At 62.2% G+C, this 110,957-nt stretch carries 123 protein-coding genes and 1 tRNA gene (2 of these 124 cut by a window edge); 96 read left to right on the top strand and 28 right to left on the bottom strand.

Annotated features, from left to right (window positions below; genetic code table 11):
- Window positions 1–27 carry the start of a peptide-methionine (R)-S-oxide reductase MsrB gene (gene msrB, locus B059_RS0106310; protein WP_018077403.1) on the bottom strand. It extends 375 nt beyond the left edge of the window, so the window shows 27 of its 402 coding nt (coding positions 1–27); its start codon is at window positions 25–27; its stop codon lies off the left edge, out of view.
- A gap of 311 nt (window positions 28–338) precedes the next feature.
- Here msrB and B059_RS0106305 point away from each other — a divergent pair, with 311 nt between their 5' ends.
- The 4 genes from B059_RS0106305 (at window position 339) to B059_RS0106290 (ending at window position 4,158) form a co-directional block, all read left to right on the top strand.
- Entirely contained in the window at window positions 339–758 is a 420-nt protein-coding gene (locus B059_RS0106305; RefSeq protein WP_018077402.1) for a rubrerythrin family protein, read from the top strand.
- A 185-nt stretch (window positions 759–943) separates the two neighbouring features.
- Window positions 944–2,275, top strand: a complete 1,332-nt coding sequence (locus B059_RS0106300) for a heterodisulfide reductase-related iron-sulfur binding cluster (protein ID WP_018077401.1) — start codon at window positions 944–946, stop codon at window positions 2,273–2,275.
- A gap of 23 nt (window positions 2,276–2,298) precedes the next feature.
- A complete protein-coding gene (locus B059_RS0106295) occupies window positions 2,299–2,883 on the top strand; it encodes a DUF3501 family protein (protein WP_018077400.1) in 585 nt (194 codons plus the stop codon).
- Between the two features lie 63 nt (window positions 2,884–2,946).
- Window positions 2,947–4,158 carry an SAM-dependent methyltransferase gene (locus tag B059_RS0106290; protein WP_018077399.1) on the top strand — a complete coding sequence of 404 codons (1,212 nt, stop codon included), beginning with the start codon at window positions 2,947–2,949 and terminating at the stop codon, window positions 4,156–4,158.
- Window positions 4,159–4,196: 38 nt separating this feature from the next.
- Here B059_RS0106290 and B059_RS0106285 read toward each other — a convergent pair whose 3' ends face one another.
- Window positions 4,197–5,114, bottom strand: a complete 918-nt coding sequence (locus B059_RS0106285) for a LysR family transcriptional regulator (protein WP_018077398.1) — start codon at window positions 5,112–5,114, stop codon at window positions 4,197–4,199.
- Window positions 5,115–5,231: 117 nt separating this feature from the next.
- Here B059_RS0106285 and B059_RS0106280 point away from each other — a divergent pair, with 117 nt between their 5' ends.
- The 3 genes from B059_RS0106280 (at window position 5,232) to B059_RS0106270 (ending at window position 7,419) form a co-directional block, all read left to right on the top strand.
- Complete coding sequence (locus B059_RS0106280; RefSeq protein ID WP_018077397.1) at window positions 5,232–5,885, top strand: FMN-dependent NADH-azoreductase; 654 nt, start codon at window positions 5,232–5,234, stop codon at window positions 5,883–5,885.
- A 50-nt stretch (window positions 5,886–5,935) separates the two neighbouring features.
- The gene (locus tag B059_RS0106275) at window positions 5,936–6,793 is read left to right on the top strand and encodes a pirin family protein (protein ID WP_018077396.1); all 858 of its coding nucleotides are present in this window, start codon (window positions 5,936–5,938) and stop codon (window positions 6,791–6,793) included.
- Window positions 6,794–7,014: 221 nt separating this feature from the next.
- Complete coding sequence (locus B059_RS0106270) at window positions 7,015–7,419, top strand: DUF2784 domain-containing protein (RefSeq protein WP_211206886.1); 405 nt, start codon at window positions 7,015–7,017, stop codon at window positions 7,417–7,419.
- Here the strand turns inward: B059_RS0106270 and B059_RS0106265 are convergent.
- On the bottom strand, window positions 7,392–8,339 hold the full coding sequence (locus B059_RS0106265) for a cation diffusion facilitator family transporter (RefSeq protein ID WP_018077394.1): 948 nt from the start codon (window positions 8,337–8,339) through the stop codon (window positions 7,392–7,394). The two genes, B059_RS0106270 and B059_RS0106265, sit on opposite strands and share 28 nt — an antisense overlap.
- A gap of 111 nt (window positions 8,340–8,450) precedes the next feature.
- Between B059_RS0106265 and B059_RS0106260 the strand changes: the two genes are divergently transcribed.
- Genes B059_RS0106260 through B059_RS0106245 form a run of 4 tightly spaced genes read left to right on the top strand, consistent with a single transcriptional unit; the run spans window position 8,451 to window position 11,528 of the window.
- Window positions 8,451–8,948, top strand: coding sequence for a CNP1-like family protein (locus tag B059_RS0106260; protein ID WP_018077393.1), 498 nt, complete (start codon window positions 8,451–8,453; stop codon window positions 8,946–8,948).
- On the top strand, window positions 8,945–10,069 hold the full coding sequence (proB, locus tag B059_RS0106255) for a glutamate 5-kinase (RefSeq protein WP_018077392.1): 1,125 nt from the start codon (window positions 8,945–8,947) through the stop codon (window positions 10,067–10,069). The genes B059_RS0106260 and proB overlap by 4 nt, the downstream gene beginning before the upstream one ends.
- On the top strand, window positions 10,066–10,662 hold the full coding sequence (locus B059_RS0106250) for a histidine phosphatase family protein (protein WP_018077391.1): 597 nt from the start codon (window positions 10,066–10,068) through the stop codon (window positions 10,660–10,662). Before proB ends, B059_RS0106250 begins: the two co-directional genes overlap by 4 nt.
- Window positions 10,659–11,528, top strand: a complete 870-nt coding sequence (locus B059_RS0106245; protein ID WP_018077390.1) for a cobalamin-binding protein — start codon at window positions 10,659–10,661, stop codon at window positions 11,526–11,528. The genes B059_RS0106250 and B059_RS0106245 overlap by 4 nt, the downstream gene beginning before the upstream one ends.
- A 6-nt stretch (window positions 11,529–11,534) precedes the next feature.
- Here the strand turns inward: B059_RS0106245 and fur are convergent, their stop codons facing one another.
- Window positions 11,535–11,984 (bottom strand): ferric iron uptake transcriptional regulator, encoded by a 450-nt coding sequence (fur, locus tag B059_RS0106240; protein WP_018077389.1) that lies wholly within the window; start codon window positions 11,982–11,984, stop codon window positions 11,535–11,537.
- A gap of 80 nt (window positions 11,985–12,064) precedes the next feature.
- On the opposite strand from fur, the gene bamE reads away from it, so the two are divergent.
- From bamE to B059_RS0106205, 7 genes are all read left to right on the top strand, one after another.
- Entirely contained in the window at window positions 12,065–13,192 is a 1,128-nt protein-coding gene (gene bamE / locus B059_RS0106235) for an outer membrane protein assembly factor BamE domain-containing protein (RefSeq protein ID WP_018077388.1), read from the top strand.
- Complete coding sequence (gene dapB, locus B059_RS0106230; RefSeq protein WP_018077387.1) at window positions 13,189–13,992, top strand: 4-hydroxy-tetrahydrodipicolinate reductase; 804 nt, start codon at window positions 13,189–13,191, stop codon at window positions 13,990–13,992. Before bamE ends, dapB begins: the two co-directional genes overlap by 4 nt.
- 22 nt (window positions 13,993–14,014) lie before the next feature.
- A complete protein-coding gene (locus tag B059_RS0106225) occupies window positions 14,015–14,269 on the top strand; it encodes a glutaredoxin domain-containing protein (RefSeq protein WP_018077386.1) in 255 nt (84 codons plus the stop codon).
- Between the two features lie 166 nt (window positions 14,270–14,435).
- Complete coding sequence (carA, locus tag B059_RS0106220; RefSeq protein ID WP_018077385.1) at window positions 14,436–15,575, top strand: glutamine-hydrolyzing carbamoyl-phosphate synthase small subunit; 1,140 nt, start codon at window positions 14,436–14,438, stop codon at window positions 15,573–15,575.
- A 3-nt stretch (window positions 15,576–15,578) separates the two neighbouring features.
- Complete coding sequence (gene carB / locus B059_RS0106215) at window positions 15,579–18,785, top strand: carbamoyl-phosphate synthase large subunit (protein ID WP_018077384.1); 3,207 nt, start codon at window positions 15,579–15,581, stop codon at window positions 18,783–18,785.
- 17 nt (window positions 18,786–18,802) lie between these two features.
- Window positions 18,803–19,279 carry a transcription elongation factor GreA gene (gene greA / locus B059_RS0106210; RefSeq protein WP_018077383.1) on the top strand — a complete coding sequence of 159 codons (477 nt, stop codon included), beginning with the start codon at window positions 18,803–18,805 and terminating at the stop codon, window positions 19,277–19,279.
- The gene (locus B059_RS0106205) at window positions 19,279–19,737 is read left to right on the top strand and encodes a DUF4149 domain-containing protein (RefSeq protein WP_018077382.1); all 459 of its coding nucleotides are present in this window, start codon (window positions 19,279–19,281) and stop codon (window positions 19,735–19,737) included. Before greA ends, B059_RS0106205 begins: the two co-directional genes overlap by 1 nt.
- 17 nt (window positions 19,738–19,754) lie before the next feature.
- Here the strand turns inward: B059_RS0106205 and B059_RS0106200 are convergent, their stop codons facing one another.
- Window positions 19,755–20,051, bottom strand: coding sequence for a YhbY family RNA-binding protein (locus B059_RS0106200; protein ID WP_018077381.1), 297 nt, complete (start codon window positions 20,049–20,051; stop codon window positions 19,755–19,757).
- A 49-nt stretch (window positions 20,052–20,100) separates the two neighbouring features.
- On the opposite strand from B059_RS0106200, the gene B059_RS0106195 reads away from it, so the two are divergent.
- The 27 genes from B059_RS0106195 to B059_RS0106065 all read left to right on the top strand — a co-directional run bounded on the left by B059_RS0106195 (window position 20,101) and on the right by B059_RS0106065 (window position 45,369).
- A complete protein-coding gene (locus tag B059_RS0106195; protein ID WP_018077380.1) occupies window positions 20,101–20,778 on the top strand; it encodes an RlmE family RNA methyltransferase in 678 nt (225 codons plus the stop codon).
- Between the two features lie 48 nt (window positions 20,779–20,826).
- A complete protein-coding gene (gene ftsH / locus B059_RS0106190) occupies window positions 20,827–22,716 on the top strand; it encodes an ATP-dependent zinc metalloprotease FtsH (protein WP_018077379.1) in 1,890 nt (629 codons plus the stop codon).
- Window positions 22,717–22,770: 54 nt separating this feature from the next.
- Window positions 22,771–23,610, top strand: a complete 840-nt coding sequence (folP, locus tag B059_RS0106185; RefSeq protein ID WP_018077378.1) for a dihydropteroate synthase — start codon at window positions 22,771–22,773, stop codon at window positions 23,608–23,610.
- Window positions 23,600–24,964 (top strand): phosphoglucosamine mutase, encoded by a 1,365-nt coding sequence (gene glmM / locus B059_RS0106180; protein ID WP_018077377.1) that lies wholly within the window; start codon window positions 23,600–23,602, stop codon window positions 24,962–24,964. The genes folP and glmM overlap by 11 nt, the downstream gene beginning before the upstream one ends.
- 92 nt (window positions 24,965–25,056) lie before the next feature.
- On the top strand, window positions 25,057–26,076 hold the full coding sequence (gene pstS / locus B059_RS0106175) for a phosphate ABC transporter substrate-binding protein PstS (RefSeq protein ID WP_038058226.1): 1,020 nt from the start codon (window positions 25,057–25,059) through the stop codon (window positions 26,074–26,076).
- Window positions 26,077–26,201: 125 nt separating this feature from the next.
- Window positions 26,202–27,179 (top strand): phosphate ABC transporter permease subunit PstC, encoded by a 978-nt coding sequence (pstC, locus tag B059_RS0106170; protein ID WP_038058302.1) that lies wholly within the window; start codon window positions 26,202–26,204, stop codon window positions 27,177–27,179.
- 10 nt (window positions 27,180–27,189) lie between these two features.
- Entirely contained in the window at window positions 27,190–28,035 is an 846-nt protein-coding gene (pstA, locus tag B059_RS21225; RefSeq protein ID WP_018077374.1) for a phosphate ABC transporter permease PstA, read from the top strand.
- Window positions 28,036–28,053: 18 nt separating this feature from the next.
- A complete protein-coding gene (gene pstB / locus B059_RS21220) occupies window positions 28,054–28,836 on the top strand; it encodes a phosphate ABC transporter ATP-binding protein PstB (protein WP_018077373.1) in 783 nt (260 codons plus the stop codon).
- A gap of 85 nt (window positions 28,837–28,921) precedes the next feature.
- Entirely contained in the window at window positions 28,922–29,668 is a 747-nt protein-coding gene (tpiA, locus tag B059_RS0106155) for a triose-phosphate isomerase (protein WP_018077372.1), read from the top strand.
- 12 nt (window positions 29,669–29,680) lie between these two features.
- The gene (secG, locus tag B059_RS0106150; RefSeq protein ID WP_018077371.1) at window positions 29,681–30,028 is read left to right on the top strand and encodes a preprotein translocase subunit SecG; all 348 of its coding nucleotides are present in this window, start codon (window positions 29,681–29,683) and stop codon (window positions 30,026–30,028) included.
- A gap of 33 nt (window positions 30,029–30,061) precedes the next feature.
- A tRNA-Leu gene (locus B059_RS0106145) sits at window positions 30,062–30,146 on the top strand.
- Between the two features lie 161 nt (window positions 30,147–30,307).
- Window positions 30,308–30,664 carry an NADH-quinone oxidoreductase subunit A gene (locus B059_RS0106140; RefSeq protein ID WP_018077370.1) on the top strand — a complete coding sequence of 119 codons (357 nt, stop codon included), beginning with the start codon at window positions 30,308–30,310 and terminating at the stop codon, window positions 30,662–30,664.
- 118 nt (window positions 30,665–30,782) lie between these two features.
- Entirely contained in the window at window positions 30,783–31,259 is a 477-nt protein-coding gene (locus B059_RS0106135; RefSeq protein WP_018077369.1) for a NuoB/complex I 20 kDa subunit family protein, read from the top strand.
- A gap of 8 nt (window positions 31,260–31,267) precedes the next feature.
- Window positions 31,268–31,867, top strand: a complete 600-nt coding sequence (locus B059_RS0106130; protein WP_018077368.1) for an NADH-quinone oxidoreductase subunit C — start codon at window positions 31,268–31,270, stop codon at window positions 31,865–31,867.
- Window positions 31,868–31,921: 54 nt separating this feature from the next.
- Window positions 31,922–33,175, top strand: coding sequence for an NADH-quinone oxidoreductase subunit D (locus tag B059_RS0106125; RefSeq protein ID WP_018077367.1), 1,254 nt, complete (start codon window positions 31,922–31,924; stop codon window positions 33,173–33,175).
- Window positions 33,175–33,675, top strand: a complete 501-nt coding sequence (nuoE, locus tag B059_RS0106120; RefSeq protein ID WP_018077366.1) for an NADH-quinone oxidoreductase subunit NuoE — start codon at window positions 33,175–33,177, stop codon at window positions 33,673–33,675. Before B059_RS0106125 ends, nuoE begins: the two co-directional genes overlap by 1 nt.
- On the top strand, window positions 33,672–34,952 hold the full coding sequence (gene nuoF, locus B059_RS0106115; protein WP_018077365.1) for an NADH-quinone oxidoreductase subunit NuoF: 1,281 nt from the start codon (window positions 33,672–33,674) through the stop codon (window positions 34,950–34,952). The genes nuoE and nuoF overlap by 4 nt, the downstream gene beginning before the upstream one ends.
- A 13-nt stretch (window positions 34,953–34,965) precedes the next feature.
- Window positions 34,966–37,338 (top strand): NADH-quinone oxidoreductase subunit NuoG, encoded by a 2,373-nt coding sequence (gene nuoG / locus B059_RS0106110; RefSeq protein WP_018077364.1) that lies wholly within the window; start codon window positions 34,966–34,968, stop codon window positions 37,336–37,338.
- A complete protein-coding gene (gene nuoH / locus B059_RS0106105) occupies window positions 37,338–38,363 on the top strand; it encodes an NADH-quinone oxidoreductase subunit NuoH (RefSeq protein ID WP_018077363.1) in 1,026 nt (341 codons plus the stop codon). Before nuoG ends, nuoH begins: the two co-directional genes overlap by 1 nt.
- Before the next feature lie 7 nt (window positions 38,364–38,370).
- Window positions 38,371–38,859 (top strand): NADH-quinone oxidoreductase subunit NuoI, encoded by a 489-nt coding sequence (gene nuoI / locus B059_RS0106100; RefSeq protein ID WP_018077362.1) that lies wholly within the window; start codon window positions 38,371–38,373, stop codon window positions 38,857–38,859.
- Window positions 38,860–38,868: 9 nt separating this feature from the next.
- Window positions 38,869–39,510 carry an NADH-quinone oxidoreductase subunit J gene (locus tag B059_RS0106095; RefSeq protein ID WP_018077361.1) on the top strand — a complete coding sequence of 214 codons (642 nt, stop codon included), beginning with the start codon at window positions 38,869–38,871 and terminating at the stop codon, window positions 39,508–39,510.
- A complete protein-coding gene (nuoK, locus tag B059_RS0106090) occupies window positions 39,507–39,812 on the top strand; it encodes an NADH-quinone oxidoreductase subunit NuoK (protein ID WP_018077360.1) in 306 nt (101 codons plus the stop codon). The genes B059_RS0106095 and nuoK overlap by 4 nt, the downstream gene beginning before the upstream one ends.
- Window positions 39,813–39,816: 4 nt before the next feature.
- Window positions 39,817–41,814, top strand: a complete 1,998-nt coding sequence (gene nuoL, locus B059_RS0106085) for an NADH-quinone oxidoreductase subunit L (RefSeq protein ID WP_018077359.1) — start codon at window positions 39,817–39,819, stop codon at window positions 41,812–41,814.
- 26 nt (window positions 41,815–41,840) lie between these two features.
- Window positions 41,841–43,325 (top strand): NADH-quinone oxidoreductase subunit M, encoded by a 1,485-nt coding sequence (locus B059_RS0106080; RefSeq protein WP_026177345.1) that lies wholly within the window; start codon window positions 41,841–41,843, stop codon window positions 43,323–43,325.
- A gap of 9 nt (window positions 43,326–43,334) precedes the next feature.
- Window positions 43,335–44,780 (top strand): NADH-quinone oxidoreductase subunit NuoN, encoded by a 1,446-nt coding sequence (gene nuoN / locus B059_RS0106075; RefSeq protein WP_018077357.1) that lies wholly within the window; start codon window positions 43,335–43,337, stop codon window positions 44,778–44,780.
- A gap of 56 nt (window positions 44,781–44,836) precedes the next feature.
- A complete protein-coding gene (locus B059_RS0106070; protein ID WP_018077356.1) occupies window positions 44,837–45,139 on the top strand; it encodes a DUF2818 family protein in 303 nt (100 codons plus the stop codon).
- A gap of 14 nt (window positions 45,140–45,153) precedes the next feature.
- Window positions 45,154–45,369, top strand: a complete 216-nt coding sequence (locus B059_RS0106065) for an RNA-binding S4 domain-containing protein (RefSeq protein ID WP_026177344.1) — start codon at window positions 45,154–45,156, stop codon at window positions 45,367–45,369.
- Here B059_RS0106065 and B059_RS0106060 read toward each other — a convergent pair.
- Genes B059_RS0106060 through B059_RS0106050 form a run of 3 tightly spaced genes read right to left on the bottom strand, consistent with a single transcriptional unit; the run spans window position 45,366 to window position 49,031 of the window.
- A complete protein-coding gene (locus tag B059_RS0106060; protein ID WP_018077354.1) occupies window positions 45,366–45,635 on the bottom strand; it encodes an AF1514 family protein in 270 nt (89 codons plus the stop codon). The genes B059_RS0106065 and B059_RS0106060 overlap by 4 nt on opposite strands.
- Complete coding sequence (gene mutS, locus B059_RS0106055; RefSeq protein ID WP_018077353.1) at window positions 45,632–48,205, bottom strand: DNA mismatch repair protein MutS; 2,574 nt, start codon at window positions 48,203–48,205, stop codon at window positions 45,632–45,634. The genes B059_RS0106060 and mutS overlap by 4 nt, the downstream gene beginning before the upstream one ends.
- Window positions 48,206–48,224: 19 nt before the next feature.
- Window positions 48,225–49,031: an inositol monophosphatase family protein gene (locus tag B059_RS0106050; protein WP_018077352.1), complete on the bottom strand. Its 807-nt coding sequence runs from the start codon at window positions 49,029–49,031 to the stop codon at window positions 48,225–48,227.
- 45 nt (window positions 49,032–49,076) lie between these two features.
- Between B059_RS0106050 and B059_RS0106045 the strand changes: the two genes are divergently transcribed.
- The 27 genes from B059_RS0106045 to B059_RS0105915 all read left to right on the top strand — a co-directional run bounded on the left by B059_RS0106045 (window position 49,077) and on the right by B059_RS0105915 (window position 74,856).
- The gene (locus B059_RS0106045) at window positions 49,077–49,844 is read left to right on the top strand and encodes an RNA methyltransferase (RefSeq protein WP_026177343.1); all 768 of its coding nucleotides are present in this window, start codon (window positions 49,077–49,079) and stop codon (window positions 49,842–49,844) included.
- A gap of 36 nt (window positions 49,845–49,880) precedes the next feature.
- Window positions 49,881–50,639, top strand: coding sequence for a serine O-acetyltransferase (cysE, locus tag B059_RS0106040; RefSeq protein ID WP_018077350.1), 759 nt, complete (start codon window positions 49,881–49,883; stop codon window positions 50,637–50,639).
- Between the two features lie 75 nt (window positions 50,640–50,714).
- A complete protein-coding gene (gene iscR, locus B059_RS0106035) occupies window positions 50,715–51,182 on the top strand; it encodes a Fe-S cluster assembly transcriptional regulator IscR (RefSeq protein WP_018077349.1) in 468 nt (155 codons plus the stop codon).
- Between the two features lie 22 nt (window positions 51,183–51,204).
- The gene (locus B059_RS0106030; protein WP_018077348.1) at window positions 51,205–52,413 is read left to right on the top strand and encodes an IscS subfamily cysteine desulfurase; all 1,209 of its coding nucleotides are present in this window, start codon (window positions 51,205–51,207) and stop codon (window positions 52,411–52,413) included.
- Window positions 52,414–52,435: 22 nt separating this feature from the next.
- Window positions 52,436–52,822, top strand: coding sequence for a Fe-S cluster assembly scaffold IscU (iscU, locus tag B059_RS0106025; RefSeq protein ID WP_018077347.1), 387 nt, complete (start codon window positions 52,436–52,438; stop codon window positions 52,820–52,822).
- 3 nt (window positions 52,823–52,825) lie between these two features.
- Complete coding sequence (gene iscA, locus B059_RS0106020; RefSeq protein ID WP_026177341.1) at window positions 52,826–53,149, top strand: iron-sulfur cluster assembly protein IscA; 324 nt, start codon at window positions 52,826–52,828, stop codon at window positions 53,147–53,149.
- A gap of 130 nt (window positions 53,150–53,279) precedes the next feature.
- Window positions 53,280–53,807 (top strand): Fe-S protein assembly co-chaperone HscB, encoded by a 528-nt coding sequence (gene hscB, locus B059_RS0106015; protein WP_018077345.1) that lies wholly within the window; start codon window positions 53,280–53,282, stop codon window positions 53,805–53,807.
- Between the two features lies 1 nt (window position 53,808).
- Window positions 53,809–55,686, top strand: a complete 1,878-nt coding sequence (hscA, locus tag B059_RS0106010) for a Fe-S protein assembly chaperone HscA (protein ID WP_018077344.1) — start codon at window positions 53,809–53,811, stop codon at window positions 55,684–55,686.
- 8 nt (window positions 55,687–55,694) lie between these two features.
- The gene (locus tag B059_RS0106005; protein ID WP_018077343.1) at window positions 55,695–56,468 is read left to right on the top strand and encodes a DUF3050 domain-containing protein; all 774 of its coding nucleotides are present in this window, start codon (window positions 55,695–55,697) and stop codon (window positions 56,466–56,468) included.
- A 32-nt stretch (window positions 56,469–56,500) separates the two neighbouring features.
- Window positions 56,501–56,839: an ISC system 2Fe-2S type ferredoxin gene (gene fdx / locus B059_RS0106000; protein ID WP_018077342.1), complete on the top strand. Its 339-nt coding sequence runs from the start codon at window positions 56,501–56,503 to the stop codon at window positions 56,837–56,839.
- A 1-nt stretch (window position 56,840) separates the two neighbouring features.
- Window positions 56,841–57,035: a Fe-S cluster assembly protein IscX gene (gene iscX / locus B059_RS0105995; RefSeq protein ID WP_018077341.1), complete on the top strand. Its 195-nt coding sequence runs from the start codon at window positions 56,841–56,843 to the stop codon at window positions 57,033–57,035.
- A 190-nt stretch (window positions 57,036–57,225) separates the two neighbouring features.
- Window positions 57,226–58,017, top strand: coding sequence for an EscU/YscU/HrcU family type III secretion system export apparatus switch protein (locus B059_RS0105990; protein ID WP_018077340.1), 792 nt, complete (start codon window positions 57,226–57,228; stop codon window positions 58,015–58,017).
- Window positions 58,014–60,089, top strand: a complete 2,076-nt coding sequence (gene flhA / locus B059_RS0105985) for a flagellar biosynthesis protein FlhA (protein ID WP_018077339.1) — start codon at window positions 58,014–58,016, stop codon at window positions 60,087–60,089. The genes B059_RS0105990 and flhA overlap by 4 nt, the downstream gene beginning before the upstream one ends.
- On the top strand, window positions 60,086–61,222 hold the full coding sequence (gene flhF / locus B059_RS0105980) for a flagellar biosynthesis GTPase FlhF (RefSeq protein ID WP_018077338.1): 1,137 nt from the start codon (window positions 60,086–60,088) through the stop codon (window positions 61,220–61,222). The genes flhA and flhF overlap by 4 nt, the downstream gene beginning before the upstream one ends.
- Window positions 61,212–61,859 (top strand): P-loop NTPase family protein, encoded by a 648-nt coding sequence (locus tag B059_RS0105975; protein ID WP_018077337.1) that lies wholly within the window; start codon window positions 61,212–61,214, stop codon window positions 61,857–61,859. Before flhF ends, B059_RS0105975 begins: the two co-directional genes overlap by 11 nt.
- 35 nt (window positions 61,860–61,894) lie before the next feature.
- Window positions 61,895–62,605 carry an RNA polymerase sigma factor FliA gene (locus B059_RS0105970; RefSeq protein WP_018077336.1) on the top strand — a complete coding sequence of 237 codons (711 nt, stop codon included), beginning with the start codon at window positions 61,895–61,897 and terminating at the stop codon, window positions 62,603–62,605.
- A gap of 90 nt (window positions 62,606–62,695) precedes the next feature.
- Complete coding sequence (locus tag B059_RS0105965) at window positions 62,696–63,904, top strand: malic enzyme-like NAD(P)-binding protein (RefSeq protein WP_026177339.1); 1,209 nt, start codon at window positions 62,696–62,698, stop codon at window positions 63,902–63,904.
- 46 nt (window positions 63,905–63,950) lie between these two features.
- A complete protein-coding gene (locus tag B059_RS18765) occupies window positions 63,951–65,258 on the top strand; it encodes an FAD-dependent oxidoreductase (protein WP_018077334.1) in 1,308 nt (435 codons plus the stop codon).
- Between the two features lie 149 nt (window positions 65,259–65,407).
- Window positions 65,408–65,788 (top strand): succinate dehydrogenase, cytochrome b556 subunit, encoded by a 381-nt coding sequence (gene sdhC / locus B059_RS0105955; protein ID WP_018077333.1) that lies wholly within the window; start codon window positions 65,408–65,410, stop codon window positions 65,786–65,788.
- Window positions 65,785–66,144 carry a succinate dehydrogenase, hydrophobic membrane anchor protein gene (gene sdhD, locus B059_RS0105950; RefSeq protein ID WP_018077332.1) on the top strand — a complete coding sequence of 120 codons (360 nt, stop codon included), beginning with the start codon at window positions 65,785–65,787 and terminating at the stop codon, window positions 66,142–66,144. Before sdhC ends, sdhD begins: the two co-directional genes overlap by 4 nt.
- A complete protein-coding gene (sdhA, locus tag B059_RS0105945) occupies window positions 66,141–67,895 on the top strand; it encodes a succinate dehydrogenase flavoprotein subunit (protein ID WP_018077331.1) in 1,755 nt (584 codons plus the stop codon). The genes sdhD and sdhA overlap by 4 nt, the downstream gene beginning before the upstream one ends.
- A gap of 103 nt (window positions 67,896–67,998) precedes the next feature.
- A complete protein-coding gene (locus B059_RS0105940; RefSeq protein ID WP_018077330.1) occupies window positions 67,999–68,694 on the top strand; it encodes a succinate dehydrogenase iron-sulfur subunit in 696 nt (231 codons plus the stop codon).
- Window positions 68,687–68,941, top strand: coding sequence for an FAD assembly factor SdhE (locus B059_RS0105935; protein WP_018077329.1), 255 nt, complete (start codon window positions 68,687–68,689; stop codon window positions 68,939–68,941). The genes B059_RS0105940 and B059_RS0105935 overlap by 8 nt, the downstream gene beginning before the upstream one ends.
- Window positions 68,938–70,233 (top strand): citrate synthase, encoded by a 1,296-nt coding sequence (gene gltA / locus B059_RS0105930; RefSeq protein WP_018077328.1) that lies wholly within the window; start codon window positions 68,938–68,940, stop codon window positions 70,231–70,233. The genes B059_RS0105935 and gltA overlap by 4 nt, the downstream gene beginning before the upstream one ends.
- Window positions 70,234–70,263: 30 nt before the next feature.
- Window positions 70,264–72,957 carry a 2-oxoglutarate dehydrogenase E1 component gene (locus B059_RS0105925; RefSeq protein ID WP_026177338.1) on the top strand — a complete coding sequence of 898 codons (2,694 nt, stop codon included), beginning with the start codon at window positions 70,264–70,266 and terminating at the stop codon, window positions 72,955–72,957.
- The gene (sucB, locus tag B059_RS0105920) at window positions 72,947–74,023 is read left to right on the top strand and encodes a dihydrolipoyllysine-residue succinyltransferase (protein ID WP_018077327.1); all 1,077 of its coding nucleotides are present in this window, start codon (window positions 72,947–72,949) and stop codon (window positions 74,021–74,023) included. The genes B059_RS0105925 and sucB overlap by 11 nt, the downstream gene beginning before the upstream one ends.
- A gap of 2 nt (window positions 74,024–74,025) precedes the next feature.
- On the top strand, window positions 74,026–74,856 hold the full coding sequence (locus B059_RS0105915) for an ABC transporter ATP-binding protein (protein ID WP_018077326.1): 831 nt from the start codon (window positions 74,026–74,028) through the stop codon (window positions 74,854–74,856).
- Between the two features lie 55 nt (window positions 74,857–74,911).
- Here the strand turns inward: B059_RS0105915 and B059_RS0105910 are convergent, their stop codons facing one another.
- From B059_RS0105910 to B059_RS21210, 10 genes are all read right to left on the bottom strand, one after another.
- Window positions 74,912–75,256: a hypothetical protein gene (locus B059_RS0105910; protein WP_018077325.1), complete on the bottom strand. Its 345-nt coding sequence runs from the start codon at window positions 75,254–75,256 to the stop codon at window positions 74,912–74,914.
- A 37-nt stretch (window positions 75,257–75,293) separates the two neighbouring features.
- A complete protein-coding gene (locus B059_RS0105905) occupies window positions 75,294–75,692 on the bottom strand; it encodes a VOC family protein (RefSeq protein WP_018077324.1) in 399 nt (132 codons plus the stop codon).
- A gap of 25 nt (window positions 75,693–75,717) precedes the next feature.
- Window positions 75,718–76,332: an esterase/lipase family protein gene (locus B059_RS0105900; protein ID WP_038058221.1), complete on the bottom strand. Its 615-nt coding sequence runs from the start codon at window positions 76,330–76,332 to the stop codon at window positions 75,718–75,720.
- Between the two features lie 180 nt (window positions 76,333–76,512).
- A complete protein-coding gene (locus B059_RS18760; protein ID WP_051068490.1) occupies window positions 76,513–77,046 on the bottom strand; it encodes a lipocalin family protein in 534 nt (177 codons plus the stop codon).
- 154 nt (window positions 77,047–77,200) lie between these two features.
- Complete coding sequence (locus B059_RS0105890; protein ID WP_018077321.1) at window positions 77,201–77,554, bottom strand: DUF488 domain-containing protein; 354 nt, start codon at window positions 77,552–77,554, stop codon at window positions 77,201–77,203.
- Window positions 77,555–77,559: 5 nt separating this feature from the next.
- On the bottom strand, window positions 77,560–77,940 hold the full coding sequence (locus B059_RS0105885) for a DoxX family protein (RefSeq protein ID WP_018077320.1): 381 nt from the start codon (window positions 77,938–77,940) through the stop codon (window positions 77,560–77,562).
- Between the two features lie 145 nt (window positions 77,941–78,085).
- Complete coding sequence (gene sugE, locus B059_RS0105880; RefSeq protein WP_018077319.1) at window positions 78,086–78,406, bottom strand: quaternary ammonium compound efflux SMR transporter SugE; 321 nt, start codon at window positions 78,404–78,406, stop codon at window positions 78,086–78,088.
- Between the two features lie 145 nt (window positions 78,407–78,551).
- Complete coding sequence (locus B059_RS18755) at window positions 78,552–79,028, bottom strand: cytochrome b (RefSeq protein ID WP_018077318.1); 477 nt, start codon at window positions 79,026–79,028, stop codon at window positions 78,552–78,554.
- A gap of 354 nt (window positions 79,029–79,382) precedes the next feature.
- The gene (locus tag B059_RS21215) at window positions 79,383–79,610 is read right to left on the bottom strand and encodes an SDR family oxidoreductase (protein ID WP_272867457.1); all 228 of its coding nucleotides are present in this window, start codon (window positions 79,608–79,610) and stop codon (window positions 79,383–79,385) included.
- Window positions 79,611–79,739: 129 nt separating this feature from the next.
- Window positions 79,740–79,865 carry an SDR family NAD(P)-dependent oxidoreductase gene (locus tag B059_RS21210; RefSeq protein WP_018077316.1) on the bottom strand — a complete coding sequence of 42 codons (126 nt, stop codon included), beginning with the start codon at window positions 79,863–79,865 and terminating at the stop codon, window positions 79,740–79,742.
- A 604-nt stretch (window positions 79,866–80,469) separates the two neighbouring features.
- On the opposite strand from B059_RS21210, the gene B059_RS0105860 reads away from it, so the two are divergent.
- The 17 genes from B059_RS0105860 to folK all read left to right on the top strand — a co-directional run bounded on the left by B059_RS0105860 (window position 80,470) and on the right by folK (window position 98,381).
- A complete protein-coding gene (locus tag B059_RS0105860; protein ID WP_026177336.1) occupies window positions 80,470–81,669 on the top strand; it encodes an aromatic ring-hydroxylating oxygenase subunit alpha in 1,200 nt (399 codons plus the stop codon).
- Window positions 81,670–81,751: 82 nt separating this feature from the next.
- Window positions 81,752–82,213, top strand: coding sequence for a nuclear transport factor 2 family protein (locus B059_RS0105855; RefSeq protein ID WP_026177335.1), 462 nt, complete (start codon window positions 81,752–81,754; stop codon window positions 82,211–82,213).
- Between the two features lie 24 nt (window positions 82,214–82,237).
- Window positions 82,238–83,278, top strand: a complete 1,041-nt coding sequence (locus B059_RS0105850) for a 2Fe-2S iron-sulfur cluster-binding protein (protein ID WP_018077313.1) — start codon at window positions 82,238–82,240, stop codon at window positions 83,276–83,278.
- Between the two features lie 10 nt (window positions 83,279–83,288).
- Window positions 83,289–84,014, top strand: a complete 726-nt coding sequence (locus B059_RS0105845; RefSeq protein ID WP_018077312.1) for a cyclic nucleotide-binding domain-containing protein — start codon at window positions 83,289–83,291, stop codon at window positions 84,012–84,014.
- 147 nt (window positions 84,015–84,161) lie between these two features.
- Complete coding sequence (locus B059_RS0105840; protein ID WP_026177334.1) at window positions 84,162–85,319, top strand: ABC transporter substrate-binding protein; 1,158 nt, start codon at window positions 84,162–84,164, stop codon at window positions 85,317–85,319.
- Window positions 85,320–85,477: 158 nt separating this feature from the next.
- Complete coding sequence (locus B059_RS0105835; protein WP_018077310.1) at window positions 85,478–86,800, top strand: ABC transporter permease subunit; 1,323 nt, start codon at window positions 85,478–85,480, stop codon at window positions 86,798–86,800.
- Window positions 86,800–87,663 carry an ABC transporter ATP-binding protein gene (locus tag B059_RS0105830; RefSeq protein WP_018077309.1) on the top strand — a complete coding sequence of 288 codons (864 nt, stop codon included), beginning with the start codon at window positions 86,800–86,802 and terminating at the stop codon, window positions 87,661–87,663. Before B059_RS0105835 ends, B059_RS0105830 begins: the two co-directional genes overlap by 1 nt.
- Before the next feature lie 5 nt (window positions 87,664–87,668).
- A complete protein-coding gene (locus tag B059_RS0105825) occupies window positions 87,669–88,493 on the top strand; it encodes an ABC transporter permease (protein WP_018077308.1) in 825 nt (274 codons plus the stop codon).
- Between the two features lie 12 nt (window positions 88,494–88,505).
- On the top strand, window positions 88,506–89,429 hold the full coding sequence (locus tag B059_RS0105820; protein ID WP_018077307.1) for an ABC transporter ATP-binding protein: 924 nt from the start codon (window positions 88,506–88,508) through the stop codon (window positions 89,427–89,429).
- 74 nt (window positions 89,430–89,503) lie between these two features.
- The gene (locus B059_RS0105815) at window positions 89,504–90,358 is read left to right on the top strand and encodes an amidohydrolase family protein (protein WP_026177332.1); all 855 of its coding nucleotides are present in this window, start codon (window positions 89,504–89,506) and stop codon (window positions 90,356–90,358) included.
- Between the two features lie 284 nt (window positions 90,359–90,642).
- Entirely contained in the window at window positions 90,643–91,398 is a 756-nt protein-coding gene (locus tag B059_RS0105810; RefSeq protein WP_018077305.1) for a sulfite exporter TauE/SafE family protein, read from the top strand.
- Window positions 91,399–91,910: 512 nt separating this feature from the next.
- On the top strand, window positions 91,911–92,336 hold the full coding sequence (locus B059_RS18750) for a formate dehydrogenase subunit gamma (protein ID WP_051068489.1): 426 nt from the start codon (window positions 91,911–91,913) through the stop codon (window positions 92,334–92,336).
- A complete protein-coding gene (locus tag B059_RS0105800; RefSeq protein WP_018077303.1) occupies window positions 92,333–93,895 on the top strand; it encodes a formate dehydrogenase beta subunit in 1,563 nt (520 codons plus the stop codon). The genes B059_RS18750 and B059_RS0105800 overlap by 4 nt, the downstream gene beginning before the upstream one ends.
- Window positions 93,892–96,756 (top strand): formate dehydrogenase subunit alpha, encoded by a 2,865-nt coding sequence (gene fdhF, locus B059_RS0105795; protein ID WP_038058219.1) that lies wholly within the window; start codon window positions 93,892–93,894, stop codon window positions 96,754–96,756. The genes B059_RS0105800 and fdhF overlap by 4 nt, the downstream gene beginning before the upstream one ends.
- Window positions 96,743–97,564, top strand: a complete 822-nt coding sequence (gene fdhD / locus B059_RS0105790; protein ID WP_018077301.1) for a formate dehydrogenase accessory sulfurtransferase FdhD — start codon at window positions 96,743–96,745, stop codon at window positions 97,562–97,564. Before fdhF ends, fdhD begins: the two co-directional genes overlap by 14 nt.
- Before the next feature lie 17 nt (window positions 97,565–97,581).
- Window positions 97,582–97,821, top strand: a complete 240-nt coding sequence (locus tag B059_RS0105785; protein WP_026177331.1) for a formate dehydrogenase subunit delta — start codon at window positions 97,582–97,584, stop codon at window positions 97,819–97,821.
- Window positions 97,818–98,381, top strand: coding sequence for a 2-amino-4-hydroxy-6-hydroxymethyldihydropteridine diphosphokinase (gene folK / locus B059_RS0105780; RefSeq protein WP_018077299.1), 564 nt, complete (start codon window positions 97,818–97,820; stop codon window positions 98,379–98,381). The genes B059_RS0105785 and folK overlap by 4 nt, the downstream gene beginning before the upstream one ends.
- A gap of 546 nt (window positions 98,382–98,927) precedes the next feature.
- On the opposite strand, the gene B059_RS21205 is transcribed toward folK, so the two are convergent.
- The 4 genes from B059_RS21205 to B059_RS21740 all read right to left on the bottom strand — a co-directional run bounded on the left by B059_RS21205 (window position 98,928) and on the right by B059_RS21740 (window position 101,668).
- Window positions 98,928–99,104: a DUF1428 family protein gene (locus B059_RS21205; protein WP_211206883.1), complete on the bottom strand. Its 177-nt coding sequence runs from the start codon at window positions 99,102–99,104 to the stop codon at window positions 98,928–98,930.
- Window positions 99,105–99,215: 111 nt separating this feature from the next.
- The gene (locus tag B059_RS0105770; RefSeq protein WP_026177330.1) at window positions 99,216–99,668 is read right to left on the bottom strand and encodes a hemerythrin domain-containing protein; all 453 of its coding nucleotides are present in this window, start codon (window positions 99,666–99,668) and stop codon (window positions 99,216–99,218) included.
- A 358-nt stretch (window positions 99,669–100,026) separates the two neighbouring features.
- Window positions 100,027–100,599 carry a hypothetical protein gene (locus B059_RS0105765; RefSeq protein ID WP_018077297.1) on the bottom strand — a complete coding sequence of 191 codons (573 nt, stop codon included), beginning with the start codon at window positions 100,597–100,599 and terminating at the stop codon, window positions 100,027–100,029.
- A 346-nt stretch (window positions 100,600–100,945) separates the two neighbouring features.
- A complete protein-coding gene (locus tag B059_RS21740; protein ID WP_336433336.1) occupies window positions 100,946–101,668 on the bottom strand; it encodes a VOC family protein in 723 nt (240 codons plus the stop codon).
- Window positions 101,669–101,797: 129 nt separating this feature from the next.
- Between B059_RS21740 and B059_RS0105755 the strand changes: the two genes are divergently transcribed.
- Genes B059_RS0105755 through B059_RS0105745 form a run of 3 tightly spaced genes read left to right on the top strand, consistent with a single transcriptional unit; the run spans window position 101,798 to window position 104,816 of the window.
- Window positions 101,798–102,514 (top strand): glycosyltransferase family 2 protein, encoded by a 717-nt coding sequence (locus B059_RS0105755; RefSeq protein ID WP_245538738.1) that lies wholly within the window; start codon window positions 101,798–101,800, stop codon window positions 102,512–102,514.
- The gene (locus B059_RS0105750; protein WP_018077294.1) at window positions 102,515–103,234 is read left to right on the top strand and encodes a TVP38/TMEM64 family protein; all 720 of its coding nucleotides are present in this window, start codon (window positions 102,515–102,517) and stop codon (window positions 103,232–103,234) included.
- Window positions 103,152–104,816, top strand: coding sequence for an ArnT family glycosyltransferase (locus B059_RS0105745; protein WP_473242990.1), 1,665 nt, complete (start codon window positions 103,152–103,154; stop codon window positions 104,814–104,816). Before B059_RS0105750 ends, B059_RS0105745 begins: the two co-directional genes overlap by 83 nt.
- A gap of 3 nt (window positions 104,817–104,819) precedes the next feature.
- Here B059_RS0105745 and hfq read toward each other — a convergent pair whose 3' ends face one another.
- From hfq to B059_RS0105720, 5 genes are read right to left on the bottom strand one after another with little or no spacing between them, the layout of a single operon-like run.
- Window positions 104,820–105,065, bottom strand: coding sequence for an RNA chaperone Hfq (gene hfq, locus B059_RS0105740; protein ID WP_018077292.1), 246 nt, complete (start codon window positions 105,063–105,065; stop codon window positions 104,820–104,822).
- Window positions 105,066–105,124: 59 nt separating this feature from the next.
- Window positions 105,125–105,940, bottom strand: coding sequence for a peptidylprolyl isomerase (locus B059_RS0105735; protein ID WP_018077291.1), 816 nt, complete (start codon window positions 105,938–105,940; stop codon window positions 105,125–105,127).
- A gap of 11 nt (window positions 105,941–105,951) precedes the next feature.
- Window positions 105,952–106,215 carry a BolA family protein gene (locus B059_RS0105730; RefSeq protein ID WP_018077290.1) on the bottom strand — a complete coding sequence of 88 codons (264 nt, stop codon included), beginning with the start codon at window positions 106,213–106,215 and terminating at the stop codon, window positions 105,952–105,954.
- A complete protein-coding gene (locus B059_RS0105725; RefSeq protein ID WP_018077289.1) occupies window positions 106,212–106,514 on the bottom strand; it encodes a YciI family protein in 303 nt (100 codons plus the stop codon). The genes B059_RS0105730 and B059_RS0105725 overlap by 4 nt, the downstream gene beginning before the upstream one ends.
- Entirely contained in the window at window positions 106,514–107,131 is a 618-nt protein-coding gene (locus B059_RS0105720) for a septation protein A (RefSeq protein WP_018077288.1), read from the bottom strand. The genes B059_RS0105725 and B059_RS0105720 overlap by 1 nt, the downstream gene beginning before the upstream one ends.
- Window positions 107,132–107,239: 108 nt before the next feature.
- Here B059_RS0105720 and B059_RS0105715 point away from each other — a divergent pair, with 108 nt between their 5' ends.
- The 4 genes from B059_RS0105715 to B059_RS0105700 are packed head-to-tail and all read left to right on the top strand — an operon-like array spanning window position 107,240 to window position 110,686.
- Window positions 107,240–108,103 carry a 3',5'-nucleoside bisphosphate phosphatase gene (locus tag B059_RS0105715; protein ID WP_018077287.1) on the top strand — a complete coding sequence of 288 codons (864 nt, stop codon included), beginning with the start codon at window positions 107,240–107,242 and terminating at the stop codon, window positions 108,101–108,103.
- A gap of 6 nt (window positions 108,104–108,109) precedes the next feature.
- The gene (locus tag B059_RS0105710) at window positions 108,110–108,733 is read left to right on the top strand and encodes an L-threonylcarbamoyladenylate synthase (RefSeq protein WP_018077286.1); all 624 of its coding nucleotides are present in this window, start codon (window positions 108,110–108,112) and stop codon (window positions 108,731–108,733) included.
- Between the two features lie 6 nt (window positions 108,734–108,739).
- Window positions 108,740–109,444, top strand: coding sequence for a site-2 protease family protein (locus B059_RS0105705; protein ID WP_018077285.1), 705 nt, complete (start codon window positions 108,740–108,742; stop codon window positions 109,442–109,444).
- 39 nt (window positions 109,445–109,483) lie between these two features.
- Window positions 109,484–110,686, top strand: a complete 1,203-nt coding sequence (locus B059_RS0105700; RefSeq protein ID WP_018077284.1) for a tryptophan--tRNA ligase — start codon at window positions 109,484–109,486, stop codon at window positions 110,684–110,686.
- 19 nt (window positions 110,687–110,705) lie between these two features.
- Here B059_RS0105700 and arfB read toward each other — a convergent pair whose 3' ends face one another.
- A protein-coding gene (gene arfB / locus B059_RS0105695) for an alternative ribosome rescue aminoacyl-tRNA hydrolase ArfB (protein ID WP_018077283.1) crosses the window boundary here: on the bottom strand, window positions 110,706–110,957 show its 3' portion. It continues 174 nt past the right edge of the window; 252 of the gene's 426 nt are visible here — the last part of the coding sequence; its start codon lies beyond the right edge, outside the window — the gene reads right to left on this strand; its stop codon occupies window positions 110,706–110,708.

The raw sequence follows: 110,957 nt of genomic DNA, 5'->3' as shown, positions 1-110,957 counted from the left end.
GTCGGTCTTGGTTTTGTCAAAGCTCATGGCGAATCTCCGGTAGAGAATGAGTGTAACTGCAAGCGGCAACACGTCGATGCATGCCCATGATGGTGTAAAGGTTTCCGGTTGTCCTATGCTGAGTAGACTGTTCGGAAGCCCCTGTTTCGAATGAATGCGCGAGTGAGGTTGACACTGTCATCGTGGCGGGTTTATCCTTCGTTCAGGTATTAGACTAAGTCTAAAAACCGTATTCTATCCACTGGCCGGCCTGCTGAGTAGTGCTAGCAGGACGGGTTGAAGCGGGATGGATCGTCAGTGCTGCAAAGCATGTTTATGTCAATCAAGGAGATCAGGTTATGCAACTCAAAGGCTCGAAAACCGAAGAACATCTGAAAGCCGCCTTCGCCGGCGAATCGCAGGCCAACCGCCGTTACCTCTATTTCGCAGGCAAAGCCGACGTGGAAGGCTACAACGACGTTGCCGCCGTGTTCCGTTCCACCGCCGAAGGCGAAACCGGCCATGCGCACGGCCATCTGGAATACCTGGAAACCTGTGGCGACCCCGCCACCGGCATGGCCTTCGGCCCCACCGCCGACAACCTGAAGACCGCGATCGCGGGCGAAACCCACGAGTACACCGACATGTACCCGGGCATGGCCAAGGATGCACGTTCGGAAGGCTTCGACGAAATCGCCGACTGGTTCGAAACGCTGGCCAAGGCCGAGCGTTCGCACGCCAACAAGTTCCAGAAGACCCTGGACAGCCTGGGCGCGTAAATCGCCCGTGCACGGGGTGGGCTTGCCCGCCCCGTTCAAGGCTTTATCCGCGAAGGACGCGAAGAGGCGCGAAGCGAGGCAAACGGCGATTGATCAAATGTCGCCTCCATTGCTTCAGGTTTTCTTCGCGTCCCTTCGCGTCCTTCGCGGACAAATTTTTTCAGTTTTCACAAGCAAGGATCGCCATGAGCACTCGTGAAGGCAACCTCGAAGCCCCCACCCGTCATCCGCTCGACTGGAAAACCCCGGATTTCTACAACGAGGGCAAGCTCATGCATGAGCTTGAGCGCATTTTCGACATCTGTCACGGCTGCCGCCGCTGCGTGTCGCTGTGCACCGCGTTTCCGACCCTGTTCGACCTGATCGACGAATCGTCGACGATGGAAGTGGACGGCGTCGCCAAGGCCGACTACTGGAAGGTGGTCGACGAGTGCTACCTCTGCGATCTCTGCTACATGACCAAGTGTCCCTACGTGCCGCCGCATCCGTGGAATCTGGATTTTCCGCACACCATGCTGCGCGCCAAGGCGATCAAGTTCCGGCAGAGCGGCGCCAGTTTTCGCGACAAGCTGCTTTCCAGCACCGACATGATGGGCAAGCTCGCGTCGATCCCGGTGGTGGTGCAGGCGGTGAACGCGAGCCTGAAGAGCAAGCCGATCCGCAAGCTGGTCGACGGCGTGATGAAAATCCACCCCGACCGCCAGTTGCCCGAGTACGACAGCGCGAAATTCCGCGCCACCGCCCGGCCGCGCAGCGACTTCGCGGTGAAGGCCGGCGAGAAGACGCCCGGAAAGGTGGCGATCTATGCCACCTGCTACGTCAACTACAACGAGCCCGGCATCGGCCACGATCTGCTGAAGCTGCTGGCGCACAACGAGATTCCCGCCGTGCTGGTGGAGAAGGAAGCCTGCTGCGGCATGCCCAAGCTGGAACTGGGCGACCTCGACGCCGTGGCGCGGCTAAAGGAAATCAACATCCCGCATCTGGCCAAGCTGGCGCGCGAAGGCTATGCGATCCTCACCGCGGTGCCTTCGTGCACCCTGATGTACAAGAAGGAGTTGCCGCTGATGTTCCCCCACGATGCCGACGTGCAGGCGGTCATGGAAGCGATGTGGGATCCGTTCGAATACCTGATGGCGCGCAACGTCGACGGTCTGCTGAAGACCGATTTCAAGCGTCCGCTCGGCAAGGTGTCCTACCATGTTCCCTGCCACCAGCGCGTGCAGAACATTGGCAACAAGACACGCGACGCGCTGCAACTGGCCGGCGCGACCGTGAACATGGTCGAGCGCTGCTCGGGCCACGACGGCACCTGGGGCGTGAAGAGCGAACATTTCGCCAAGTCGATGAAGATCGGCAAGCCGGTGTTCCGCCAGATGGCCGAGCCGCAGCCCGATTATGTGAGTTCCGACTGCGCGATCGCCGCGCGTCACATCCTGCAGGGCATGGGCGAAACGGCCACCGCGCAGAAGCAGCACCCGATCACACTGCTGCGCATCGCCTACGGCCTGGAATGAATCGTTGAGCAAGGAGAATACTTATGCCGCAGATCACCCGTGACAGCCTGCTGACCCTGGAGGGCTACGCCAAGGCGCGTCCGCAAATGCGTGCCGAAGTGATGGCGCACAAGAAAAGCCGTATGGTCGAGCTGGGCGCCCACGTCACGCTGATTTTCGAAGACGAGAAAACCATGCGCTACCAGATCCAGGAAATGCTGCGCGCCGAGCGCACCTTTGAGGAGGCCGGCATCCAGGACGAGCTCGACGCCTACAATCCGCTGATTCCGGACGGCACCAACTGGAAGGCGACGATGATGATCCAGTATTCCGACCCGGACGAGCGCAAGATCGCGCTGGCGAAGCTCAAGGGGATCGAGGACCGCGTGTGGGTGCAGGTGGCCGAGCAGGCGAAAGTGTTCGCCATCGCCGACGAAGACCTGGAACGCGAGAACGAGGAGAAAACCTCGGCGGTGCATTTCCTGCGTTTCGAGCTCGACCCTGCCTCGATCGCGGCCGCCAAGGCCGGCAGCCCGGTTCGCATGGGCATCGATCTCGCTGCCTATGCAGTGGAAGCGACAACGCTGGCGGAAAACACCCGCGCAGCGCTGGCGGTGGATTTGGCCTAAAGTCATTAGTCAGGCGGTAAAACCACAACAACAACGTGCCGCCGTCTTTGAGAGGAAGGCACGATGCTGAATCAATTGCTGGTTCATCAACTGCGGCGGCGGGTGGAGGCCTCGGGTCTGCCGTTCGCCGTCGAATTGTGGAATGGCGAGCAGGTGGGTGCTGTCGCCGAAGCCGTGGTGCGGGTGCGACTGCATCGGCCATCCAGTCTCAAGGCCATGGCCGACCCCAGTCTGGGCGTGCTGGCGCGGGCCTATGTGGAAGGGGGGCTGGATCTCATCGGCGACGTTCGTGACATCCTGGCGCTCGGCGACCGTCTGTGCAACGCCGGCGACTGCGCACCGAAAATCGGCTCGGAGGGCTGGAAGTGGTGGCGCCACACGCGGGCCAGGGACCGCAGGAACATCCAGTATCACTACGACGTTTCCAACGATTTCTATGGCCTGTGGCTGGACCGCCGGCGGATCTATTCGTGCGCCTACTTCAGGCAGCCGGACATGAGCCTGGACGCCGCGCAGGAAGCCAAGCTCGACCACATCTGCCGCAAGCTCGACCTTCATCGCGGCGAGCGCTTTCTCGATATCGGCTGCGGCTGGGGCGGCTTGATCCTGCATGCGGCGGAACGCTACGACGTGCGGGCAGTGGGCATCACCCTGTCGGATGACCAGCATGCCTACGTCAGCGAACAGATTGCCGAGCGCGGCCTGGGCGGCCGGGTCGAGGTGCGCAAGATGGACTACCGCGACATGCACGAACCGGACGGCTACGACAAGATTGCCAGCGTCGGCATGTTCGAACATGTCGGGCGTGCGAATCTCGCTGCGTACTTCAACAAGATCATGGACCTGCTCAAACCGGGCGGACTGCTGCTCAATCATGGCATTACCGCTGCCGCAACCGAATCCGGCGGACTTGGCAGCGGGATCTCCGAATTCATCGACGATTATGTTTTTCCCGGCGGCGAACTGGTGCACGCCGCCGACGTGCTGCGTGCCGCTGCAGACAGCGGTCTCGAATGCCTCGACGCCGAAAACCTGCGCCCTCATTACGGCACAACCCTGTGGCACTGGGTCACCCGGCTGGAGCAGCATGCAGACGAAGCCCGCCGCCTGATCGGCGAACAGAAATACCGTATCTGGCGCATCTACATGGCGGGTTCGGCCCATGCCTTCGATCATGGCTGGCTGGAACTGTGGCAGGTGCTGGCGGGCAAGGGCGTCGGCGGCAGCCAGCCCAATTATCCGTTCAGACGGGATTACATCTATCGCGGCGAGTGAGCCCAGCCGTGCATGCGGGAGAGCGGTCGGGCGCGTTTTCAGACCGGGCCGGCGCGGTCCCAATAGGGTTCGCCCGCCAGGCGCTCCGCCACGAAGTCGATGAAGGCCCGCACCCGGCTGGAAAGATGGCGCGTCGGCGGATAGACCGCGTAGGCCGAGAGTTCCGGCCAGGCATGATCGGACAGTACCCGCACCAGCTTGCCCGAGCGCAGCGCCTCATGAATATAGAAGGTGGGGTGCAGGATCAGCCCTTCGCCCGCGATGGCGGCGCGGATAAGGAAGTCGCCGCTGCTGGCCGCCAGCCGAACCGGCACCCGCACGCTGCCGGGCCGTCCGTCCGGCCCGCGGTAGGACCACAGACCCGGGTCGCTCAGGTTGCTGTAGACGAGGCAGGCGTGATGAACCATGTCAGCCGCAACGCTCGGGATGCCGTGCCGTGCGAGGTAATCCGGGCTGGCGCAGACTGCGTGGCGGATCGGCGCCAGGCGGCGCGCGATCAGGCTGGAATCGGCCAGCGTGGCGATGCGGATGGCGAGGTCGAAGCCTTCCTGCATCAGGTCGACCTGGCGGTCGTTGAAGTCCAGCTCGAATTGCACGTCAGGATGCTGCGCCATGAAGTCCTGGATGAGCGGGGCCAGGTGCAGCAGGCCGAATGCATGCGGCAGCGCCACCTTGAGCCTGCCCTTGAGTGCCCGGTGGGCCTGGGATACAGCGGCTTCCGCCTCGTCCAGGTCGGCCAGGATGACGACGCAGCGATCGTAATAGGCGCGGCCGCTGTCGGTCAGGTTGAGCCGGCGCGTGGTGCGATGGATGAGGGAAGCGCCAAGGCGCGATTCGAGTTCCGCCAGGCGGCGGCTGACGGCCGACTTGGCCACGCCCAAGCGCTCGGCCGCGGCGCTGATGCTGCCGGTTTCCACCACGCTCACGAACATGTGCATGTCGCCAAATCGGTCCATTAGTTGCTTTATAAAGAACAATTATTTCCAATTCTTGGCCTTTATTCTTCTATTTGCAAATTCGACAATGACTTCAGGGTGCCAATCGGGCATCGGACCGCACAGGAGATCATCGTCATGCAAGCAAGCCAATCCATTTCCCCTACTACCAAACTGCGCGTGCTGCGCATCGATGCCAGCGCCCGCGGCGAGGGTTCCGTCAGCCGCCAGCTCGCCGACCAGATGCTCGATGAACTGGGTGAGCGCATGCCCGGCCTGACGCTAGTCCGGCGCGATGTGGCACCGGGCCTGCCTCTGGTCGACGCTGCCTGGGTCGATGCCAACTTGACCGACCCCGAGGCGCGCACGGCAGCCCAGCGCCAGGCCCTGGCAAGATCGGACGAACTGGTGGGCGAACTGATGGCGGCCGACGTGCTGGTGATCGCCACGCCCATCTACAACTTTGGCGTGCCGGCCAGTCTCAAGGCCTGGATCGACCAGGTCGCGCGTGCCCGGCTGACCTTCCGCTACACCGAATACGGACCGGAAGGCCTGCTGACCGGCAAGAAGGCCTATATCCTCGCGGCCAGCGGCGGCACCGAGGTCGGCAGCGCCATCGACTTCGCCACCCCCTGGCTGAAATTCGTGCTGGGTTTCCTCGGCATTGCCGACCTCGAGGTGATCGCCGCCGACCGCGGCATGGCACGCGGCGACACCGCGCGCCAGCAGGCATCCGAACGCATCACCCACGTGCTGGAGCGTGACTGGCCGGCACTCGCCGAGGCGGTTTGAAATCCGGACCGAGTCGGACCATCATGCTTAGGCAGAGCAAGGAGGTTTCCATGAACACACGCCCCATTCGCCAGCTTGTCCCCGCCTTCGAAGTGACCGAAGGCGCCGGGGTCACCGTTCATCGCAGCATAGGCACGCCGGCACTGAAGAACCTGGACCCCTTCCTGATGCTCGACCACTTCGGTAGCGACAATCCGGATGAGTACATCGCCGGCTTTCCGGAGCACCCGCATCGCGGCTTCATCACCTTCACCTACATGCTCGACGGCCATATGGAGCACCGCGACAGCATGGGCAACCGCGGCGACCTCAAGGCCGGCGGCGTGCAATGGATGAAGGCGGCCAGCGGCGTCATCCACTCCGAAATGCCGCAGCAGACCGATGGCCTGATGCGCGGCTTCCAGCTGTGGATCAACCTGCCGGCCCGCGACAAGATGTCCGATCCGGCCTATCAGGAGTTCTCCTCGGCGGCGATTCCCGAGGTGGCGCTGGACGCCGGCCGGGTGCGGGTGCTGGCGGGCGAATTCGGCGGCGTGCGCGGCGTCATCGAGGACTCCGCCACCGATGTCCTCTATCTCGACGTCACCCTTGCCGCCGCGGCGCGTTTCAGTCTTCCGCTGAGCGGGACGCGCAATGCCTTCGTCTATGTTTTCGAGGGCGCCGCGCGCCTGGCAGAACAGGAGTTGAAGACGCACAACCTGGCCGTGCTGGGGGCCGGCGATACGGTGGACATCGTGGCAGGCGAGGAGGGCGTCCGCCTCATCCTGGTGGCAGGCCGGCCGATCGGCGAGCCGGTGGTGCAGTATGGCCCCTTCGTCATGAACACCCGCGAGGAAATCGAGCAGGCTTTCGCGGATTATCGTGATGACCGGCTGGTGCGGACGCGGGCGGCGATGAGCGGACATTGAATGGCGCATTCGCAAGACCCGAGATAGCCGCAACGGCACGATTGTCCGTTCATCTTTCCCGGCGTTGATTGCACTGGCCGATCCGCTTCGCGCGCGAGGTGGCGCTGCCGCAGCTGCCAGCACTACAGAGTGCCGCCGAGGCGCAAGCATCGCATGGTTCGTGCCGTTCGAATGGATGAAGGGAGAAAACGCATGGCAGCCCCGGCTTCCCGGCGATGAGCATGGCCGCCATGCTCGCCGACGCAGTGGTGGTCGTGCACCTGCTTTTCGTCGCCTTCGTGGTGGCGGGCGGGTTTCTCCTGCTGCGCTGGCCAAGGCTGGCCTGGCTGCATCTGCCAGCCGCCGCCTGGGGCGCATTCATCGAATTCAGCGGCGGGATCTGCCCGCTCACGCCATTGGAAAATCACCTGCGCGTCATTGGTGGAGGCAGCGCTTACGACGGCGATTTCATCGAACGCACCCTGCTGCCAATCCTGTATCCGGGGCATCTGACCCTGCCGCTCCAGCAGGTGCTGGGCGGGGTGGTCGTGGGGGTGAATCTGGTGGCATATGCGCTGGCTTACCGGGCCTGGCGCCGCAAGGCCCGAGTGCGGCAGGCTCAATCCGTCCGGCGATCCAGTTCCTGATCCGCCAGGGAGACGGGGTCTTCCCGCGGCTCCAGATGCGTGGTGATGTGGGCGTAGGGGATGGCTTGCCGGATGTCGGCTTCGATGCGTTCCGAGCAGTCATGCCCCTGCTGGAGCGTCCAGGTTCCAGGCATCATGACATGCAGGGTGATGAAGGCCCGGGCGCCAGCCTGGCGCGTGCGCAGGGCATGGAATTCCAGCCCCTGCCGGCGGTAGCCGTCGAGTATGGCTTCGATGGCCCTGATTTCTTCCTCGGGGAGGGAAACGTCCATCAGGCCTGCGGCGGAGCGCTGCAGCAGATGCCACCCGGTCCATACGATATTCAGGGCCACCAGCAAGGCGATCACCGGATCGAACCAGAGCCAGCCGGTCGCCCATACCAGCCCGACTCCCGCAATGACGCCTGCGGACGTCCAGACATCGGTGAGCAGGTGGTGGGCGTCGGCTTCCAGGGTGATGGATTTGTATTTGCGGCCGACCCCCATGAGGGTGCGCGAGGTGATCAGGTTGATCACCGATGCGGCCACCGACACCACTAGGCCGATCCCTACCGCTTCGAGCGGCTGCGGGTTCAACAGGCGCTCGATAGCGGCATACGCGATGCTGACAGCAGCAATGAGGATGAGAAAACCCTCGAATGCGCTGGAGAAGTACTCTGCCTTGCCGTGGCCGTGCGCATGATTGTCGTCGGCCGGCTGGGAGGCCAGCGACAGCATGGCCAGCGCCATCATCGCGCCGGCCAGATTGACGAAGGATTCGAGCGCGTCGGACAGCAGGCCGACCGAGCCGGTGAGCCACCAGGCCCAGCCCTTGAGCAGGATGGTGGCGAGGGCCGCCGCGATGGAGAGCCAGGCGTAGCGTTTGAGGGAGGCGGGCAGCATGTCGATTTTCAGCGGGAATGATCCAGTCCGGATTTTCATGCCCCGTTTCATTGCGGGCACTGAATTTTATCCCAGCCCGTGCCCCCGGCATTTCTCGCCGCGCCGATCTTTCCTGCAGACATCCTGCGGCCGAATCAATAAAATGCCGGCATGAAAATCCTGTCCGCCCTGCTGTTGTGCCTGCCCCTTGCCGCCCATGCCGCATGGATTGATTTCGAAGGTGAATTCGAACAGGACAAGCCCTGGGCCGAGGTGGCGTCGCAGCTGCCGCCTTACCCCAAGGTCGAGAACCTGATTCCGTTCAAGGTGTCGTCGGCGACGCGCAACAAATTCTTCGTCGACGCCGAATCGATCAGCATCGGCACCGACAACGTGGTGCGCTACGTCGTGGTGGTCGAGGCGGCGGGCGGGGCGAAAAACGTATCCTTCGAGGGCATGCGCTGCGAATCCGGCGAGCGCCGCCTGTATGCTTACGGCCATCCCGGCGGCACCTGGTCGAAGGCGCGCAACGCCGGCTGGGAAAGCATCAAGTTCCGCTCGCTGCTGTCGTACCAGAAAGCCCTGTTCGAGGATCACTTCTGTCCCAACGGACTCCGCGTCCGGGACGCCAGGGAGGCGGTGCAGAATCTGCGGCGGGCGGCACGATGAGCGTTTCGGTCGTCAAACACGCGCGGCGCATCGTCGTCAAGGTCGGTTCCAGCCTGGTCACCGCCGAGGGGCGCGGGCTCGATCACGCCGCGCTGTCGCGCTGGGCCGGGCAGATTGCCGCGCTGACCGCGCAGGGCAAGGAAGTGGTGCTGGTATCGTCCGGCGCGATTGCCGAGGGTATCGCGCGGCTGGGCTGGAAGAAGCGCCCGAAGGCCGTCAACGAATTGCAGGCGGCCGCGGCGGTGGGGCAGATGGGGCTGGTGCAGGCGTACGAATCGATATTCCGCACCTACGATCTCCATGCCGCGCAGGTGCTGCTCACCCACGAGGACCTCGCCGACCGTGCCCGCTACCTGAATGCGCGTTCGACCCTGCGCACGCTGCTGGGGTTGCGCGTGGTGCCGATTATCAATGAGAACGATACGGTTGCCACCGACGAAATCCGCCTTGGCGACAATGACACACTGGGCGCGCTGGTGACCAATCTGATCGAAGCCGACTGTCTCGTCATCCTCACCGATCAGACGGGCCTGTATACCGCCGACCCGCGCCGGGACCCGCAGGCAACGCTGGTGATGGAGGCGCACGCGGGCGATCCCGAGCTCGAACGCATGGCAGGCGGGGCGGGCAGCAGTGTCGGCACCGGCGGCATGCTGACCAAGATTCTCGCCGCCAGGCGCGCGGCCAGAAGTGGCGCACACACCGTGATTTGCTGCGGTCGCGAGGACCAGGTGCTGTTGCGGCTGGCAGCAGGCGAAGCTATCGGCAGTCAACTGATCGCTCGCCAGGCGCCGCTTGCCGCGCGGCGGCAGTGGCTGGCGGATCATCTGCAATTGCGCGGCGGCGTGGTGCTCGACGACGGCGCGGTGCGCGCCTTGCGCGAGGAGGGCAAGAGCCTGCTGCCGGTCGGCGTGAGGGGCGTGACCGGCGAATTCGGGCGCGGTGACGTGGTGGCGGTGGTCGATACCGACGGCCGCGAAGTCGCACGCGGTCTCGCCAACTACAGCGCCAGCGAGGCACGCCGCATCGCCGGCAAGCCGAGCCGCGCGATCGAGGCCGAACTCGGCTACATGGATGAGCCGGAATTGATCCATCGCGACAATCTGGTGGTGCTGGGGTGACCACCACGCTCGATTTGCTGCGCCATGGCGAACCTGTCGGCGGGCGCAGGTATCGCGGCCAGATCGATGATCCGCTGTCGGAAACAGGCTGGGCGCAGATGCATGCGGCGGTCGGCGATACCGCACCATGGACGCGCATTGTGGCGTCGCCGCTGCTGCGCTGCCGTGCATTTGCCGAAACGCTGGCCAGCCGCCACGGTCTGCCGCTGGCCGTGGACGCGCGGCTGAAGGAAGTCGGCTTCGGCGAATGGGAGGGCAGGTCGGCTGCCGAGATCGAGCAGGATGCGCCCGGCACGCTGGCGCGCTTCAAGGCCGATCCGGTCAATGCGCGACCGGCGGGCGCCGAGCCGTTGGCCGATTTCCATGCCCGCGTGGCTGCCGCTTTGGACAGCCTGCTTGAACAGCATGCCGGCCAACACGTGCTGCTGGTGGGGCACGCCGGGGTGATCCGCATGGCGCTGGCGTGGGCGCTGCACATCCCGCTGGAACGCGCCTACCGCATCGAGGTGGCGAGTGCCGGGCTGACCCGCCTGCGCTTCGACGGCGAACACGCGAGCCTGATTTTCCACGGCAGTCCGCGCATCATCCGGTGATCCGCTGCATTGGTCTTCTGTCATGCCTGCTGCTGGCCGCGCCGGTGCAGGCCGCCGCCATCCGCATGGTCGATGACGCCGGACAGATGCTCGAACTCGAGCGGCCGCCGCAGCGCATCGTTTCGTTGACGCCGCATCTCACCGAACTGCTGTTCGCCGCCGGCGCCGGCGCGCAGGTGGTCGGGGTGGACAGCGCAAGCGACTATCCCGAAGCGGTGACAATGCTTCCGCGCGTCGGCGATTACAGCCGCATCAACTTCGAGCGCATCCTGGCGCTGAAGCCGGATCTGGTTATCGTCTGGGTTGGCGGCAACCGCGCGGCCGACATTCACGGCCTGAACAAACTGGGTTTGCCGGTGCTCCACACACAGGCCACCCGGCTCGCCGATGTTGCGCGCCTGCTGCGCCTGATCGGGCAGGCGAGCGGTCACGCCGGGGAAGGCGAGGCGGCAGCGCGGGATTTTTCCGCCAGGCTGGCTGCGCTGCAGGTTCAGGCCAGCCGCCGCCCGCCGGTCGGCGTGTTCTATCAGGTCTGGGACCGGCCGCTGATGACGGTGGGCGGGCAGCACTGGATCAGCGATGCATTGGCGGTGTGCGGGGCGCGCAATGTATTTGCCGACCTGCGCGCCGTCTCCCCGGTGGTATCGCGCGAGGCGGTGCTGCAGCGCGCGCCGGCGCTGATTGTGAGCGGCAGCGATGCGCCCGACGTGCGTCGCCAGTGGCAGCGTTTTGCCGGCCTGCCGGCGGTAAAAAATCAGGCGTTTGTGCGGCTGGATGCGGATCGTCTGCATCGCCCTGCGCCGCGCCTGATCGAGGGCGTGGCCGCTCTGTGTGCGGCGGTGGCGCCCTGGCGCCGGTTGCAATAAGGGGCGTTATGCGCGGTGACGGCTGTCGCCCGGCTTGCGGTTGGGGCAGTTTTCCTTGATGCAGTCGGCGTAGATCTGCAATGAGTGATCGTTGATGGCAAAACCGCGTTCCTTGGCGATGCGGGCCTGGCGTTTTTCGATTTCGCTGTCGAAAAACTCTTCGACCTTGCCGCATTGCAGGCAGACCAGATGGTCGTGGTGATCGCCATGGTTGAGCTCGAACACCGCCTTGTCGCTGTCGAAATGGTGGCGTATCAGCAAGCCGGCCTGCTCGAACTGGGTGAGCACACGATAAACGGTGGCGAGACCGATATCCTGGCCTTCGTCGGACAGCAACCGATAGACTTCCTCTGCGGTCATGTGACGCTTGTTGCTCTGCTCGAACAGGTCGAGGATCTTCAGGCGCGGCAAAGTGGCTTTCAGGCCAATGCTCTTGAGGTCGTACGGATTGCTCAAAAGAGGCTCCAGAACGGGAACGCGAATACGTTATGATACGTTCTTTTCCAACCCGCCCAAACCCTTCCGGCTTCTCGGCTATGCGTCATTTCCTGATTCCTGTTCTGCTTCTGAGCCTGGTTGCCGGGTGTTCCAGCGTCAAAATCGGCCCCCATCGCATCGATGTGCAGCAGGGCAATGCGCTCGACCAGGAAAACGTCGCCCGTTTGAAACTCGGCCTCAACCGTTCGCAAGTCCGTTTCCTGCTGGGCACCCCGCTGGTGGTCGATCCGTTCCGTACCGATCGCTGGGATTACGTGTACGTGTATTACAAGGCAGGCAGGCTGGCCGAGCAAAAGCGCATCACGCTGTTTTTCGACGGCGACACGCTGGCACGCATCGACGGCGACCTGCCGACGGCCGAGCCCGCGCCTGTCGCGCAGGTCGTGCAGGCCGCGCCGAAAACCGAAGCCCCGGCTGCGCCGCCGGCTGTGACAACTGCGCCGATGCCTGTAGCAACCGCGCCTCAGCCTGAGCCGATTCCGGCAACGGCTTCCAGGCCCGAAGCGGTTGCCCCGACCGTCTCCCCGGCCGCTGCGGTACCTCCTGCTGCGGCGCCTGCGGTCACGACGTCCCCCGCTGTGGCAGCGACGGCTGCCCCCGCGGCTGTTGTGGCGCCGCAGCCCGGACAGGCGCCCACTGCGGCAAGCAGCGTCGTGCCCCCGCTGCCCAGCCCGAAAAACGCGCCGGCGTACGTCGATCCACGCCCGCCCGCCGAGCTCAGCCTGCAGCCCGAGACCGACGTGGCGAAAATTCAGTCGGATCTTATTCCGCCTTTCCCGGGGACGGCTCCGCCGGCGCCGGCGAGCGACGCCACGGTGCTGAAAGCGGTAAACGAGTGGGCGGATGCCTGGGCGCGGCGTGACAACGAAGCCTATCTTGCTGCCTACGATGCCGGCTTTATCCCGCCGGGCGGAGTCAGTCGCGCCGATTGGGAAAAACGCAAGCGCCAGGTGCTGAACGCCGCCAAACGCATCGATCTTGAAATCGATTCTCCCGTGGTCGAACGGACGGGCGACGTTGCTGCGACGGTGACCTTCAATCAGTTTTACCGTTCCGACAGTTATCGCGATGCCGTGGTCAAACAGTTGAACATGGTCGAACGCGATGGCCGCTGGCTGATCGTAGAGGAAAAGGTGTTGTCGGTTTTGCCCGGTGTCCGGCCATGAGTGTGCAGATCGCGATTGCCGGCGTGTCCGGCCGTATGGGGCGTGCGTTGCTTGAAGCCGTCGCAGCCGATCCCGCTTGCGCGCTGTGTGCGGCAATTGACCGTACTGGCAGTCTGCAGCTGGGGCAGGACGCCGGCGCCGCCTGGGGAGGCACCAGCAACGTGCGCATCAGCGATCAGCCGGCCGTCGTCCTGCAGGGTGCGCAGGCGCTGATCGACTTCACTCGTCCCGAGGCCACGGCGGTCTATCTCGATGCCTGCGTTGCGGCGAAGGTGCCGCTGGTCATCGGCACCACCGGCTTCGATGACACCGGCAAGGCGCACATTGCCGCGGCGGCGCAGCGAATACCCATCGTGTTTGCACCCAATATGAGCGTGGGCGTGAATCTCTTGATGAAGCTGGCCGAGCTTGCAGCGCACGTGCTGCAGGACGGCTATGACATCGAAATCATCGAGGCGCATCACCGCCACAAGGTCGATGCGCCCTCCGGTACCGCGCTGGGCCTGGGGCAGGCGGTGGCGCGCGCGATCGATCGCGATCTCGCCCGTTGCGCGGTCTACGGGCGCGAGGGCGTCACCGGCGAACGTGATCCCAAGACCATCGGCTTTGCCACCGTGCGCGGCGGCGACATCGTCGGCGACCATACGCTGCTGTTCGCCGGCATCGGCGAACGCGTCGAGCTCACCCACAAGGCCAGCAGCCGCGCCACCTTTGCTCAGGGCGCGCTACGCGCCGCCAAATGGCTGCAAGGCCGCGCGCCGGGTCTGTACGACATGCGCGATGTGCTGAATCTGCATTGATCCGTACCAACAGGAAACGAACATGAACGCCGTCAAGGTTTACAGTACCGGCACCTGCCCCATCTGCGTCAAGGCCAAGGCTTTTCTCGACAAGCGCGGCATCGGCTATGACGAAGTCCGCATCGATCTCGACCGCGAGGCGATGAAGGAATTCTCCGTCGTCACCAACGGCGCACGCACGGTTCCGCAGATCGTGGTCGACGGCACCTGTATCGGCGGCTTTACCGAACTGACCGAACTCGATATGGACGGTGGCCTGGACCATCTCCAGCCCTGATCCGAAGCGGGGGGGCGGCTCGGGCGGCATTGCCCGGCATGCCCAGCATTGAAGCCAGGTTTCAGATCGGCTATAATTGCGCAATTCAAATTCAGGCGGGTGGCGCGCAAGCGGCCCGCCTGAATTTTGTCACCTGCTTCACGCTCATAGTCTTGCGGAGTCTTCCTTGTCTCGTGCCCAACCTGCCATCCTGGTTTTAGCTGACGGCTCGGTGTTTCGCGGCCTGTCGATCGGTGCCGACGGCATCGCGACCGGCGAGGTGGTATTCAATACCGCGCTGACCGGTTATCAGGAAATCCTTACCGACCCTTCATATTCGCGGCAAATCGTCACTCTGACCTATCCCCATATCGGCAATACCGGCGTCAATACCGAGGACGTCGAGGCGAACCGTATCCACGCGGCGGGACTGGTGGTGCGCGATGTGCCGCGACTGCATTCGAATTTCCGTGCCAGCCAGCCGCTGTCCGATTATCTCGCTGGACAGAATATCGTCGCCATTGCCGACATCGACACCCGCCGGTTGACGCGCATCCTGCGCGAAAAGGGCGCGCAAGGCGGCTGCATCATGGCAGGCGCGGTGGATGAGGCGAAAGCGCTCGACGCCGCGCGCGCGTTCCCTGGCCTGGCTGGCATGGACCTGGCCAAGGTGGTGAGCGTGCAGACGGCCTACGAGTGGGCGGAGCGTGAGTGGAAACTGGGTTCGGGCTACGGCCGGCAGACCGAGCCGCGCTTCCACGTGGTCGCGTTCGACTACGGCATCAAGTTCAACATCCTGCGGATGCTCGCCGAGCGTGGCTGCCGTCTGACCGTGCTGCCTGCGACCGCCAACGCGGAACAGGCGCTGTCGCTGAAGCCGGACGGCATTTTCCTCTCCAACGGCCCGGGCGATCCGGAGCCGTGCGATTACGCGATCCAGGCGGTCGGCGATCTGGTGGCAGCGAAGATCCCGCTGTTCGGTATCTGTCTCGGCCACCAGTTTCTGGCGCTGGCCTCGGGCGCCAGGACGGTGAAGATGAAGTTCGGTCACCACGGCGCCAACCATCCGGTCAAGGATCTCGACAGCGGGCGTGTCGCCATCACCAGCCAGAACCACGGTTTCGCGGTGGATGCGGCGACGCTTCCATCCAATATCCGCAGAACCCATGTCTCGCTGTTCGACGGTTCGCTGCAGGGCATCGCCCGCACCGATGCCCCCGCATTCAGCTTTCAGGGGCACCCCGAAGCCAGTCCCGGCCCGCACGACGTGGGCTATCTGTTCGACCGATTCATCCAGCTGATGGCTGACCATGCCCCGGTACACTAAATTATGCCCAGGCGTTCTGACTTAAAAAGCATCCTCATCATCGGCGCCGGCCCGATCGTCATCGGCCAGGCGTGCGAATTCGACTACTCCGGTGCGCAGGCGTGCAAGGCGCTGCGCGAGGAGGGCTACAAGGTCATCCTCGTCAACAGCAATCCGGCGACGATCATGACCGACCCGGACATGGCCGACGTCACCTACATCGAGCCGATTTCCTGGCAGGTGGTCGAGAAGATCATCGAGCAGGAGCGTCCCGATGCACTGCTGCCGACCATGGGCGGGCAGACCGCGCTCAACTGCGCGCTCGATCTCGCCCGCCACGGCGTACTGGAAAAATACGGCGTCGAGATGATCGGCGCGTCCAAGGAGGCGATCGACAAGGCCGAGGACCGTGAGAAGTTCAAGGCTGCGATGACCAAGCTCGGCCTGGGCAGCGCGCGTTCGTCGATCGCGCACAGCATGGAAGAGGCGCTGCAGGTGCAGGCCGCGCTCGGCTTTCCGACCATCATCCGGCCGTCGTTCACCATGGGCGGCTCCGGCGGCGGCATCGCCTACAACAAGGATGAGTTCGTCGCCATCTGCGAGCGCGGCCTGGAAGCCAGCCCGACCCACGAACTGCTGATCGAGGAATCGTTGCTCGGCTGGAAAGAATACGAGATGGAGGTGGTGCGCGACCGCAAGGACAACTGCATCATCATCTGCTCGATCGAGAACTTCGACCCGATGGGCGTGCACACCGGCGACTCCATTACCGTGGCGCCGGCGCAGACGCTGACCGACAAGGAATACCAGATCATGCGCAACGCGAGTCTCGCGGTGCTGCGCGAGATCGGCGTCGACACCGGCGGCTCCAATGTGCAGTTCTCCATCAATCCCGACGATGGCCGCATGGTGGTGATCGAGATGAACCCGCGGGTGTCGCGTTCGTCTGCGCTGGCGTCCAAGGCGACCGGCTTTCCGATCGCCAAGGTGGCGGCCAAGCTGGCGGTCGGCTATACCCTCGACGAACTGCAGAACGAGATCACCGGCGGCGCGACGCCGGCCTCGTTCGAGCCCTCGATCGATTACGTGGTCACCAAGATTCCGCGCTTCGCCTTCGAGAAATTCCCGCAGGCCGACGACCGCCTGACCACGCAGATGAAATCGGTGGGCGAAGTGATGGCGATGGGGCGCAGCTTCCAGGAATCGCTGCAGAAGGCGCTGCGCGGGCTGGAAGTCGGCGCCGACGGCTTCGACCCCAGGACCACCGACCAGGAAGAAATCGAGGCCGAATTGATGTCGCCCGGCCCCGAGCGCATCTGGTTCGTCGGCGATGCGTTCCGCGTCGGCATGAGCCTGGAGGAGATCCACGCAGTGTCGAAGATCGACCCCTGGTTCCTCGACCAGATCCAGGGCCTGATCGAGCTGGAGGCCTCGCTGGCCGGTCGCGCGCTGACCGACCTCGGCCGCGACGAACTGCGCCGGCTGAAGCGCGCCGGCTTCTCCGACCGCCGCCTGGCCAAACTCCTGAGCACCGACCAGCACGCGGTGCGTGCGCGCCGCACCGAGCTGGCGCTGCACCCGGTCTACAAGCGGGTCGATACCTGCGCTGCCGAATTCGCCACGCAGACCGCCTACATGTATTCGACTTACGAGGAAGAGTGCGAGGCGCATCCGACCGACGCGAAGAAGATCATGGTGCTGGGCGGCGGCCCGAATCGCATCGGCCAGGGCATCGAGTTCGACTACTGCTGCGTGCATGCCGCGCTGGCGCTGCGCGAGAACGGCTTCGAGACCATCATGGTCAACTGTAACCCGGAGACCGTGTCGACCGACTACGACACCTCCGATCGCCTGTATTTCGAGCCGTTGACGCTGGAAGACGTGCTCGAGATCGTGCGCATCGAGAAGCCCTTCGGCGTGATCGTACAGTACGGCGGGCAGACGCCGCTGAAGCTCGCGCGCGACCTGGAACGCAACGGCGTGCCCATCATCGGCACCAGCCCGGACATGATCGACGCCGCTGAGGACCGCGAGCGCTTCCAGCAGATGCTGCACGACCTCGGTCTCAAGCAACCACCCAACCGCACCGCGCGCAACCCCGACAGCGCCATCCGCATGGCCGAGGAAATCGGCTACCCGCTGGTGGTGCGGCCATCTTATGTTTTGGGTGGCCGCGCCATGGAAATCGTGCGCGAGGAGGCCGATCTGCGGCGTTACATGACCGAAGCGGTGAAGGTGTCGAACAAATCGCCGGTGCTGCTCGACCGCTTCCTGAACGATGCGATCGAGGTCGATGTCGACGCGCTGTCCGATGGCGAGCAGGTGGTGATCGGCGGCATCATGCAGCATATCGAGCAGGCCGGCGTGCATTCGGGCGACTCGGCGTGTTCGCTGCCACCCTACAGCCTGTCGAACGATATCCAGGACGAGCTGCGCCGCCAGACGGTGGCGATGGCGAAGGCGCTGAAGGTGGTCGGCCTGATGAACGTTCAGTTCGCGATCCAGGGCGACACCGTCTACGTGCTGGAAGTGAATCCGCGTGCGTCGCGCACCGTGCCCTATGTGTCCAAGGCGATTGGCGCGCCGCTGGCGAAGATCGCCGCGCGCGCGATGGCGGGTATTTCGCTGAAGTCGCAGGCGTTCGAAAAGGAAATCATCCCGCCGTATTTCTCGGTGAAGGAAGCGGTATTCCCGTTCCGCAAATTCCCCGGTGTCGACACCATCCTCGGTCCGGAAATGAAATCGACTGGCGAAGTCATGGGCGTGGGCGACAACTTCGGCGAGGCTTTCGTCAAATCGCAACTGGCGTCGAGTTCCGAATTGCCGAAGCCGGGCGGGCGCGCCTTCGTCAGCGTGCGCTCGGGCGATCGCGACGCCATCGTCGAGGTGGCGCAGGCGTTGCTCGATCTCGGCTTCAACCTGGTCGCCACGCGCGGCACGGCGCAGGCGATCGAGTCGGCCGGCATTCCGGTAGCCATCGTCAACAAGGTCAAGGAAGGCCGTCCGCATATCGTCGATATGATCAAGAACGGCGATATCGACTTCATCGTCAACGTGGTCGAGGACAAGAAGGCGGTGAAGGATTCCTACGCCATCCGCGCCGAGGCGCTGGCGCGCCGGGTGGTGTACTTCACCACGCTGGCCGGGGCGCATGCCGCTTGCATGGGCATGCGGCACGGCAATGAACTCAAGGTGTATTCCCTGCAGGCGCTGCATCAGCGCCTGCACTGATCTGATAAGGCAAGGCTGTGAACAAGTTTCCCCTCACCGTGGTCGGCGCCGAAAAACTGCGCGTCGAGTTGCAACATCTGAAAAGTGTGGAGCGCCCCGCTGTGATCCAGGCAATCGCCGAGGCACGCGCGCAGGGCGACCTGTCTGAAAACGCCGAGTACGACGCCGCCAAGGAAAAACAGGGCTTCATCGAGGGCCGTATCGCCGACCTCGAAGGCAAGCTGGCGAATGCGCAGATCATCGACCCCACCACCCTCGATGCGGATGGCCGCATCGTCTTCGGCGCGACGGTTGAACTGGAAGACGCCGAATCCGGCGACAGCGTGATTTACCAGATCGTCGGCGACGACGAGGCCGACATCAAGCAGCGCAAGATTTCCGTATCGTCGCCCATCGCGCGCGCACTGATCGGCAAGTATGCGGGCGACAGCGTGGACGTGCAGGCACCGGGCGGTCTCCGCCAGTACGAAGTTCTGGACGTGCAATACATATAATGCGGCGTTTCTGGGACGGCCTTGCCGGGACGATGCTGGTGCTGTGGATCGGCGGCATCTGGGCGATGGGCTACGTCGCGGCGCCGCTGCTGTTTGCCAGCCTCGGCGACAAGCAGCTGGCCGGGGTGCTGGCCGGCAAGCTGTTCGAAGCGATGGCGTGGATCGGTATCGCCGCCGCGGTCTATCTGATGCTCTACCGCATTGTGCGCGACGGCGGCGCGGCGTTGAAAACCCTGTTTTTCTGGGTGGTCGCAGTCATGCTGGCGTTGACGCTGGCGGGCCATTTCGGTATCCAGCCCATCATGCAGAGCTTGAAGGATCAGGCCATGCCGCACGCCGTGATGCAAAGCGTGTTTGCCGACCGTTTTGCGCGGTGGCACGGGGTGTCCAGCATTCTGTATTTGATCCAGAGCGCACTGGGGCTGTTGCTGGTCTGGCGTTCGGGGCTGGCGCGATAAGCGCCGTTAGGCAGCAATCAGCCTGGCAGGACGATGACGGGTTTGGCTGCGGCGCGGTAAATCACCAGCACCTTGCCGATTTGCTGCACTGGCGCAGCGCCAGTGGCGGCACAGATTTCCTCCAGCCAGCTGCGGCGCATCTCCGCTTCGTTGCTGGCTGCTTTGATCTTGACCAGCTCGTGCGCAGCCAGTGCGTGATCGACTTCCTTCAATACGGCGGCCGTCAAACCCTGGTTGCCGATCATGACCACCGGTTGGCGCGTGTGTGCCAGCCCTTTCAGAAATTGCCGTTGTGCGGGCGCGAGTGCTTTCATGCTTGTTCCTTCAAATGAGCGCGGATTGTAGCCGATAGGGCCGATAGAAATGGCGCAGAAACCCAAGCGGACCAAATCGGGCAGTGCCTGGATGCACGAGCACGTGACGGATCCTTACGTTAAAAAGGCGCAGCAGGACGGCTACCGCTCGCGCGCCGCCTATAAACTACTGGAAATCGATGCGCGCGACCATCTGCTGCGTCCTGGTATGACGGTGGTGGATCTGGGCGCCGCGCCCGGCAGCTGGTGCCAGGTGGCGGTGCAGAAAATGAAGCGGCAGGGCAGGGTGCTGGCGATCGATCTGCTGCCGGTGGCGCCGATGCCCGGCGTCGACAGCCTGGAAGGCGACTTCACCGAGCCGGCGGCGCTGGCCTGGCTGGAAGAAAAGCTGCAATTCGGGCAGCTTGACCTTGTATTGAGCGATATGGCACCCAACATTAGCGGAGTGATGCTGGCAGATCAGGCGCGGCATTACGAATTATGCGAGCTGGCGCTCGAATTTGCGGCAGATTGGCTGAAACCAGAGGGCAGTTTCCTCGTCAAAGTATTTCAGGGCGTTGGTTTTGAGGATTTCCGGGCCCGGATGCGGCAGGTATTCGAGCAGGTACTGATCCGCAAACCTGACGCCTCGCGCGATCGCAGCACCGAGGTCTATCTGCTGGGACGTCGCCCAGTTGCAGCACGGGATGGCGGGTTGCAAGGCAGCCGTGGCATGCCTGCAAAATAGGGTTTAGAATGAGTCTAAACGTGCTGCATTCAGCACCAAGGAGTAAACGTGAACAATCTGTCTAAAAACATCGCCGTCTGGTTGATTATTGCCGTCGTCCTGATGACGGTATTCAACCAGTTCGGCGCCCAGCGCACTACCCAGAAGCAGATGCCCTACTCGCAATTCATCGAGGAGGTGCGCCAGCAGCAGATCTCCAAGGTGGTGATAGAAGGCAACGTGCTCAAGGGCGAGCGCAGCGATGGCCAGCGCTTTACCAGCTATGCGCCGAGCGATCCGTGGATGGTCTCCGATCTGCTGAAAAACGGCGTTTCGGTCGAGGCCAAGCCGGAGGAGCAGCCATCGTTCCTGATGAGCCTGTTCATTTCCTGGTTCCCGATGCTGCTGCTGATCGGCGTGTGGATCTTCTTCATGCGCCAGATGCAGGGCGGTGGACGCGGCGGGGCGTTCTCGTTCGGCAAGAGCCGGGCGCGCCTGCTCGACGAAAACGCCAATCCGGTGACCTTTGCCGACGTGGCAGGCTGCGACGAGGCCAAGGAAGATGTGGCGGAACTGGTGGATTTTCTGAAAGACCCGACCAAATTCCAGAAGCTGGGCGGACATATTCCGCGCGGCGTGCTGATGGTGGGGCCGCCGGGAACCGGCAAGACGCTGCTGGCGCGCTCGATCGCGGGTGAGGCCAAGGTGCCGTTCTTCAGCATCTCGGGGTCGGACTTCGTCGAGATGTTCGTCGGCGTGGGCGCTGCGCGCGTGCGCGATATGTTCGAGCAGGCGAAGAAGAATTCACCCTGCATCATCTTCATCGATGAGATCGATGCGGTCGGCCGCCAGCGTGGCGCCGGCCTCGGCGGCGGCAACGACGAGCGCGAGCAGACCCTGAACCAGTTGCTGGTCGAGATGGACGGCTTCGAAGCGACCACCGGCGTTATCGTCATCGCTGCGACCAACCGTCCCGACGTGCTCGATCCGGCCTTGCTGCGTCCGGGCCGTTTTGACCGCCAGGTAGTGGTGGGCCTGCCCGACATCCGTGGCCGCGAACAGATCCTGCTGGTGCACATGCGCAAGGTGCCGCTCGCCCCCGACGTGCGGGCCGACATCCTGGCGCGCGGCACCCCCGGCATGTCCGGTGCCGACCTTGCCAACCTTGTCAACGAGGCCGCCCTGTTCGCCGCGCGCGGCAACAAGCGCCTGGTCGACATGGACGATTTCGAGAAGGCCAAGGACAAGATACTCATGGGCGCCGAGCGTAAGTCCATGGTGATCACACCCGAGGACAAGAAAAAGACCGCCTATCACGAGTCGGGCCACGCGGTGATCGGGATGACCCTGCCAGGCTGCGATCCGGTGCACAAGGTCACCGTCATCCCGCGCGGCCGCGCGCTGGGCGTGACCATGTCGCTGCCGGAAATGGACCGTTTCAGCCTGTACAAGGACGAGATGCTGTCGCAGATCAGCATGCTGTTCGGCGGCCGGGTGGCGGAAGAGATTTTCGTCGGCAGCATCTCGACCGGTGCCTCCAACGACTTCGAGCGCGCCACCAGCATCGCGCGCGACATGGTGACCCGCTACGGCATGTCTGAAGCGCTGGGCCCGATGGTGTATGGCGAAAACGAAGGCGAAGTGTTCCTGGGGCGTTCGGTGACCACGCACAAGAACATGAGCGAGGCGACCATGCAGAAGGTCGACGCCGAGATCCGCCGCATTCTGGACGAGCAGTACGCGCTGGCCAAGAAAATCCTGACCGACAGCCGCGACAAGGTCGAGGCGATGACCGCAGCGCTGCTGGAATGGGAAACCATCGATGCCGAGCAAATTGCCGACATCATGGCCGGCCGCCCGCCGCGCCCGCCCAAGCCCTCCGTCACGCCGCCGCCGGCAAGCGGCGGCGACAAGCCGAGTGCGCCGGCGCCGACGACACAGCCAGCGCAGGAAGCCTGAACGTAGATTCGGCATCACGCACTACAATAGAGGGGCTTTGACCCCTCTATTTTCATGCCCATACTCCGCGCCGGTCCGCACCGCCTCTCGCTGGCACGTCCCCTTGTCATGGGTATCGTCAATATCACGCCTGATTCGTTTTCGGACGGAGGGCGGCTGGACAACGCGCAGGCCGCGATCGAGCATGCCCTCAAGCTGCAGGAAGAAGGCGCCGATATCCTCGATGTCGGCGGGGAGTCCACCCGCCCGGGCGCAGCGGCCGTGCCTGCCGATGAGGAAATCCGCCGGGTACGGCCAGTGGTCGAGGCGCTTGCCAAGTGCGGCTGTGTGGTATCGATCGACACCACGAAGCCTGAAGTGATGCGGGCTGCGCTCGACGCAGGCGCAGCCATGGTAAACGATGTGATGGCTTTGCGTGCGCCCGGCGCGCTGGAGGCAGTGATGCTGTCCGATGCAGCAGTGTGCCTGATGCATATGCAGGGTGAGCCGCAGAGCATGCAGCATGCGCCCCGTTATGCCGATGTGGTCGGGGACGTGAAGCGGTTTTTGCAGGACAGGATACGGGTTTGCGAAGCAGCGGGCATAAGCCGTGAGAGGCTGGTGATCGATCCGGGCTTCGGATTTGGCAAAACGCTGGAACACAATGTGGCCCTGCTCAAGCACCTGCACTGCCTGGCAGAAACGGGCGTGCCCGTGCTGGCCGGGATGTCGCGCAAATCCATGCTGGGTGCATTGACCGGGCGTACCGTCGAGGCGCGCGAATTTGCCGGAGTGGCGGCGCATCTGGCTGCCGTGGCACGCGGTGCGCGCTTGCTCCGGGTACACGATGTGGCCGCCATGCGGGATGCGCTGGCGGTATGGAATGCAGTGGAGGAACAACAGGATGGGACGTAAATATTTCGGCACCGACGGCGTGCGGGGCAAGGTGGGCGAGCCGCCCATTACGCCGGAGTTTGTCATGCATCTGGGCTACGCTGCCGGACAGGTTCTGGTGGCCGACCGGGGCAGTCTGCCGCCGAATCAACACCCGACCGTGCTGATTGGCAAGGACACCCGCATTTCTGGCTACATGCTGGAAGCCGCGCTGGAAGCCGGCTTGACCGCTGCCGGCGTGAATGTGCTGATGACCGGGCCGATGCCGACGCCTGCGGTGGCCTATCTGACGCGCGCGCTGCGTCTGCAGGCCGGAGTGGTGATCTCGGCATCGCACAATCCGTTCGAAGACAACGGCATCAAGTTCTTTTCTGCCAGCGGGCAAAAACTGCCGGACAGCGTGGAGAAAGCGATCGAGGCGCGGCTGGATTTTCCCATCAACACGGTCGAAGCGCGCCAGTTGGGGCGTGCCCGCCGGATCGAGGATGCAGCAGCGCGTTATATCGAGTTTTGCAAGAGCACCTTTCCCAATCACCTCGATCTGCGCGGGATGCGTATCGTGGTCGACTGTGCGCACGGTGCGACCTATCATATTGCTCCGCATGTGCTGCACGAACTGGGCGCCGAAGTGATCGCCATCGGCAACGAGCCGAACGGATACAACATCAACGAAAAGTGCGGTGCCACGCACACCTCGACGCTGGCGGACGCGGTGGGTGCGCATCGTGCCGATCTCGGCATTGCGCTCGACGGCGATGGCGACCGCCTGATGATGGCCGACGCGAAGGGGCGGATATACGATGGCGACCAGCTGGTTTACGTCATCGCGCGCCATCGCATCCAGACCGGCTACATGAAGGGCGGCGTGGTGGGTACGTTGATGACCAATCTCGGCACCGAGCATGCCCTGGCCCGCATCCAGATTCCGTTCGAGCGCGCCAAGGTGGGTGACCGCTATGTGCTGGAACGCCTGCAGGCCAACGGCTGGACGCTGGGTGGCGAAACCTCGGGGCATATCCTCTGCCTGGATAAACACACCACGGGCGACGGTATCGTTTCGGCACTGCAGGTGCTGCGCGCGATACGCGAGACGGGCGAGACGCTGGATGCGTTCACCACGGACCTGGAAACCTACCCCCAGGTGATGATCAACGTGCCAGTAGCCAAAGGTTTCAGGTTGGATGCCGTACCTGCGGTCAATGCGTCGATCGGGGAGGCAGAGGCTGCCCTCGGGGGTAGCGGCCGGGTCGTTCTGCGTGCGTCCGGTACCGAGCCGCTGATCCGCGTGATGGTGGAGGGGCAGGATGCCGATATGGTCAGACATACGGCTGAAACAATTGCCGCTGTCGTGAGGGCCGCTGCTGCAGCCGGGTGATTTCCCGGCTTGAAATATATCTGTAATATTCGCCCGTTAGTATGGCCGGGTCGCCCATGCGGCAACGTCAACTACACCGGAGATATTACACAATGCGTACACTCAATAAACTGGCTCAAGGGACGCTGGCTGCGGCCATGGGTCTGGCTTTCAGTGTGGGCGCCCTGGCTGCCGACATTACCGGCGCAGGCGCAACCTTCCCCTACGCTGTTTACACGAAGTGGGCTGAAGCATACAAGGCGGCTACGGGCAACCAGGTCAACTATCAGGGCATCGGCTCCTCGGGCGGCGTCAAGCAAATCAAGGCCAAGACGGTCGATTTCGGCGGTACCGATGCGCCGGTCAAGGAGGCCGACCTGGACGCCGCCAAGCTGGTGCAGGTGCCGACCGTGATGGGCGGTGTTACCATCGTCGTGAACGTCCCCGGCGTCGAGTCCGGCAAGTTGAAGCTCGACGGCGTCACCGCCGCCGATATTTTCCGTGGCGCCATCACCAAGTGGAACGCTCCCGCCATCGCCAAGCTGAACCCGGGCGTTGCGCTGCCGGATATGGCCATCACCGTCTCGCACCGTTCTGACGGTTCGGGCACCACCTACGCGTTCACCAACTATCTCGCCAAGCAGTCGATGGCATTCAAGCGTGACGTGGGCGCCGGCAATACGGTGAACTGGCCCGCCAACGCCGTTGGCGGCAAGGGCAACCCGGGGGTCGCCGCCAACGTACAGAAGATCAAGGGTGCGATCGGCTACGTGGATATCGCCGATGCGATGAAGAACAACATGACCTTCGCTGCCCTGAAGAACAAGGCGGGCAACTACATTTTGCCGAGCCAGCAGTCGGTTGCCGATGCAGCCGCCGGTGCCGACTTCAAGGTGAAGGGCATGGCGCCTGACCTGCTCGATCAGTCGCACAAGAACGCCTGGCCCATCACCACGGCCACGTATGTGCTGGCGTATGAAAAAGGCAGCGATGCCGCCAAGCAGAAAGGCGTAGTGGACTTCTTCGCCTGGTCCTTGAACAATGGCCAGAAAATGGCTGCCGACCTCGGTTTTGTGGCGCTGCCACCGAACGTCGTGAAGATGGTCGAAACAGAAATGAAAAACATCAAATAAGACATCTGGATTGACTGATTTGATGATTGGCCGGGAGTGGCGCGCTGCTCCCGGCGCTCTACGAAAGCGGCCGCCGCAAGGCGGCTGCTTTCGTAGATAAAAATCGAACCGATAGGCACCCCACCGTGAGCGAGCCCAGCGCACCCGCCGGAATCGACCTGCATGCCAAGCAGGTCGGCCGATTCCGGTTGCAGGACAAGTTTTTTCATTATTCCACCCAGTTTTTCGCCTTTATCGTTCTGGCGGCGCTGGTGGGTATTCTGGTGTCGCTTACCATCGAAGCCTGGCCCACCCTCAAGGTATTCGGCCCAGCTTTCCTCTGGACCAACATCTGGAGCGTGCCGGACGACCAGTACGGCGCGCTGGCAGCCATTTACGGCACGGTGGTGACGTCCGTGCTGGCGCTGCTGATTGCGGTACCGATCAGTTTCGGCATCGCCCTGTTCCTGACCGAAACCTGCCCGCTCTGGCTGCGCCGCCCGCTGGGCACCGCGATCGAATTGCTGGCGGGCATACCTTCCATCGTCTACGGCATTTGGGGATTGTTCGTGTTCGCGCCCCTGTTTGCCGAATATATCCAGCCCCCGCTGCAGGAATTGCTGGGCGATGTTCCGGTCATCGGCGACTGGTTCTCCGGCCCCCCCATCGGCGTTGGTATCCTGACGGCCAGTATCGTGCTGGCGCTGATGGTCACCCCTTTCATTGCTTCGGTGATGCGCGACGTGTTCGAGACCGTGCCGGATGTACTGAAGGAGTCGGCGTACGGCGTCGGCTGCACCACCTGGGAAGTGGTGCGCAACGTCGTGCTGCCCTACACGCGTGTCGGCGTCATCGGCGGCATCATGCTGGGGCTGGGGCGCGCACTGGGCGAGACGATGGCCGTTACCTTCGTGATCGGCAACGCCAACCGCATCAACGGCAGCCTGTTCGCACCCGGAACCTCCATCGCCTCGACCCTGGCCAACGAATTCGGCGAGGCCGATCCCGGCCTGCATATCGCTTCGCTGTTCGCGCTCGGCCTGGTGCTGTTCATTCTTACCTTTATCGTGCTGGCGATTTCGCGCTGGCTCATCAGCCGCAGCATGGGTACGGAAGGCCTGTAAGGGGACCATCATGATGAGCCTGTACACCCGCCGTATCTGGATCAACCGCATCGGCATCACCCTGTCCATGGTGGCGACGAGTCTGGGTCTGATCGCGTTGCTGTGGATTTTGTGGACCTTGTTTTCCAAAGGCTTTGGCGCATTGAGCTGGGACTTGTTTACCCAGGATACGCCAGCGCCGGGTACTGAAGGCGGTGGCTTGCGCAATGCCATTGTCGGCAGCGGCCTCATTCTGCTGTTTTCCATGCTGATCTCGACGCCGGTCGGTATTCTGGCGGGCATCTATCTGGCCGAATTCGGGCGCATTTCGAAGTTTGCCTCGTTCACCCGCTTCATGACCGACATCATGCTGTCGGCGCCCTCCATCGTCATCGGCCTGTTCGTCTACGCGCTATTTGTGGCGACCACGGGCGGTTTTTCCGGCTGGGCCGGGTCGCTGGCACTGGCGCTGATCGCCATTCCGGTAGTCGTGCGCACCACAGAAAACATGTTGAAGCTGGTGCCGACCAGCCTGCGTGAGGCGGCATTTGCGGTGGGCGCGCCGCGCTGGCAGGTTTCGCTCAGGGTAACACTGCCAGCAGTCAAGTCGGGCGTGGTGACAGGCGTATTGCTGGCGATGGCGCGTATCACCGGCGAGACCGCGCCGCTGCTGTTCACGGCGCTGAACAACCAGTTCTTCAATGCCAATATGACGGAACCCATGGGTAACCTGCCGGTGGTGATCTATCAGTTCGCGCTGAGCCCGTATGACAATTGGGTAAGCCTGGCCTGGGGCGGGGCGCTGTTGATCGCCATGCTGGTGCTGATGATCAACATCGGCGTGCGCGTGGTGTTCCGCAACAAAGACAAACGTTAATTTCTCCGGAGCTTTCCGATGCCCGATCAAGCCATGCCTACCGGCGAAAATATTGCCTTGCAGGTCCGCAACCTGGATTTCTTCTATGGCGATTTCAAAGGGCTAAGCAATATCAATCTGGACATTGCCAGCAAGAAGGTGACGGCTTTCATCGGCCCGTCCGGTTGCGGCAAGTCCACGCTGTTGCGTACCTTCAATCGCATGTACGACCTGTATCCGGGGCAACGTGCCGAAGGCCAGATACTGGTGCATGGTAAAAATCTGCTCGACAAGAACCAGGACGTGAATCTGGTGCGTGCAAAGATCGGCATGGTGTTCCAGAAGCCGACCCCGTTCCCCATGACGATCTACGAAAACATCGCTTTCGGCGTGCGCCTGTACGAGCGCATGTCCAAGAGCGCGATGGACGACCGCGTCGAATGGGCGCTCAACAAGGCTGCCCTGTGGGGCGAGGTGAAGGACAAACTGCAGCAAAGCGGCCTGTCGCTTTCTGGCGGGCAGCAGCAGCGTCTGTGCATTGCGCGCGCGGTCGCGGTCAAGCCTGAAATCGTACTGCTGGACGAGCCGACGTCGGCGCTGGATCCGATTTCCACCGCGAAAATCGAAGAACTCATCAACGAGTTGAAAAACGATTACACCATCGCCATCGTCACCCACAACATGCAGCAGGCGGCGCGGATTTCCGATTTCACTGCATTCATGTACTTGGGAGAACTCATCGAGTTCAACGAGACCGGGACCATCTTCATGCGGCCGGGCAAAAAACAGACCGAAGACTACATTACCGGCCGATTCGGCTGATCGCTCCTTCTGCGACCACGCGCCCGCCGGTTGACCGGCGGGCGCGTTGCGCTTACCATCGCGCACTTTTGTTTGGCGGATTCCCATGCGCAAGAAGCTCGTAGCTGGTAACTGGAAAATGCACGGCAACCTGGCCGAAAATGCCGCGTTGCTGTCTGCGCTCAAGCCGGCACTGGCCGGAATCGAGGCGGTCGTTTGCGTTCCTTTTCCATATCTGGCACAAGCGCAGGCCGCACTTTCCGGGTCATCCATTGCCTGGGGCGCGCAAAACGTATCCGAGCAGGCCAAGGGTGCGTTTACCGGCGAAGTGTCTGCTGCCATGCTGCTCGATTTCGGCTGCCGCTATGTGATCGTCGGTCATTCCGAGCGGCGTAGCCTGTATGGCGAGACCGACGAACTGGTGGCCAGCAAATACATGGCCGCGCAGTCGGCCGGCCTGACACCCATCCTGTGCGTGGGCGAATCGCTGGCCGAGCGCGAGTCGGGCGTGACCGAAGCGGTCGTCGCACGCCAACTCGACGCCGTGATCAAGGTGGCCGGCGTGACGTCCTTGACCGGAGCGGTGGTTGCCTACGAACCCGTATGGGCGATCGGCACCGGAAAAACCGCCACACCGGAGCAGGCTCAGGCTGTGCACGCCTTCATTCGCGGCAAGATCGCCGCCCTCGACGCCAGCGTGGCAGAGGGTCTGGTAATTCAGTATGGGGGTAGCGTAAAAGCCGCGAATGCGGCAGAATTGATGGCTCAGCCGGATATCGACGGCGGCCTGATTGGCGGTGCTTCTCTGGTTGCCGGCGAGTTCATCGCGATTTGCCAAGCAGCCGCCAAGTAAGAATCAAAATTTATGGAAACACTGGTCTGGATCGTTCATGTCATTGTAGCGCTTGCCGTCATTGCGCTAGTGTTGCTGCAACACGGTAAGGGCGCGGACATGGGCGCCGCATTCGGTAGCGGATCTGCCGGCAGCCTGTTCGGCGCCAGCGGTTCGGCCAATTTTCTGAGCCGCAGCACGGCCGTTGTGGCAACCTTTTTCTTTCTGACCAGCCTGGGCCTGGCCTATTTCGGGCTGCAGCAGCACAAGCCGGCCAGTGTGCTGGATCGGACGGCGGTGCCGGCACCCGTGACGCAACCGGCAACGCCGGCTCCGGCGGACCAGAATGCCGGATCGAAAGCGGGTGCCATCCCGCAGTAAATCAGCAGCGCAAATCCGGGCGCATGCCCTTTGGCCGACGTGGTGGAATTGGTAGACACGCTATCTTGAGGGGGTAGTGACCTTGGTCGTGCGAGTTCGAGTCTCGCCGTCGGCACCATCAAATTTCCTGATTGATTCATCAGCCGTTACTATGCGGTAAGCTTTTGATTAATCAGGGGAAACCAGTAGTTTTTCAGCTTGACAGTGGGCGCGTGACGCTAATACACTGCGGTCATAATCACTCAATAGCTCGCACTCGAGCATAGTCGGAGGACCACGGTGCTGGAGAATTACCTCCCCATTCTGTTGTTCATTCTGGTTGGGCTGGCTTTCGGCATCGGCCCCATCATTGCCGGTGGTCTGCTGGCGCCGCACCGTCCCGACAGCGAAAAACTCTCTCCCTACGAATGCGGCTTCGAGGCGTTCGAAGACGCGCGCATGAAATTCGATGTGCGTTACTACCTGGTTGCCATTCTTTTCATCCTGTTCGACCTGGAAATCGCCTTTCTTTTTCCCTGGGCCATCGTGCTGGAGGAAATCGGCCTGGCAGGCTTCGTCGCCATGATGGTATTTCTCGGTATCCTGGTCGTTGGCTTCATCTACGAATGGATGAAGGGAGCACTGGAATGGGAGTAAGGTCTTTGGATCGCTGGGCGAGTAGCCCCGTGCATGGCATGCGGATCGATCCTGGGCAGAGGCCCGCCCGCGGCACGCATGTGGCAAGTTCAGGCGCGATGTGCGCGGAGTGGGCGGCATGAGCATCGAAGGCGTTCTTGAGCAAGGTTTTGTTACTACCAAGGCCGACCAGCTGATCAACTACATGCGCACCGGCTCGATGTGGCCGATGACTTTTGGGCTGGCGTGCTGCGCGGTGGAGATGATGCATGCCGGTGCCGCACGCTACGATCTCGATCGCTTCGGCATCGTGTTTCGTCCCAGCCCGCGGCAGTCCGACGTGATGATCGTGGCAGGGACGCTCTGCAACAAGATGGCGCCCGCGTTGCGCAAGGTCTACGATCAGATGGCCGAACCCCGCTGGGTGATCTCCATGGGTTCGTGTGCCAACGGCGGAGGCTATTACCATTACTCCTACTCGGTGGTGCGCGGCTGCGACCGCATCGTGCCGGTGGACATCTATGTCCCCGGCTGCCCGCCCACGGCGGAGGCATTATTGTTCGGCATCATCCAGTTGCAGAACAAGATCCGCCGTACCAACACCATCGCCCGTTGACGTCACTTATGGCCACGACGCTGGAGTCCTATTCTGTTTGCCTGCAAAACGTTCTTGGCGATGCGCTCGCCCAGATCACCGAGAGGCTGGGGGAGCTGACGCTGATCGTCAAGCCGCAGGCATATGCGTCCGCCATGCTCGCACTGCGCGACCATCCCGACTGCCGCTTCGAGCAGCTGATCGACCTGTGCGGCATGGACTATTCGGATTACGGCGACGGCGCATGGGACGGTGCGCGCTTTGCTGTGGTGACGCATCTGCTGTCGGTGGCCAACAACCGGCGCGTGCGGGTGCGCGTGTTCTGCCCGGACGACGATCTGCCGGTAGTGGCGTCGATGGTCGACATCTGGCCGGCCGCCAACTGGTTCGAGCGCGAAGCCTTCGACTTGTACGGTATCGTGTTCGAAGGCCATCCCGATCTGCGTCGCATCCTCACTGACTATGGCTTCATCGGCCATCCGTTCCGCAAGGATTTCCCCTTGTCCGGTAACGTCGAGATGCGCTACGACCCAACCCAGCAGCGGGTGATTTACCAGCCGGTGTCGATCGAGCCGCGCGAAATCGTGCCGCGCATCGTGCGCGACGAAAGCTACGGGGCGGGGCGCTAATGGCTGAAATCCGCAACTACGCTAAATTGATGGGTGTTGTCCCGGAGTGTTCAAATGGCTGAAATCCGGAACTACACCATGAACTTCGGGCCGCAGCACCCGGCCGCGCACGGCGTGCTGCGCTTGGTGCTGGAGCTGGACGGCGAGGTGATCCAGCGCGCCGACCCGCACATCGGCCTGCTGCACCGCGCCACCGAAAAACTGGCCGAACACAAGACCTTCCTGCAGTCGGTGCCCTACATGGACCGTCTCGACTATGTGTCGATGATGGTCAACGAGCACGCCTACGTGATGGCGATCGAAAAGCTGCTGCAGATCGACGTCCCCGAGCGTGCGCAATACATCCGGGTAATGTTCGACGAAATCACCCGCGTGCTGAACCACCTGCTGTGGCTGGGCGCGCATGCGCTCGACGTCGGTGCGATGACGGTGTTCCTGTATGCCTTCCGCGAGCGCGAAGACCTGATGGACTGCTACGAGGCGGTTTCCGGCGCGCGCTTGCACGCGGCCTACTATCGCCCCGGCGGGGTCTACCGTGACCTGCCCGACAGCATGCCGCAATACCAGGCGCAGCACACCCGCAACGAGGCGACGCTGAAGTCGATGAACGCCAATCGTCAGGGGTCGCTGCTCGACTTCATCGAGGACTTCACCCAGCGCTTCCCGACCTATATCGACGACTATGAAACCCTGCTGACCGACAACCGTATCTGGAAGCAGCGCACCGTAGGCATCGGGGTGGTATCTCCCGAGCGCGCGCTGGCGCTGGGTTTTACCGGGCCCATGCTGCGTGGCTCCGGCGTCGAATGGGATCTGCGCAAGAAACAGCCCTACGAAGTCTACGACCGCATGGATTTCGACATCCCGGTCGGCACCAACGGCGACTGCTATGACCGCTATCTGGTCCGGATCGAGGAAATGCGCCAGTCCAATCGCATCATCCGGCAGTGCGTCGACTGGCTGCGCAAGAACCCCGGCGTGGTCATCGTGGAGAACCACAAGGTTGCGCCGCCCGATCGCCTGTCGATGAAGCAGAACATGGAAGAGCTGATCCATCACTTCAAGCTCTTTACCGAAGGGATGCACGTGCCGGAAGGGGAGACGTATGCCGCAGTGGAGCACCCCAAGGGCGAATTCGGCATCTATCTGGTGTCGGACGGTGCCAACAAACCCTACCGCCTGAAAATCCGTGCGCCGGGCTACGCGCATCTGGCCGCGCTCGATGAAATGAGCCGTGGTCACATGATCGCCGACGTCGTCGCCATCATCGGCACGCAGGATATCGTTTTCGGAGAGATCGACCGCTGATGGCCAATCCTGACTTGAACAGCCTGCGGCTGAGTGCCGAATCCCTTGCGCTGATCGACGCTGAAGTCGCCAAATACCCGTCGGAGCAGAAGCAGTCGGCGGTAATGGCTGCGTTGCGCATCGCGCAAACCGAATGCGGCTGGCTCAAGCCGGAATTGATCGAGTATGTCGCGGACTATCTCGAGATGCCGGCGATTGCCGCATACGAGGTTGCCACGTTTTACAACATGTACGACACCCAGCCGGTGGGCCGCCACAAGATCACCGTGTGCACCAATCTGCCGTGCGCGCTGATGGGGGCGAACGAGATTGCCGGGCATCTCAGGCAGAAGCTCGGTATCGGCTTTGGCGAAACCACCGAGGATGGCCGTTTCACCCTGAAAGAGGGTGAATGCATGGGGGCGTGCGGTGATGCGCCGATGTGCCTGCACAATAACCATGCAATGCACACGCACCTGACCCCCGAGAAGATGGACGAGTTGCTGGACAAGCTGAAATGAGTCTGCTCGCTCCCACCTCCCAGGTCTGCAGCTGGACGCAGGCGCTCGACGACCCGGCATCGCTCGCGACCTATGTCGCCAACGGCGGTTATCAGGCGCTGCGCCGCGTGGTGACCGAGCAGATGCCGGGTGACGCCATCATTGCCGAGCTCAAGACCAGCGCATTGCGCGGCCGCGGCGGCGCAGGCTTCCCCACCGGACTCAAGTGGAGCTTCATGCCGCGCGCGTTTCCGGGCGACAAGTACATCGTCTGCAATAGCGACGAGGGCGAGCCGGGCACTTTCAAGGATCGCGACATCCTGCGCTACAACCCGCACCAGCTGATCGAGGGCATGGCGATCGCCGGCTACGTGCTCGGCGCCAAGGTCGGCTACAACTACATCCACGGCGAAATCTTCGAGATCTATGACATCTTCGAGCGCGCGCTGAAGGAAGCGCGCGAGGCGGGCTATCTCGGCGACAATCTGTTCGGCACCGATTTCTGCTTCCAGCTGCATGCGCACCATGGCTATGGCGCCTATATCTGCGGCGAGGAAACCGCGCTGCTGGAGTCGATCGAAGGGAAAAAAGGCCAGCCGCGCTTCAAGCCGCCATTTCCGGCCAGTTTCGGCCTGTACGGCAAGCCGACCACCATCAACAACACCGAGACACTGGCCTCGGTGCCATGGATCATGCAGCACGGCGGCCAGGCTTTCCTGGAACTGGGAAAACCCAACAACGGCGGCGCCAAGCTGTTCTCGATTTCGGGGCACGTCAACAAACCCGGCAATTACGAAGTACCGCTCGGCACGCCGTTCTCCGAACTGCTGCAGATGGCGGGCGGGGTGCGCAGCGGCCACCAATTGAAAGCGGTGATCCCGGGCGGATCGTCCGCGCCGGTACTGCCGGCCGGCATCATGATGGATTGCACCATGGATTTCGATTCCATCGCCAAGGCAGGCTCCATGCTGGGATCGGGCGCGGTCATCGTGATGGACGAAACCGTGTGCATGGTGCGCGCGCTGGAACGGCTGTCCTATTTCTACTTCGAGGAATCGTGCGGCCAGTGCACGCCGTGTCGCGAGGGCACCGGCTGGATGTACCGGGTGATCCACCGCATCGAGCACGGCCAGGGCCGGCCGGAAGACATGGACCTGCTCAACAGCGTGGCGGGGCACATAGGTGGCCATACGATCTGCGCGCTGGGCGACGCGGCGGCGATGCCGGTGCAAAGCTTCCTCAAACATTTTGGCCACGAGTTCGAGCACCACATCGAGCACAAGCGCTGCATGGTCTGAACGGAATATAACGATGGCTACGCTCAATATCGAAATTGACGGACGTGCGCTGCAGGTCGAAAGCGGCGACACCATCATGGATGCGGCGAATCAGGCCGGCATCACGATTCCGCATTTCTGTTATCACAAGAAGCTCTCGATCGCCGCCAACTGCCGCATGTGCCTGGTCCAGGTAGAGAAGGCGCCGAAACCGCTGCCGGCCTGTGCCACGCCGGTGACTGACGGCATGAAAGTGCACACGCGTTCGGAATACGCGATCGATGCGCAAAAAAGCGTGATGGAGTTCCTGCTGATCAACCATCCGCTCGACTGCCCGATCTGCGACCAGGGCGGCGAATGCACCCTGCAGGATCTGGCGGTGGGTTACGGCGGGTCGTCGTCGCGCTACCAGGAAGTCAAGCGCGTGGTGCGCGAGAAGAATCTCGGTCCCCTCATCGCCACCGACATGACGCGCTGCATCCACTGCACCCGCTGCATACGCTTCGGCCAGGAAATCGCCGGCGTGATGGAACTCGGCATGCCGGGGCGCGGCGAGCATGCCGAAGTGATGCCGTTCCTGGAAAACCAGGTGGCGTCCGAACTGTCGGGCAACGTCATCGATTTGTGCCCGGTCGGTGCGCTGACCAGCAAACCCTTCCGCTACACCGCCCGCACCTGGGAACTGTCGCGCCGTGCCTCGATCAGCCCGCACGACAGCCTGGGTTCCAACCTCGAAGTCCACGTCAAGGACAACAGAGTGATGCGGGTGCTGCCACGCGAGAACGAGGACGTCAACGAATGCTGGCTGGCCGACCGCGACCGTTTTTCCTATGAAGGCCTCAACACGCCCGAGCGCCTGACCCAGCCTATGGTCAAGCAGGACGGGCAATGGGTGGAAACCACCTGGCAGGCCGCGCTGGAACATGTTGCGGACAAATTGAAATCGATCCCGGCCGGGCAAATCGGTGCGCTGTCGACGCCGTATCGTCCGGCGGAAGAGCTTTTCCTGTTGCAGAAGCTGATGCGCGGCCTTGGCAGCGGCAACGTCGACCATCGCCTGCGGCAGTCGGATTTCTCGCTCGACGACAAGGCGCACGGCGGCTTCTGGCTGGGCATGCCGGTGACCTACATGTCGCGCCTCGACCGCATGCTGGTAGTGGGCTCCAACCTGCGCAAGGATCATCCCTTGATGGCGCATCGCATCCGCGAGTCGGTTCGTTGGCATGGCCAGCTCAATATGATCAACGCGCACGAGGACGAATTCCTCGGCAAGGTGCACGCCAAGCGCATCGTCGCGCCGTCTCAGCTTGCTACGTCGCTGGCAGGCGTGTGCCGTGCCTTGGCCGAACTGAAGAACATGCCGGTGCCCGGGATTGCGGCACATGGTGCTGTCGACGATACCGCGCGCAAGATGGCGGAGAGTATTTCAGGCGGCAGCCAGGGTGCAACAGACAGGGGGCGTGCCGTCTTTCTCGGCAACATGGCGCAGCATCATCCCGGCTATTCGCAGATTCACGCCCTGGCGCAGGAAGTGGCGAGGCTCGCCGGCGCTAGTTTCGGCGTGCTGGGCGAAGCGGCCAACAGCGTTGGTGCGGTGGCGGTTGGTGCGATTCCCATATGCGGACCGCTCGGACAACCTGCCATCAAGGGATTGAATGCGTGGCAGATGCTGGCCCAGCCGTTGCGTGCCTATCTGCTGCTGGGCGTGGAAGCCGAGCTCGATACCCACGACCCGGTATCCGCGATGGCCAGCATCGATGCGGCGGAATTCGTCGTGGTGATGTCTCCCTACAAGGGGAAATCGCTCGACTACGCCGATGTGTTGTTGCCGATTGCACCGTGGACCGAAACCTCGGGAACCTTCGTCAACACCGAAGGAAGGATTCAGAGCTTCAGTGCCGTGGTGAAGCCGCTCGGCGAAACCCGTCCAGCCTGGAAGGTGCTGCGCGTGCTGGGCAACCTGTTGGGGCTGGCCGGATTCGACCACAACGATTCGAAGGAGGTGCTGCGCGACGCACTGGGCGAGACGCCCACGGGCTCGGTACAGGCTTTCCTTTCCAACGAGGTCGGCAGTGTGGCGGCCGCATTGCCACAGCCCGGCGACGGGCTGGAACGCGTTGCCGAAGTGCCGATTTATCAAACCGACGCCGTGGTGCGCCGTTCGCCATCGCTGCAGATGACGCAGGATGCGGCCCTGCCGGTGGCGCGCATGCATAGCCGCCTGATCGCCAGGCTGGGACTGCAGGAAAACGGCCGCGTCTCGGTGCGTCAGACCGCTAGCGCCCTGACACTGAAAGTGCAGCGTGACGATCTGTTGCCCGATACCTGCGTGCGTATTCCCAGCGGTCATCCCCTGACGGCGGGACTCGGACCGATGTTCGGTCCGATCACGGCGGAGCCGGTCTGATGGAGGCCGGACTCATGGCGGGTATGGACTGGGCTGCCATTCAAACCGTCGTCTGGACGCTGGTCAAGATTCTGGCGCTGGTGGTGCCGCTGATGCTGGGCGTGGCCTACCTTACGTACGCGGAAAGAAAAATCATCGGTTGGATGCAGGTTCGCATCGGTCCCAATCGCGTCGGTTTCCAGGGGCTGCTGCAGCCGATCGCCGATGCGGTGAAACTGCTGATGAAGGAAATCATCATTCCTTCCGGCGCCAGCCGGGGATTGTTCATCCTCGGCCCGATTCTCGTCATCGCACCCGCGCTGGCAGCGTGGGCGGTGATCCCGTTCACCGATACGCTGGTGCTCGCCAACATCAACGCCGGCCTGCTGTACGTGATGGCGATCACCTCGATGGGCGTCTACGGCGTCATCATCGCGGGCTGGGCGTCCAACTCCAAATACGCTTTCCTTGGCGCGATGCGTTCGGCGGCGCAGATCGTGTCGTACGAGATCGCCATGGGCTTTGCCCTGGTCGGCGTATTGATGGCATCGCAATCGCTCAACCTCGTCGACATCGTTCAGGGCCAGGCAGGCGGGCTGCATCAGTGGTATATCTGGCCGCTATTCCCCTTGTTCGTCGTCTATCTGGTCGCCGGTGTCGCCGAGACCAACCGTGCGCCGTTCGACGTTGCCGAAGGCGAATCCGAAATCGTCGCCGGCTTCCACGTCGAATATTCCGGCATGGCGTTCGCGGTATTCTTCCTCGCCGAATACGCCAACATGATCCTGGTCTCGGCGCTCACCACACTGATGTTCCTCGGCGGCTGGCTGTCGCCGGTGACTTTCCTGCCCGACGGCATCGTCTGGTGGCTTCTGAAGACCGGCTTCGTGCTGTTCCTCTTCCTGTGGTTCCGCGCCACCTTCCCGCGCTATCGCTACGACCAGATCATGCGCCTGGGCTGGAAGGTGTTCATCCCCATCACCATCGTCTGGATCGTCGTCGTCGGCGCCATGATGCAGACGCCGTATGGTCATTTCTTCCACTGAGCGCGCCATGAAACGGATCACCCATTTCTTCGGCAGCCTGCTCCTGATCGAACTGCTGCGCGGCATGATGCTTACCGGGCGGCACCTGTTCGCGCGCAAGATCACGGTGCAGTTCCCCGAAGAGAAAACCCCGCAAAGCCCGCGTTTTCGTGGCCTGCACGCGTTGCGCCGCTATCCCAACGGCGAGGAGCGCTGCATTGCCTGCAAGCTGTGCGAGGCGGTTTGCCCGGCGCTTGCCATCACCATCGAATCGGAACAGCGCGCCGACGGCACCCGCCGCACCACGCGCTACGATATCGACCTCACCAAGTGCATCTTCTGCGGCTTCTGCGAGGAATCCTGCCCGGTCGATTCCATCGTCGAAACCCGCATCCTCGAATACCATGGCGAGCAGCGCGGCGACCTCATTTATACCAAGTCCATGCTGCTTGCCATCGGCGACCAGCATGAGGAAAAGATTGCGAAAGACCGCGCGGCCGATGCGAAATTCCGCTGACCAATCGATATGACTTACACGACCGCGATCTTCTATTTCTTCGCCGCCATCCTGGTGTTTGCCGGAATGCGTGTCGTTACCGCGCGCAACCCGGTACATGCAGCGCTGTTTCTGGTTCTGGCGTTTTTTACCGCAGCCGGGCTGTGGATGCTGCTGGAAGCCGAGTTTCTCGCCATCACCCTGGTACTGGTCTACGTCGGTGCGGTGATGGTGCTGTTCCTGTTTGTGGTGATGATGCTCGACATCAATCTCGACAAGTTGCGCGAAGGCTTCTGGGATTACCTGCCGCTCGCCGGTTTCGTCTCGGTGCTGCTGGTGATCGAGATGGCACTGATACTGGGCAGCCGCCATTTCGGCCTGGAGGTGATGGGCACGCCGGCGCCGCATCCCGCCGACTACAGCAATACCAGGGAACTCGGGCGGCTGCTGTATACCGACTATGTCTATGCATTCGAGCTTGCCGCGGTGATCCTGCTGGTGGCGATCGTCGCCGCGATTGCGCTGACGCTGCGCCGCCGCAAGGACAGCAAGTACATCGATCCCGCCGCGCAGTCGAAAGTCAAGCGCAGCGACCGGTTGCGCATCGTGAAAATGCAGGCGGAAAAGGGGCCAGTGGCCAGGATTCAGGATTCAGGGGAGGGGGGCGCATGATTTCCCTGTCGCATTATCTGGTGCTGGGCGGCATTCTGTTCGCCATCAGCGTGCTGGGCATCTTCCTCAACCGCAAGAACGTCATCATTCTGTTGATGGCGATCGAGTTGATGCTGCTGGCGGTGAACATGAACTTCATCGCGTTTTCGCATTACCTCGGCGATATCCATGGCCAGATCTTCGTCTTCTTCATCCTCACCGTCGCCGCGGCCGAATCGGCTATAGGCCTGGCGATCCTGGTGTTGCTGTTCCGCAATCTGCACACGATCAACGTCGATGACCTCGACCAACTGAAAGGCTGATCGGATGGACATGCAGATGCTCTATCTCATCGTGCCGCTGGCACCCCTCGCCGGGGCCATCATCGCCGGCCTGTTCGGCAAATGGGTCGGCCGCACCGGCGCGCATCTGGCCACCATCGCCGGCGTGACGGTGTCGCTGATCGCCTCGGTGCTGGTGTTCCAGGACGTGCTGGCCGGGCACACTTTCAACGGCACGGTCTACACCTGGATGGTCCTTGGCGACCTGCGGCTGGAGGTCGGCTTCCTGATCGATGCGCTCACCGCGATGATGATGCTAGTCGTTACCTTCGTCTCGCTGATGGTGCATATTTACACCATCGGCTATATGCACGACGATCCGGGCTATCAGCGCTTCTTCAGCTACATCTCGCTGTTCACCTTCTCGATGCTGATGCTGGTGATGAGCAACAACTTCCTGCAGCTGTTCTTCGGCTGGGAAGCGGTCGGCCTGGTGTCCTACCTGCTGATCGGCTTCTGGTACACCAAGGAGACCGCGATCTACGCCAACCTCAAGGCCTTCCTGGTCAACCGTGTCGGCGATTTCGGCTTCATCCTCGGCATCGGCCTGGTGCTGGCGCATTTCGGCTCGCTCGACTACGCCACGGTGTTCGCCAGGGCGCCTTCGCTTGCGAACGAAACGATCACGATCTGGTTCGACACGCCGTGGATGCTGATGACCGTGATCGGCATCCTCCTATTCATTGGCGCGATGGGCAAGTCGGCGCAATTCCCGCTGCACGTCTGGCTGCCCGACTCGATGGAAGGCCCGACCCCGATCTCCGCGCTGATCCACGCCGCGACCATGGTGACCGCCGGCATCTTCATGGTCGCGCGCATGTCGCCGCTGTATGAACTGTCCGACGTGGCGCTCTCCTTCATCATGGTGATCGGCGCGATCACCGCGCTGTTCATGGGCCTCCTCGGCATCGTGCAGAACGACATCAAGCGGGTGATCGCCTATTCGACGCTGTCGCAACTCGGCTACATGACGGTGGCACTCGGTGCTTCGGCCTATTCGGTCGCGGTGTTCCACCTGATGACGCATGCCTTCTTCAAGGCGCTGCTGTTCCTTGCCGCCGGCAGCGTCATCATCGCCCTGCACCACAACCAGGACATCCGCTACATGGGCGGCCTGAAGAAGTACATGCCGATCACCTGGATCACTTCGCTGATCGGGTCGCTGGCGCTGATCGGCACCCCGTTCCTGTCTGGCTTCTATTCCAAGGAAACCATCATCGAGGCGGCCAAGCTGTCGCACCTGCCGGTGGCTGATTTTGCCTACTGGGCGGTACTGATCGGCGTGTTCGTCACTGCCTTCTATTCCTTCCGCATGTATTTCCTCGTCTTCCACGGCAAGGAGCGCTTCCGGCAGGGGCACGCCCACGGCAACGAACCCGACGCGCATCATGCCGGGCATCATGGCGAGACGCCGCACGAAACCCCGTGGGTGATCACCGGGCCCTTGCTTGCACTGGCACTGCCCTCGCTGGCGATCGGCTACATGACTATCGAACCGATGCTGTACGGCGACTTTTTTGGCAATGCGGTCTATGTCGCCGACCGCCACCCGGTGATGAACGAACTCAACCAGCATTTTCATGGCGCGCTGGCGATGGGGCTGCACGCGGTGACGACGCTGCCGTTCTGGCTGGCGGTGACAGGAGTGGGGCTGTCGGCATTCTTCTATCTCAAGCGCCCGGATATTCCGGCGGCCATGGCGCAGCGTTTCAAGTTCCTGTACCGGATGCTGCTCAACAAATACTGGTTTGATGAACTCTACAGCTGGCTGTTCGCCAAGGGCGCCCGCGCGCTCGGCGGCGGCCTGTGGCGGCGCGGCGACCAGAATGTGATCGACGGTTTCTTCGTCAACGGCTCGGCGTACCTGGTCGAACGCTTCTCGCGCCTGGCCAAGGCCTTCCAGTCCGGTTACATCTACCACTACGCGTTTGCCATGCTGATCGGGGTGTTTGCCCTGGTGACCTGGTTCGCGCGGCTCAACTAGCCGTGCCTAATTAAAATCCCATGCCCATGTTCGGACAATCGATTCTTTCTCTCGTCATCTGGGTGCCGATTCTGGCCGGGGTGGTGGTGCTTGCCACCGGTTCCGACCGCAACGCGCCGCTGGCACGCTGGATCGCGCTGGCCGGTGCGCTGCTGGGACTGATCGTTGCGTTCCCGCTGGTCAGCGGATTCGACACCGGCACCTCGGCGATGCAGTTCGTCGAAAAGCGGGAATGGATTCCCGTGATCAACGCCTTCTACCATCTCGGCGTCGACGGTATTTCGATGCCGCTGATCCTGTTGAACAGCTTCATCACGGTGCTGGTGGTCATCGCCGGCTGGCAGGTGATCCAGGACAAGGTGGCGCAGTACATGGCGGCCTTCCTCATCATGTCCGGCCTCATCAACGGTGTCTTCGCGGCGCTCGACGGCATCCTGTTCTATGTCTTCTTCGAAGGCATGCTGATCCCGCTGTATCTGATCATTGGCGTATGGGGCGGGCCGAACCGCGTGTATGCCGCGATCAAGTTCTTCCTCTACACCCTGCTCGGCTCGCTGCTGATGCTGGTGTCGATGATCTATCTGTATTTCCAGTCCGGCGGCAGCTTCGACATCCAGACCTGGCACGCCACCACGCTCGGGATGACCGCGCAGACGCTGATGTTCTTCGCCTTCCTGCTGGCGTTCGGGGTCAAGGTGCCGATGTGGCCGGTGCATACCTGGCTGCCCGACGCCCACGTCGAGGCGCCTACCGGCGGCTCGGTGGTGCTGGCGGCAATCACGCTGAAGGTCGGTGCCTACGGCTTCCTGCGCTTCATCCTGCCGATCCTGCCGGACGCCAGCCACGAGCTCGCCTGGTTCGTCATCATGCTGTCGCTGATCGCGGTCGTCTATATCGGCCTGGTCGCGCTGGTGCAGGCCGACATGAAGAAACTCATTGCCTATTCGTCGATCGCCCACATGGGCTTCGTCACCCTCGGTTTTTTTCTGTTCAACCCGCTCGGTTGGGAAGGCGGGTTGGTGCAGATGATCTCGCACGGCTTCGTGTCGGCGGCGCTGTTTCTCTGCATCGGGGTGATGTATGACCGCCTGCACTCGCGGCAGATCAAGGATTATGGCGGCCTGGCCAGCAAGATGCCGGTATTTGCCGCCTTCTTCATGCTGTTCGCCATGGCCAATGCGGGGCTGCCTGCCACCAGCGGTTTCGTCGGCGAGTTCATGGTCATCATGGCGGCCACCCAGGTCAATTTCTGGTATGCCCTCATCGCCGCCACCACGCTGATCACCGGTGCGGCCTACACGCTGTGGATGTACAAGCGGGTAGTGTTCGGCAGTGTCACCAACCCGAAGGTCGAAGCGATGCGCGACATCGGTGCGCGCGAGATCCTGCTGCTGGGCGTGCTCGCCGTCTGCGTATTGGGCATGGGCCTGTATCCCAAGCCTTTCACCGATGTGATGCACGTGTCGGTGATCGACCTGTTGGCGCACGTCGCCCAAAGCAAACTGCCTTAAGGTTCCGAAATGCGCGATTCCCTCATTCAATTTGCACCCGCGCTGCCCGAGATCTTCGTGCTGGCGATGGTCTCGCTGATCCTAGTGATCGATGCCGCAGTCGATGACGGCAAGCGCACCATCGCCTATGTGTTGTCGCTCGTCACGCTGGCGGGTGCGGCTTTCCTCACCGTGCGCGATTTCTCGACCATGCCGGTGCTGGCGCTCGGCGGTCTCTTCATCGACGATCCGCTGGCCGACGTGCTGAAGCTGTTCCTCTACCTGACCGTCGCGGCGGTGCTGGTATATTCGCGCGACTATCTGCGCGAGCGCGGGCTCTACAAGGGCGAGTTCTTCGTGCTGTCGCTGTTCGCGCTGCTGGGCATGATGGTGATGGTGTCGGCCAGCCATTTCCTCACCCTGTATCTTGGCCTCGAACTGCTGTCGCTATCGCTGTATGCCATGGTTGCGCTGCAGCGCGATTCCAGCATGGCGACCGAGGCGGCGATGAAATATTTCGTGCTGGGGGCGCTGGCGTCGGGCATGCTGCTCTACGGCATGTCGATGGTCTACGGCGTCACCGGTTCGCTGGCGCTGGGCGACATGGCGCAGATGCTTTCCGACGGCACCGACCTGCGCATTCCGCTGGTATTCGGCATCGTCTTCATCGTCGCCGGCGTGGCGTTCAAACTGGGTGCGGTGCCGTTCCACATGTGGGTGCCCGACGTCTATCATGGTGCGCCGACTGCGATGACGCTGTTCATCGGCAGCGCGCCCAAGATTGCCGCGTTCGCCTTTGCGGTGCGTATCCTCGGCCAGGGACTGGAGTCGCAGGTGGCGGAATGGCGCGACATGCTGGTGATCCTGGCGGTGCTGTCGATGGCTGTGGGCAACATCGCCGCTATCGCGCAGAGCAACCTCAAGCGCATGTTCGCCTATTCGACGATCTCGCACATGGGGTTCATGCTGCTGGGCATCCTGGCGGGGTCGCAGAGCGGCTATGGCAGCGCGATGTTCTACGTGCTGGTGTATGCGCTGATGAGCCTGGGCGGCTTCGGCATGATCCTGCTGCTGTCGCGCGCCGGCTTCGAAGCCGACCAGCTCGACGATTTCAGGGGACTCAACCGCCGCAGCCCGTGGCTGGCTTTCCTGATGCTGCTCTTGATGTTCTCGATGGCAGGCATTCCGCCCGCGGTGGGCTTCTATGCCAAGCTCGCCGTGCTGCAGGCGGTCGTTGAAATCGGCTACGTGTGGCTGGCGGTGGTGGCAGTCCTGCTCTCGCTGGTCGGTGCGTTCTACTACCTGCGCATCGTCAAGCTGATGTATTTCGATGCGCCGCACGATACCGCGCCGATCGTTGCCAGCCCCGATGCCCGTCTCATCATGTCGGCCAACGGCCTGGCCATTCTGGCGCTCGGCATCCTGCCGCAACCGCTGATGGCGATATGCGTGCACGCCATCGGCGCGTCTTTCTGAACTAAATCACGCCGGAGCAGGTCTGTGCTCCGGCATCATCCGCTTCCGGAACCATTGTGAATTTTTCCACTTCCCTGTTGTTGATTCTGGCCTTTGTCGCGGCCAACCTGCCGTTTCTGTCCAGGCGCATTTTTTTCGTCGTTCGTCCCAGGTCGGGCAGCAAGGCCTTTTCCTGGCAGCTGCTGGAGCTGGTGGTCCTGTTTTTTGTGATCGGCGGCATCGCGCTGTTGCTGGAAGGCAAGCTCGGCGACGTCCACAAGCAGAACTGGGAGTTCTACGCGATCAATGCCGCGCTGTTCGTGGTGTTTGCCTATCCGGGATTCGTCTACCGCTATCTGTGGCGGCGGCGCGGGGCGTAGGCGGCGTGGCCACGATTGAATTCACCTTGCGTACCGAACACGTCGCGCTATGCGACCTGCTCAAACTCACCGGCATTGCCGACAGCGGCGGCCAGGGCAAGCTGATGATCGCCAACGGCGACGTGACCGTTGACGGCCAGCCGGAAAGCCGCAAGACGGCGAAAATCCGTGCCGGCCAAACGGTGGCCTGCCTCGGGCAGACGCTCAGGGTTCTGCCGGCCCGAGCCTAAAGAAAACAGAAAAAGAAGCGGCCGGAATCGAACTCCACCGCCAGCCGCGCGCCACGGTTCAATGCGTAATCCCACGAGCCCTTGGTGGCGCAGCCTTCGTGGCATTCGCTCACGCCGGCGGGGGATTCAAGATCGCGTTCTCGGTCATACCAGCTCAATAGCATCGTTTCATCGCCCAGCTGTTGCTGTGCCAGGGTGGTCGCCAGCTTCAACGCGGCGTTGAAGTCGAGGCCAAGTTCGTGGGTGTCGAGTCGCAGGGTTTTCATGGTGTCGTGCCGGTCATGGCTTTCAACGCGTAGAGCATGTCCAGCGCCGCCTTCGGCGTAAGCGTGTCAGGATCGAGCTCGCGCAGCTGGTCGAGCGCGGGATGGGGCGGGGGTTCGTCGCTGGGCAGATGGGCGGCGAACAGGTCGCCCTGCGGTCCGGGCTGCAGCTGGGCGTCCTCGAGTTCGCGCAGGTGACGTCGCGCTGCCACGATCACCGGGCTTGGTACGCCGGCCAGGCGCGCGACCTGGATGCCGTAGCTTTGCGAGGCCGGACCGTCCTCGACCGCATGCAGGAACACCAGGCCGGCGCCGTGTTCCTTGGCGTCGAGGTGCACGTTGACGAGCTGCTTGAATTCGTTGGCGAGCTGGGTCAGCTCGAAGTAATGGGTGGCGAACAGGGTGAAGGCGCGGGTCGCGGCGACCAGATGGCGCGCCACCGCCCACGCCAGCGCGAGGCCGTCGAAAGTCGAGGTGCCGCGGCCGATTTCGTCCAGCAGCACCAGGCTGCTGGCGCTGGCGTTGTGCAGGATGTGCGCGGTCTCGGTCATCTCGACCATGAAGGTCGAACGTCCGCCGGCCAGATCATCGGATGCGCCGATGCGGGTGAAGATCTGGTCGATGTCGCCGATTTTCGCTGAGCTGGCGGGCACCCACAGGCCGCAGCAGGCCAGCAGCGTCACCAGTGCCACCTGCCGCATATAGGTCGATTTGCCGCCCATGTTGGGGCCGGTGATCAGCAGCATCTGGCGGCTGCGGCTGAGTGCGGCGTCGTTGGGGATGAAGTGCTCGACCTGCGCCTCGACCACCGGATGACGGCCGCCGCGGATGACGATGCCGGGTTCGCTGCTGTAGTCGGGCGCGCACAGGCCGAGCGTATCCGCGCGCTCGGCCTGGCTTGCCAGCACGTCGATCTCGGCGAGCGCTGCTGCAATCGACAGCAGGGCGGGGACGTGCGGCGTGAGCGTGTCGAGCAGTGCCTCGAACAGCGCTTTCTCGCGCGCCAGCGCACGATCCTGCGCCGACAGCGCCTTGTCCTCGAAGGTTTTCAGTTCCGGCGTGATGTAGCGTTCGGCGTTCTTCAGCGTCTGGCGACGGCGGTAGTCGCCGGGGACATTGTCCGCCTGCGCGCGGCTGACCTCGATGTAGAAGCCGTGCACCTTGTTGTATTCGACCTTGAGGGTGCCGATGCCGGAGCGTTCGCGTTCGCGTTTTTCCAGTTCCAGCAGGAAGGCGCCGGCGTCGCGCGTCAGCGCGCGCAGTTCGTCGAGCTCGGCATCGTAGCCGTCGGCGATCACGCCGCCCTCGCGCAGCACGCTGGCGGGCTCCGGCTGGACGGCGCGGGCGAGCAGGACATGCAGGTCGGGACGCGCAGCGAGCGCCGCCTGCAGCGCCGACAGGCGTGCATGGTCGCCGGGCAGCGCGGCGGCGAGTTCGGGCAAGAGCGCCAGGGTGTCGCGCAGGCCGGAGAGATCGCGCGGGCGTGCGTTCTTCAACGCGATGCGCCCGCTGATACGTTCGACGTCGGCGCAGCCTTTCAGCAGTTGGCTGAGGGAAACCACGGTTTCCGGCAGCTCGGCCAGCACGCCGATGGCATCGCGCCGCCGCATCAGTATTTCACGGTCGCGCAGCGGATGGTGCAGCCAGTGCCTGAGCAATCGCGTTCCCATGCCGGTGGCGGTGGTGTCGAGCACCGACAGCAGGGTGGGTGCCGCTTCGCCGCGCAGCGTTTCGGTGAGCTCCAGGTTGCGCCGCGTGGCGGCGTCGAGCTGTACGTAGTCGCTGTCGCGTTCGGCGCGAATCGCCTGGATATGCGGCAGCGCGGTGCGCTGGGTGGTCTGGATGTAGTCGAGCAGGGCGCCCGCTGCGGCGATGGCCAGCGGCAGGTCGGCCACGCCGAAGCCGGCAAGATCGCGGCTGCCGAATTGCTGCGCCAGCCGGGTTTCCGCGCCTGCCGCGTCGAACTGCCACGGCGCCAGCCGGCGCACCGCGCAAGGGGCGCCTTCAAGCATGAAATCATCGGGCGCCAGGATTTCCGCCGGCCGCACTCGCGCCAGCAGGGCGGGCAGGGCCGCGGGGCTTGTCTCGCTGACCTGGAAGCGCCCGGCGGCAAGGTTGAGCCAGGCGACGCCGAGCGTCGCCGCATCAAGCTTGCCGCCGGGGGCGAGCGCCAGAATCAGCGTGTCGCGCGTCTCGTCCAGCAGGCCCGAATCCGTCAGGGTGCCTGGCGTCACGATGCGCGACACCTGCCGTTCCACCGGCCCCTTGCTGGCGGCCGGATCGCCCACCTGTTCGGCGATCACCACCGATTCGCCCAGCTTCAGCAGCCGCGCCAGGTACTGCTCGGCGCTGTGGTAGGGCACGCCGGCCATCTTGATCGGCGCACCGGCCGAGGCGCCGCGTGTGGTGAGCGTGATGTTCAACAGGCGCGCGGCTTTCTCGGCGTCGTCGAAAAACAGCTCGTAAAAATCGCCCATGCGGTAGAACAGCAGCATGTCCGGATGCTGCGCCTTGATGCCCAGGTACTGCTGCATCATCGGGGTGTGGGCAGTGGGCTCCTTGGCGATCGACATGGAGGGACGGACGTTTGGATCAGATTTTCAGTTCGGGTGGCAAATGCGGCGCGAGAATCTGCAGCATCTGAGCGAAGACTTTCGGGCTGGCGGCGACGATGTTGCCGGATTCGAGAAAGCCCTCGTCGCCCATGAAATTGCCGACCAGCGCGCCGGATTCCTGTGCGATCAGGCTGCCGGCGGCAAGATCCCAGGGCTGCAGGCGCATCTCCCAGAAGCCGTCATAGCGGCCGCAGCCGACATAAGCGAGATCGAGCGCAGCGGAGCCGGGGCGGCGCAGGCCGGAGGTGGCGTGCATCATGTCGCGGAACATGTTGATGTAGGCCTCGGCGAAGCTGAAATCGCGGAAGGGGAAGCCGGTGCCGATCAGGCATTCGGAGAGTTTGCTGCGTTTGCTGGCGCGGATGCGGCGCTCGTTGAGATAGGCACCGCGGCCGCGGCTGGCAGTAAAAAGCTCGTTGCGGGCGGGGTCGTACACCACGGCCTGGGTGATCTGGCCCTTGTGCCTGAGCGCGATGGAGACCGAATATTGCTGCAGGCCATGGAGGAAATTGGTGGTGCCGTCGAGCGGGTCGATGATCCACTGGTAATCCTCGCCGTTCCTGGCGTCGGCCGCGCCGGACTCCTCTGCTAAAATCCCATGATTTGGATAGGCGTCGAGCAGGGTTTCGATGATGGCGCGCTCGGCCATCTGGTCGACTTCGCTGACGTAATCGCGATCCTGCTTGCTGCGCACGGTGAGCTGGTCGAGGTCGAGCGAGGCGCGATTGATGATCGCCCCCGCCTTGCGGGCGGCTTTCACCGCCGTATTGAGCATGGGATGCATGATGTCTGGCAAACGATTCAAAGAACGAACTCGCCATTTTACTTGATGACCCTGTCAGACCCGAAACTTCTCGCCAATATTCGCATCGTGCTGACGCGCACCAGCCACCCGGGCAATATCGGCGCGGCGGCGCGTGCGATGAAGACGATGGGGCTGGCGCAGCTGGTTCTGGTCGATCCGGCCATCTTTCCCAACAGCCAGGCCGACGCCATGGCCTCGGGCGCGACCGACCTGCTGACGCGGGCGAGGGTGTGCGCCACGCTGGCCGAAGCACTGGCCGACACCACCCTGGCGCTGGGCGTGTCGGCACGCCGGCGCGATATCGTGGCCGAAGTGCTGACGCCGCCCGAGGCGTCCGCCCGCTTGCTGACCGAAGCACAAGCCGGCCCGGTGGCCCTGGTGTTCGGCAACGAAACCAGCGGGCTGTCGAACGAGGAGCTGAGCTTGTGCCAGGGGCTGGTGACGATCGCCGCCAACCCCGACTACAGTTCGCTCAACCTGGCGGCGGCGGTGCAGGTGTTGAGTTACGAGACCCGTCAGGCCTGGCTGCGGCATGCGAGCTGGCCGCAGCCGGATATCGATGCGGCGACGGGTGACGAGACGGAGAAGTTTTACGGCCACCTGGAAACCGCGCTGGCCGAACTGGAATTCTTGAACCGCGGCTCGCCCGGCAAGCTGATGCTGAAGCTGCGGCGGCTATTCGCGCGCACCCGGCTGGCGAAGGAAGAAGTGAACATCCTGCGCGGAATCCTGACCGCGGCGCAGGAGGCGAAACAGGCGGCGGTCAAGGCGCGGAATCCCGATGTCCAATAATTGACCAAGTTACCCGGAAACAGCATCCTCTAGCGCATGAACCTGCTCAGCAAATTCAAGGAAGACATCGCCGTCGTATTCGACCGCGACCCGGCGGCGCGCTCGATGTTTGAAGTCGTCACCACCTATCCCGGCTTTCATGCGATCGTCATCCACCGGCTGGCGAACAAGCTGTGGCGCATGGAGTGGAAATGGCTGGCGCGGTTCACCTCGCACCTCGGCCGCTGGTTCACCGGCATCGAGATCCATCCCGGCGCCAGCATCGGCCGCCGCGTGTTCATCGACCACGGCATGGGTGTGGTGGTGGGCGAGACCGCGGAAATCGGCGACGACTGCACGCTGTATCACGGCGTGACCCTGGGCGGGACCTCGTGGAACAAGGGCAAGCGCCACCCCACCCTGATGCCCGGCGTGGTGGTGGGGGCGGGCGCCAAGATCCTCGGCCCGATCACCATCGGCGCCAACGCACGCGTCGGCTCCAATGCCGTGGTGGTGAAGGACGTACCGGACAATGCGACGGCGGTGGGCATTCCCGCCCGCATCCTCGACAGCGCGGCGGAAAAACAGCGTAGCCAGCAGGCGGAAAAGCTGGGTTTCTCGGCCTATGCCATTTCCGCCGACATGAACGACCCGATGGTGAAGGCGATCCATGGACTGATCGACCATTCCGCCCACATCGATCATCGGCTGGAACTGATTTTGGCGCAGTTGCAGAAGCTGGGCGCGGAAATGCCGGTGGGGCAGGACAAGCCTGACGATTTCGATCCGAACTACCTGAATAAAATAGTTGACTAGATTGCTTGGGTAAGGAATAGTTGACCGAAATGCTCGGGTATTTTATAGTTCGGATGAAATTTCAGGAGAATAGTCATGAGGCTGACCACCAAGGGTCGATTTGCCGTTACCGCCATGCTCGACCTAGCGCTGCGCGGCGGCAAGAGTCCGGTGACGCTGGCCGGAATCAGCGAGCGCCAGGACATTTCCCTGTCGTACCTGGAGCAGCTTTTCAGCCGCCTGCGCCGCCATGAGTTGGTCGAAAGCGTGCGCGGCCCGGGCGGTGGCTATTACCTTGCCCGGCCGCTCGCGGATGTCAGCGTGGCCGACATCATTCGTGCCGTCGACGAACCCATCGACGCCACCCAGTGCGGTGGCAAGGAAAACTGCCACGACGAACACCGTTGCCTGACGCACGACTTGTGGACGGGACTCAACGCCCACATTTACGATTACCTGGACAACGTGACGCTGGCCACGCTGGTGGCCAAGCAGGACGAATGCAAGGACAAGGTGATTCAGGATCGCCGCGCATCAAAATCGAAGATGACGCTGGCTGTTTGAACGGTTCAATCAGGACAACACGATGAAAACACTGTATTTCGATTACTCCGCCACAACCCCGGTCGATCCCCGCGTGGCCGAAAAGATGATTCCCTATCTAACCGAGCATTTCGGCAATCCGGCATCACGCTCGCATCCGTTCGGCTGGGAAGCCGAAAAGGCGGTGGAAGACGCGCGTGCCCAGGTCGCTGCGCTGGTCGGTGCCGACCCCAAGGAAATCGTATTCACTTCCGGTGCCACCGAATCGAACAACCTCGCCATCAAGGGCGCCGGCCACTTTTATTCGGGCACCAAGGGCAAGCACATCATCACCGTGCGCACCGAGCACAAGGCGGTGCTCGACACCGTGCGCGAGATGGAGCGCCAGGGTTTCGAGGCGACCTACCTCAACGTCAGGGAAAACGGCCTCATCGACCTCGACGCATTCCGCGCGGCGATCCGCCCCGACACCGTGCTGGCCTCGGTGATGGCGGTCAACAACGAGATCGGCGTGATCCAGGACATCGACGCGATCGGCAGGATCTGCCGCGAGAAGGGCGTGATCTTTCATGTCGACGCGGCGCAGGCTACCGGCAAGATGCCGATCGACCTGAAGACGCTTCCCGTGGATTTGATGTCGTTCTCGGCGCACAAGACTTACGGCCCCAAGGGCATCGGTGCGCTGTACGTACGCCGCAAGCCGCGTATCCGCCTGGAAGCGCAGATGCATGGTGGCGGCCACGAGCGCGGCATGCGTTCGGGCACCCTGGCCACCCATCAGATCGTCGGCATGGGCGAAGCCTTCCGCATCGCCCGTGAAGAGATGGCGACCGAGAACGAACGCATCCGCATGCTGCGCGACCGCCTGTATGCGGGCCTGAAGGACATCGAGGAAGTGCACCTGAACGGCGACATGGAGCAGCGCGTGCCGCACAACCTCAACGTCAGCTTCAACTTCGTCGAAGGCGAATCGCTGATCATGGCGATCAAGGATCTGGCGGTGTCGTCCGGTTCCGCCTGCACCTCGGCCAGCCTGGAGCCGTCCTACGTGCTGCGCGCACTCGGCCGCAGCGACGAACTGGCGCACAGCTCGATCCGCTTCTCGATCGGCCGCTTCACCACCGAGGAGGAAGTCGACTACGCCATCAAGCTGCTGCACGAGAAGATCGGCAAGCTGCGCGAGCTTTCCCCGCTGTGGGAAATGTTCAAGGAAGGCGTCGATCTGAATACCGTGCAGTGGGCTGCACATTGAATTTGATGTAAAGGAGAACACCATGTCCTACAGCGATAAAGTACTCGATCACTACGAAAACCCCCGCAACGTCGGCTCTTTCGGCAAGGAAGACGAGGATGTCGGTACCGGCATGGTCGGCGCGCCTGCCTGCGGCGACGTGATGAAGCTGCAGATCAAGGTCGGCAAGGATGGCCTGATCGAAGACGCCAAGTTCAAGACCTACGGCTGCGGTTCGGCGATCGCCTCGTCCTCGCTGGTGACCGAATGGGTCAAGGGCAAGACGCTCGACCAGGCGATGGAAATCAAGAACACCGCGATCGCCGAGGAACTCGCGCTGCCGCCGGTCAAGATCCACTGCTCGATCCTCGCCGAAGACGCGATCAAGGCCGCGGTTGCCGACTACAAGCAGAAGCATAGCCAGGAGTAAATGATGGCTGTCACACTTTCCGAACGCGCAGCGCAACATGTCACCAACTTCATTGCAAAACGCGGCAAGGGCGTCGGCATCCGCCTCGGCGTGCGCACCACTGGCTGCTCCGGCATGGCCTACAAGCTGGAGTTTGCCGACGAGGTACCGGAAGGAGACGAGGTGTTCACCAGTCATGGCGTCACCGTCTTCGTCGACCCGAAAAGTCTGACTTACATCGACGGCACCGAGCTCGATTACGCCCGCGAAGGCCTGAACGAGGGTTTCAAGTTCAACAACCCGAACGTGAAAAACGAGTGTGGTTGTGGCGAGTCGTTCAACGTCTGAACGGCAGGGGCTACGAGCCAGGGGCTAGGATTTAGGGGGCTTTGTGCTTCGCGCCTTAACCGTGGGTGCGGCCTGGGGCCGCACCTTCCTTAGTCCCTAGATCCTGATTCCTAACCCCCGCCCCCTGAACATGGATTTCTCCCAGACATACTTCGAACTGTTCGGCCTGCCGCAAGCGTATGTGCTGGACCGGGCCCGGCTCGACGCCGCCTACCGCGAACTGCAGACCACGGTCCACCCGGATCGTTTTGCCGCGCAGCCGGGGGCCGAACAGCGGGTGGCGATGCAGTGGGCGACGCAGGTGAACGAGGCGTACCAGACGCTCAAGCACCCAGTGAACCGGGGCGTGTATCTGCTGCGTTTGCAGGGAATCGACGCGCTCGCTGCCGACAACACCAAAATGTCCCCGGCATTCCTGGTGCAGCAGATGGAATGGCGGGAGTCAATCGAGGACGCCCGCGCGGACAAAAGCGTAACCGCGCTGGACGCCTTGTCCGGCGACCTGCGCGCCGCGCATCGCCGCATCGAGGCGCAACTGGCCGAGCTGATCGACACGGCGCACGATTTTGCGGCGGCCTCCGAAGCCGTGCGCCAGCTGCGATTCATGGACAAACTCATCGCCGAAGTCGGCGACGTCTACGAAGAACTGGAAAGTTAAGATGGCTCTGCTGCAGATTGCCGAACCCGGCATGTCCACCGCTCCCCACCAGCATCGGCTGGCGGTAGGCATCGATCTTGGCACCACCAATTCGCTGGTGTCCACGGTGCGTTCCGGCCTGGCCGTGGTGCTGGATGACGAAGCAGGGCATTCGCTGCTGCCTTCGGTCGTGCGTTATCACGCAACGGGCCAGGTCGACGTGGGCTATGCCGCGAAATCCGCGCAAAACAGCGATCCGCATAACACCATCGTTTCGGTCAAACGCTTCATGGGGCGTGGCATCGCCGATATCAAGGACATCGCCAGTCTGCCGTATCGCTTCGTTGATGCGCCCGGCATGGTGCAGTTGAGAACGGCCGCCGGAGTGAAAAGCCCGGTCGAAGTGTCGGCCGAAGTCCTGAAAGCTCTGCGCCAGCGCGCGCAAGCCGCACTGGATGGCGAGCTGGTCGGCGCGGTGATTACCGTGCCGGCGTATTTCGACGACGCCCAGCGCCAGGCCACCAAGGATGCCGCTCAACTTGCCGGCCTCAACGTGCTGCGCCTGCTGAACGAGCCGACTGCGGCGGCGATCGCCTACGGCCTCGACAACGCGTCGGAGGGGGTCTATGCGGTGTACGACCTTGGCGGCGGTACGTTCGACATTTCCATCCTGAGACTGTCGAAAGGCGTGTTCGAGGTGCTGGCCACCAACGGCGACTCGGCACTGGGCGGCGACGACTTCGATCAGCGCATCTTCTGCTGGATGCTCGAGCAGGGTCGTTTCGAGCCACTGTCGGCGGGCGACATGCGGCTGTTGCTGACCAAGGCGCGCGACGCCAAGGAAGCTCTGACCGAACATACCGAGGTGCGCGTCACCGCGGTGCTGTCGACCGGTGAAATGATGGACGCGACGCTCACCCAGGCCGCGTTCAACGCCATGACCGCGGGCCTGGTCAACAAGACGCTCGCCCCCACCCGCAAGGCCCTGCGCGATGCGGGCCTGGCCGCGGACGCGGTGAAAGGCGTGGTGATGGTGGGCGGTTCGACGCGCATGCCGTGCGTGCGCCAGGCAGTGGCCGATTTCTTCAGGCAGACCCCGCTGACCAACCTCGATCCCGACAAGGTCGTCGCGCTTGGCGCGGCCATGCAGGCCGATGTGCTGGCGGGCAATCGCGCCGGCGACGACTGGCTGCTGCTCGACGTGATTCCGCTGTCGCTGGGGCTGGAAACCATGGGCGGGCTGACCGAGAAGGTCATCCCGCGCAATACCACCATTCCCACCGCACGTGCGCAGGAATTCACCACCTTCAAGGACGGCCAGACCGCGATGAGCGTGCACGTGCTGCAGGGCGAGCGCGAACTCGCGTCCGACTGCCGCTCGCTGGCACGCTTCGAGCTGCGCGGCATCCCGCCGATGGTGGCGGGCGCGGCACGCATTCGCGTCACCTTCCAGGTCGATGCCGACGGGCTGCTGTCGGTGTCGGCGCGCGAACAGAGCAGCGGCGTCGAAGCGAGCGTGCAGGTCAAGCCCTCGTACGGGCTGGGCGACGAGGACATCACCCGCATGCTGAAGGACGCCTTCACCCACGCCAAGGACGACATGTATGCGCGCGCGCTGAATGAGCAGATCGTCGATGCGCAGGGCCTGATCGCCGCTACCCGCGCGGCCATGGCGGAAGATGGCGCACTGCTTGACGCGGCGGAAAGCGCGGCGATCGAAGCCGGCATCGGCGCCCTTGAACGCCTGCTGTCGAGTCCCGATGCCGGACTCGACCATCATCTGACCATCAAGCGCGGCATCGAAGCGCTGAATGCGGCCTCCACCGAATTCGCCCAGCGCCGCATGGATCGAAACGTACGCCGGGCGATGGCCGGGCAAAAACTGGAAACTTTTGGTTGAATCCGATTATGTTGAATGCAGATTTCATCGAATCCCTGCGGGTGCGGCTCGACGCGCACCCGATCTATGCGGCCGTCGCCACGCCGGGCGACCTGCGCGTGTTCATGCAGCATCACGTCTATTCGGTATGGGACTTCATGTCGCTGATCAAGTATCTGCAGAACGAAGTCGCGCCCGCACGCTGGCCGTGGATGCCGGGCAGCGACGCCGCGGTGCAGCGCTTCATCAACGAGATGGTGCTTGAAGAGGAAACCGACGTCGCGCCGCCGGGACAGGAAGGCCATACCAGCCACTTCATGCTGTATCTCGCCGCCATGCGCGAAATCGGCGCCGATGCCGGCGTGCCTGCGCGCTTCGTGCAGAAGGTGGCGGAGCAGGGGATCGCCGCGGCCCTCGACGCAGGCCTGGCGCCCGCGCCGTCCGTCGCTTTCACCCGCACCACCTTCGATTTTCTTGCCAGCGGCAAGCCGCACGCCGTTGCCGCCGCGCTGGCGCTGGGCCGTGAGCACATCATCCCGTCGATGTTCCGCGCGCTGCTGTCGCGCATGGCGGTGACCGAAGCGCAGGCGCCGAGCTTCCACTATTACCTCAAGCGCCACGTTCATCTGGATGGGGATTCCCACGCGCCGCTGTCGCTGCGCCTGCTCGCCGCCCTGTGTGGCGATGACCCGGGGAAATGGCGCGAGGCCGAAGCAGCGGCCGAAACCGCCGTCGACGCGCGGTTACAATTATGGGATGGCGCGCTTACCGCCTTGCCGAGCCGGCAATCCAAAGCCGCCTGACCGTATCCCAATTCAGTCGTATTCAAAAAGCCATGCCTCAACTCATCGTACTGCCCCACGTCGAACTCTGCCCCGAAGGCACCGTGATCGATGCCAAACCCGGCGACACCATCTGCGACACCTTGCTCGCCAACGGCGTCGAGATCGAGCACGCCTGCGAGAAATCCTGCGCCTGCACCACCTGCCACGTCATCGTGCGCGAAGGCTTCAATTCACTGGCGTCCTCCACCGAAGAAGAGGACGATCTGCTCGACAAGGCCTGGGGCCTGGAGCCGCAGTCGCGGCTGTCGTGCCAGGCGCGCGTGGCCAGCAACGACCTGGTGATCGAAATTCCCAAATACACCATCAACATGGTCAAGGAGGGGCATTGACATGAAGTGGACGGACACCCTCGACATCGCCATCGAACTCGCCGAGGCGCATCCCGAAATCGACCCGCGCACCATCCGTTTCACCGACCTGCATGGCTGGGTGATGGAATTGCCCGATTTCGACGACGACCCCAACCATTCCGGCGAGAAAATTCTTGAGGCGATCCAGATGGCGTGGATCGACGAGGTCAATTAACCGGGCAACATGCCGCCTGATTCATCGTCCCGCTTTTGATATTCCTTAACGCCAGCCGGCGTAGCTGAAATCAGGCGGATTGACGGCCAGCACAATCGAAAACCCTGCCATGCGACCGGGGCGCCTGCTGTTTAGACGGCAGGAAGCCTGTCCCGCCTCGTGCTAGACTCCCCCAAAATTCGAGACAAGCATGGCCGCGGAGACTGATCTTTCCCGTACCGAACCGGCAAGTCCGCAGCGCCTGCAGCAGGCGCGCAGCGCGGGCGACGTGCCGCGCTCTGCCGAACTCACGGCGTGGGTCGTGCTGCTGTCGGCGCTGGGCATGCTGGGCTGGCTGGCGCCGCAGCTGTTGAATGCCCTGCAGGCGATGACCGAGGCGGCGTTCATTCACGCGGCGAGGCCGCTTTCTCCGGTTTTTCTTGAAACGGTTTGGTCAGCGCTGTGGGCTTTGCTGCCGCTGCTGGCCGTCATTTTTTTCGCTGCACTGGTGGCGCCGATACTGCTCTCTGGATGGGTGTTTGCGCCCCAGGTCAGTCGCGCCGAGCCTTTCAAGTCCTTTACCCGGCTACTTTCCGTCGATTTTCTGTTTGATGGAACGCAGGCGCTGCTCAAGCTGGTGCTCGCCGTCGCTGCTGTGGGCTGGGCGCTGGCAAGCGGCTGGCCGGAGCTGCAGGATCTGGCCAGCAGCGGGACCGGCGTGGCACTGCCTGCGACCGCCGCCTGGGTGGGGCGTGGCGTGCTGGCACTGACGGCGGCGCTGGCGCTGTCAGCGGCACTCGACGCCGGCTGGCGCTGGTGGCGCTACCTGCGGCGTCACGCGATGACCTGGCAGGAAGTGCTGGCCGAGGCACGCGAATCCGAGGTCCATCCGGAAATGCGGGCTCGGCTGCGCGGCCGTCAGCAACGGGCGGGGCAGCGCCCTCTCCCAGAGGGCGAGGAGACAAACGTGATGCCCGGAACGATTGACGAGGTGATCGGATGAACGCGCAGGGCGTGATGGTGCTGGGCATGCCGGTTAACCGGCTGGCAGTGCCCGGGCTGGTACTGCTGATTCTGGCGATGATGGTGCTGCCGCTGCCCACCTTCATGCTCGATGTGCTGTTCACGCTCAACATCGCGCTGGCGATGATCGTGCTGCTGGTGAGCCTGAACGCGCGGCGCCCGCTGGATTTTTCGGTCTTCCCCACGGTGCTGCTGCTGACCACGCTGCTGCGCCTGTCGCTCAACGTGGCGTCGACCCGCATCATCCTGATGCAGGGGCATACCGGCCCGGACGCAGCGGGCAAGGTGATCGAATCGTTCGGCAATTTCCTGGTCGGCGGCAATATCGCAGTCGGCTTCGTGGTGTTCCTGATCCTGGTCATCATCAATTTCGTCGTCATCACCAAGGGTGCCGGGCGCATTGCCGAGGTGGCGGCGCGCTTCACTCTCGATTCGATGCCGGGCAAACAGCTGGCGGTCGATGCCGACCTGAATGCGGGCTTTATCAACGAAAGCGAAGCCCGCGCACGCCGCCACGAGATCGGCCGCGAGGCCGACTTTTACGGCGCGATGGACGGCGCCTCGAAGTTCGTGCGCGGCGACGCCATCGCCGGCATGATCATCCTCGTGGTCAACCTGATCGGCGGCATTGCGGTCGGCCTGCTGCAGCACAACCTGGGGATCACCGAAGCGCTTGGGCGTTATGCGCTGCTGACGGTGGGCGACGGGCTGGTGACGCAGATTCCCGCGCTGATCATTTCGACCGCGGCAGGCATCGTGGTGAGCCGCGCATCGAGTGAACAGGATCTGAGTCGCGAATTTTCCACCCAGATATTCGGCCGTCCGCAGACGCTGTATGTCGCGGCTGCAGTGCTGGGCGTGCTGGGACTGATTCCGGGGACGCCGCATCTGGCGTTTCTGACCATCGCCGCCGTGCTGGGCGGGCTGGGGTTCTGGCTGCAGCGCCGTCAGAACACGGCATTCGATGTCGAGCCGCTGGCGTTGCTGGAAGAGGAGGCCGCACCGGCCGACGTCACCTGGGACGACATCCCGCCGGTCGACGTGCTGGCGCTCGAAGTCGGCTATCGGCTGATTCCGCTGGTCGACCGCAACCATGGCGGTGCGGCCCTGACCCGTATCACCGAGGCGCGCCGCCGCTTTGCCACCGACATGGGACTGGTGGTGCCGCTGATCCGTGTGCGCGACAACCTCGACCTCAAGCCCAACAGCTACCGCATCACCCTCAAGGGCGTCGACGTGGCGCACGGCGAATTGCCTGCCGGTCAGGTGCTGGCGGTGGACATGGGAGAGGTGCTGGGGAGCATCGACGGGACGCCGGGGACCGATCCGCTGACCGGGCTGGGCGGGGTCTGGATCGAGGCGGGGCGGGAGAAGGAAGCCGAGCTGCGCGGTTTTGTCGTGCTGGAACCGGCCGAGCTTGTCGCGCGCCAGGTCGAAGCGGTGTTCCGTCAGAACGCGCCGGAACTGCTGGGACGCACCGAAGTGCAGCAACTGCTCGACACGCTGGCGCGCAGCCATCCCGGGCTGGTCGAGGACGTGACGCCGCGCCATCTGCCGCTGACCAGCGTGCAGGCGGTGCTGCAGCAGCTGATCGCGGAAAACGTCTCGATCCGCGATACCCGCACCCTGTTCGAAACGCTGGCGGCGCGCGCGCCGAAAAACCAGGCGATCGACGAACTGGTGGAAACCGTGCGCGCGGCGTTAGGACGCAGCATCGTCGACCGCCTGTTCGAAGGTGGCAACACGCTGCACGTCATCGGCCTGGCCGCACCCAGCGAAACCCGTTTGCTGAACGAGATGGGCGACGAAGGCGAAGCCCTGCTGTCGCCCGCCACGCTGGATGTGCTGAACGACGCGGCCGAACGTGCGCTGGCCGAGCAGGAGGAGGCAGGCTACCCGCCGGTTCTGCTGGTTTCTCCCGGCCTGCGCGCCATCCTGTCGCGATTGTTGCGGCGCCACCTGCCGCAGCTGTCGGTGATCGCGTATGCCGAGGTGCCTGCCGATAAAATGGTGCAGGTGAGCACGGAACTGAGCATCGAGGAGGGAGCATGAGCGCGCAGGTATTCGTGGCGGCGAATGCGCGCGAAGGCCTGGCGCGCATTCGCCGCGAACTGGGCGACGACGCCGTGGTGCTGGCCACCCGGCCGCATCCGCAGGGCGTCGAGCTGCTGGCCAGTGCCTACGGCGATCTGGCGACGCAGCCTGCCGGCGAGGCGCCGGACGCGACCGGCGCCTCGCGTATCCTGAATGAGCTGGCGCGCCTGCGCGGCCTGCTGCAGAATCAGCTGGCGGGTTTTGCCTGGGGATCGGCGCGGCGGCGCGATCCGGCGCGGGTGGCCGTGATGCAGACCCTGTTCGCCGCCGGTTTTGGCAGCGCGCTCGCCCGTACCCTGGCCGCGCGTTTGCCGCGCGGGCTCGATACCGATGCTGCCTTGCGCTGGCTGCGCCAAGTGCTGATCCGCAATCTGCCGGTACCGGGACGCGAAGTCGATCTGCTGGCCAAGGGGGGATGCTACGCGCTGGTGGGTTCCACCGGCTCGGGCAAAACCACCACGCTGGCCAAGCTCGCCGCCCGCGCGGCGGATAGGCACGGCGCAGCCCAGGTGGCGCTGGTGGCGGCCGACGCCTACCGCATCGGCGCGACGGCGCAATTGACGGTGTATGCCGACCTGCTGGGCGTGTCGCTGCACGTGGCGGAAGACCCGGACCGGCTGGCGCGCCTGTTGCCCGAACTTGCTGCCAAAAAACTGGTGCTGGTCGATACGGCCGGCTTTTCGCCGTCCGACCCGCGCACCCGCGAGGGGCAGGCGCTCGATGCCCTCGGCGTGCGCCGCCTTGCGGTGATTTCTGCCGGCCAGCAGGGCGCAGCAATCGAGCAGGCGATGACGCGTTTCGGCCAGGGTGCGGCTGCCTGCATCCTCACCAAACTCGATGAAGCCCCGCAACTCGGGGCGGCGCTCGACAGCCTGATCCGCCATCGCCTGCCGCTGGCGTTCATCAGCGGTGGCCAGCGCGTACCGGAAGATCTGCACGCGCCCAGCGCCACCTACCTGGTCGACCGTGCCTTGAAAGGCGGCCAGCTTGCCACGCCGTATGCGCTGCAGGCCGAAGACTGGCCGCTGTTTGCTGGCGTCGAGGCCGAGCGCACAGAGCGCCTTGCCCCGAAGGGCACAAGTGCCGGCTGACCAGGCCGCCGGGCTGCGGCGGCGCAGCGCCCGGCAGCCGCTACGCTGCATTCAGTGTTTTGTCGACTCCGTCCAATCCACATCCCGCCTGGCGCTGGCGCTGCACCAGCGCGGCTGGATTTCGTTGTTGGTCGATGCCCGTGGACGGCTACTGGCCGACTCGCCTGCCCGCAGCCTGTTCGGCTGGCGCCAGCAGCTTGAACGCGGACAGGTGCACACGCTGCCGCTGCCGCATGGCGACGGCTGGCATGCGCCCGGCGCAAGGGCGGACGAACCTGCCCTGGCAGGCATTGCCCAGGACTACGATGCCGTAGTGTTCGACGCCGGGCTGAAGGCGGACGATGATCTGGCGCTGATGCCCGGCGCAACCCATGCCGTGGTCATTGAGGTGAACGCTACGCACGAATCGATGCTGCGCGCCTATACCTTGCTCAAGACCTTGTCCCGGGCCGAGGCGGTGTACAGCATCGGCTTGCTGGGCGCCGCCGCCGCGTGTGATCGTGTGTGCGCTGCCTGCAGCCACTTTCTTGACCCGCGGTTCGCGCAAGCCATTTACAGTGCGGCCCACGAAGATGGCGTATTTGCCGCACTTGCCGTTAGAATGGCAAGCGAGGAGGCGAGCTTGGCGGCTCGTTGATAAAACAGGAAAAATATAGAAAATGGTCCTGAAACATGGCTGACAAAGCCTCGTCAAAAGACGAACAAATCACGAAACATGCGCCGCTGGTCAAGCGCATTGCGTATCACATGATGGCGCGCCTGCCTGCCAGCGTGGAAGTCGACGACCTCATCCAGGTCGGACTGATCGGCCTGATGGACGCGGTCGGCCGTTTCGACGGGACCCAGGGCGCGCAGTTCGAATCCTATGCCACCCAGCGCATCCGTGGCGCCATGCTCGACGAGCTGCGCGAGGCCGACTGGCTGCCGCGCCACGTGCGGCAGAAATCGCGGCAGATCGAAGCCGCCATCCACCGGCTGGAGCAGCGCAACGGCAAGGCGCCATCCGAGCAGGAAATTTCCGCCGAGCTGGGCATGCCGATCGATCAGTACCAGTCCATGCTGGGCGATGTGAAATGCTCCCAGCTGCTGTATTACGAGGATTTTTCCGATGAGGACAGCGCCAGCTTCCTGGAGCGCTATCTGGTCGACGGCAGCAGCGATCCGCTCGCGGTGCTGGAAGACGAAGGTTTCCGCGACAGCCTGATTGCCGCGATCCATCATCTGCCCGAGCGCGAGCGCAGCATGATGGGCATGTATTACGAACAGGACATGAACCTGAAGGAAATCGGCGCCGTGCTCGGCGTCTCCGAATCGCGCGTGTGCCAGCTGCATTCGCAGGCGGTGGCGCGCCTGCGCGCACAGCTCAAGATCTGGAAAGATTGAGGCAGCCCGGTCGCGCGCCTCAATGCGCGGCGTAACGCGAATAAATCCGCGATAATGACGGCTTGTTTATTCAGCCAGTTTTTTGCCGTCATGAGTCAAGCCGACCTCAAGAAAAAAGCCCTCGATTATCATCGCCTGCCCAAGCCCGGCAAGCTCTCCGTCGAATCCTCCAAACCGTGTTCCACCCAGGAGGACCTGTCGCTTGCCTACACACCTGGCGTGGCGCAGCCGGTGCTGGAAATCGCGAAAGATCCCGCGAAAGCCTACGACTACACTAACAAGGGCAATCTGGTCGCGGTGATCACCGATGGCACCGCGATCCTCGGGCTGGGCAACCTCGGTCCCCTTGCCGCGAAACCGGTGATGGAAGGCAAGGGTGTGCTGTTCAAGCAGTTCGCCGGCATCGACGTCTACGACATCGAAGTCAACGCCGAGACTCCGCAGGATTTCATCAAGGTGGTGGAAGCCATTGCGCCGACCTTCGGCGGCATCAACCTCGAAGACATCGCTGCGCCGCACTGCTTCGAAATCGAGCAGGCCCTGACCGAGCGGCTCGACATCCCGGTGTTTCACGACGACCAGCATGGCACCGCCACCATCATCTGTGCCGGACTCATCAATTCGCTGCACCTGCAGGGCAAGAAACTGGAGCTGGCGCGCATTGTCTGTCTCGGCGCGGGCGCGGCCGGCATTGCTTCCATGCGGCTTCTGGTGGCGATGGGCGCCAAGCCGGAAAATATCCTGATGGTGGACCGCCAGGGCGTCATCCACGCAGGGCGCAGCGATCTCAACGTCTACAAGCAGCTCTTCGCCCATACCACGGACCGCCGGACGCTGAGCGACGCCATGCGCGGGGCGGATGTTCTCGTCGGCGTTTCGGGACCGGACCTGGTGACACGGGAGATGGTGGGAAGCATGGCGGACAGGCCGGTGATCTTCGCCCTGTCCAACCCCGATCCCGAAATTCATCCCGACACTGCGAAATCCGTGCGCCAGGATCTCATCATGGCGACCGGGCGTTCGGACTTTCCGAACCAGGTCAACAACGTGCTGGGATTTCCGTTTATTTTTCGTGGCGTCCTCGATGCACGCGCCCGCCACGTTACCCGCGACATGCTGATTGCCGCGGTGCATGCGCTGGCCGCACTTGCGCGCGAGCCGGTCCCGCGCGACGTGCTCGCCGCCTACGGGCTTGAGCATCTGGAGTTCGGCCCAGACTACATTCTGCCCAAGCCCTTCGATACGCGCCTGATCGAGCGCATTCCGCCCGCCGTGGCGGCGGCCTGGCACGACAGCTAGAAACGGATTGGACTATGATGGAGACGAGTCTGGACTCATTCCCATCATGGCCCATCCCGCATATCAGGTTGCCATCATCGGCGGCGGCGTTTCCGGGGCCGCGCTGGCCTACGTGCTGACGCGCTACACCGGGGTCTCCTCGCTTGTCCTGGTGGAAAAGTCGCACCATCCCGCGGCGATCAATTCTGCCGCAAGCCAGAACAGCCAGACCCTGCACTACGGGGACATCGAAACCAACTACAGCCTGAAAAAAGCCGCCGAGGTGAAACAGGCGGCAGACATGCTCGTGCGTTGCGTGACCTCAGAAGCGGCGGAAGCGATTCTGCACCGCATGCCGAAGATGGTGCTGGGGGTGGGCGAAGTAGAGTGCGCAGCGCTGCGCGAACGCCATGGGCGGTTCCAGGCCTTGTATCCCGATTTGCATCTGCTGGACCGGGCGGGTATCGCCGGAGTCGAGCCGGACGTGGCCGGCAACCGACGCGAGGAACTGGCTGCGCTGGCTTCCCCGGATTCCTGGTGCGCAGTGGATTTCGGCCGTCTCACGCGCTTCTTTCTGCAACGCGCGCAGGCGCAACACGGCGGATTGGAGGTATATCTCTCCTGCCGTGTGCGGGATATTGCGCGCACGGCGGAAGGCTATGTGCTGCACACCTCGAGAGGTGCTCTATACGCGCAGTTCGTGGCGGTGTGCGCCGGCGCGCACAGCCTGGGCTTCGCACAGAACATGGGCTACGGGTGGCAGTATTCGATCCTGCCGGTGGCGGGCAGTTTTTTTCATGCGCGGTGCCGGGTGCGCGGCAAGGTCTATACGGTGCAAAGCGAGCATCTTCCGTTTGCCGCCCTCCACGCCGACCCGGACATCGAGCATCGACAGTGGATGCGGCTGGGCCCCACCGCGCTGCTCGTGCCTTTCCTCGAACGCAGGCGCTGGGCGAGCGTGCCCGGGTTCTTGCGTACGATGCGGCTTGATGCCGGCACGTTCGGCACGTTTGCTGGTATCCTCGGTGTGGCGGAAATACGCCGCTACATGGTGCGTAATCTGCTGTACGAAATCCCGCTGCTGCGGGCTGCGCTATTTGCACAGGCAGCGCGAAAAATACTGCCGGCATTGCGCATGGCGGATTTGCGCTATGCGCGCGGCGTCGGCGGCCTGCGGCCGCAGCTGATCGACCGTGCCGCGCGTCGCCTGGTGCTTGGCGAGGCAGCGATCGACAGCGACGAAGGCTTGCTGTTCAATATCACCCCGTCGCCCGGCGCGACGATGTGCCTTGCCAACGCGATCCGTGATGCCCGCAAGATCGCCGGGTTTCTCGGCTGCGTATTCGACGGGGAGAAGGTGAATGAAACGCTTTGAAACCAGCCGCAACCCGGGTGCTCCCAGGCGGCCCGGCCATAAGAGATGCACGCCAGACCTACTTGCCTGAACACGTTCCGCGTGCACTTGATGTTGTTTGGGTGGCGATCCCGACAATCGTTGCCCGAACTGAAACCCGGTGCCCTGCCGTGAAGCCGGTCGCGCGTCCCGTCTACCTGAACCTGTTCCGCATCCATTTGCCGCTCGCCGGCTGGGTGTCGATCCTGCATCGCGTTTCGGGCGTACTGCTGTTCGTGGCTTTTCCGTTCGGGGTGTGGGCGCTGTCGGTCTCACTGTCGGGCGAAGCCGGCTTCCAGCGCATGGCCGATTGGCTGACGCATCCGCTGGCCAGGCTGGTGCTGCTGTTTCTGGTATGGGCGTTTGCGCATCATTTTTTCGCCGGCTTGCGGCACCTGGCGCTGGATGTGCACTGGGGTCTTGACCTGCGCCGGGCGTGGCAAAGCAGCATCGCGGTTTTGCTGGCAAGCGGGCTGGCCACGCTGCTTGCCGCCTGGAAGCTGTTCGCATGAAAACCACCACCGGCGCGCATACCGGCACGGGAACCTGGCTTCTGCAGCGTGCCACTGCGGTGATGCTGGCGCTGGCTTTGCCGCTGTTGGCAGCGTATTTCCTGGCCGCCTTGCCGCTTGATTTCGCCGGCTGGCAGGCCTTGTTCGCGCCGCCGTGGCTGCGTGTGCTGATGCTGCTCACGGCCACGGCGCTGGCACTGCACGCCTGGGTGGGGGTACGCGACATCTGCATGGATTACGCTCACCCGACCGGCCTGCGGCTGGCGCTGTATCTGGCGGTGATCGTCACCCTGGCGGGCAGCATGGCGTGGCTGGCCGTGATCCTGTTTGACGCGGCGCTGGGACGTACGGCATGAACACGCGCCGTTTCGATGCACTCATCATCGGCGGCGGCGGCGCCGGCCTGCGCGCGGCACTGCAACTGGCGCGTTCCGACTATACGGTCGCGGTGGTGTCGAAGGTCTTTCCCACGCGTTCGCACACGGTATCGGCACAGGGCGGCATTACCGCCGCACTCGCCAACGTCGACGACGACCGCTGGGAATGGCACATGTATGACACGGTCAAGGGCGGCGACTGGCTCGGCGACCAGGACGCGATCGAGTTCATGTGCCGCGAGGCTGCCAGCGCTGTCTACGAACTGGAACACATGGGGCTGCCGTTCTCTCGCCTCGATAACGGCAAGATCTACCAGCGGCCATTCGGCGGCCAGTCGAAGCATTTCGGCGGCGACCAGGCCACCCGTACCTGCGCTGCGGCCGACCGCACCGGCCATGCGCTGCTGCATACGCTGTATCAGCAGAACATCCAGCATCGCACGCAGTTCTTCGACGAATACTTTGCCCTCGACCTGCTGCGCGACGCCGACGGCTACTGTCTGGGTGTCAGCGCGTTTTCGATCGAAACCGGCGAACCGCTGCTGATCGAGGCGCGCGCGACGCTGCTTGCCACCGGCGGGGCAGGGCGTGTGTTCGGCAACAGCAGCAACGCCATGATCAATACCGGCGACGGTCTCGGCATGGTGCTGCGTGCCGGGCTGCCGCTGCAGGACATGGAATTCTGGCAGTTCCACCCCACCGGCATCGCCGGTGTCGGCTGTCTCATCACCGAAGGCGTACGCGGCGAGGGCGGCTATCTCCTGAACAAGCACGGCGAACGTTTCATGGAACGTTATGCGCCGCACGCCCGGGATCTCGCCGGGCGCGATGTGGTGGCGCGCGCGATTGCCATCGAAATCGCCGAGGGGCGTGGCTGCGGGCCGCGTGCGGACTGCGTCGATCTCAAGCTTGACCACCTGGGCGAGCAGGCCATCGTCGAAAAACTTCCCGGCATCCGTGAGCTGTCGATCCGCTTCGCTGGTGTCGATCCGATCAAGGCGCCGATTCCGGTCGCTCCCACCGCGCACTACATGATGGGCGGCATTCCCACCAACCTGCACGGCCAGGTCGTCGCGCCCGCGCGCTTCGGCCCGGAAGAGCCGGTGCCGGGCCTGTATGCCGTCGGTGAATGCGCGTGCGTGTCGGTGCACGGTGCCAACCGGCTGGGCGGCAATTCGCTGCTCGACCTGGTCGTGTTCGGCCGCGCCGCAGGCAGGCATATGCTGGAGTATCTGCGCGACAACCCGTATCCGCGCCCCTTGCCGGGTGACGCCGCCGATGCCAGTCGCGCGCGGCTGGCGCGCTGGGAGCAGCCCGGCAACGAGCGCATCACCGCGATTACTGACGATCTCCGTCGTACCATGCAGACCCGGTGCGGCGTGTTCCGCACCGACACCGTCTTGCGTGAAGGCTTCACGCAGTTGAACGAGCTGGAAGCGCGCCTGGCGCATGCAGGCTTGCAGGACACCAGCCGCGTGTTCAACACCGCGCGTATCGAGGCGCTGGAACTGGAAAACCTGATCGGCGTGGCGCGCGCGACGCTGGTGTCGGCGATTTCCCGAACCGAAAGCCGCGGCGCGCATACCCGCGAGGATTTTCCGCAGCGCGACGACGAGCACTGGCTCAAGCACACGCTCTATTCGCGTGAAGGGGACCAGGTGGATGCCAAGCCGGTGCGGTTGAAGCCGTTGACGGTGGAGTCGATCCGGCCGAAGGAGCGGGTGTATTGATGCGTTCCGGGATTTTTCATTTATTTGTGGGATACAAGGGTGCCGCTTTTCGCTCAAGGACGAAAAGCGAAGCCGCCGCAATCCCGGCGGACTGTGAGTGCACATGAAATTCTGCCTCTACCGCTACCGTCCCGAATCCGGTGAGAAACCCTTCATGCAGGAGGTCGAACTCGACATCGACCCGGCCGGCAAGATGCTGCTCGACGCGCTCATCGCGATCAAGGCGCAGGACGAAACGCTGAGCCTGCGCCGCTCCTGCCGCGAAGGCGTGTGCGGGTCGGATGCGGTGAACGTCAATGGAAAGAACCGGCTGGCGTGCATCACACCGCTTTCCGAACTGACGGAGCCGATCGAAGTGCGGCCGCTGCCGGGGCTGCCGGTGATCCGCGACCTGGTCGTCGACATGGAGCCGTTCTACAGGCAGTACCGCTCGGTCAAGCCCTGGCTCGTCAACGACGACCCCGAACCCGAGGTGGAACGTTTGCAGAGTCCGCAGGATCGCGCGCTGCTCGACGGCGCCTACGAATGCATCCTGTGCGCCTGCTGTACCACGGCGTGCCCTTCGTTCTGGTGGAATCCGGAAAAATTCGTCGGCCCGGCGGGGCTGCTGCAGGCGTACCGTTTCATTGCCGACAGCCGGGACGAAGCGACGCCCGCGCGGCTCGACAACCTGGAAGACCCGTACCGGCTGTACCGCTGCCGTGGCATCATGAATTGCGTCGATGCCTGCCCCAAGGGGCTGAACCCGACGGCGGCAATCGGGCGCATCAAAGCCTTGCTGGTGAAACGGCGTGTCTGACGCGCTGGCCTGGCGCTGCCGTCGCGGATTGCTCGAACTCGATCTCTGGCTGGGTGGCTTTCTGCAGGCGCACCGCGCTACACTTCAGCCTGGCGAGACAGCCGCACTGGAACGGTTGCTGGCCTTGTCCGACATGGAAATCGTCGACCGGCTGCAAGGCAGGTCGCCTGCGGGCGATGCCGCTCTCGAAGCGCTTGTTGGACGCCTGCGGCATTATCGGGCTGCACTATTTTTGGAATGGCAATGAAAAAAACCGTCACCCTTACTTTCAGCGACGGCAGTCCGTCCATCGAACTGCCCATCGAACAGGGCACCTATGGCAAGCCGGTGATCGACATCCGCGAACTCGGCCCGCACGGCTACTTTACCCACGACCCGGGTTTCACCGCCACCTCCAGCTGTAATTCCGCCATTACCTATATCGACGGCGACGAAGGGCTGCTGTATTACCGTGGCTACCCGATCGAAGAACTGGCCTATCAGTCGGATTACATGGAAGTCTGTTATCTGCTGAACCACGGCGAATTGCCTACGGCCGGGCAGAAAATGGCATTCGAAAACTCGATCCGTCATCACAGCCTGCTGCACGACCAGATGGAGAACGTGTTCCGCGGATTCCGCCGCAGCGCACATCCGATGGCGGTGATGATCGGCGTCACCGGCGCGATGTCGGCCTTCTACCATGAAGGCACCGATCTGTTCGATCCGCGCCACCGTGAAATCGTCGCGCATCGCCTGATCGCCAAGATACCCACGGTGGCGGCCTGGGCCTACAAGTTCAACGAAGGCCAGCCCTTCGTCTACCCGCAGAACCATCTGTCGTATGCCGAAAACTTCATGCACATGATGTTTTCCACCCCGTGCGAGCCCTATCAACCCAGGCCGGTGCTGGCGCGCGCGCTCGACCGTATTTTCATCCTGCACGCCGACCATGAGCAGAACGCCTCGACCTCGACCGTGCGGCTGGCCGGTTCCAGCGGCGCCAATCCCTATGCCTGCGTCGCGGCCGGCATGGCATCGCTGTGGGGGCCACTGCACGGCGGCGCCAACGAGGCGGTGCTGAAAATGCTCGACGAAATGGGCGACGTCTCGCGCATTCCCGAATACATCAAGCGCGCCAAGGACAAGGCCGACACCTTCCGCCTGATGGGTTTCGGTCACCGCGTCTACAAGAACATGGACCCGCGCGCGCGCATCATTCGCCAGACCTGCTACGAAGTGCTGGACGAACTCGACCTGCGCGACGATCCGCAGTTTAAGATAGCGATGGAACTCGAGCGCATCGCGCTGGAAGACGACTATTTCATTTCGCGCAAGCTTTATCCCAACGTCGATTTTTATTCCGGCATCATCTTCCGTGCCATGGGTATTCCACCCAGCATGTTCACCGTGATGTTCGCCCTCGCGCGGACATCAGGCTGGGTGGCGCAGTGGAACGAAATGCTGTCCGATCCGGCTCACAAGATCGGCCGCCCGCGCCAGCTCTATACCGGTGCGACACGTCGCGAATACGTGTCGCTGGACCAGCGCCGTGCCTGAGCCGGCAGCACGTTGGCCGACCGCTTCGACATGAACGAACCCGACTGGCGCCTGACGTCACCGCTTTACGCCGGCAATGCGGCGTATCTGGAGCAGTTCGGCGACGATGCGCTGGCGCCCTGGCTGAACCGGCCGCTGCCGGGCGCAGCCGCCGCATCGGATGCCGCCCAGGTTGCGGTGCTGCGGCTGATCAATGCCTACCGCTTTCTGGGCGTACGCCAAGCCGAGCTGGATCCCCTGCGGCGTTTCGAGCCGCCACCGGATCCCGAACTCGACCCGGCGCACTACGGCCTGACCGAGGCGGATCTGACCCGGGAATTCGAGACCGGATCGCTGTTCGGGGTGGGGCGCACCACTCTGGCCGATATCCTGCAGCGCGTGAACAGTGCCTATTGCGGCCATGTCGGCGTCGAGTACATGCACCTCACCGACGTGGCGCGCAAACGCTGGCTGCAGGAACGCATCGAAAGTGCGCAGGGGCGTTTTGGCGTGTCCACCCAACTCAAGATGCAGTTGCTGAAGCGGCTGACCGATGCCGAGACGCTGGAAAAATTCCTGCATACGCGCCATGTCGGTCAGAAGCGCTTCTCGCTGGAAGGTGGCGAGAGCCTGATCCCGCTGCTCGACCAGGTGATCGCACGCTGCGCGCGCCACGGCGCCAAGGAAATCGTCATGGGCATGGCGCATCGCGGGCGCATCAACGTGCTGGCCAATATCATGGGGCGTCCGCTCGAAAGCCTGTACGAAGAACCGCACAATGGCGACGCAGATTCGCCACTGTCGGGTGACGTCAAATATCACCAAGGCTTTTCCACCGATATTTCCACGCCATACGGACCGGTGCACCTGGCGCTGGCCTTCAATCCCTCGCATCTCGAGATCGTGCATCCGGTGGTGCGCGGCTCGGTGCGCGCACGCCAGGACCGGCGCGGCGACGTGCTCGGCTACGAAGTGGTGCCGGTGATCCTGCACGGCGACGCCGCGCTGTCGGGGCAGGGCGTGGTGATGGAAAGCCTCAACATGTCGCAGACGCGCGGCTTCAGGAACGGCGGCGCAATCCACGTGGTGATCAACAACCAGATCGGCTTCACCACATCCGACCCTCGCGACGTGCGCTCGACGCTGTATTGCACCGACGTGGCGAAAATGGTCGAGGCGCCGGTGCTGCACGTCAACGGCGACGATCCCGAGGCAGTGGCGTTCGCGGTGCAGACCGCGGTCGATTACCGCTATACCTTCCACAAGAACGTCTTTATCGATCTGGTGTGCTACCGTCGCCACGGCCACAACGAGCAGGACGAGCCGCTCGCCACCCAGCCGCTGATGTATCGCCGCATCCATGCGCATCCCAGCACGCGCACCCTGTATGCGCAGCGGCTGGTGGACGAGGGGCTGCTCGACCAGGCGCAGGCCGACGACCTGGTCGATGCCTGCCGTGCGCGGCTGGAACACGGCGAGTCGCTGAGCGCGCCGGCGCTATCCGATTTCAAGCAGACCTATGCTACCCATTGGGAACGCTTCAGAGGCAGCCCCGGCGACGTGCCGACTGCCGTGCCGGCCGCGCGGCTGGATTTTCTGGGCGATCGCATCACCATGCTGCAGCACGAGATCGAGCTGCATTCGCGGGTGCAGAAAGTGCTGGACGACCGCCGCCGCATGCGCGCGGGAACACTGCCGGTGGACTGGGGTTACGCCGAAAACCTGGCCTACGCCAGTTTGCTCGACGCCGGCTACAACGTGCGGGTGTCGGGCCAGGATTCGGCGCGCGGCACGTTTTTCCATCGCCATGCAGTATGGCATGACCAGAAGCGTGAGCGCCGCCAGAGCGGTGTCTATATCCCGCTTGAGCATATCCACAACCAGCAGGGCAATTTCACCATCATCGATTCGCTGCTGTCGGAAGAAGCCGTGCTGGCGTTCGAATACGGCTACGCCACTGCCGATCCCGACACGCTGGTGGTATGGGAGGCGCAGTTCGGCGATTTCGCCAACGGTGCACAGGTGGTGATCGACCAGTTCATCACCAGCGGCGAGGCCAAGTGGGGGCGTTTGTGCGGCCTCACGCTGCTGTTGCCGCACGGCTTCGAGGGGCAGGGACCGGAACATTCGTCGGCCCGCCTCGAACGCTATCTGCAACTGTGCGCGCAGGACAATATCCAGGTGTGCGTGCCGACGCTGCCGGCGCAGCTGTTCCATCTGCTGCGGCGGCAGATCGTGCGCCCGCTGAGAAAACCGCTGGTCATCATGAGTCCGAAGAGCCTGTTGCGCCATCCGGCCTCCACCTCATCGCTGGCGGATCTGAGTAGCGGCACGTTCCTGCCCGTGATCGACGATCCGCGCGCGCCGCGCGATTGCAAACGCGTGCTGGCGTGCAGCGGGCGGATATGGTTCGACCTCGAAGCGGCGCGTGTCGCGCGCGGGTTGGACGATATTGCGCTGGTGCGCATCGAGCAGCTCTATCCTTTTCCCGAAGCCGAATTCCGCGCCGTGCTGAAGGCCTATCCGCAAGCCGACACCTTCGTCTGGGCACAGGAAGAACCGATGAACCAGGGCGCGTGGTTCCAGACCTTGCACCACCTCAACCACTGCGCGCCGGGCGGCCGGCGCTTCAATTACGCCGGCCGCCCGGCAGCCGCCGCGCCGGCATCGGGTTATGTCTCGCGCCACCGGGCGGAACTGGACGCGCTACTGAACGACGCGCTGGAGACTTCGTATGAAAATTGACGTGCGTGTGCCGACCCTGTCCGATTCGGTCGCCAGCGGCACCCTGCTGCCGTGGCGCAAACAGGTGGGCGAGATGGTGGCGCGCGACGAAACCCTGGTCGATCTGGAAACCGACAAGGTGATTCTGGAAATCCCCGCGCCGGTGTCAGGCACGCTGCTCGAACTGCGCCGGGAGGAGGGCGCGGTAGTGAAGGCCGACGAGGTGGTGGCGGTGATCGAGACCGGCGAGAACGGTGGGGCCGGCGTTGCCGCTGCGAAGCCTGCGCCAGCCGCGCCGGCAACCGTCGTGCCGGCACCCGCTGCAAGCCCGGTGCAGCCCCCCAGCACGCCGCTGCCTGCCGCCCCGGCAGCGGCGTCCTCCGCGCCAGGCGAAAGCCGCCGCGAACCGCTGTCGCGTCTGCGCCTGCGCGTCGCTGAGCGCCTGGTCGCGGCGCAGCATACCGCCGCCATGCTCACCACCTTCAACGAGGTGAACATGCAGCCGGTGAACGAACTGCGCCAGCGCTTCAAGGCCGAGTTCGAAGTGAAACACGGCGTCAAGCTCGGCTACATGTCGTTCTTCGTGCGTGCGGTATGTCGCGCGCTCGAGCAGTTCCCGCTCGTCAACGCCGCCATCGACGGCAATGACATCGTGTGGCATGGCGACGTCGACATCGGCATCGCCATTTCCAGCCCGCGTGGGCTGGTGGTGCCGATCCTGCGCCGCGCGCAGACGCTGTCGCCGGCCGCGATCGAGGCCGCGATCGCCGACTTCGCCCGCCGCGCGCGCGAGTCCAGGCTTACCCTCGAAGAGCTGTCGGGCGGCACCTTTTCCATCACCAACGGCGGCGTGTTCGGTTCGCTGCTGTCGACGCCCATCCTCAATCCGCCGCAGTCGGCCATCCTCGGCATGCACACCATCCAGGAACGCCCGGTCGCCGAGAGCGGCCAGGTGGTGATCCGCCCGATGATGTATCTGGCGCTGACCTACGATCACCGGCTGATCGACGGCCGCGACGCGGTGCAGTTCCTGGTGGCGGTGAAGGCCGCGCTGGAAGCGCCGGAAGCACTGTTGAGCGAAATCTGACCATGCCGCCCCTGCAAGAGAACAACACGGACACGCTGGTCGAGATCCGCGACCTGCATTTCTCGTATGAAAACAATCGGGTGTTGAAGGGGATCAATCTCGCTATCCCGCGCGGCAAGGTCGTCGCCATCCTCGGCGTCAGCGGCTGCGGCAAGACCACGCTGCTGCGCCACGTGGGCGGCCAGCTCAGGCCGTCGCGCGGCAGCGTGGCATTCGACGGCCAGATGGTGCACGAACTGAACAATGCCGACCTCTACGCGATGCGGCGCAAGATGGGGATGATGTTCCAGGTCAGCGGGCTGTTCAGCGACCTGTCGGTGTTCGACAACATCGCCTATCCGATGCGCGAACACACCGACCTGCCGGAAGAGGCGATCCACGATCTTGTCCTGATGAAGCTGCATGCCGTCGGCCTGCGCGGCGCCCATGCCCTGCGCACCGGCGAACTGTCGGGCGGCATGGAGCGCCGTGTGGCGCTGGCACGGGCGATCGCGCTCGATCCCATGCTGATCATGTACGACGAGCCCTTCGCCGGCCTCGACCCGATCTCGCTCAACACCATCGCCAACCTGATCCGGCGCCTCAACGATGCGCTCGGGCTGACGTCGGTCGTGGTGACCTACGATGTTTCGGAATCGCTGAAGGTCGCCGACTACGTCTATTTCATCCACGACGGCGTGGTGGTGGCCGAGGGCAACGCCGCCGAGATGGCCGGTTCCATCGACCCCTTCGTGTACCAGTTCGTGCATGCGAAACCCGACGGACCGGTTGCCTTCCAGTACCCGAGCCGGCCGTATCCGGAAGAGCTGGAAATCAGGCCTGCCGCGCCCTAGCGCGGCGCCATCGCGTCCAGCCCCCGCTGTCTGCGGCTAGCCGCCGCTGCACCGCTTATTCATCCAGCAGTACCACCGTGGCGCTGGCCGTCGCCGGATCGATATCGAACTGCACCACGCAGTATTCTGTCTGTTCGTCGATGGGCGTGGGATCGTCCGCGCAACTGCAGCCGGCAATCACTCCCGTATAAAAAATCCCCGCCTTGACGCGAATCAGGCCGGATTCTTCGCGCATGCTGATCGGCATCGCCTGGAAAGGCCGCTCCGTGACGTGGCTGCTGATGGCCAGGCCCTGTTGCAGCGGCAGTTGCACGGCATCCAGCTGTTCGATTTCCTGCTTGAGAACAGCCTCGAACCCGGGTGTTCCCCAGGCATGTAATGAATCGGGCAAGTGGATCATGGATAGGGCTCCTTATGCGGTTGAGACGCCAGGTCATTCAGACATGCGGATAGTCTGGATTATGCGCAATCTCCCAGACAAATCCATCCGGGTCGGTGAAATAGCCGGAGTAGCCTCCCCAGTCCGTCGGCTGTCCGGGCCGGGTGACGGTGCCGCCGCAGGCGGCAACCCGGGCAAGCAGCGCATCCACTTCCGCCGGCGAGCGAACGTTATGCGCCAGCGCGAAGCCGCGAAAACCCGAGCCTTCCGCTGCGAGGCCGGCATCGGCGGCCAGGCTTTCCCGTGACCAGAGCGCAAGCCAGGTTTTCCCGAGTTCGAAGAACGTCACCGACGGCGGCGTCTCCAGCCGTGGCAGGCCAAGACACTCCTGGTAGAAGCGGGTGGCGCGCTCGAGATCGGCCACGCCGAGGGTGATGAGACTGATGCGTGGTTCCATGGTGTTCTCCCATGCGAGTGTGCGGTCAGGCCAGCGGTTTCAGGAAATCAACCATGTCGTCGAAAACCTGCTTCGAGTTCATGATGAAGGTGTGGGTGGAAGGCACCTTGACCGATTCCGTCTCGAAGCTGCCGGTGGCTTCGGACACGCCGAGAATGCAGTCGCTGGCTTCCATGCCGAACGGCAGCCAGGGCGCGCGCGGGCAGCCGACGCCCGCATAGATCCGGGTCGGCACCGACGGCATCGGCAATTGCTGCATGAACGATTCGAGCGCCAGCAGCTGGCCCATTTCGCCCGTCAGCCATCGATAGAGACGGAAGCGGGAAAAAAACCGGGCGGCCCTGCAGGCAACCAGCGGTGGCGCCAGGAAAAAACAGGCGGATGGCGCCCGGTTTTCCAGCTGGCCGAGCACTGTCCGGATGATCACCGTCCCCAGCGAATGCCCCACCAGCGCGTAGTTCCCGCTGTCGACCCGGCGATCGATCAGCTTCACCAGGCGCGCGACCGTCCCCTGCAGGGTTTCAAATGCGGGAACGTAGCCAAACAGCAAGGGATTGTGGCCGGCGCGCCGTAATCGCCGGCGCAGCCGCGCCATCGAGAGGGGGGTTCTGCCCATTCCATGAATTAAAACCAGGTCCATGCGTCGGCGAAAAGCACTTTGTGGGTTGCAGAAGAAGCGGAACAAGGTCCGGCCGGCTTTCCCTGCCATGCTCGGCGATGGCATCCAGCGGGGGCGCGGCGGTGTCGGCCTGAACGGCGCGCAGCATGACGGAGGGTTTGACGATGGGATGTCGCGCCTGTTCTCTTTTCCGTCGATGCCTCATTCCCCGCTGGCTGGCGCCATAGGCGTCAATGCACCTCCGGTGTGCGGGGTTCTCAGGAACGCCTGCCGATCGAACCCAAGCGCTGCGGCCCGATTCAACAAGGCTTCCAGCGTCGCCTCGTCGAGCTTCGGCTGCCTCGACAATATCCATGCGTATTTTCGGCCGGGTTCGCCGACCAGCACCCAGCGGTAGCCCGGATCGAGCGCCAGGATCCAGTAGTCGCCATAGAAGGGACGGAAGAAACTGACCCGCAGCTTGGTGCCATGGCTGCCCGCCACGACCCTGGCGATTCCGTCGGCCTGCTTGATCGTGCTGTCTGCCGTGCGGCAGCGATTCACCACTGCCACCTCTTTTCCTTTCGGACGGTACAGCGCCTGGGTATCCGATGCGCACATCGCCTGAAAGCTGTTGGGCAGGCGCGCAATCTCGTACCAGGTGCCGTAATAGCGCTCCAGGTCGACAGCCTGAACCGTTGGAAGCGGAGGCCGGGGGGGGGGTGGAGCATGCCGCCAGCAAAACGGCGGCGCCAAGGCTGGCGAGGTAAACGGGATTTTTCATGGTCCGATGCCTGAGGCGAGTGCCGGCCTGCGTGCCGCCATGCTCGATCTGTAATTTGATAAATTGGATGACCCCATTGACCGCCCAAGGCGCGGAGCGTTCCGGGCGCGGGGATGACGGATTGCGCTAGCGGCCACGGGCAAGAACGATGGCTTTCAGGGCCACCGCGTCGTTGAAGCGCTCTTCCTTTGCGCCGAACAGCAATGTCACGGGGCGCGTGCCGGCCAGTTCGGCCAGCTGCGCCAGCGCCGCCGGCTGCTGGCGCAGCTCCTGCCGGTAGCGCTGCCTGAATTCGTCCCACTTTGCAGGTTCGTGATTGAACCACTTGCGCAGCTCGGTGCTGGGCGCAAGCTCCTTCAGCCATAGATCGACGCGGGCCTTTTCGCGGCTGAGGCCGCGCGGCCACAGGCGGTCGACCAGAACCCTCGCGCCGTCCTCCGGCGACGGGGATGCATAGACACGCTTGACGCGAAGGTCCATCCGCGTCACCCGCCGCGTTTCGCATCCACGCTGAATGCGCCGGCACCGTGGACGTAGAGCATCAGCAGACCGCCTCCCATGGCAAGGTTCTTCATGAACATGATCGTCTGGGTCTGGTCACCGAAGTTGGCGTGGAAGAGCAGGGCTGAAACAATGCTGAACGCTGCCAGCGCAAGCGCAGCCCAGCGCGTGAGAAAGCCTGCGATCAACGCCAGGCCGCCGCCGATTTCCAGTGCGATGACCAGCGGCAGCAGCATGCCGGGCAGTCCCATGGCCTCCATATAGCCCTGCGTTCCGATGTAGCCGGCGCCGAGTTTGCCTAGCCCGGAGATGAGGAAAATGTGTGCGAGAAGAATCCGTGCGAGCAGCGTGATTGCATTGTTCATGAAACCTCCCGGGTTGAAAAAGACGCCGCCGGACCGCCGCCCGCCCGAGGCGGCGGGCCAGCACCCTCCCAACCACTATAGTCACTCCGCAGGCAAGCGCGCATCTGCGCAAATCGAGCCGCGGCCCCGGGGCAGCCTCGCACGGTCAGGCAGGCGTTGCCAGCTTCAACCCGACAATGCCGGCCACGATCAGCCCAAGGCTGAAAATTCGCGCCGCGTTCACCGCTTCGCCAAGCAGCACGATGCCGAGCAAGGCCGTGCCGACAGCACCCACGCCAACCCAGACGGCATACGCCGTGCCAACCGGCAGCGAACGCATCGCGATGCCGAGCAAGGCCAGGCTCGCCACCATTGCCGCCACGGTTCCAAGGGTTGGCCAGAAACGCGTAAAACCGTCGGTGTATTTCAAGCCGATTGCCCAGCCGATCTCGAGCAGTCCTGCGACAAACAAAATTACCCAGTTCATTTAACGAATCTCCTTTTGCAGCTGGGCCGTCCCATGGTCGAAGTGAGCGTGTGAGGTCGTCCCCACGTCGCAGATGGCAGCGTCCTGCTTCACGGATGCTGCCCGTGGCGGCCGCAGAGCGGATGAAAATGCCCGGTACCCGGGCTCAAGGCAGCATGCGGCGCAGCACGTCGTCTCGCTTGACGTAATGATGGAAGAGGGCGGCGCCGGCATGGAGCAGAACCAGAACCCAGACCAGATACGCGCCGGAATTCTTGTGCACAAAGTCGACCGGTTTTTCGAATGTTTCCCAGGCCACGCCGAGCGACTTGAAGAGTCCGGTGTCCTTGAAGCTCGGAATGTCGCCCAGCCCCATGAACTCGATCGCAACCCCGCATCCCAGATAGCCGCTGATGGGCATGACGATCATGAACAGGTACAGCGCGCGATGCATCCCGTGCGATGCGAGGTGCTCGAAACGGGTGCCGGGCGGGTCGTCCGGCTGGATGCTGTGGAAGAACCAGAACACGCGCGCCACGACCAGCGCGGCGACGGCAACGCCCGCGACCAGATGCGTTTGCAGGGCGAGCCAGTTGGTGGGTGTTTTCGGCAGTGTAAACCAGTGCCGGTAGTAGACCGCCACGTAGCAGACCAGGAACGAAGGGCAATGCTCCAGTGCAAGGCCTGGGCGACCGATCCGTAGCGTTCGCTGCTATTCGTCCACGACCGCCATTGCCCGTCGTTTGTCTGTACTGCGCTTGCCGGCGCCATGCTTGAAAGCGATTTCTTCGCCATGATCCGGTGACACTCCAAAAACCCGTAACGCAAAGTATATCCAACAAGAAATGACGGTTTCGCGCCGTCGCTTCGCCCGTGCCTCGACAGTCGGTGGCGAGTTCGCGCTCAGGCGCGCACGTCTGAACAAGCCGGGTCGCGCAGCGGCTCCGGTTTGATCGATTGTTGGCGCTCAGGCCGGACGGCATCTGCATCGGGCCACTCAATGCGCGGTCTGGCCGCCATCGATAATGAAGGTTCCGGTTGCGAACGTCGTCATGGGAGAACACAGATAAAGTACTGTGCCGGCGATTTCCTCGGGCGCCGCGGCCCTTCCCATCAGCGGCCCGCTCAATACGGCGCCTCGCATGACGGGATCATCCAGCCAGCGCCTTGTCATCGGTGTTTCCACGAGGCCCGGAGCCAGAGCATTGTTGAAGGCGCAATGCAAGCCGCCAAAGGCAGCGACGGTTTTCTCGACGAGCGCGCACGTCCGACGAATCTGCGACGTTCATTTGAATGAACAAGCCTGCGTCGCCAGCGGCCTTTATCAGTTCGATCGTCTCGCCACCGGCGTCGCTCACGTCCCCACGACGACCTTCGCGCCGCGTGTGGCGAAAGCGAGCGCCGTGGGCCGGCCAATGCCTGTGCTGCCACCAGTGATCAGGACGACTTTGCCATCGAAATTCAAGAGTGGGTCGGTCATTGGATTCTCCTGAAACTGAGTTGTTATCGACTCGGGAATTGAAGGGTGGTCCGCTTCCGGGTTGCCCCTCCCGAATGCAGGCTTGGGCATAAGCGGCATAGTGCAACGATGAAAGACGTGTGTTTCATTTGTTCGATGCCTCTGCCCGCTCCACCTGCGATTGACGATGGGTAGCGAGTGCTGCAGATACAAGCGCTTCCATCCTTTACTTGAACCCTTGAGAAATTTCGCATGTCGGGGTCGATGCCCTCCCAGATGCAGTTGTGCGGACGGCAAGGCTGAGTGTTGCCTGCTGACAGGAATGTACCGGCAGAAAATAGGCGGATTCTAATATGGGCGGCGTATTCAGGGCTTTCTATGCTGCGTAATGTGACAAATCTGACGCAGAGTGTTTCAGGTGACACGTTAAACGATACAAGGAAACGGATGTTGCGAAATGGGGGCAATTGAGCGGGTGTTCGGGTTTTTCATTGTGACAGCCGTGATACCGCGATATTACGTATTGTCTCTAGGGTCATGCCCCGATTTGTTTAATCTGGCACGGCCTATGCTTAACCATACACAGAAAATGTTTTTACCTTGCCCAACTCGATAGGAGACAAGAATGTCACGTAACGAAATTGCATGGAAAGAGCAGCCGAAGTTCCCGTCTACTCATTTCGTGGATACCAGGATTTACACAGACGAGCAGATTTTCCGCGAGGAGCAGGAAAAGATTTTCAATAAATGCTGGATCATCGGCTGCCACGAATCGGAACTGCCGAACGCCTACGATTACCGGACTTTCAGTCATCCGGGCGGGGCAAAGCTTTTTATGATTCGCGGCGAAGATATGAAGGTGCGAGCCTTCTATAATATCTGTCCGCATCGTGGCAATACGCTCCTTTACGATCCTGTTGGAAACACCAAGCGTGTCACGTGCATTTTCCATGCCTGGTCGTTCAACGCGCAGGGGGATTGCATTGACATCCCCCGCAGCAAGGAAGGTTACCAGGATCGCTATAGCAGCAAGGACGCTGGCCTGCGTGAAGTGAAAAGCGAAGTCGGCTTCGGCGGTTTTGTCTGGGTAAACGTGGACGATAACAGCGGCACGCTCAAGGAGTATATCGGCGATGCGCTCGGCATGATGGAGGAAAACCTTAGCCAGCCTCTGGAGGTTTTTACCTATCACAAGGCAATCGTCAATACGAATTACAAGTTGTGGCATGACACGAACAGCGAGTTCTACCACGACTATATGCATTACTTCAACCGTATCACGGGGATGATGCAGCCAGGCTATTTCGATCGCAAGTACAAAGGCTATCCGGGCGGCCATGCATCAGTGGGCTCGATGGAGATTAAATACGATGCCTATGCAGGCAGCCAGGAGCGCGCCGTGGGCTGGCCGGGTCTGGCGCCGGGCGGCTGGGTGCTGATCGACCTTTTCCCTGGAATGACCTTCAACCTCCGCACATCGGTGCTGCGTATGGACACGGCTATCCCGCTGGGGCCGGACAAGCTGATCATCGAATTCCGCGGTCTCGGCTTGAAGAGCGACACCCCGGAGCAGCGTGCCGAGCGGGTGCGTGACCACAATACGATTTGGGGACCGTTCGGTCGTAACTTGCATGAAGACCTGCTGGGCGTGCACGGCCAGGGGCTGGCCATGCGCGAAAAGAGCGACAGCAAATGGGTCCTGCATGGTCGCGAAGAAAACTCGACGATCCATGACGAGGTTGGGATGCGGCACTTCTATGCTGAGTGGGGCAAGCGCATGGGACGCCCGGCATACGACCCCTTCGGCGACAACAAGTTGGGTTGAGCAATAGTTGATGGCTGCCGTGCTACGAACATGACGACAGCCATCTGCAGGCTTTCATTACTTCAATAAGAGGAGTACTGGTGTGGCATCAAAACAATCAATTGATGAACTGATTTATCGATCTGGCCTTGTAATGGACAGCAAGGACTTTGCTGGATTTCTTGACTTGTGCGACCCGGCATTTCGTTATGCCATTACTGCTTATATCCCGGAAATCCGCAAGGAAATGACCTGGCTTGAGCAGGACAAGGAAGGTATGAAGCTTTTATTCGACAATCTGCCTAGGCACAACAGTGATCATTCGCCATTAAGCCGTCACATCACGGTGTGTATCGTCGACCAGGACGAAGCCAAGCAACAGGCAAAAACGATCAGCACGCTACAGGTCTTCAAGACTTCGCTTGACGGCGGCGCGACCGAACTGTTCGCGGTGGGGAAAATCTACGACACCGTCGCATTGAATGGAGACGCGCCAAAATTGCTGGACCGGAATATTCGTCTCGATACGCGGATGCTTGGTGCCGGCTATCACATTCCGTTTTAATGGCCTTAGTGGACTGACAACACTATGAAAATCCAGATCAACGCCCGAAACCGCGCACATAATTTCAATGTGGCCGAGGGAGAGAAAATACTCTACGCCGGGTTGGGCGGTGATATTGACCTGCCTTATGAATGTGCTAGCGGGACATGCGGGACATGCAAGGCGCGGCTGATCTCCGGGGAGATTGTCGATGCCTGGCCTGAAGCGCCCGGACGCAAATATCTGAAGGGCGAAGACGAGTTTCTGATGTGTCAGTGCATGGCCAAGACTGATGCCACAATCGCGGTAGAAAGCTTTGTCCAGACCGTGGAAAAGTCGGGTGTCAGCGTGCCCGCTGCATTGAGTGGGCATATCAGCTCGGCGAGGCTGTTGACGCCCGACGTGATGCATCTCCAGATCAAGCTGGGCCAGCCGATGGAATTTGATGCCGGCCAGTTTGTGATGGTCCAGGTGCCAGGCATAGCGGGCTTTCGCGGCTGGTCAATTGTGAACTACCAGCGCGAGGCGGAAATCCTTGAGTTCGTTGTCAAGAAAAAGCCTGGCGGCGGGATATCCGAATGGCTGTTCAACAACCAGTGCGAGGGGGTGGCGGTCGAGTTGTTCGGTCCTCTTGGGCATGCGACGTTTTACCCCGCTCTGGCTAAAAACATACTGTGTATCGCTGGCGGCAGCGGCATTGCAGGGATGATGTCCATTCTGTCCCGTGCCGCGCAGGATGGCTATTTTTCCCAATATAGAGGCGATGTGTTCTTCGGTGTGCAGACGCTGAAGGATGCCTTTTTGCTCCAGGAACTCTCCCAGTTGCGCGCCCAGTGCGGCGACAAGCTGAGTGTGACCATAGCCCTCTCAAAAGAAGAGCCCCCCGGTTCTGCCCTGAGTGACTACCCGCAGCTGAAGTTTGATACGGGTTATGTGCACGAGGTGGCGGGACGCCAAATGCAGGGCAATTATCAGGACGTCAGAGCCTATCTTGCCGGACCGCCGCCGATGGTCGATGCGGCCGTCCGGATATTGCTTATGGCGAGAGTGACCACCGATAACATTTGTTATGACAAATTCAGTTAGGAATGGCGGAATGAGCAAGATACGCGTATGTAATACGGCCGAAATTCCCAGCAATGGGATGAAGGAATATGACATCGAAGGCGGGCTCAAGGTCTTGATAGCCAACGCAGGCGACCGCTATTACGCCTATCAAGGCATTTGTCCTCACCAGGATGTCAATCTGGGCGAAGGATATTACGATGGCGCAGTACTTACCTGCCACCAGCATTTATGGCAGTGGGATATTGCCACTGGAAAGGAGATAGGCCTCGCCGAAGCTCCGCTTGAGAAATACGAAGTCCAGGTTGAGGATGGCGAGATATTTGTAGTGCAATCCAGCGCACTGAAGGTAGCACAGTTGTTCATGGATATTTCCGACGCCACGCTGCAGCAGCTCGATCAGCTTGCGCGCCGTGAAAAATATGAAAGTGGCAGCACCCTCTACAACATCGGCGATCCCACCGATGATCTTTATATTCTCGAGTCGGGCCGCGTTGAGTTTCTGATTGGCCGCGATGGCACCAGCCCAGCCGGTTTTGTCTTGCGCAAGGGAGAAGTATTCGGCTGGGCAGCGTTACTCGAGAATCAACCGCGGCGCATTGCAAAATCCACCTGCCTGGAAGATTCGGTTCTGTTGCGGCTGAATGGTGAGGAAGCCTTGAAAGTCCTCGAATCCGATCCGGCATCAGGGTATTTCGTCATGCGCAAGCTTTCGACGCTGATCACTCGGCATCTAGCCTCTCCAGGAGAAAAATAGCCCAAGTCCATTAATGCATTAATAGCGGGATGAGCACCAATATCTTGCTTTGTACAGCATGTGAATTCGTACCGATATGAAAGAGTAATCGATGTTGATTACGGCCCGTATCAAGGATCAGTGTCTAACAATGAGGAGATTTTCATCATGACTTGTCTTAAGAATTGGTTTGACCGCCGTACTTATCGTGCATTACCAGCTTTAGCCGCGACCTTTAGTCTTGCCGTTGGCAGCGCGTTTTCCGCCTACGCGGCTGATCTCAACTATGGCAAGGTGGGGGACCCCGTTCACCTGACCATCGGCTACCAACCTTACTACACAGAGTCGTGGTCTGGCGTGGTGATGCAGCCCATGAAGTTTTATGAGAAATACCTGCCCAAGGGATCCACCGTGAAGTTCTCGATCGGCTTGCAGGGCGCCGTTATCGTCAATGCGATGCTCGCAGGCAAGCAGGATATCGGCTACATGGGCGACATGCCGGCTATTGTCTCCACCACAAAAGAGCGGGTCGCGGATCTTCGCATTGTTGCGTCGCCGGGTTTAGGTGTCGATCAGTGCAATATTTTTCTTGCCAAGAAAGACGCCCCCAACTTCGCCAATCAGGACGAGGCCCTCAAGTGGCTGAATGGGAAGCGGGTGGCTGTGCCCAAGGGTTCCTGTACGGATCGCTTTGCGCAAGAAGTGTTCAAGAAGAAGGGGATCAAGCCGGCAGCCTATCTGAACCAGAACATTGAGGTCATTACCAGTGGTTTCCGGGCGGGCAAGATCGATGCTGCGGTTATATGGGAACCCACTGCGTCGCGTCTGGTGCTGGAAGGTCTTGCCAAGCGCATCGCGTCGGGTACGTCCATCAATGAGCATGATGGCGCGTTCATTGTCATGCGCAATGACCTCATCACGCAGCGCCCGGATGTGGTCAAGGCATGGCTGAATGCCGAGCTCGATGCCCAGTTGTACATGGCGGACCCGAAAAATGCAGGAAAGATTGTTGAGGCGGTGGAATCACAAACCACAGGCTTCACCCAGCATGTTCTGTGGACATCCCTGTATGGCTCTTATCCGGCCGCCCAGGGGGGTACCTCGGAACGGGTTCAGCTGCCATTTGCGATCACACCCGATGCCTCGCAACTGATTAAAAAAGCGGCAACCTTTCTTTATGAAGTGAAGAGCATTCATACGCCTACTTTGCGGGCGGAAGCGGTCATGCCGCAATTCGCCGAAGCAATATTGAAAGAGCGCGGATTGAAAGCCCCGGTTGGCGCGGTTAAGGCTATGCCGGATTCGGCCTACACAGGCAAAAAGTAACACTTCAACCTATTCAATCAAGACTGCCCCAGCCGTGTGCATGACTCAGGCACGGCTGGCGGGATCTTGACGTCTGCAGTGCACGGGCGCCAGCTTCTCCAACGCCCCGAACTCAGCCAGAAGGATGCCACAAGGAATGATGCCACAAGGAATATTTTATGGAAATTGACCAGACTGTAGCCTTACTGAAGCGATCCATGCCGTTCCAGACGGTACCGAACGATGTGCTCGAAGCAATCGCCAAGCTTGCCAGGTATGAGTCTTATGCCCGTGGGGACGTGATCTATCACCAGGGTGATTTCGCTGACGATGTTTATATCGTGTCTTCAGGTGCCGTGCAGCACACACTCGGGATTGGCTTTCAGGCGATACATCCGGAAAAAATCCTGCATAGCGGCGATGTGTTTGGTTGGGCCGCCGTGCTCGAGAATCAGCGCAGCCGTCTGGCGAAGACCGTCTGCTTGGAACGGACTGAACTGATCCGGATCAACGGCGAGGAGCTGATCAATCTGTTCAAGGCTTCGCCCGAGACAGGCGATATTGTCATGAGTCGCTTCGCGACCATGATCAATAAGGAATACACCCTGCCTGAAGAAGTGGCGGGTCATGTACCGCATTTCACGCAGGTGCCCGTCACCGTGGCAACCGGCTTGACCCTGACGATGTTTCGCCTGTCGCAGTGGTTGAAAAGTCCAAAGCCCTATCTGATGCTCACGGGATTCGGAATCCTGCTGGCTACCTGGTACTTCACAGTAGAAGTCTGGAAATTGCCCAGGTTTGTAGACATGCCGGGGTTGACCGAGGTGTTTAAAGAATGGTTCAGCAAAGACCCTATCTACGGCTTGTCGATCTATACGCCTGAGTATTACCAGCATATCTGGGTCAGCGTTCGCCGAATCCTGATCGCCTTTTTTCTTGCCACGGTCCTTGGCGTACCACTTGGATTGTTTTTGGGCTGGTCCAAGACGTTCCGCGAGTATGTCTTCCCTGTCTTTGAAACACTGCGTCCCATTCCTATTCTGGCTTGGGTGCCCCTGGCAATCCTGATGTTCCAGGGCTCGGAAACGCCGGTCATCTTCCTTACTTTCCTTGCGTCTTTCTATGCCACCGCGCTGAATACCATGCTTGGCGTCGAAACCATCGACGAATCCTACAGCCGGGCGGCCGCCTGTCTCGGTGCAAGCAAGTGGCAAACCTTCAAGGAAGTGATCGTGCCGGGTGCCATGCCATTCATCTTTACGGGACTGCAAATATCAATCGGCGTTGCCTGGTTCTCTCTGGTGGCCGGGGAAATGGTGTCTGGCGAATTCGGGCTGGGTTATGTGATCAATACGTCTTATACGATGGTTCGCTACCCAACCATCGTGATCGGCATGATCACTCTTGGCATAGTTGGTTACGTCTCCAGCGCACTCGTGCGTGTGGCGGGTGATTACATGATGCAGTGGCGGGTTCGTGAACTTGCCTTGGGAGGTCGTTGATGAGCGCTGTATTGCAACAAGCCGGGAAGGCTGAAAAAGGTGTGCTGAAAGGTGCGATCCGGATCGAGGACGTAGTCAAGATCTATGATCCGGATGGCGCTGCGGTGATGGCTGTGGATCATTGTTCGCTTGATATCCCGGCCGGTGAAATATGCATGATCGTCGGGCCATCCGGCTGTGGGAAGACCACATTGCTGAATGCGATTGCGGGATTCCACAGCATCACCTCGGGCAGTATTTACCTTGATGATGAGCTCTTGTGCGGACCCGGGAAGCCTATGGCACAGCCAGGCTCGGATCGCATTGTGGTGTTTCAGAACGGGGCACTGTTTCCATGGAAATCCAACCTGGACAACGTCGCTTTTGGCCTCATGATGCAAGGCAAGCTGGGCAAAAAGGAAATCTACGACAAAGCTCGCAGCATGATGGCGGATGCGGGCTTAAGCGGCACCGAACACAATTTCCCCGGTGAAGTTTCCTCGGGCTTGCGCCGCCGTGTAGAAATTGTCCGGGCCCTGATGAATGAGCCCAAGGTCTTGCTGTTCGACGAACCCTATCGGGCACTCGACTCGCTTACCAAATCGGTGATGCATGAGGCTTTACTGGAAATTTACTACAAGAACAAGGTCACTATCTTCTTTATCACCCACGATCTGGAAGAAGCGATTTTTCTTGGGCATCGACTTGTCATCATGACCTCGCGTCCCTGCAAGCCGAAGAAAATCATCGACGTTGATATTCCTCACCCCCGCGACTACAGCGTGCTGACCAGTACGCGGTATCGCCAGCTGATGGATGAAACCGTAGAGCTCGTACATGAAGAGGCCAAGAAGGCTTTTTCGGCCGGCGAAAAAGAAGGGTAGACGACATGAATATCAAACGTTTTAGAAAAGAATTGTTTAGTCGCTCCAAGCTGCGAGCCATCATTGCCATTTTCGTGTTTCTGGCGCTATGGGAGTTGGGCTCGCGGTCCAATGAATGGTTTGGTTTCACCCCGCCGTGGATCGGCCATGTGCCGGCACCGACCGCCGTTCTTGTTGCGTGGTATGCATTGCTTGGCGACCCAGGGTACTGGCAAAGCTGGTATTTGAGCACGCTCCGCGTATTGGCGGGATTCTTTGCTGCCATGCTGATCGGAATCCCCCTGGGCTTGTTCATGGCGGTGAACAAAACGTTCAACGGCATCGTTTTTCCTGCCTTTGAGATTTTGCGTCCGATTCCGCCGCTGGCCTGGGTTCCGGCATCGATCATTTTCTGGCCAACCCAGGAATTGTCCATTGCATTCGTTACTTTTCTCGGAGCCTTTTACACCATCGTGATCAACGTGGTGGGCGGCGCGAAATCCATCGATGTCCGCTTCTTCCAATCTGCTCAGTCGATGGGGTCCTCGCAATGGGACGTCTTCCGGCGAGTCGTTCTCCCCGCAACGCTTCCATCGATCGTCGTTGGATCCGCTGTGGGCATGGGAATTACCTGGGAGGTGGTGGTCGCTGCGGAAATGATTTCGGGCGGCGGCGGCGGTGAAACTGGCTCCGGTGGGGGACTTGGCTTTTTTATCTGGAACTCCTATGTCGGCGGATCATACGAACAAATTGTTGTAGGCATGATCAGTATCGGCATTGCCGGATTTATCTGCAGTGAGCTTTTGCGGAAGCTCGGTAGTTTCTTCACCCCGTGGTTGAAAAAACGGTAAAGGATGAATCGTATGAACACTATTACTCAGAATCAATCCACTGCTACGCCGAATAGCGTGAATCCGAAGCAGGTTGGTGAAATAAAAGTTACCAATGTCGGCAAAACGTATGGTGCTGCGCAGTTTGCTAAAGAAGTACTCAAGGACTGCTCATTTACCATCGAACGCAACAAGCTTACGGTGATGATCGGCCCATCGGGCTGCGGTAAAAGCACCTTGATACGGCTTCTTGCCGGCTTTGAAAAGCCTTCATCCGGCACGATCGAAATCGACGGGAAGCGAATAACCGGCCCGGGACGTGACCGCCTGGTTGTGTTCCAGGAATCGGCATTGTTTCCGTGGATGTCCAGCTACGACAACATCATGTACGGTCCCAAGGCACGCAGCGAAAATACACAGCAAAACCGTGATCAGGCTGAATACCTGCTTGAAAAGGTGGGCTTGTCCGCTTTCCGGGAAAAATATCCGCCGCAACTCTCCGGCGGCATGCAGCGCCGGGCTGAACTGGCCCGCGCGATGATCAATAACCCCGATGTCATGATTCTCGATGAGCCGTTTCGTGGCCTGGATTGCATGTCCAAGGAATTGATGTGGGAATACTACTCAGGGCTCTATGAAGAGTCGCATAGAACGAACTTTTTCGTTACCACCGACATCGACGAGGCAATTTTCCTGGCTGATCGCCTGCTGATCATGTCGAATATTCCGGGTCAGGTCCGTGCGGCTATCGAAGTCGATTTGCCACGGCCGAGAAGACTGGCTTTTGTTTTTGACAATGACCGTGCGATTGCCGTGAAGATGGAGGCCTTGGCCATCCTTCACCAGGAAGCAATGAAATCGTTCAGTGGCGGAAGCAAGGCAGCGGCAGACTTTGTTGAAGCTTATTCAAAACGGTCAGGCGGTAACGGGTCTGCCGGTAGTAAGAAACCGGAATGACATCATTGTTTTACATGTGGTCATTTGTTTTTTTGAATGTTGGGTCGAATTTTTAAATATCCGGAGACGATAAAATGGAAAAAAAAGTAATTGATATGCGCAGCAGGCCTTCCTTTCTGCATGACTTTTATGGGGCAACGCCGGGAACAAATGAATATGAAGTGGTTAAATGGCTGAACCGGCGTGTGGGCTCAAAAGACGATGAGCATTTTACACGTTCGAAAAACGTCGAAGGATTCGTGGATGAAATCAGGGAAACCGGCATAACGGCAGCCGTGGTGGTGGGCCGTGACATTCCGGGGATCCGGCATACCAATGATGAGATCAGCGAATTAACCAAAGGCCACAAGGAACTTATCGGTATCGGTTCGGTGGACCCTCTCGCGCTGGGTGTCAAAGGCTCGATCGCCGAAGTGGAAAGAGCCGTCAAGAAACTCGGATTGAAGGGCATCAACCTGGAACCCGGGTTTGGCAGTGCGCCCATGAAGGCCGACAATCCTTTGCTATACCCGATCTACGACGCATGTGATCAATTGGGCGTTCCCGTTTGCCTCATGTCAGGGCCGACTTCTCCCAGCCTCGAACTTACCGACCCCGCACCCGTGGGCCGGATCGCAAAGGCATTCCCTGGCCTGTCTATCGTCTGCTATCACGGATTCTATCCTTATGTGAACGAAGTAATCGCAGTCGCTTTCCGCTATGAGAACGTTCACCTCGTGCCGGATATGTACATTTTCCTGCCGGGTGGAAGCCTTTATGTCGAAGCCGCAAACGGCTTCATGAAGGATCAACTCTTGTTCGGCAGTTCGTACCCCTTCCGTGCGATGGGGCAATCACTCGAAGACTACAGAAACCTCGGATTCAAGGATGACGTTATCGATCAGGTGTTGTACAAGAATGCCAAACGGGTTCTTAAACTCAAAAGCTGACACAGCAGGATGCCTCCCTGTAGTTATTGATTCAGACGACAATTTCTATTGATCAATTTTAATCTGGATGAAAATAACTATCAGGGATGCAAGACATCGGATCTTCCTCGGCTGATCGAGCTTTATAGACGGCCCGATTTCTACCCGAGGAAGAACAGCCAATAGTGTGGGCTGCTTGATTGTAAAAACCATGAAAAACCGGGATATCAATCAATCGCCATGCGTCTTCACCGCCATATGGAAGTTCCTGCCTCCGCTGCATTATTCCTGATGTCGCCATATCGATGACTATTGTCTGGTTGCTCGCCATTTCCCTGGTCGTTGGCATGCTTATCGGCGCTGTGGGGATAGGGGGGATTCTTCTGATCCCGGCGCTCAATATCCTTGGCGGATTGACAATCCAGGAGGCAATGGCCACGGCCTTGTTCACCTTTATTTTTACCGGTGTCATCGGTGCCTTTTCATTCCAGCGCCATGGGAGTATCAACTGGAGCATTACCGTGCCGCTGTGCATTGGGGCAGCAGTATTCGGATTCTTCGGCGCCTGGGCCAATTCAAAAATCGATGCGCAAGGGCTCTCCTTGATCCTGGCGTCAATTATTGTTTTCTCGGGAATTTATACTGTTTTAACCAATAAGCGGACGAGATCGGCCATTCTGCAGGACTGGCCCAGATTGCAGCAGGTACTGTTGTTTGGAATCGGCGCCGTTGTGGGTTTTGGCTCGGGCCTCACCGGGGTGGGGGGGCCGGCTTTGTCCGTCCCTATCATGATCCTGCTGGGGTTCCCTATCCTGAGCACGATAGGGGCAAGCCAAGTAATCCAGATCCTCGCGGCAATCTCGGGTACGGCAGGGAATCTGCAGTATGGGTCGATTAATTACAAGTTCATGGCTATATGCACGGTCTTTGAAGTCATTGGGGTCGTGTTTGGCGCGCGGATCGTACATGCCATAAACGCACAATCCTTGCGTGGCGGCGTAGGCTTATTGTGCATTCTTGTCGGCACCGGGCTCATGCTGCGGACATGGGGCGTTTTATAGCTTCCGCGCTTTTCGGCAATGCTTGCGAAGCTCGGCGCCGTGCTCGCGAATGTGTTGATGATGTCTGTGTCTCGCAGCGTTTGCCACACTTCACGCCGATGCGCACCTCATCCGCCAGCAAGCAGAAATCGCCCCCGCCCTGACCTGACCGATCAAGAGATGCAGGCTGGGAAAGCGTAATGGGGGCTCCGGCTTCGCCAGTCCTCCTCCGGCCAACGCTTGGAAAGAACGATATGTCACCCGCTGAATTACCCTGTAAAGCAAGTGGATATTGCGAGCCGTGATGGGGTGACAGTTTGTCCCGGTCCCTGTCCCTGTTTTCAGACCGTGCGAACATGACACTCTGTCACGATGCCGATACTTTCCGGATTGGAATCGTAGGGTTTGCGATTGGTTTAAGTGGTTGTTTATGGATAGGATTATCCCTGCCGCCAGCTTGATGAATTGATTGGTATGTAAGTTGCTTCATGTAGCGTCATCCCAATGGTTTACTTGATTGCTGCAGAGGATTTATGTCCAGTACAAATCAAGCCGACTTGTTACCTGCATTGCACCAGCTGCAGGAAAAACTCGGTTATATCCCCGACGATGCCATTGCCGATCTGGCAAGAACCCACAATATGTCGCGCGCTGAAGTGGTGGGTGTGATTGGCTTCTATCATGATTTCCATCGCACGCCGCCTGGTCGCCAGCGTCTCCGCATCTGCCGCGCGGAATCGTGCCAGGCCATGGGGGCGGATGCCTTGGCCATGCATGCCAGCGAACGCCTTGGCGTCGAGTTTGGCGCCACCACGGCCGATGGCGAGGTGACGCTGGAAGCGGTCTATTGTCTTGGCAACTGCGCCTGCTCACCGGCCGTGATGCTGGATGGCGAACTTCATGGGCGGGTCAGCACTGAGCGCCTCGACGCAATTCTTGCGGAAGGGCGGGGAACATGACGCAACGGATTTTTGTCCCGCGCGATGCCAGTGCCGTTTCGGTCGGTGCGGAACGCGTGGTGCGTGCGATCGAGCACGAGGCACAGAGCCGAGGACTGGCTGTGGAGATCGTGCGCAATGGCTCACGTGGATTGTATTGGCTGGAGCCGCTGATCGAGATCGAGACCGGCGGGCAGCGCGTCGCCTATGGGCCCGTCAGACCGGAGGATGTGGCCGGTTTGTTCGATGCCGGATGGCTGCAGGGCGGCACGCACGCCTTGTGCCATGGCCCCAGTGAAGACATCCCCTACCTGAAACGTCAAACCCGGCTTACCTTTGCCCGCATGGGAGTCACCGACCCCCTGTCGCTGGAGGACTATCGGTCTCATGGCGGACTCAAGGGGCTGGAACGTGCGCTCGCCATGAAGGCCGAAGACATCGTGGGCGCCGTTGATACGGGTGGCCTGCGCGGCCGCGGTGGCGCAGGCTTTCCCACCGGGATCAAGTGGCGCACGGTGATGAATGCGAGCGGTGACCAGAAGTACATCGTCTGCAATGCCGACGAAGGGGATTCCGGCACGTTCTCGGACCGCATGCTGATGGAGGGCGATCCCTATTGCCTGATCGAGGGCATGATCATCGCCGGTCTGGCGGTGGGTGCGGATACCGGCTACATCTACCTGCGTTCGGAATACCCGGAGGCCTGGGATGTGCTGGAAGAAGCCATCATCACCGCTACGCGCGAAGGGGTACTGGGCGACAATGTGCTCGGCTCGGGGCGGCGTTTCGAACTGAATCTTTTCAAGGGTGCAGGGGCCTACGTGTGCGGCGAGGAAACCTCGTTGCTGGAAAGTATCGAAGGCAAGCGCGGACTGGTGCGCGCCAAGCCGCCGTTGCCCGCGTTGCAGGGCCTGTTCGGCCAGCCTACGGTGGTCAACAATGTCATCACGCTGGCCAGCGTGCCCTGGATCCTGGCGCAGGGCGGCGAGGCCTACAAGGCTCACGGCAGCGGCCGTTCGCGCGGCACGCTGCCGTTCCAGCTTGCCGGCAACCTGAAGCATCCCGGCCTGGTCGAAGTCGCCTTCGGCATGACCCTGCGCGAACTGCTCTACGACTTCGGCGGCGGCTCCGCCAGCGGACGGCCGATCCGTGCCGTGCAGGTGGGCGGTCCGCTCGGCGCCTATCTGCCCGAATCGCGCTTCGATCTGCCGCTGGATTACGAGGCGTTTACTGCGGTTGGCGCCACGGTTGGCCATGGCGGCATCGTCGCCTTCGACGACAGCGTCGACATGGCCAAGATGGCCCGCTACGCCATGGAATTCTGCGCCATCGAATCCTGCGGCAAGTGCACGCCGTGCCGCATCGGTTCGGTACGCGGCGTGGAACTACTGGATGGCATGATGGCCGCGCGCCCGCAGCAATCCAATGATGACGCGCTGTTGCGCGATCTTTGCCAGACCATGCTGGATGGATCGCTGTGCGCCATGGGCGGCATGACGCCGTATCCGGTTCTGTCCGCACTCGATCATTACCCAGAAGATTTCGGCCTGGCGCCGAAGCGAAAGGAGGCCTCAGCATGAGCCTGCATTGCCACCACGACCGGGGCACACCGGCACGTACGTCCACCCAGCGCGTCACTTTGTCCATCGACGGAGTTCCCGTCACTGTTCCGGCTGGAACCTCGGTCATGCATGCCGCCGCCGAGGCGGGAATCGACATCCCCAAACTGTGTGCGACCGAACAGCTGGAGTCGTTCGGTTCCTGTCGCCTCTGCGTGGTCCAGGTGAAGGACCGGCGCGGCTATCCCGCTTCCTGCACCACGCTGGTGGAGGAGGGCATGGAAGTAACCACGGAGAACGATGCCCTGTTCCGCCTGCGGCGCGGCGTCATGGAACTGTATATTTCCGACCATCCGCTCGATTGCCTGACCTGTTCTGCCAACGGTAACTGCGAATTGCAGGACATGGCCGGCCGCGTCGGCCTGCGCGAGGTGCGTTACGCCGAAGGCGACAACCACCTGGCTGAGACGGCGGATACCTCGAATCCCTATTTCACCTACGATCCTGCCAAGTGCATCGTCTGCTCGCGCTGCGTGCGCGCCTGTTCCGATATACAGGGCACGTTCGCGCTGACCACCACCGAGCGCGGCTTCGAATCGCGCATTGCGGCGGCGGGCGGCGACGATTTCCTGTCTTCCGAATGCGTGTCCTGCGGTGCCTGCGTGGCGGCCTGCCCGACGGCGTCGTTGCTGGAGAAATCGGTGATCGAGCAGGGCCAGCCGCAGCGCAGCATCACCACCACCTGTGCCTATTGCGGCGTGGGTTGCTCGCTCAATGCCGAGATGCAGGGCGAGAAGGTGATCCGCATGGTGCCGGACCTCAATGGCGGCGCCAATCACGGCCACGCTTGCGTCAAGGGCCGTTTCGCCTGGGGCTATGCCACGCACGCCGACCGCATCACCACCCCGATGATCCGCAGTTCGATCCGCGATGCGTGGCGTGAGGTGAGCTGGGAAGAGGCCATTGCTTACACGGCGAGCGAATTCCGACGCCTGCAGGGGGAATACGGGGCCGAGTCGATCGGCTCGATCACCTCCTCGCGCTGTAGCAACGAGGAGACCTACCTGGTCCAGAAGCTGACCCGCGCAGCCTTCGGCGTCAACAACGTCGACACCTGCGCCCGCGTGTGTCATTCCCCCACCGGGTACGGCCTGAAGCAGACTATGGGAGAATCCGCCGGCACTCAGGATTTCGATTCGGTGATGCAGGCCGACGTGATCCTGGTGATCGGCGCCAACCCCACCGATGCCCATCCGGTGTTTGGCTCCCGGATGAAGCAGCGCCTGCGCCAGGGCGCCAAGATCATCATCGCCGACCCTCGCAGCATCGACCTGGTGGAGACCCCGCACGTCCGCGCCACCCATCACCTCCCGCTGCGGCCCGGCACCAACGTGGCTCTGGTCAATGCCCTGGCGCATGTCGTCGTCGCCGAAGGTCTGGTGGACGAGGCTTTCGTGGCGGCACGCTGCGAGCCGGAAGCTTTCGCCAAGTGGCGCACCTTCATCGCCGATCCCCGCCACAGTCCCGAAGCCACCGCGGAGATCACCGGCGTGCCGGCGGATGAGGTGCGCGCTGCTGCCAGGCTGTATGCCACCGGTGGCAATGCGAGCATCTACTATGGCCTGGGCGTCACCGAGCACAGCCAGGGTTCGACCATGGTCATGGGCATCGCCAATCTGGCCATGGCCACCGGCAACATCGGCCGGCCCGGTGTGGGCGTGAATCCTCTGCGGGGACAGAACAACGTGCAGGGTTCCTGCGACATGGGTTCCTTCCCGCATGAATTTCCTGGTTACCGCCACGTCGCCGACGACGCCACGCGCACGCTGTTCGAATCCATCTGGGGGGTGACGCTGTCCGCCGAGCCCGGCCTGCGCATTCCCAACATGTTCGATGCCGCCATCGCAGGCAGCTTCAAGGGCCTGTACGTGCAGGGTGAAGACATCGTCCAGTCCGATCCCAACACCCAGCACGTTATCGCCGCCATGGAGTCGCTCGAATGCCTGGTGGTGCAGGACCTGTTTCTGAACGAGACCGCCAAGTTCGCCCACGTCTTCCTGCCTGGCGCTTCCTTCCTGGAAAAGGACGGCACCTTCACCAACTCGGAGCGGCGCATTTCACGCATCCGCAAGGTGATGCGTCCGCTGGCGATTTATGCGGACTGGGAAGTGACCCAGATGCTGTCCAATGCCCTGGGCTATCCCATGCACTACACGCACCCGTCCGAGATCATGGACGAGATCGCCAGTCTCACGCCGACCTTCCAGGGCGTCAGTTACGCCAAGCTGGACGAACTGGGCAGCATCCAGTGGCCATGTGACAAGGCCCACCCGGCCGGCACGCCCACCATGCACGTAGAGGAGTTCGTACGCGGTAAGGGGCGCTTCATGCTCACCGAATACGTGGCCACGGACGAGCGCGCCAACCGCCGCTTCCCGCTGCTGCTGACAACCGGGCGCATCCTGACCCAGTACAACGTGGGCGCCCAGTCCCGGCGTACCGCCAATGTCATCTGGCATCCGGAGGACGTACTGGAAGTGCATCCGGTGGACGCGGAGGACCGCGGCATCCGCGACGGCGACTCGGTCGGCGTGCAAAGCCGCGCTGGCGAAATCATGCTGCGCGCCAAGATCAGTGAGCGCATGCAGCCCGGCGTGGTCTACACCACCTTCCACTGGCCCGGTTCGGGGGCCAACGTGGTGACCACCGAAAATTCGGACTGGGCCACCAACTGCCCCGAGTACAAAGTGACCGCCGTGCAGGTTTTCCGTGTGGAGCAGCCCTCCGCCTGGCAACAGCAGTTCGCCCGTTTCGACGCGGAGCAAATGGCCTTGCTGGAGGAGGCTGAATCGAAATCGAAGAGGGATCATGCGCCTGTGTGATCTGCCCGAGTTGGCCTTGATCCTTCCGCCCGCCCTGATGGAAGCGGCCGCCCACAGTGGCGGTGGCGCACACGTGGACACCGTGCCGGAGGAGGTGCCGGTGGCGTTGTCGTACAACGGCATTTCCCATGCGGTGATGCTGGCCAGCCCGACCGACCTGGAAGACTTCGGCCTCGGCTTCAGCCTGAGCGAGGGGATTCTGGCGGACCCCTCCGAACTGTACGACCTGGAACTGGAAGTGGGCGAACGCGGCGTCGTCGTGCAGATGCGCATCTCTGAAGCGCGCCTGGCCGGCCTCAAGCAGCGTCGACGGGCGCTGGCCGGACGCACCGGCTGCGGGCTGTGCGGTGTGGAAAGCCTGGAGCAGGTGGCGCGCGTGCTGGTGCCGTTGCCGGCGGGGCCGGCTATTGCGGCTGCATCACTGCAAAAAGCACTGACCCATCTGCAGCAAAACCAGCCGCTGCATGCCAGCACCGGTGGCGTACACGCTGCCGCCTGGGCCGATCCGGACGGCAATCTGCTGGCGGTGCGCGAGGACGTCGGCCGTCACAACGCGCTGGACAAACTGATAGGCGCGCTGGCGCGCGAGCGACGCGATATGCGTGCCGGCTTCGCCCTGATCACCAGCCGTGCCAGCTTCGAAATGGTGCAGAAGGCGGCCAGCGTCGGCATCCCGATGCTGGCGGCGGTGTCCGCGCCGACCGGTTACGCCATCCGCCTGGCGCGCGAATGCGGGCTGACCCTGGCCGGCTTCGTGCGCGACCGGCGCTATACGCTCTACGCGCATCCCGAACGTATCATCGAATAAACAAGGAACGAATGTTCATGAATGTCGAACACCTGATCCAGATGGCCAACCAGATCGGCGCCTATTTCGCAGCCGAACCCGATCGTGCCGCCGCACGCGATGGCGTGGCCGATCATCTGGCGCGCTTCTGGGAGAAACGCATGCGGCAAAGCCTCTACGCCAGTTTCGACCAGGGCACCGCGACCACGCTCGCTCCCCTGGTCAGCGAGGCGCTGGTCGAGCATCGCGAACGCATCCTGGGTAAAAAAGCAGCATGAGCCTCGCTTTCGTCGCCCTGGGCGGCAATCTCGACCATCCCGCCGCCCGTCTGTTGAAGGTCATGGGCGAACTGGACAACCTGCAGCAGACCCGTCTGCTGCGTGCCTCTTCGCTGTATCGCACCGCTCCGGTGGGCTACGCCGGGCAGCCCGATTTCGTCAACGCCGTGGCCCTGATCGACACGGCACTGCCGCCGCACGCGCTGATGGCGGAACTGCTCGCCTGCGAAGCACACCATGGCCGTGTGCGCGACCAGCGCAATGGCCCGCGCACACTGGATCTCGACCTGCTGCTCTACCAGGATCAGGTACTCGAAGACAGTTTCGTCACGCTGCCGCATCCACGCATGCACGTGCGTCCGTTCGTGCTGGTGCCGCTACTGGAAATCGCGCCGGACTGCGTCATTCCCGGGCGCGGAGAGGCCCGCGCGCTGCTCGCCACCTGTCTGGATCGGGACGATGCGAGGCGCATCCAGCGCACCGCTTTCGATTGGGGTTTGCACACCCTGCGCCGGATGGGGAAAGGCCTGGTTGTGCCGGAGAATGCCTTCTCCCTGTAGCGGTCCGAAGCAGGGCAGGTGCCTGCTGTCTTGAATGCGCGCAGCGAGCCCTACCTCCTCCAGCTATTCATTCGGCCGTCGGCACCGCGTCCATGCGGGCCAGGATGGCAAGCACAGACCCTATCGGCATTCATCGCCGCGCAACACCCGCTCCTAAACATGATGGCGACAATCTGCCGGCACACCGGCAAAACAATGCATACCAGCAAGTGACCATCATGCGCGCTGCAACATCATTCAGCTCGTAGACCCGGTACAGAGCGCCGCGTCCCGCGTCGGGTTTCCAGCGCGCTACCGAGCCGGCGATCAAGCTTACCCGGATGGCGGGCGATGGGGCGGCCCGGGCGAGCAGCGGCGCGCGTTCGCGTGCGTTGCGGGTGAGGGTTACAGAATCGCTTCTTCCACCTGGCCGTTGAAACACAGACAGGTCGTCAGGGTATGCATGGTTGGTCTCCACAATTGCGGGGACGCCTCAGAGGCTGACCAGGGTCTTGAATCCGCCCCAGAACATGCGCTTGCCGTCGCAAGGCATGTTCTTGCCACCCATCATCGTGGCCAGGCGCGAATCGGCCTGACCTTTGCGTTGATGCGATCGCGGTCCTTGCGGGATTTGTACACGATCCAGGCCAATACCACGGTCTCGCCCACCTTGAGCTTCACGCTCTGCGGAAACGATGTGTGCTTGTCGGTACTGACGTCATAGGCGAGGCATTCTTGGATCACGCACAAAACCACGAAGGCCTTCAGGCCCCCAGTCGTAGGCAAACTGAATCACTGCCATGCAAGCGCTATTTTTGCGTTCTTATTTGATTCGGATCGACAGACGGGCAAGAATCATTCGTCGTCGACGGTCCCGGTGGCATTTCGGCGGAAGACCACGGGCACGCCACCGGCTGCCCGCTTTACCATCCATTGCGCCAGTGCGCTATCCAGATAATCGGCGTGTCCGGGAAACCAGCGCTGCAACTCAGCCGCCAGACGGCGACCGATCTCGACGTCGCCTTGTGCAACCATAGCCTGAACTTCTTCGACCGAGTGCAGTACCGCATTGTGTTCGTCGATATGACATTGTGCCGCCGGAAAGTCAGTGCTGTTCATCCACAGCGCCTCTTCGTCGAAATGACGCTTTGCATGATCGGCGAACGCGTCGAGGGCACTCGCGAAGTCAGCGTCCGAAGCATTCAGCATGGCGTTGACCGTCTCGACGAACTCGTGGTGCGTTTCGTCCATCTTGCGATAACCAAGCGCGAAAGCGTCACTCCATACAAACGGGACGTGAGACGACATTGCGGCTACCCTCGAGATCAGTGAGTGGGAGTCATAATATACTCGCACGAAGCGACGCGCGTCCACATTGTGCGCGGTCTATATTGCGTTCGTTATCGGAAACGAAAAACGGGGTCAGTTCAGACACCATTACCTCCCACGAAATCGATTCGCAGGACCTGAAGGTGGCCTCAGCAGCGGCGAGGCGATGATCATGATCGACGCGCTCGCCCCAGCCTATGCGGCGGACCACATTCTGGGCGCTGTATCCCTCCCCCATCGCACGATTGACGCGGCCACGCCGCCGGCTTCGACAGGTCGAGCCTCATCGTGACCTGGACGCGGCCACGCGGGCGATGCGCCGGCCGCATGCCGGCGGTCAGTCGTCATCCTTGTCCTGTTTCGCGAATGACTTCGTGCGCTCGAAGGTGGAACTGTCGTTGAGGAAACCCACGTTCTCGGCGACGTGGCAGGCCATGCACACCTCGCGGACGGTCTGGAATTCGTCGCGCATCCGCTCGGGTGACTTCGATACCAGCGCATCGCGCATGGATTGCCAGATGCCGCTTTCGAGGAACATGCCTTCGATGTTCTGGGTCCGGGCGGGGCGCTTCATGGCGGCGGTGTTCATGCGGTCGCGCAGCTTGTCCCAGTGGTAGACGCCCATTTCCCAGTTGTTTTTCTGGATCGCCGTATACAACTCCTCGTAGCGGTGGGTGAGCTCCCACATCGGAATGTCGGTCCCGCCCATGGCGACCTGCAGGCGACGGAAACGCTCGGTGTCATCGTTGGCGTCGAGCAGCCAGTTGTTCGAGGGCGGCTTGGTTTGCTTGGCCAGTTCCTTGTCGGCCTTGGGGAATTGAGCCTTGTTGCCGGTCGGCTTCACCACGCCCGCGGCGAATGCGACTGATGCGACACAAAAAATGGCTGCTCCGATGATGCCTGGTTTCATGGTTGCCTCCTGGCTTGAACCCTGCCGTTGTCGAAAAACCCACGCTACGGCCGCGATTGAATTTGGGCCATGATTCAGGTTATGGCACGGTTGGCCGTTTGCAACGTTTGAAAGTAATAAGGGGCAGTTCAGTCCGACCCCATTTCTGTGTCCTTTGGGCAAAAGCAGCCAGACTCCATTCCCCGTCGCGTTGCCCGCGCGGTCGACGACCAGAAGCAGATAAGCCATGATTTCTTCTGGGTGGAATGCGGTACGGGTGCGTGTCCGGTTTGCAGCAAGCGGCTGCCCGACCGGCCATTCGGCGGTGTGATGCCGGCTGGGGGCAACGATGCAGGTGCCCCGGCGATCAGCCGCGGAGCGTTGTCGCCGCGACCTGAATTTCCTGCGGGCTGAGGTCGCGGGGATGGGTGGCGATCGACCACGGGTGACCGAAGGGATCTTCGATCTTGCTGTAGCGGTTGCCCCAGAACATGTCAGCGACCGGCATCGTCACTTTGGCGTCTGCGGCGACGGCTCGTTCGACCGTTGCGTCGACATCCGTCACGTACAGGTGGATCGTCACAGGCGAGCCCTTGAGCGACTGCGGACCCAGCGAGCCGCAGCCGGGGAATTCGTCGACCAGCATGAGGTTGGAGTCACCGATACGAATCATCGCGTGCATGAGTTTGCCCTCCGGGCCGGGCAGCCGTTCCAGTTCGACGGTGCCAAAAGCCTTGCAGTAGAACGCGATGGCCGCGGCGACCTCCCGGCACACCAGGTGAGGCGTAATCGTGTGCATGCCGTTCGGGATGGGACTTGCCGGGCTTGGGCTCATGTTCATTTCCCCTGTCAGCTTGAGTGCGGCGCCATGCTGGAAGCGTGTTTCCGGGTGCGCCGTCCGAACGAACGGCGTTAGTGCCGCGTCCATGTACGGAAACGCCCGATCGCTTTCTTTACTCGTTTCGCTTCTGATTCGGCGGTGGCCTTCACAATAATCATGAATCGCATGGGGTTTCTCCTCGGGGTGGACGGACGGCAGCGGGTTTCCGTCCTTATGCTTACGAGGAACCAGACGAGGGGAAATCGACACGTCATACCTGCCGCAGAAAATCAATTAGAATGGCGGCCATCGAACTTTCAGGCCCGAAGCCTTTTCGCCGCCGAACTCTGGATCCACAATATAGCAATGCCAAAATATGCCTACCACGGCAGGCTTTCCGTGGTTGTTCCCGTCAAGAATGAACAGGACAACGTCGAGCCGCTGGTACGCGAAATCGCGGCTGCGCTGTCCGGCAACACCACATTCGAAATCATCTACGTCGACGACGGCAGCACCGACGCCACCCAGGCCCGGCTGCAGACCCTGAAAAGCGGGTTCCCGATGCTGCGGGTGATCCGCCATCGCACCTCGTGCGGGCAGAGCCGGGCGGTGACGACCGGCGTGACTGCGGCGCGCCATGAGTGGATCGCCACGCTCGACGGCGACGGCCAGAACGATCCGGCCGATATCCCGGCGCTGCTGGCCGAACTGGCCAACCCAGCGCAGCCCGCCAACCTGGAACTGCTGGCGGGCTGGCGCGCCAGGCGCAACGACACCTTCCTGCGCCGGCTGTCGTCGAAAATCGCCAATGGCGTGCGTTCGCGCATGCTGAAGGACAATACGCCGGATACCGGCTGCGGCCTCAAGATGTTTGCCCGCGAGACCTTTCTGCAGCTGCCCAATTTCGACCACATGCACCGCTTTCTGCCGGCGCTGGTGATGCGCAACGGCGGTGCGGTGGTATCGGTTCCGGTCCATCATCGTGCGCGTGAGCGCGGCACTTCGAAATATGGCGTGCACAACAGGCTGTGGGTCGGCATCGTCGACCTGTTCGGGGTCGCCTGGCTGCAGCGGAGGGTGCGCCTGCCGGTGATCGAAGTCGATTCCGATCGCTAGATGAAGGCGCGCATTATCGTCAAAGGCTTGGCGCTGATCCTGAGCCTGGCGCTGCTGGGCTATCTGTTCAAGACCAGCGACCTGGGCAACAGCGTCAACGAGGCCTGGATCGACGCGCGGGTGCGCGGACACGGCGTCAACGGCGCCTTGCTGTTTCTGCTGATGGGCGGCGTGTTCACCGCCATCGGCCTGCCGCGGCAGATCATTGCTTTTCTCGGCGGCTACGCCTTCAGCGTGGGGCTGGGCACGCTACTGGGCATGCTGGCTGCGCTCCTGGGCTGCATGTTGAACTTTGTTTACGCGCGTTTCTTCGGCAAGGGCCTGCTGCGTACGCGGATGGGCGCGCGCGCCGGCCGCTTCGATCGCTTCATCCACGAGCATCCGTTTTCCATGACGGTATTGATCAGATTGCTGCCGGTAGGCAGTAATCTGCTGACCAATCTGGCGGCCGGTATTTCCAGTATCCGCCCCACGCATTTTTTCCTCGGCACGCTGCTTGGCTATCTGCCGCAGACACTGGTGTTCGCGCTGGTCGGCAGCGGTGTTCACATCGCGCCCGTCCTGAAGATTGCGCTCGCCATCGGCCTGTTCCTGGTGTCGGGGGCGCTGGGAGCCTATCTTTATCGCCATTTCCGGCATGGCCAGAGCCTCGACGATCGGATCGATGCCGCGCTGGACGAAACTGACACAGGCGTTGCTCGTGAATCCCTATCAAAATAACGGGCGTGGCCTGTTGCTGCTGAGCCTGCTGCTGCTGGCGGCATTGGCCGCGGTGGCACTGCTGGCGCGACCGCTGATCCCGATCGACGAAACGCGCTACGTCAGCGCGGCGTGGGAAATGTGGCAGCGCGGCAACTTTCTGGTGCCGTTCAAGAATGGCGAGCCCTATAGCCACAAGCCGCCTTTCATGTTCTGGATGTTCCATGCGGGCTGGGCGCTGTTCGGCGTCACCGACTGGTGGCCGCGGCTGGTGCTGCCGCTGTTTTCTGCCGGCGCGCTGCTGCTGACTTATCCGCTCGCCCGACGCCTGTGGCCGCAGCGCCCGGGTCTCGGCGGGCAGGCCGCACTGATTCTGGCGAGCGCGCTGTTGTGGATCATCTTTTCTACCTCGGTCATGTTCGACGTGATACTGGCGTTCTGGGTGCTGCTGGGGATGCACGGCGTACTCGCCGCCGCCGATGGCAAGCGGCGCGGCTTCGTCATGCTGGGGATCGCGATCGGNATGGGTGTGCTGACCAAGGGCCCGGTCATCCTGCTGAATCTGCTGCCGGTCACCGTGCTGGCGCCGTGGTGGAATCCGGGCATGAAGTGGCGCCGCTGGTTCGGCGGGATCGTGCTGGCGGTGTTGCTGGGTGCGACCATTGCGCTGGCGTGGGCGATCCCGGCCGGCATGGCCGGGGGCGAAGCCTATCGCAACGCGATTTTCTGGGGCCAGACCGCCGATCGCATGGTCGAATCCTTCGCCCATCGGCGGCCGTTCTGGTGGTATGTGCCGCTGCTGCCGCTGCTGCTGTTTCCCTGGTTTGTCTGGCCGGCATGGTGGAAGGCGCTGATCCATCACCGTCGCGAGGGCCTGGATCGCGGTTCACGCTTTTGTCTGGCGTGGATGCTGCCGGTGTTCGTGGCATTCTGCTTCATCAGCGGCAAGCAGCCGCATTACCTGGTTCCCCTGTTTCCCGCTTTTGCGCTTCTGACCGCACGTCTGCTGGCCGGGCGCAGGGACGCGCGCACCGGCCTGCCTGCCCTGCTGGCGGCGGCGCTGGGTGGGACGCTGATGCTGGCCGCTAGCGGGCATATTGCGGCGCTGCATGGCAGGTTTGCAGCTTTGCCGCTAGCCTGGCCGGGTGCGGTATTGATTGCGCTGGCCTTCGTGGTGTGGATGGCGGGCCGGCGTGGTGTGGCGCCGGTACCGAATCTGGCGCTGCTCGGCGCGGCCGTGCTGGCATTGGTGCAACTGGCAGCCAAACCATCGATCGATCCCCTGTACAACATCAAAGCGATGGCGCAGACGATCAAACAGGTGCAGGACGAAGGACGGCCGGTGGTGAATGCCGCGAGGTACCACGCGCAATATCAGTTTCTGGGCCGTCTGGAATCACCACTGCTCGAATTGCACGGTGCCGAGTTGAAGCGCTGGCTGGCCGAGCATCCCGAAGGCTACGCGGTGATCTATCTGAAAGGCGGACAGAAGAAGCTGGACGCGATCCCGGCGCGCCATAAGCAGGCGTACCGTGGGGGAGCCGCCGTTCTGGTGGATGCGCGTACGGCGTCCGGGTTGCTGCCTGTTCACATTGAAAACTGAGGTTCAGGCCTCGGCGTCGCGCTGCGGCAGCACCACTTCGCGCGAGGGCGAAATGGTCGAGATGGCATGCTTGAAGATCATCTGCGCGGCCTGATCCTGGCCTTTCAGCAGCACCACGAACTGATCGAACGATTCGATCCGCCCCATCAGCTTGATCCCATTGACAAGAAAGACCGACACCGGAATGCGCTCCTTGCGCAGAGTGTTGAGAAAAACGTCTTGCAGGTGGTTGTATTCTTTGCTGGCCATGTTTGGCTCCCTGTCAGGTAAAGGCGGGGCAGGCCCCCGCTTGAGTCATTATTAGCGGATTACTCGATTTTTGCACTGGCACGAACTGCCGTGACGGCGTCGCGGATGCGCTGCTGCTGCAACTGCTTGACGATTTCTCCACGTACGGCATCCAGCGGCTGCAGCTGCGGTTGACGCGTGTCGTCGAGGCGGATGACGTGGTAGCCGAACTGCGTCTTCACCGGCGTCTTTGTGGTTTCACCCTTTTTCAGACCGGCCAGGGCGTCGGAGAATTCCGGTACGAACGCACGCCGGTCGGACCAGTCGAGGGCGCCGCCGTTCTTGGCTGAACCGGTATCTTTCGATTGCTTTTTGGCGAGATCCTCGAATTTGGCCTTCTTGCCGAGATCGGCAATGATCTTTTTCGCTTCGGCTTCGGTTTTCACCAGGATGTGGCGCGCGCGGTATTCCGGCTCGACGGGCTCGGCCTTGGCCTTGTCGTAGGCGGCCTGGATTTCGGCGTCGCTCACCGGATGGGTTTTGACGTAATCATCCAGATAGGCTTTGGCCAGCTGATCCTTGCGGCGGATATCCAGTATCGCGGCGAGCTGCGGCTCCTTGTCGAGTCCCTTGTCCGTGGCGGCACGCGACAGCAGTTCCAGGGTGATCAGCGATTCGCGCACGCGCGCATCGAGCTGCGGGGTATCGGGCTGGCCCTGGGCCATTTCGCGCTTGACCAGATCGCCGTACAAGGCGGGGATTTCCTTGCCGTTGACCACGGCCAGCGGCTTGTCGGAGGCTGCAGCTGGAGCGGGTGTCGCGGGGGCCGGAGTTTGCGCCTGCGCCAGCGGGGTGAGGGCCAGCAGGATCAGGGCGGGGAGAAGGGCAAGACGCATGCGGATTCCTTTCAGAGTTCTTCCGGAGTTAAGGCAGTGATCGACAGCGCGTGAATCTCGCGCTGCATGAGCTCGCCCATGGCTTCATACACCAGCCGGTGGCGAGCGAGGGTGGAGAGGTTACGGAATCTGGATGACACCAGCGTGAGACGGAAATGTCCGCCACCGGAGGCGGCGCCGGCGTGCCCCTTGTGCTGGTCGCTTTCGTCTTCCAGGGTGTAGGTTTCGGGTTCCAGCGCGACGAGGCGCTGGCGGATCATATCGGCTGTACTCATGCAGGCAAGGTTTTTCTGAACGGTTTGACACTGACCGCGGCGTAGATGCCAGCGGCCACATAAGGGTCGGCATCCGCCCACACCTGCGCGTCGGCCAGCGAGTCGAATTCGGCGACGATCAGGCTGCCGGTAAAGCCGGCTGCACCAGGGTCATTGCTGTCGATGGCGGGAAAGGGCCCGGCCAGCAGCAGACGTCCCGCCTGCTGCAAGGCATGCAGGCGCTCAAGGTGCGCGGGGCGGGAGGCCAGCCGCTTGGCGAGACTGTCGGGTGCGTCCTGGCCAACGATGGCATAGAACATTATTGCTTTTCTTCCTTATCCATATATTTGGTCAGCATCATGCTTTGGCCGATCACAAACACCAGCATCAGCCCCAGGCTGCCGAACAGCTTGAAGTTGACCCAGGCATCGGTCGAGAAGTTGAAGGCGACAAACAGGTTTGCAACCCCCATGAAGGCGAAAAATCCGCCCCAACTCGCGTTTAACCGACTCCAGGCAGGGTCAGGAAGTTCCATCTGCGCGTTCATTAAACTTTTGATGACGTTGCGGCCCAAAGCGGCAGCGCCAAAAATGACGGCGGCGAAAATCCAGTACAGCACGGTCGGCTTCCATTTGATGAAGCTCTCGTCGTGCAGCCATAGGGTGGCGCCACCGAACAGCACGATGATGCCGAGGCTGACCCACATCATGGTTTCCACCTTGTGGCCGCGCAGTTTGACCCAGCCGATTTGTCCGAAGCTGGCGACGATGGCCACCAGCGTGGCGAGATAGATACCGGGTTTTTCGCTGGCGCCCAGCGGCTGCGGCAGGCCGAGGCTTGCCAGGAAGGTGCGCGTGGCTTCGGCATTGGCATCGCCTATTTTGTAGGCGATGAAGAAGACGATGATGGGGAAGAGGTCAAACAGCAATTTCTTCATTATCTTTGGTGCTTGGCAACGCCTGCAATTCGGGTGACTGCGTATTTTGCTATGATTCCCCCTCCTGACCAAGCGCTTTTGGCCCTAGCCGCCCGACCCCGATCATCGATGTTCAATATCGATCTGCATTGCCATTCCAATATGTCTGACGGCGTGTTGTCCCCCGCCGAAGTCGTCGCCCGCGCCGTGGCGAATGGCGTGCACGCGCTCGCACTGACCGATCATGACGATGTGGCGGGAATTGCCGCTGCGCAGGCGGTGGCGGCGACGGCGGGGCTGAGACTGATCCCGGGCGTCGAAATCTCGGTGAGCTGGGGAGGGCAGACCGTGCACATCATCGGTCTGCGCATCGATCCGCGGCATCCCGTACTGGCTGCCGGCCTGCACGGCATCCGCCAAGGGCGCGTCGAGCGCGCCCGGCGGATGGGAGACGACCTGGCGCAGTCCGGCATCGTCGGCGCCTACGAGGGCGCCTGTGACTACGCGGCCAACAAGCAACTGGTGGGACGCACCCATTTTGCGCGCTGGCTGGTGGCGCAGGGCCACGCACCCGACATGCGTGCTGCGTTCAAGCGTTTTCTTACGCGCGGCAATCCCGGTTACGTCGAACACGAATGGGCCACGCTGGAAAACGCCGTCGACTGGATCCGTGCCAGTGGCGGCATGGCGGTGATCGCGCATCCCGGGCGTTATGCGTTCAACGCACGCGAATTGCACCTGTTGCTGGATGCTTTCCGCACGTTGGGCGGCGAAGGCATCGAAGTCATCTGCGGCGGCCATCATCCCACCGAATACGGCAAGTTTGCCGACTTGGCACGCGCATTCGGCCTCAAGGCCTCGCGTGGGGCGGATTTTCATGCACCGGGCGAGGGTGCCGATATCGGTCACCTGCCTGCGCTGCCGCATTATTGCCGGCCGGTGTGGCAGGGCTGGCCGGAGCTGGCAGCCCATTTTTCTTCTTCTCTGGCCTGAGCATTTATGGCGCAATTCTTCAATATTCATGCTGACAATCCGCAACCCCGGCTGATCCAGCAGGCAGTGGATATCCTCAAGCGTGGCGGCGTGATCGTCTATCCCACCGATTCGTGCTACGCGCTGGGTTGCAAGATCGGCGACAAGGAAGCGGCGATGCGGCTGCTGTCGGTGCGCGGACTCGATAGCGGGCATGACCTCACACTGATCTGCCGCGACTTGTCCGAACTCGGGCGCTATGCCCAGGTGGACAATACCCAGTTCCGTTTCCTGAAGGCGCATACCCCGGGCGCCTACACCTTTATCCTGCGCGGCACGCGCGAGGTGCCGAAGCGCCTGTTGCACAAGAAGCACGACACCATCGGCCTGCGTGTCCCCGCGCATCCCATTGTGCAGGCGTTGCTGACCGAGCTGGGCGAGCCCATCCTGTCTTCGACACTGCTGCTGTTCGGCGAAGATGTGCCGCTGACGGAGCCGTGGGAAATCCGTGAACGCCTGGAGCACCTGGTCGACCTGGTCATCGACGGCGGTGCCTGCGGTCTGACGCCGACCACCGTGGTTGATCTGACTGGTGATACACCCACCGTGCTGCGCTTTGGCAAGGGCGATACCTCGGACTTTGAGTCCTGACCCAAAATGGAGCTTACCCTGATCGGAAAAGTTGCCGTGTTCGCGTTGCCGGTGATCTTCGCAATCACCCTGCACGAAGCGGCGCACGGCTATGTTGCGCGCCACTTCGGCGACATGACGGCGGCGGCAGCGGGGCGCATCACACTCAACCCGCTCAAGCATATCGACCCGGTCGGAACCATCCTGGTGCCGCTGGTGATTCTCCTGACCAGCAAGCTGCTGGGTGGCGGTGCGATTTTGTTCGGCTGGGCCAAGCCGGTACCGGTTAATTTTTCCCGCTTGCGCCGCCCCAAGCAGGACATGCTGTGGGTTGCGGCTGCTGGCCCCGGCATCAACCTCGTCATGGCGGTGTTCTGGGGACTGATGATCCAGCTCGGCCACGCGCTCGGCAGCGGTTTTGCCAGCGAGCCGCTGATGCTGATGGGGGCGGCGGGCGTGTTCATCAATGTCATCCTGATGGCGCTGAACCTCATCCCGCTGCCGCCGCTCGACGGCGGCCGCATCGCCGTCAGCCTGCTGCCGGTGAAGCAGGCCATGCAGTTCGCCCGCATCGAGCCGTATGGACTGTTCATTTTGCTAGGCCTCCTGTTCACCGGTATCCTTGGCATCATCCTGTGGCCGTTGATCAGCCTGTTCGTCGGACTGACCGCGCTCGTCACCGGTCTCGATCCCGTGCAACTGATCGGCCTGATCCAGGTCGTGCTGTCCTGACTTCCAGCCTTTAAATCCCCAGCCCCCTAGCCTCTAACCATGTATTCCGACCGCGTTCTCTCCGGCATGCGCCCCACCGGGCGCCTGCACCTGGGCCACTACCATGGCGTCCTGAAAAACTGGCTGCGCCTGCAGAATGAGTACCAGTGCCTGTTTTTCGTCGCCGACTGGCACGCGCTGACCACGCATTACGATACGCCGCAGGTGATCGAGGATAACGCGCGCGACATGGTGGTCGACTGGCTCGCCGCGGGGATCGATCCGGCGCAGGCCACGCTGTTCGTGCAGTCGCGCGTGATCGAGCATGCCGAGCTGCATCTGCTGCTGTCGATGATGACGCCGCTCGGCTGGCTGGAGCGCGTGCCCACCTACAAGGATCAGCAGGAGAAGCTGGCCAGCAAGGATCTCTCGACCTACGGTTTCCTCGGCTATCCGCTGTTGATGAGCGCCGACATCCTGATCTACCGCGCCAACCGGGTGCCGGTTGGCGAAGATCAGGTTCCGCATATTGAATTCACCCGTGAACTGGCGCGCCGTTTCAACCACATGTACGGCCGCGAGGCGGGATTCGAGGACAAGGCGCGCGCTGCGGTCAAGAAGCTCGGCTCGAAGAAGGCCCGCTTGTACGAGGAGTGCCGCACCGCCTATCAGGAACAGGGCGACGACGAGGCGCTGGAATCCGCCCAGGCGCTGCTCAACGACGCGCAGAACCTGTCGATGAATGACCGCGAAAGACTGTTCGGCTATCTGGAAGGCTCCGGCAAGATGATCCTCGCCGAGCCCGACGCGCTCTTGACCGAGGCGTCGAAAATGCCGGGACTGGACGGGCAGAAAATGTCCAAGTCCTACGGCAATACCATCGCCCTGCGCGAAGATCCCGAGACCGTCGCCAGGAAAATCCGCACCATGCCGACCGACCCCGCGCGCGTGCGTCGCACCGACCCGGGCAATCCGGCCAATTGCCCGGTGTGGCAGTTCCATCAGGTGTATTCCGATGACGCGACCCGCCAATGGGTTATCGCAGGCTGTACCAGCGCCGGCATCGGCTGCCTCGAATGCAAGCAGCCGGTGATCGACGCCGTGCTCGCCGAACTCGCGCCGATCCGCGAGCGCGCCCAATACTACGAAGACAACCCCGATCAGGTGCGCAACATCCTCGCCGACGGCTGCGAAAAGGCGCAGGAGCTGGCGCGGGATACGATGCGGGATGTGCGCGAGGCGATGGGGCTGACGTTCGGCTAGGGACGCGGTTTGCGCCGGGTCAGCTGTCCATTCCCGGTTTAACGGTACGCAGTTTCTTGGTTTCGCCCCGCCGCTGCTTGCTGTCCAGGCGCCGCTTTCTGGAAGCCAGCGTTGGGCGGGTGGCGTGGCGCGGTGTCGCCTCTTCGCAGGCTTCGCGAATTAGCTCGATCAGTCGTTGCAGCGCATCGTCGCGGTTGCGCCGCTGGCTGCGGTAGCGGTCGGCTGAGAGGACCAGCACGCCGTCTTGGGTGACGCGGCGGCCGGCCAGGGC

The organism is Thiobacillus denitrificans DSM 12475 (genome assembly GCF_000376425.1).
Taxonomy (GTDB): Bacteria; Pseudomonadota; Gammaproteobacteria; order Burkholderiales; family Thiobacillaceae; genus Thiobacillus; species Thiobacillus denitrificans.
This window is presented reverse-complemented; position numbering and strand designations above follow the sequence as displayed.

Bases quoted from the DNA above. Each gene is read 5' to 3' on its own strand.
- B059_RS0105820 (WP_018077307.1), top strand. From the start codon at position 88,506: ATGAACACTATTACTCAGAATCAATCCACTGCTACGCCGAATAGCGTG.
- nuoF (WP_018077365.1), top strand. From the start codon at position 33,672: ATGAGTCTGCTCGCTCCCACCTCCCAGGTCTGCAGCTGGACGCAGGCG.
- B059_RS0105830 (WP_018077309.1), top strand. From the start codon at position 86,800: ATGAGCGCTGTATTGCAACAAGCCGGGAAGGCTGAAAAAGGTGTGCTG.
- fdhF (WP_038058219.1), top strand. From the start codon at position 93,892: ATGAGCCTGCATTGCCACCACGACCGGGGCACACCGGCACGTACGTCC.
- B059_RS0105850 (WP_018077313.1), top strand. From the start codon at position 82,238: ATGAAAATCCAGATCAACGCCCGAAACCGCGCACATAATTTCAATGTG.
- sdhA (WP_018077331.1), top strand. From the start codon at position 66,141: ATGAACACGCGCCGTTTCGATGCACTCATCATCGGCGGCGGCGGCGCC.
- B059_RS0105845 (WP_018077312.1), top strand. From the start codon at position 83,289: ATGAGCAAGATACGCGTATGTAATACGGCCGAAATTCCCAGCAATGGG.
- B059_RS0105825 (WP_018077308.1), top strand. From the start codon at position 87,669: ATGAATATCAAACGTTTTAGAAAAGAATTGTTTAGTCGCTCCAAGCTG.
- B059_RS0105900 (WP_038058221.1), bottom strand. From the start codon at position 76,332: ATGGACCTGGTTTTAATTCATGGAATGGGCAGAACCCCCCTCTCGATG.
- iscX (WP_018077341.1), top strand. From the start codon at position 56,841: ATGAAGTGGACGGACACCCTCGACATCGCCATCGAACTCGCCGAGGCG.
- B059_RS0105750 (WP_018077294.1), top strand. From the start codon at position 102,515: ATGAAGGCGCGCATTATCGTCAAAGGCTTGGCGCTGATCCTGAGCCTG.
- B059_RS0105910 (WP_018077325.1), bottom strand. From the start codon at position 75,256: ATGATCCACTTGCCCGATTCATTACATGCCTGGGGAACACCCGGGTTC.
- B059_RS0106095 (WP_018077361.1), top strand. From the start codon at position 38,869: ATGACTTACACGACCGCGATCTTCTATTTCTTCGCCGCCATCCTGGTG.
- nuoG (WP_018077364.1), top strand. From the start codon at position 34,966: ATGGCTACGCTCAATATCGAAATTGACGGACGTGCGCTGCAGGTCGAA.
- B059_RS0105940 (WP_018077330.1), top strand. From the start codon at position 67,999: ATGAAATTCTGCCTCTACCGCTACCGTCCCGAATCCGGTGAGAAACCC.
- B059_RS0105965 (WP_026177339.1), top strand. From the start codon at position 62,696: ATGAGTCAAGCCGACCTCAAGAAAAAAGCCCTCGATTATCATCGCCTG.
- B059_RS0106225 (WP_018077386.1), top strand. From the start codon at position 14,015: ATGAACGCCGTCAAGGTTTACAGTACCGGCACCTGCCCCATCTGCGTC.
- tpiA (WP_018077372.1), top strand. From the start codon at position 28,922: ATGCGCAAGAAGCTCGTAGCTGGTAACTGGAAAATGCACGGCAACCTG.
- pstS (WP_038058226.1), top strand. From the start codon at position 25,057: ATGCGTACACTCAATAAACTGGCTCAAGGGACGCTGGCTGCGGCCATG.
- sucB (WP_018077327.1), top strand. From the start codon at position 72,947: ATGAAAATTGACGTGCGTGTGCCGACCCTGTCCGATTCGGTCGCCAGC.
- B059_RS0105810 (WP_018077305.1), top strand. From the start codon at position 90,643: ATGACTATTGTCTGGTTGCTCGCCATTTCCCTGGTCGTTGGCATGCTT.
- B059_RS0105735 (WP_018077291.1), bottom strand. From the start codon at position 105,940: ATGCGTCTTGCCCTTCTCCCCGCCCTGATCCTGCTGGCCCTCACCCCG.
- B059_RS0106200 (WP_018077381.1), bottom strand. From the start codon at position 20,051: ATGAAAGCACTCGCGCCCGCACAACGGCAATTTCTGAAAGGGCTGGCA.
- folK (WP_018077299.1), top strand. From the start codon at position 97,818: ATGAGCCTCGCTTTCGTCGCCCTGGGCGGCAATCTCGACCATCCCGCC.
- B059_RS0106195 (WP_018077380.1), top strand. From the start codon at position 20,101: ATGGCGCAGAAACCCAAGCGGACCAAATCGGGCAGTGCCTGGATGCAC.
- B059_RS0105800 (WP_018077303.1), top strand. From the start codon at position 92,333: ATGACGCAACGGATTTTTGTCCCGCGCGATGCCAGTGCCGTTTCGGTC.
- flhF (WP_018077338.1), top strand. From the start codon at position 60,086: ATGAGCGCGCAGGTATTCGTGGCGGCGAATGCGCGCGAAGGCCTGGCG.
- sdhD (WP_018077332.1), top strand. From the start codon at position 65,785: ATGAAAACCACCACCGGCGCGCATACCGGCACGGGAACCTGGCTTCTG.
- fdhD (WP_018077301.1), top strand. From the start codon at position 96,743: ATGCGCCTGTGTGATCTGCCCGAGTTGGCCTTGATCCTTCCGCCCGCC.
- B059_RS0106270 (WP_211206886.1), top strand. From the start codon at position 7,015: ATGGCCGCCATGCTCGCCGACGCAGTGGTGGTCGTGCACCTGCTTTTC.
- nuoE (WP_018077366.1), top strand. From the start codon at position 33,175: ATGGCCAATCCTGACTTGAACAGCCTGCGGCTGAGTGCCGAATCCCTT.
- dapB (WP_018077387.1), top strand. From the start codon at position 13,189: ATGAGTGTGCAGATCGCGATTGCCGGCGTGTCCGGCCGTATGGGGCGT.
- B059_RS0105905 (WP_018077324.1), bottom strand. From the start codon at position 75,692: ATGGAACCACGCATCAGTCTCATCACCCTCGGCGTGGCCGATCTCGAG.
- B059_RS0105925 (WP_026177338.1), top strand. From the start codon at position 70,264: ATGAACGAACCCGACTGGCGCCTGACGTCACCGCTTTACGCCGGCAAT.
- B059_RS0106260 (WP_018077393.1), top strand. From the start codon at position 8,451: ATGAAAATCCTGTCCGCCCTGCTGTTGTGCCTGCCCCTTGCCGCCCAT.
- B059_RS0105710 (WP_018077286.1), top strand. From the start codon at position 108,110: ATGGCGCAATTCTTCAATATTCATGCTGACAATCCGCAACCCCGGCTG.
- B059_RS0105890 (WP_018077321.1), bottom strand. From the start codon at position 77,554: ATGGACCTTCGCGTCAAGCGTGTCTATGCATCCCCGTCGCCGGAGGAC.
- iscR (WP_018077349.1), top strand. From the start codon at position 50,715: ATGAGGCTGACCACCAAGGGTCGATTTGCCGTTACCGCCATGCTCGAC.
- fdx (WP_018077342.1), top strand. From the start codon at position 56,501: ATGCCTCAACTCATCGTACTGCCCCACGTCGAACTCTGCCCCGAAGGC.
- cysE (WP_018077350.1), top strand. From the start codon at position 49,881: ATGAACCTGCTCAGCAAATTCAAGGAAGACATCGCCGTCGTATTCGAC.
- bamE (WP_018077388.1), top strand. From the start codon at position 12,065: ATGCGTCATTTCCTGATTCCTGTTCTGCTTCTGAGCCTGGTTGCCGGG.
- B059_RS0106045 (WP_026177343.1), top strand. From the start codon at position 49,077: ATGACCCTGTCAGACCCGAAACTTCTCGCCAATATTCGCATCGTGCTG.
- B059_RS0105840 (WP_026177334.1), top strand. From the start codon at position 84,162: ATGACTTGTCTTAAGAATTGGTTTGACCGCCGTACTTATCGTGCATTA.
- B059_RS0106285 (WP_018077398.1), bottom strand. From the start codon at position 5,114: ATGGACCGATTTGGCGACATGCACATGTTCGTGAGCGTGGTGGAAACC.
- B059_RS0105860 (WP_026177336.1), top strand. From the start codon at position 80,470: ATGTCACGTAACGAAATTGCATGGAAAGAGCAGCCGAAGTTCCCGTCT.
- nuoH (WP_018077363.1), top strand. From the start codon at position 37,338: ATGGAGGCCGGACTCATGGCGGGTATGGACTGGGCTGCCATTCAAACC.
- hscA (WP_018077344.1), top strand. From the start codon at position 53,809: ATGGCTCTGCTGCAGATTGCCGAACCCGGCATGTCCACCGCTCCCCAC.
- pstA (WP_018077374.1), top strand. From the start codon at position 27,190: ATGATGAGCCTGTACACCCGCCGTATCTGGATCAACCGCATCGGCATC.
- B059_RS0106280 (WP_018077397.1), top strand. From the start codon at position 5,232: ATGCAAGCAAGCCAATCCATTTCCCCTACTACCAAACTGCGCGTGCTG.
- B059_RS0106135 (WP_018077369.1), top strand. From the start codon at position 30,783: ATGAGCATCGAAGGCGTTCTTGAGCAAGGTTTTGTTACTACCAAGGCC.
- mutS (WP_018077353.1), bottom strand. From the start codon at position 48,205: ATGTCGATCGCCAAGGAGCCCACTGCCCACACCCCGATGATGCAGCAG.
- B059_RS0106060 (WP_018077354.1), bottom strand. From the start codon at position 45,635: ATGAAAACCCTGCGACTCGACACCCACGAACTTGGCCTCGACTTCAAC.
- B059_RS0106290 (WP_018077399.1), top strand. From the start codon at position 2,947: ATGCTGAATCAATTGCTGGTTCATCAACTGCGGCGGCGGGTGGAGGCC.
- B059_RS0105725 (WP_018077289.1), bottom strand. From the start codon at position 106,514: ATGTTCTATGCCATCGTTGGCCAGGACGCACCCGACAGTCTCGCCAAG.
- B059_RS0106265 (WP_018077394.1), bottom strand. From the start codon at position 8,339: ATGAAAATCCGGACTGGATCATTCCCGCTGAAAATCGACATGCTGCCC.
- B059_RS0105700 (WP_018077284.1), top strand. From the start codon at position 109,484: ATGTATTCCGACCGCGTTCTCTCCGGCATGCGCCCCACCGGGCGCCTG.
- nuoN (WP_018077357.1), top strand. From the start codon at position 43,335: ATGCGCGATTCCCTCATTCAATTTGCACCCGCGCTGCCCGAGATCTTC.
- B059_RS0106005 (WP_018077343.1), top strand. From the start codon at position 55,695: ATGTTGAATGCAGATTTCATCGAATCCCTGCGGGTGCGGCTCGACGCG.
- iscU (WP_018077347.1), top strand. From the start codon at position 52,436: ATGTCCTACAGCGATAAAGTACTCGATCACTACGAAAACCCCCGCAAC.
- B059_RS0106125 (WP_018077367.1), top strand. From the start codon at position 31,922: ATGGCTGAAATCCGGAACTACACCATGAACTTCGGGCCGCAGCACCCG.
- B059_RS0106295 (WP_018077400.1), top strand. From the start codon at position 2,299: ATGCCGCAGATCACCCGTGACAGCCTGCTGACCCTGGAGGGCTACGCC.
- nuoK (WP_018077360.1), top strand. From the start codon at position 39,507: ATGATTTCCCTGTCGCATTATCTGGTGCTGGGCGGCATTCTGTTCGCC.
- B059_RS0105970 (WP_018077336.1), top strand. From the start codon at position 61,895: ATGGCTGACAAAGCCTCGTCAAAAGACGAACAAATCACGAAACATGCG.
- B059_RS0106050 (WP_018077352.1), bottom strand. From the start codon at position 49,031: ATGCATCCCATGCTCAATACGGCGGTGAAAGCCGCCCGCAAGGCGGGG.
- B059_RS0105815 (WP_026177332.1), top strand. From the start codon at position 89,504: ATGGAAAAAAAAGTAATTGATATGCGCAGCAGGCCTTCCTTTCTGCAT.
- proB (WP_018077392.1), top strand. From the start codon at position 8,945: ATGAGCGTTTCGGTCGTCAAACACGCGCGGCGCATCGTCGTCAAGGTC.
- B059_RS18750 (WP_051068489.1), top strand. From the start codon at position 91,911: ATGTCCAGTACAAATCAAGCCGACTTGTTACCTGCATTGCACCAGCTG.
- B059_RS0106275 (WP_018077396.1), top strand. From the start codon at position 5,936: ATGAACACACGCCCCATTCGCCAGCTTGTCCCCGCCTTCGAAGTGACC.
- secG (WP_018077371.1), top strand. From the start codon at position 29,681: ATGGAAACACTGGTCTGGATCGTTCATGTCATTGTAGCGCTTGCCGTC.
- B059_RS0105885 (WP_018077320.1), bottom strand. From the start codon at position 77,940: ATGAACAATGCAATCACGCTGCTCGCACGGATTCTTCTCGCACACATT.
- hscB (WP_018077345.1), top strand. From the start codon at position 53,280: ATGGATTTCTCCCAGACATACTTCGAACTGTTCGGCCTGCCGCAAGCG.
- B059_RS0105835 (WP_018077310.1), top strand. From the start codon at position 85,478: ATGGAAATTGACCAGACTGTAGCCTTACTGAAGCGATCCATGCCGTTC.
- sugE (WP_018077319.1), bottom strand. From the start codon at position 78,406: ATGAACTGGGTAATTTTGTTTGTCGCAGGACTGCTCGAGATCGGCTGG.
- B059_RS18765 (WP_018077334.1), top strand. From the start codon at position 63,951: ATGGCCCATCCCGCATATCAGGTTGCCATCATCGGCGGCGGCGTTTCC.
- B059_RS0106305 (WP_018077402.1), top strand. From the start codon at position 339: ATGCAACTCAAAGGCTCGAAAACCGAAGAACATCTGAAAGCCGCCTTC.
- nuoL (WP_018077359.1), top strand. From the start codon at position 39,817: ATGGACATGCAGATGCTCTATCTCATCGTGCCGCTGGCACCCCTCGCC.
- B059_RS0105785 (WP_026177331.1), top strand. From the start codon at position 97,582: ATGAATGTCGAACACCTGATCCAGATGGCCAACCAGATCGGCGCCTAT.
- B059_RS0105705 (WP_018077285.1), top strand. From the start codon at position 108,740: ATGGAGCTTACCCTGATCGGAAAAGTTGCCGTGTTCGCGTTGCCGGTG.
- B059_RS0106300 (WP_018077401.1), top strand. From the start codon at position 944: ATGAGCACTCGTGAAGGCAACCTCGAAGCCCCCACCCGTCATCCGCTC.
- gltA (WP_018077328.1), top strand. From the start codon at position 68,938: ATGAAAAAAACCGTCACCCTTACTTTCAGCGACGGCAGTCCGTCCATC.
- B059_RS21210 (WP_018077316.1), bottom strand. From the start codon at position 79,865: ATGACCGACCCACTCTTGAATTTCGATGGCAAAGTCGTCCTGATCACT.
- flhA (WP_018077339.1), top strand. From the start codon at position 58,014: ATGAACGCGCAGGGCGTGATGGTGCTGGGCATGCCGGTTAACCGGCTG.
- B059_RS0106030 (WP_018077348.1), top strand. From the start codon at position 51,205: ATGAAAACACTGTATTTCGATTACTCCGCCACAACCCCGGTCGATCCC.
- iscA (WP_026177341.1), top strand. From the start codon at position 52,826: ATGGCTGTCACACTTTCCGAACGCGCAGCGCAACATGTCACCAACTTC.
- pstB (WP_018077373.1), top strand. From the start codon at position 28,054: ATGCCCGATCAAGCCATGCCTACCGGCGAAAATATTGCCTTGCAGGTC.
- B059_RS0106130 (WP_018077368.1), top strand. From the start codon at position 31,268: ATGGCCACGACGCTGGAGTCCTATTCTGTTTGCCTGCAAAACGTTCTT.
- B059_RS0106080 (WP_026177345.1), top strand. From the start codon at position 41,841: ATGTTCGGACAATCGATTCTTTCTCTCGTCATCTGGGTGCCGATTCTG.
- B059_RS0105715 (WP_018077287.1), top strand. From the start codon at position 107,240: ATGTTCAATATCGATCTGCATTGCCATTCCAATATGTCTGACGGCGTG.
- carB (WP_018077384.1), top strand. From the start codon at position 15,579: ATGCCCAGGCGTTCTGACTTAAAAAGCATCCTCATCATCGGCGCCGGC.
- B059_RS0105990 (WP_018077340.1), top strand. From the start codon at position 57,226: ATGGCCGCGGAGACTGATCTTTCCCGTACCGAACCGGCAAGTCCGCAG.
- glmM (WP_018077377.1), top strand. From the start codon at position 23,600: ATGGGACGTAAATATTTCGGCACCGACGGCGTGCGGGGCAAGGTGGGC.
- B059_RS0106205 (WP_018077382.1), top strand. From the start codon at position 19,279: ATGCGGCGTTTCTGGGACGGCCTTGCCGGGACGATGCTGGTGCTGTGG.
- folP (WP_018077378.1), top strand. From the start codon at position 22,771: ATGCCCATACTCCGCGCCGGTCCGCACCGCCTCTCGCTGGCACGTCCC.
- B059_RS0105720 (WP_018077288.1), bottom strand. From the start codon at position 107,131: ATGAAGAAATTGCTGTTTGACCTCTTCCCCATCATCGTCTTCTTCATC.
- B059_RS0105730 (WP_018077290.1), bottom strand. From the start codon at position 106,215: ATGAGTACAGCCGATATGATCCGCCAGCGCCTCGTCGCGCTGGAACCC.
- B059_RS0105765 (WP_018077297.1), bottom strand. From the start codon at position 100,599: ATGAAACCAGGCATCATCGGAGCAGCCATTTTTTGTGTCGCATCAGTC.
- nuoI (WP_018077362.1), top strand. From the start codon at position 38,371: ATGAAACGGATCACCCATTTCTTCGGCAGCCTGCTCCTGATCGAACTG.
- hfq (WP_018077292.1), bottom strand. From the start codon at position 105,065: ATGGCCAGCAAAGAATACAACCACCTGCAAGACGTTTTTCTCAACACT.
- B059_RS0105915 (WP_018077326.1), top strand. From the start codon at position 74,026: ATGCCGCCCCTGCAAGAGAACAACACGGACACGCTGGTCGAGATCCGC.
- B059_RS0105770 (WP_026177330.1), bottom strand. From the start codon at position 99,668: ATGTCGTCTCACGTCCCGTTTGTATGGAGTGACGCTTTCGCGCTTGGT.